Origin of the sequence: Gordonia asplenii, from assembly GCF_012933505.1 — a bacterium.
GTDB lineage: Bacteria > Actinomycetota > Actinomycetes > Mycobacteriales > Mycobacteriaceae > Gordonia > Gordonia asplenii.
The window spans coordinates 1-115,343 of record NZ_JABBNB010000013.1 but is presented as its reverse complement, the minus strand read 5'-3'; the positions used below and the strand labels follow the sequence as shown (position 1 = coordinate 115,343).

Annotated in this window: 104 protein-coding genes, 1 tRNA gene and 1 pseudogene (1 of these 106 running past the window's edge); 49 read left to right on the top strand and 57 right to left on the bottom strand. The window is 65.7% G+C overall.

The window, feature by feature from the left end; all coding sequences use genetic code 11:
- The 3 genes from HH308_RS14170 to mca form a co-directional block, all read right to left on the bottom strand.
- Positions 1-1,614, bottom strand: the 5' portion of a protein-coding gene (locus HH308_RS14170) for a thioredoxin domain-containing protein (protein WP_246284608.1). It extends 363 nt beyond the left edge of the window; the window shows 1,614 of its 1,977 coding nt (coding positions 1-1,614); it begins with the start codon at positions 1,612-1,614; its stop codon lies off the left edge, out of view.
- A 92-nt stretch (positions 1,615-1,706) separates the two neighbouring features.
- Positions 1,707-1,994: a hypothetical protein gene (locus HH308_RS14165; RefSeq protein ID WP_170194863.1), complete on the bottom strand. Its 288-nt coding sequence runs from the start codon at positions 1,992-1,994 to the stop codon at positions 1,707-1,709.
- Positions 1,994-2,848: a mycothiol conjugate amidase Mca gene (mca, locus tag HH308_RS14160; RefSeq protein ID WP_211188503.1), complete on the bottom strand. Its 855-nt coding sequence runs from the start codon at positions 2,846-2,848 to the stop codon at positions 1,994-1,996. Before mca ends, HH308_RS14165 begins: the two co-directional genes overlap by 1 nt.
- Before the next feature lie 33 nt (positions 2,849-2,881).
- Here mca and HH308_RS14155 point away from each other — a divergent pair, with 33 nt between their 5' ends.
- The 4 genes from HH308_RS14155 to HH308_RS14140 all read left to right on the top strand — a co-directional run bounded on the left by HH308_RS14155 (position 2,882) and on the right by HH308_RS14140 (position 5,255).
- Positions 2,882-3,358 carry a DUF4307 domain-containing protein gene (locus HH308_RS14155; protein WP_170194861.1) on the top strand — a complete coding sequence of 159 codons (477 nt, stop codon included), beginning with the start codon at positions 2,882-2,884 and terminating at the stop codon, positions 3,356-3,358.
- Entirely contained in the window at positions 3,355-4,140 is a 786-nt protein-coding gene (locus HH308_RS14150; RefSeq protein WP_170194860.1) for a queuosine precursor transporter, read from the top strand. Before HH308_RS14155 ends, HH308_RS14150 begins: the two co-directional genes overlap by 4 nt.
- Before the next feature lie 152 nt (positions 4,141-4,292).
- Positions 4,293-4,787, top strand: a complete 495-nt coding sequence (gene greA, locus HH308_RS14145) for a transcription elongation factor GreA (RefSeq protein WP_170194859.1) — start codon at positions 4,293-4,295, stop codon at positions 4,785-4,787.
- A 135-nt stretch (positions 4,788-4,922) separates the two neighbouring features.
- Complete coding sequence (locus HH308_RS14140) at positions 4,923-5,255, top strand: hypothetical protein (RefSeq protein ID WP_170194858.1); 333 nt, start codon at positions 4,923-4,925, stop codon at positions 5,253-5,255.
- 10 nt (positions 5,256-5,265) lie between these two features.
- On the opposite strand, the gene HH308_RS14135 is transcribed toward HH308_RS14140, so the two are convergent.
- A complete protein-coding gene (locus tag HH308_RS14135; protein ID WP_170194857.1) occupies positions 5,266-5,631 on the bottom strand; it encodes a helix-turn-helix domain-containing protein in 366 nt (121 codons plus the stop codon).
- Between the two features lie 69 nt (positions 5,632-5,700).
- On the opposite strand from HH308_RS14135, the gene HH308_RS14130 reads away from it, so the two are divergent.
- The gene (locus HH308_RS14130; protein WP_170194856.1) at positions 5,701-9,177 is read left to right on the top strand and encodes a helicase-related protein; all 3,477 of its coding nucleotides are present in this window, start codon (positions 5,701-5,703) and stop codon (positions 9,175-9,177) included.
- A 349-nt stretch (positions 9,178-9,526) separates the two neighbouring features.
- On the opposite strand, the gene HH308_RS14125 is transcribed toward HH308_RS14130, so the two are convergent.
- From HH308_RS14125 to HH308_RS14115, 3 genes are all read right to left on the bottom strand, one after another.
- On the bottom strand, positions 9,527-9,829 hold the full coding sequence (locus tag HH308_RS14125) for a helix-turn-helix domain-containing protein (RefSeq protein WP_170194855.1): 303 nt from the start codon (positions 9,827-9,829) through the stop codon (positions 9,527-9,529).
- Positions 9,816-10,181, bottom strand: a complete 366-nt coding sequence (locus HH308_RS14120; RefSeq protein WP_312870590.1) for a type II toxin-antitoxin system RelE/ParE family toxin — start codon at positions 10,179-10,181, stop codon at positions 9,816-9,818. Before HH308_RS14120 ends, HH308_RS14125 begins: the two co-directional genes overlap by 14 nt.
- Before the next feature lie 92 nt (positions 10,182-10,273).
- Complete coding sequence (locus HH308_RS14115) at positions 10,274-10,645, bottom strand: helix-turn-helix domain-containing protein (protein WP_170194854.1); 372 nt, start codon at positions 10,643-10,645, stop codon at positions 10,274-10,276.
- 119 nt (positions 10,646-10,764) lie between these two features.
- Here HH308_RS14115 and HH308_RS14110 point away from each other — a divergent pair, with 119 nt between their 5' ends.
- Complete coding sequence (locus tag HH308_RS14110; RefSeq protein WP_170194853.1) at positions 10,765-13,536, top strand: DUF1156 domain-containing protein; 2,772 nt, start codon at positions 10,765-10,767, stop codon at positions 13,534-13,536.
- Here the strand turns inward: HH308_RS14110 and HH308_RS14105 are convergent.
- Positions 13,529-13,942: a hypothetical protein gene (locus HH308_RS14105; protein ID WP_170194852.1), complete on the bottom strand. Its 414-nt coding sequence runs from the start codon at positions 13,940-13,942 to the stop codon at positions 13,529-13,531. The two genes, HH308_RS14110 and HH308_RS14105, sit on opposite strands and share 8 nt — an antisense overlap.
- 92 nt (positions 13,943-14,034) lie before the next feature.
- On the opposite strand from HH308_RS14105, the gene HH308_RS14100 reads away from it, so the two are divergent.
- Positions 14,035-14,241, top strand: a complete 207-nt coding sequence (locus tag HH308_RS14100; RefSeq protein ID WP_170194851.1) for a hypothetical protein — start codon at positions 14,035-14,037, stop codon at positions 14,239-14,241.
- Entirely contained in the window at positions 14,192-14,926 is a 735-nt protein-coding gene (locus HH308_RS14095) for a nucleotidyl transferase AbiEii/AbiGii toxin family protein (protein ID WP_312870589.1), read from the top strand. The genes HH308_RS14100 and HH308_RS14095 overlap by 50 nt, the downstream gene beginning before the upstream one ends.
- Before the next feature lie 30 nt (positions 14,927-14,956).
- On the opposite strand, the gene HH308_RS14090 is transcribed toward HH308_RS14095, so the two are convergent.
- On the bottom strand, positions 14,957-16,423 hold the full coding sequence (locus HH308_RS14090; protein WP_246284598.1) for an HNH endonuclease signature motif containing protein: 1,467 nt from the start codon (positions 16,421-16,423) through the stop codon (positions 14,957-14,959).
- A gap of 191 nt (positions 16,424-16,614) precedes the next feature.
- On the opposite strand from HH308_RS14090, the gene HH308_RS14085 reads away from it, so the two are divergent.
- Entirely contained in the window at positions 16,615-19,956 is a 3,342-nt protein-coding gene (locus HH308_RS14085; protein ID WP_170194849.1) for a DUF499 family protein, read from the top strand.
- Between the two features lie 3 nt (positions 19,957-19,959).
- Positions 19,960-21,840: an alpha/beta hydrolase family protein gene (locus HH308_RS14080; protein ID WP_170194848.1), complete on the top strand. Its 1,881-nt coding sequence runs from the start codon at positions 19,960-19,962 to the stop codon at positions 21,838-21,840.
- On the opposite strand, the gene HH308_RS14075 is transcribed toward HH308_RS14080, so the two are convergent.
- Positions 21,735-22,541 carry a rhomboid-like protein gene (locus tag HH308_RS14075; protein WP_170194847.1) on the bottom strand — a complete coding sequence of 269 codons (807 nt, stop codon included), beginning with the start codon at positions 22,539-22,541 and terminating at the stop codon, positions 21,735-21,737. The genes HH308_RS14080 and HH308_RS14075 overlap by 106 nt on opposite strands.
- Before the next feature lie 143 nt (positions 22,542-22,684).
- Between HH308_RS14075 and HH308_RS14070 the strand changes: the two genes are divergently transcribed.
- Positions 22,685-23,299, top strand: coding sequence for a ClpP family protease (locus tag HH308_RS14070; protein ID WP_170194846.1), 615 nt, complete (start codon positions 22,685-22,687; stop codon positions 23,297-23,299).
- A complete protein-coding gene (locus HH308_RS14065) occupies positions 23,296-23,883 on the top strand; it encodes a ClpP family protease (protein WP_170194845.1) in 588 nt (195 codons plus the stop codon). The genes HH308_RS14070 and HH308_RS14065 overlap by 4 nt, the downstream gene beginning before the upstream one ends.
- Positions 23,884-23,920: 37 nt before the next feature.
- Here HH308_RS14065 and HH308_RS14060 read toward each other — a convergent pair whose 3' ends face one another.
- From HH308_RS14060 to HH308_RS14030, 7 genes are all read right to left on the bottom strand, one after another.
- Entirely contained in the window at positions 23,921-24,325 is a 405-nt protein-coding gene (locus tag HH308_RS14060) for a helix-turn-helix domain-containing protein (RefSeq protein WP_446684917.1), read from the bottom strand.
- Between the two features lie 7 nt (positions 24,326-24,332).
- Positions 24,333-27,053: an aminotransferase class I/II-fold pyridoxal phosphate-dependent enzyme gene (locus tag HH308_RS14055; RefSeq protein WP_170194844.1), complete on the bottom strand. Its 2,721-nt coding sequence runs from the start codon at positions 27,051-27,053 to the stop codon at positions 24,333-24,335.
- Between the two features lie 161 nt (positions 27,054-27,214).
- Entirely contained in the window at positions 27,215-28,768 is a 1,554-nt protein-coding gene (gene hutH / locus HH308_RS14050; protein WP_170194843.1) for a histidine ammonia-lyase, read from the bottom strand.
- A 37-nt stretch (positions 28,769-28,805) separates the two neighbouring features.
- Positions 28,806-29,756: a formimidoylglutamase gene (gene hutG / locus HH308_RS14045; RefSeq protein WP_170194842.1), complete on the bottom strand. Its 951-nt coding sequence runs from the start codon at positions 29,754-29,756 to the stop codon at positions 28,806-28,808.
- Entirely contained in the window at positions 29,753-30,931 is a 1,179-nt protein-coding gene (hutI, locus tag HH308_RS14040; RefSeq protein WP_170194841.1) for an imidazolonepropionase, read from the bottom strand. The genes hutG and hutI overlap by 4 nt, the downstream gene beginning before the upstream one ends.
- A 5-nt stretch (positions 30,932-30,936) precedes the next feature.
- Positions 30,937-32,613: a urocanate hydratase gene (gene hutU, locus HH308_RS14035; protein WP_170194840.1), complete on the bottom strand. Its 1,677-nt coding sequence runs from the start codon at positions 32,611-32,613 to the stop codon at positions 30,937-30,939.
- A 136-nt stretch (positions 32,614-32,749) separates the two neighbouring features.
- Positions 32,750-33,544: an IclR family transcriptional regulator gene (locus HH308_RS14030; protein ID WP_170194839.1), complete on the bottom strand. Its 795-nt coding sequence runs from the start codon at positions 33,542-33,544 to the stop codon at positions 32,750-32,752.
- Positions 33,545-33,631: 87 nt separating this feature from the next.
- Between HH308_RS14030 and HH308_RS14025 the strand changes: the two genes are divergently transcribed.
- Both HH308_RS14025 and HH308_RS14020 read left to right on the top strand, forming a co-directional pair.
- Positions 33,632-34,624, top strand: a complete 993-nt coding sequence (locus HH308_RS14025) for an ATP-binding cassette domain-containing protein (RefSeq protein WP_170194838.1) — start codon at positions 33,632-33,634, stop codon at positions 34,622-34,624.
- Positions 34,625-34,626: 2 nt separating this feature from the next.
- Positions 34,627-35,475, top strand: coding sequence for an ABC transporter permease (locus HH308_RS14020; protein WP_170194837.1), 849 nt, complete (start codon positions 34,627-34,629; stop codon positions 35,473-35,475).
- A gap of 67 nt (positions 35,476-35,542) precedes the next feature.
- Here the strand turns inward: HH308_RS14020 and HH308_RS14015 are convergent, their stop codons facing one another.
- The gene (locus HH308_RS14015) at positions 35,543-38,737 is read right to left on the bottom strand and encodes an AfsR/SARP family transcriptional regulator (RefSeq protein WP_170194836.1); all 3,195 of its coding nucleotides are present in this window, start codon (positions 38,735-38,737) and stop codon (positions 35,543-35,545) included.
- A gap of 56 nt (positions 38,738-38,793) precedes the next feature.
- Here HH308_RS14015 and HH308_RS14010 point away from each other — a divergent pair, with 56 nt between their 5' ends.
- Positions 38,794-39,300, top strand: a complete 507-nt coding sequence (locus HH308_RS14010; RefSeq protein WP_170194835.1) for an SRPBCC family protein — start codon at positions 38,794-38,796, stop codon at positions 39,298-39,300.
- Here HH308_RS14010 and HH308_RS14005 read toward each other — a convergent pair.
- The gene (locus HH308_RS14005) at positions 39,287-40,129 is read right to left on the bottom strand and encodes an enoyl-CoA hydratase (RefSeq protein WP_170194834.1); all 843 of its coding nucleotides are present in this window, start codon (positions 40,127-40,129) and stop codon (positions 39,287-39,289) included. The genes HH308_RS14010 and HH308_RS14005 overlap by 14 nt on opposite strands.
- Entirely contained in the window at positions 40,126-41,298 is a 1,173-nt protein-coding gene (locus HH308_RS14000; RefSeq protein WP_170194833.1) for an acyl-CoA dehydrogenase family protein, read from the bottom strand. The genes HH308_RS14005 and HH308_RS14000 overlap by 4 nt, the downstream gene beginning before the upstream one ends.
- Before the next feature lie 160 nt (positions 41,299-41,458).
- On the opposite strand from HH308_RS14000, the gene HH308_RS13995 reads away from it, so the two are divergent.
- The 5 genes from HH308_RS13995 to HH308_RS13975 all read left to right on the top strand — a co-directional run bounded on the left by HH308_RS13995 (position 41,459) and on the right by HH308_RS13975 (position 46,410).
- Positions 41,459-42,199 (top strand): SDR family oxidoreductase, encoded by a 741-nt coding sequence (locus HH308_RS13995; RefSeq protein ID WP_170194832.1) that lies wholly within the window; start codon positions 41,459-41,461, stop codon positions 42,197-42,199.
- Positions 42,200-42,250: 51 nt separating this feature from the next.
- Entirely contained in the window at positions 42,251-42,778 is a 528-nt protein-coding gene (locus HH308_RS13990) for a cupin domain-containing protein (RefSeq protein ID WP_170194831.1), read from the top strand.
- A 23-nt stretch (positions 42,779-42,801) separates the two neighbouring features.
- The gene (locus HH308_RS13985; RefSeq protein WP_170194917.1) at positions 42,802-44,328 is read left to right on the top strand and encodes an acyl-CoA synthetase; all 1,527 of its coding nucleotides are present in this window, start codon (positions 42,802-42,804) and stop codon (positions 44,326-44,328) included.
- Between the two features lie 124 nt (positions 44,329-44,452).
- Positions 44,453-45,607 carry a TetR/AcrR family transcriptional regulator gene (locus HH308_RS13980; RefSeq protein WP_170194830.1) on the top strand — a complete coding sequence of 385 codons (1,155 nt, stop codon included), beginning with the start codon at positions 44,453-44,455 and terminating at the stop codon, positions 45,605-45,607.
- Positions 45,601-46,410, top strand: coding sequence for an SDR family NAD(P)-dependent oxidoreductase (locus HH308_RS13975; RefSeq protein ID WP_170194829.1), 810 nt, complete (start codon positions 45,601-45,603; stop codon positions 46,408-46,410). The genes HH308_RS13980 and HH308_RS13975 overlap by 7 nt, the downstream gene beginning before the upstream one ends.
- Positions 46,411-46,419: 9 nt before the next feature.
- Here HH308_RS13975 and HH308_RS13970 read toward each other — a convergent pair whose 3' ends face one another.
- Both HH308_RS13970 and HH308_RS13965 read right to left on the bottom strand, forming a co-directional pair.
- Positions 46,420-47,592, bottom strand: coding sequence for a cystathionine gamma-synthase (locus tag HH308_RS13970; protein WP_170194828.1), 1,173 nt, complete (start codon positions 47,590-47,592; stop codon positions 46,420-46,422).
- 25 nt (positions 47,593-47,617) lie between these two features.
- Positions 47,618-49,015 (bottom strand): cystathionine beta-synthase, encoded by a 1,398-nt coding sequence (locus HH308_RS13965; RefSeq protein WP_170194827.1) that lies wholly within the window; start codon positions 49,013-49,015, stop codon positions 47,618-47,620.
- A 68-nt stretch (positions 49,016-49,083) separates the two neighbouring features.
- Here HH308_RS13965 and HH308_RS13960 point away from each other — a divergent pair, with 68 nt between their 5' ends.
- Positions 49,084-50,037 (top strand): SGNH/GDSL hydrolase family protein, encoded by a 954-nt coding sequence (locus HH308_RS13960; protein WP_312870588.1) that lies wholly within the window; start codon positions 49,084-49,086, stop codon positions 50,035-50,037.
- Positions 50,038-50,070: 33 nt separating this feature from the next.
- Positions 50,071-51,294, top strand: a complete 1,224-nt coding sequence (locus HH308_RS13955; protein ID WP_170194826.1) for an acetyl-CoA C-acetyltransferase — start codon at positions 50,071-50,073, stop codon at positions 51,292-51,294.
- Positions 51,295-51,314: 20 nt separating this feature from the next.
- Here HH308_RS13955 and HH308_RS13950 read toward each other — a convergent pair whose 3' ends face one another.
- The 4 genes from HH308_RS13950 to HH308_RS13935 form a co-directional block, all read right to left on the bottom strand.
- Positions 51,315-52,802, bottom strand: coding sequence for an MDR family MFS transporter (locus HH308_RS13950; protein WP_170194825.1), 1,488 nt, complete (start codon positions 52,800-52,802; stop codon positions 51,315-51,317).
- A 165-nt stretch (positions 52,803-52,967) separates the two neighbouring features.
- Entirely contained in the window at positions 52,968-53,843 is an 876-nt protein-coding gene (locus HH308_RS13945) for a Bax inhibitor-1/YccA family protein (protein WP_170194824.1), read from the bottom strand.
- A 99-nt stretch (positions 53,844-53,942) separates the two neighbouring features.
- A complete protein-coding gene (locus HH308_RS13940; RefSeq protein ID WP_170194823.1) occupies positions 53,943-54,644 on the bottom strand; it encodes a TetR/AcrR family transcriptional regulator in 702 nt (233 codons plus the stop codon).
- Positions 54,586-56,856, bottom strand: coding sequence for an MMPL family transporter (locus tag HH308_RS13935; protein WP_170194822.1), 2,271 nt, complete (start codon positions 56,854-56,856; stop codon positions 54,586-54,588). The genes HH308_RS13940 and HH308_RS13935 overlap by 59 nt, the downstream gene beginning before the upstream one ends.
- A 199-nt stretch (positions 56,857-57,055) precedes the next feature.
- Between HH308_RS13935 and HH308_RS13930 the strand changes: the two genes are divergently transcribed.
- Complete coding sequence (locus HH308_RS13930; protein ID WP_170194821.1) at positions 57,056-58,186, top strand: phosphotransferase family protein; 1,131 nt, start codon at positions 57,056-57,058, stop codon at positions 58,184-58,186.
- Positions 58,183-59,298 carry an Rv3169 family protein gene (locus tag HH308_RS13925; RefSeq protein ID WP_170194820.1) on the top strand — a complete coding sequence of 372 codons (1,116 nt, stop codon included), beginning with the start codon at positions 58,183-58,185 and terminating at the stop codon, positions 59,296-59,298. The genes HH308_RS13930 and HH308_RS13925 overlap by 4 nt, the downstream gene beginning before the upstream one ends.
- Positions 59,299-59,313: 15 nt before the next feature.
- Here HH308_RS13925 and HH308_RS13920 read toward each other — a convergent pair whose 3' ends face one another.
- Genes HH308_RS13920 through HH308_RS13910 form a run of 3 tightly spaced genes read right to left on the bottom strand, consistent with a single transcriptional unit; the run spans position 59,314 to position 62,684 of the window.
- Positions 59,314-60,804 carry a multicopper oxidase family protein gene (locus HH308_RS13920; RefSeq protein ID WP_170194819.1) on the bottom strand — a complete coding sequence of 497 codons (1,491 nt, stop codon included), beginning with the start codon at positions 60,802-60,804 and terminating at the stop codon, positions 59,314-59,316.
- A gap of 57 nt (positions 60,805-60,861) precedes the next feature.
- A complete protein-coding gene (locus HH308_RS13915) occupies positions 60,862-61,515 on the bottom strand; it encodes a response regulator (protein ID WP_170194818.1) in 654 nt (217 codons plus the stop codon).
- Positions 61,512-62,684, bottom strand: coding sequence for a sensor histidine kinase (locus HH308_RS13910; protein WP_170194817.1), 1,173 nt, complete (start codon positions 62,682-62,684; stop codon positions 61,512-61,514). The genes HH308_RS13915 and HH308_RS13910 overlap by 4 nt, the downstream gene beginning before the upstream one ends.
- A 47-nt stretch (positions 62,685-62,731) precedes the next feature.
- Between HH308_RS13910 and HH308_RS13905 the strand changes: the two genes are divergently transcribed.
- The 3 genes from HH308_RS13905 to HH308_RS13895 all read left to right on the top strand — a co-directional run bounded on the left by HH308_RS13905 (position 62,732) and on the right by HH308_RS13895 (position 65,945).
- Positions 62,732-62,806: transfer RNA gene (locus HH308_RS13905), tRNA-Leu, on the top strand.
- 521 nt (positions 62,807-63,327) lie between these two features.
- Positions 63,328-64,710, top strand: a complete 1,383-nt coding sequence (locus HH308_RS13900) for a serine/threonine-protein kinase (RefSeq protein ID WP_170194816.1) — start codon at positions 63,328-63,330, stop codon at positions 64,708-64,710.
- 83 nt (positions 64,711-64,793) lie between these two features.
- Complete coding sequence (locus tag HH308_RS13895) at positions 64,794-65,945, top strand: MFS transporter (RefSeq protein WP_170194915.1); 1,152 nt, start codon at positions 64,794-64,796, stop codon at positions 65,943-65,945.
- Positions 65,946-65,961: 16 nt separating this feature from the next.
- Here the strand turns inward: HH308_RS13895 and HH308_RS13890 are convergent, their stop codons facing one another.
- Entirely contained in the window at positions 65,962-66,345 is a 384-nt protein-coding gene (locus tag HH308_RS13890) for a PPOX class F420-dependent oxidoreductase (protein WP_170194815.1), read from the bottom strand.
- Positions 66,346-66,356: 11 nt separating this feature from the next.
- Entirely contained in the window at positions 66,357-66,914 is a 558-nt protein-coding gene (locus tag HH308_RS13885; protein WP_170194814.1) for a dihydrofolate reductase family protein, read from the bottom strand.
- 87 nt (positions 66,915-67,001) lie between these two features.
- Here HH308_RS13885 and HH308_RS13880 point away from each other — a divergent pair, with 87 nt between their 5' ends.
- Positions 67,002-67,451, top strand: coding sequence for a winged helix-turn-helix transcriptional regulator (locus tag HH308_RS13880; RefSeq protein WP_170194813.1), 450 nt, complete (start codon positions 67,002-67,004; stop codon positions 67,449-67,451).
- A 14-nt stretch (positions 67,452-67,465) separates the two neighbouring features.
- On the opposite strand, the gene HH308_RS13875 is transcribed toward HH308_RS13880, so the two are convergent.
- The 3 genes from HH308_RS13875 to HH308_RS13865 form a co-directional block, all read right to left on the bottom strand.
- Positions 67,466-68,707, bottom strand: coding sequence for an acyltransferase (locus tag HH308_RS13875; RefSeq protein ID WP_170194812.1), 1,242 nt, complete (start codon positions 68,705-68,707; stop codon positions 67,466-67,468).
- A 110-nt stretch (positions 68,708-68,817) separates the two neighbouring features.
- Positions 68,818-69,900: a glycosyltransferase gene (locus tag HH308_RS13870; RefSeq protein WP_170194811.1), complete on the bottom strand. Its 1,083-nt coding sequence runs from the start codon at positions 69,898-69,900 to the stop codon at positions 68,818-68,820.
- A 1-nt stretch (position 69,901) separates the two neighbouring features.
- Positions 69,902-70,480: a TetR/AcrR family transcriptional regulator gene (locus HH308_RS13865; RefSeq protein WP_170194810.1), complete on the bottom strand. Its 579-nt coding sequence runs from the start codon at positions 70,478-70,480 to the stop codon at positions 69,902-69,904.
- An 82-nt stretch (positions 70,481-70,562) separates the two neighbouring features.
- Here HH308_RS13865 and HH308_RS30180 point away from each other — a divergent pair, with 82 nt between their 5' ends.
- Positions 70,563-71,858, top strand: a complete 1,296-nt coding sequence (locus HH308_RS30180) for a serine/threonine-protein kinase (protein ID WP_312870586.1) — start codon at positions 70,563-70,565, stop codon at positions 71,856-71,858.
- 8 nt (positions 71,859-71,866) lie between these two features.
- Here the strand turns inward: HH308_RS30180 and HH308_RS13855 are convergent, their stop codons facing one another.
- The 4 genes from HH308_RS13855 to HH308_RS13840 all read right to left on the bottom strand — a co-directional run bounded on the left by HH308_RS13855 (position 71,867) and on the right by HH308_RS13840 (position 75,317).
- Positions 71,867-72,583, bottom strand: a complete 717-nt coding sequence (locus HH308_RS13855) for a DsbA family oxidoreductase (protein WP_170194914.1) — start codon at positions 72,581-72,583, stop codon at positions 71,867-71,869.
- A gap of 65 nt (positions 72,584-72,648) precedes the next feature.
- On the bottom strand, positions 72,649-73,164 hold the full coding sequence (locus tag HH308_RS13850) for a mycothiol transferase (RefSeq protein WP_170194808.1): 516 nt from the start codon (positions 73,162-73,164) through the stop codon (positions 72,649-72,651).
- Positions 73,165-73,170: 6 nt separating this feature from the next.
- The gene (locus tag HH308_RS13845) at positions 73,171-74,691 is read right to left on the bottom strand and encodes an acyl-CoA synthetase (protein WP_170194807.1); all 1,521 of its coding nucleotides are present in this window, start codon (positions 74,689-74,691) and stop codon (positions 73,171-73,173) included.
- Positions 74,692-74,696: 5 nt separating this feature from the next.
- Positions 74,697-75,317 carry a TetR/AcrR family transcriptional regulator gene (locus tag HH308_RS13840; RefSeq protein ID WP_170194806.1) on the bottom strand — a complete coding sequence of 207 codons (621 nt, stop codon included), beginning with the start codon at positions 75,315-75,317 and terminating at the stop codon, positions 74,697-74,699.
- 106 nt (positions 75,318-75,423) lie between these two features.
- Between HH308_RS13840 and HH308_RS13835 the strand changes: the two genes are divergently transcribed.
- From HH308_RS13835 to HH308_RS13820, 4 genes are read left to right on the top strand one after another with little or no spacing between them, the layout of a single operon-like run.
- On the top strand, positions 75,424-77,169 hold the full coding sequence (locus HH308_RS13835; protein WP_170194805.1) for an acyl-CoA dehydrogenase: 1,746 nt from the start codon (positions 75,424-75,426) through the stop codon (positions 77,167-77,169).
- Positions 77,170-77,183: 14 nt separating this feature from the next.
- Entirely contained in the window at positions 77,184-77,945 is a 762-nt protein-coding gene (locus HH308_RS13830) for an SDR family NAD(P)-dependent oxidoreductase (protein ID WP_170194804.1), read from the top strand.
- Positions 77,946-77,997: 52 nt separating this feature from the next.
- Complete coding sequence (locus tag HH308_RS13825; protein WP_170194913.1) at positions 77,998-79,539, top strand: alkaline phosphatase family protein; 1,542 nt, start codon at positions 77,998-78,000, stop codon at positions 79,537-79,539.
- A 32-nt stretch (positions 79,540-79,571) separates the two neighbouring features.
- Positions 79,572-80,039, top strand: a complete 468-nt coding sequence (locus HH308_RS13820; RefSeq protein WP_170194803.1) for an SRPBCC family protein — start codon at positions 79,572-79,574, stop codon at positions 80,037-80,039.
- Between the two features lie 27 nt (positions 80,040-80,066).
- On the opposite strand, the gene HH308_RS13815 is transcribed toward HH308_RS13820, so the two are convergent.
- Positions 80,067-80,441, bottom strand: coding sequence for a hypothetical protein (locus tag HH308_RS13815; RefSeq protein WP_170194802.1), 375 nt, complete (start codon positions 80,439-80,441; stop codon positions 80,067-80,069).
- Between the two features lie 143 nt (positions 80,442-80,584).
- Between HH308_RS13815 and HH308_RS13810 the strand changes: the two genes are divergently transcribed.
- Positions 80,585-81,742 carry an acyl-CoA dehydrogenase family protein gene (locus HH308_RS13810; protein ID WP_170194801.1) on the top strand — a complete coding sequence of 386 codons (1,158 nt, stop codon included), beginning with the start codon at positions 80,585-80,587 and terminating at the stop codon, positions 81,740-81,742.
- Here the strand turns inward: HH308_RS13810 and HH308_RS13805 are convergent.
- Positions 81,736-83,358, bottom strand: a complete 1,623-nt coding sequence (locus HH308_RS13805) for an AMP-binding protein (protein WP_170194800.1) — start codon at positions 83,356-83,358, stop codon at positions 81,736-81,738. The two genes, HH308_RS13810 and HH308_RS13805, sit on opposite strands and share 7 nt — an antisense overlap.
- Before the next feature lie 191 nt (positions 83,359-83,549).
- Between HH308_RS13805 and HH308_RS13800 the strand changes: the two genes are divergently transcribed.
- The 5 genes from HH308_RS13800 (at position 83,550) to HH308_RS13780 (ending at position 88,901) form a co-directional block, all read left to right on the top strand.
- Entirely contained in the window at positions 83,550-84,656 is a 1,107-nt protein-coding gene (locus tag HH308_RS13800; RefSeq protein ID WP_170194799.1) for an NAD(P)-dependent alcohol dehydrogenase, read from the top strand.
- Between the two features lie 240 nt (positions 84,657-84,896).
- Entirely contained in the window at positions 84,897-86,024 is a 1,128-nt protein-coding gene (locus HH308_RS13795; RefSeq protein WP_170194798.1) for a helix-turn-helix transcriptional regulator, read from the top strand.
- Positions 86,021-87,082 (top strand): helix-turn-helix transcriptional regulator, encoded by a 1,062-nt coding sequence (locus HH308_RS30440; RefSeq protein ID WP_170194797.1) that lies wholly within the window; start codon positions 86,021-86,023, stop codon positions 87,080-87,082. Before HH308_RS13795 ends, HH308_RS30440 begins: the two co-directional genes overlap by 4 nt.
- Positions 87,083-87,191: 109 nt before the next feature.
- Positions 87,192-87,986: an enoyl-CoA hydratase-related protein gene (locus HH308_RS13785; RefSeq protein ID WP_170194796.1), complete on the top strand. Its 795-nt coding sequence runs from the start codon at positions 87,192-87,194 to the stop codon at positions 87,984-87,986.
- A 12-nt stretch (positions 87,987-87,998) separates the two neighbouring features.
- A complete protein-coding gene (locus HH308_RS13780) occupies positions 87,999-88,901 on the top strand; it encodes an SDR family oxidoreductase (RefSeq protein ID WP_170194795.1) in 903 nt (300 codons plus the stop codon).
- Between the two features lie 10 nt (positions 88,902-88,911).
- Here HH308_RS13780 and HH308_RS13775 read toward each other — a convergent pair whose 3' ends face one another.
- A complete protein-coding gene (locus tag HH308_RS13775) occupies positions 88,912-89,751 on the bottom strand; it encodes a PaaX family transcriptional regulator (RefSeq protein ID WP_170194794.1) in 840 nt (279 codons plus the stop codon).
- Positions 89,752-89,919: 168 nt separating this feature from the next.
- Between HH308_RS13775 and HH308_RS13770 the strand changes: the two genes are divergently transcribed.
- The 7 genes from HH308_RS13770 to HH308_RS13740 all read left to right on the top strand — a co-directional run bounded on the left by HH308_RS13770 (position 89,920) and on the right by HH308_RS13740 (position 96,544).
- The gene (locus tag HH308_RS13770) at positions 89,920-91,113 is read left to right on the top strand and encodes a 2-hydroxyacyl-CoA dehydratase subunit D (protein ID WP_170194793.1); all 1,194 of its coding nucleotides are present in this window, start codon (positions 89,920-89,922) and stop codon (positions 91,111-91,113) included.
- A 29-nt stretch (positions 91,114-91,142) separates the two neighbouring features.
- Complete coding sequence (locus HH308_RS13765; RefSeq protein ID WP_170194792.1) at positions 91,143-92,480, top strand: 2-hydroxyacyl-CoA dehydratase subunit D; 1,338 nt, start codon at positions 91,143-91,145, stop codon at positions 92,478-92,480.
- Positions 92,481-92,507: 27 nt separating this feature from the next.
- Positions 92,508-93,464, top strand: a complete 957-nt coding sequence (locus HH308_RS13760) for an acyl-CoA dehydratase activase (protein ID WP_170194791.1) — start codon at positions 92,508-92,510, stop codon at positions 93,462-93,464.
- On the top strand, positions 93,461-94,255 hold the full coding sequence (locus HH308_RS13755) for an SDR family NAD(P)-dependent oxidoreductase (RefSeq protein WP_170194790.1): 795 nt from the start codon (positions 93,461-93,463) through the stop codon (positions 94,253-94,255). Before HH308_RS13760 ends, HH308_RS13755 begins: the two co-directional genes overlap by 4 nt.
- A 50-nt stretch (positions 94,256-94,305) precedes the next feature.
- Positions 94,306-94,842: a winged helix-turn-helix transcriptional regulator gene (locus tag HH308_RS13750; RefSeq protein ID WP_170194789.1), complete on the top strand. Its 537-nt coding sequence runs from the start codon at positions 94,306-94,308 to the stop codon at positions 94,840-94,842.
- Positions 94,843-94,910: 68 nt separating this feature from the next.
- The gene (locus HH308_RS13745; RefSeq protein ID WP_170194788.1) at positions 94,911-95,435 is read left to right on the top strand and encodes an SRPBCC family protein; all 525 of its coding nucleotides are present in this window, start codon (positions 94,911-94,913) and stop codon (positions 95,433-95,435) included.
- Positions 95,435-96,544: an LLM class flavin-dependent oxidoreductase gene (locus HH308_RS13740; RefSeq protein WP_170194787.1), complete on the top strand. Its 1,110-nt coding sequence runs from the start codon at positions 95,435-95,437 to the stop codon at positions 96,542-96,544. Before HH308_RS13745 ends, HH308_RS13740 begins: the two co-directional genes overlap by 1 nt.
- Here HH308_RS13740 and HH308_RS29795 read toward each other — a convergent pair.
- The 5 genes and pseudogenes from HH308_RS29795 to HH308_RS13720 form a co-directional block, all read right to left on the bottom strand.
- Positions 96,504-97,517: an Rv3169 family protein gene (locus HH308_RS29795; protein WP_246284603.1), complete on the bottom strand. Its 1,014-nt coding sequence runs from the start codon at positions 97,515-97,517 to the stop codon at positions 96,504-96,506. The two genes, HH308_RS13740 and HH308_RS29795, sit on opposite strands and share 41 nt — an antisense overlap.
- Positions 97,503-98,531, bottom strand: a pseudogene (locus tag HH308_RS29790) (phosphotransferase family protein); the annotation flags it as partial. The pseudogene HH308_RS29790 and the gene HH308_RS29795, both read right to left, overlap by 15 nt.
- Before the next feature lie 2 nt (positions 98,532-98,533).
- Entirely contained in the window at positions 98,534-99,346 is an 813-nt protein-coding gene (locus HH308_RS13730) for an enoyl-CoA hydratase/isomerase family protein (RefSeq protein ID WP_170194785.1), read from the bottom strand.
- Between the two features lie 41 nt (positions 99,347-99,387).
- Positions 99,388-100,194, bottom strand: coding sequence for an enoyl-CoA hydratase/isomerase family protein (locus tag HH308_RS13725; RefSeq protein ID WP_170194784.1), 807 nt, complete (start codon positions 100,192-100,194; stop codon positions 99,388-99,390).
- 33 nt (positions 100,195-100,227) lie between these two features.
- Positions 100,228-101,010 carry an enoyl-CoA hydratase/isomerase family protein gene (locus HH308_RS13720; protein WP_170194783.1) on the bottom strand — a complete coding sequence of 261 codons (783 nt, stop codon included), beginning with the start codon at positions 101,008-101,010 and terminating at the stop codon, positions 100,228-100,230.
- 232 nt (positions 101,011-101,242) lie between these two features.
- Here HH308_RS13720 and HH308_RS13715 point away from each other — a divergent pair, with 232 nt between their 5' ends.
- Entirely contained in the window at positions 101,243-101,956 is a 714-nt protein-coding gene (locus tag HH308_RS13715) for a FadR/GntR family transcriptional regulator (protein WP_246284597.1), read from the top strand.
- 199 nt (positions 101,957-102,155) lie between these two features.
- On the opposite strand, the gene HH308_RS13710 is transcribed toward HH308_RS13715, so the two are convergent.
- From HH308_RS13710 to HH308_RS13660, 11 genes are all read right to left on the bottom strand, one after another.
- Entirely contained in the window at positions 102,156-103,262 is a 1,107-nt protein-coding gene (locus HH308_RS13710) for an LLM class flavin-dependent oxidoreductase (RefSeq protein ID WP_170194782.1), read from the bottom strand.
- A gap of 3 nt (positions 103,263-103,265) precedes the next feature.
- Complete coding sequence (locus HH308_RS13705; protein WP_170194781.1) at positions 103,266-104,024, bottom strand: SDR family NAD(P)-dependent oxidoreductase; 759 nt, start codon at positions 104,022-104,024, stop codon at positions 103,266-103,268.
- Positions 104,021-105,289 carry an acetyl-CoA hydrolase/transferase family protein gene (locus HH308_RS13700; RefSeq protein ID WP_170194780.1) on the bottom strand — a complete coding sequence of 423 codons (1,269 nt, stop codon included), beginning with the start codon at positions 105,287-105,289 and terminating at the stop codon, positions 104,021-104,023. The genes HH308_RS13705 and HH308_RS13700 overlap by 4 nt, the downstream gene beginning before the upstream one ends.
- Positions 105,286-106,488, bottom strand: a complete 1,203-nt coding sequence (locus tag HH308_RS13695; RefSeq protein ID WP_170194779.1) for a thiolase family protein — start codon at positions 106,486-106,488, stop codon at positions 105,286-105,288. The genes HH308_RS13700 and HH308_RS13695 overlap by 4 nt, the downstream gene beginning before the upstream one ends.
- Position 106,489: 1 nt before the next feature.
- The gene (locus tag HH308_RS13690) at positions 106,490-107,287 is read right to left on the bottom strand and encodes an SDR family NAD(P)-dependent oxidoreductase (protein WP_170194778.1); all 798 of its coding nucleotides are present in this window, start codon (positions 107,285-107,287) and stop codon (positions 106,490-106,492) included.
- Complete coding sequence (locus tag HH308_RS13685; RefSeq protein ID WP_170194777.1) at positions 107,287-108,453, bottom strand: acyl-CoA dehydrogenase family protein; 1,167 nt, start codon at positions 108,451-108,453, stop codon at positions 107,287-107,289. The genes HH308_RS13690 and HH308_RS13685 overlap by 1 nt, the downstream gene beginning before the upstream one ends.
- A 67-nt stretch (positions 108,454-108,520) precedes the next feature.
- Complete coding sequence (locus tag HH308_RS13680) at positions 108,521-109,573, bottom strand: acyl-CoA dehydrogenase family protein (protein ID WP_170194776.1); 1,053 nt, start codon at positions 109,571-109,573, stop codon at positions 108,521-108,523.
- Between the two features lie 21 nt (positions 109,574-109,594).
- Positions 109,595-111,547 carry an AMP-binding protein gene (locus tag HH308_RS13675; protein ID WP_170194775.1) on the bottom strand — a complete coding sequence of 651 codons (1,953 nt, stop codon included), beginning with the start codon at positions 111,545-111,547 and terminating at the stop codon, positions 109,595-109,597.
- The gene (locus tag HH308_RS13670) at positions 111,547-112,419 is read right to left on the bottom strand and encodes an HpcH/HpaI aldolase/citrate lyase family protein (protein ID WP_170194774.1); all 873 of its coding nucleotides are present in this window, start codon (positions 112,417-112,419) and stop codon (positions 111,547-111,549) included. The genes HH308_RS13675 and HH308_RS13670 overlap by 1 nt, the downstream gene beginning before the upstream one ends.
- Positions 112,416-112,871 (bottom strand): MaoC family dehydratase, encoded by a 456-nt coding sequence (locus HH308_RS13665; protein WP_170194773.1) that lies wholly within the window; start codon positions 112,869-112,871, stop codon positions 112,416-112,418. The genes HH308_RS13670 and HH308_RS13665 overlap by 4 nt, the downstream gene beginning before the upstream one ends.
- Positions 112,872-112,910: 39 nt before the next feature.
- A complete protein-coding gene (locus HH308_RS13660) occupies positions 112,911-114,104 on the bottom strand; it encodes an acyl-CoA dehydrogenase family protein (protein ID WP_170194772.1) in 1,194 nt (397 codons plus the stop codon).
- 65 nt (positions 114,105-114,169) lie between these two features.
- Between HH308_RS13660 and HH308_RS13655 the strand changes: the two genes are divergently transcribed.
- Both HH308_RS13655 and HH308_RS13650 read left to right on the top strand, forming a co-directional pair.
- Positions 114,170-114,634, top strand: coding sequence for an FAS1-like dehydratase domain-containing protein (locus HH308_RS13655; protein ID WP_170194771.1), 465 nt, complete (start codon positions 114,170-114,172; stop codon positions 114,632-114,634).
- Positions 114,631-115,038: a MaoC family dehydratase gene (locus tag HH308_RS13650; protein ID WP_170194770.1), complete on the top strand. Its 408-nt coding sequence runs from the start codon at positions 114,631-114,633 to the stop codon at positions 115,036-115,038. The genes HH308_RS13655 and HH308_RS13650 overlap by 4 nt, the downstream gene beginning before the upstream one ends.
- Positions 115,039-115,343 lie beyond the last annotated feature (305 nt).

The following is a 115,343-nucleotide window of genomic DNA, read 5'->3' as shown; positions in this document are numbered from 1 at the left end:
TCCGCCCGACGGTGTGGCACCGTCGGCCGGGTCACGTGGACGGGTGAGCAAGCCGACGACGCCGGGCGGGGCGTCGAACCACGAGCCGGGCGACTCGACGTCGACGAAGAGATCGATCGCCTTGTCCAACAAGGTGATCGCGGCGTCGAGCCAACGGCTGCGCCCGGTTGCCGCGGACAGCGTCAGCAGGGCGGTGACCAGTGCGGCGTGGTCGTCGAGCATGCCGGGCGTGGACCCGACCCCTCCGCCCAGCGACGTGCGACGCAGTTCGCCGTCGACGATGTGGCGGGTGAGCAGTTCGTCGGCGCACCACGCGGCGAGGTCGACCCAGTCGGTCCTGCTCGACGCCGTGCCCGCCTCGACGAGCGCGGTGATCGCCATGGCGTTCCAGGCGGTGACAACCTTGTCATCGCGGCCGGGCTGCGGGCGTTGTGCGCGAGCGGCCCGCAGCCGGTCGACGACCGAAGCGAAACCCTCGGCGTCGTCGGGATCGGTGGGCAGTTGCAGCGTCGACGCGCCGTGCTCGAAAGTTCCCGACTCGGTGACTGTGAAAAGTGTTGCAGCCCAATCGGCATCATCGCCGAGGAGCTGATCGAACTGTTCGCGTGTCCACACGTAAGTGAGGCCTTCGACGCCGTCGGTGTCGGCGTCGAGCGACGACGCGAAGCCACCGGTGACACGCAAGTCGGCGACCAAGAAGTCGATGATCTCGGCGGTTACGCGCACTGCCATCGCGGCGGTGGTGTCGGATCCGACCCGCGACAGATGTGCGTACACCCGTAGGAGCTGCGCGTTGTCGTAGAGCATCTTCTCGAAATGCGGTACCACCCAAGCGATGTCGACGGCGTAGCGGGCAAAACCGCCGGCCAGCTGGTCGTAGATGCCGCCGCGGGCCATCGCCTCCGCCGCCCGCTCGACGACGCCGAGTGCGCTGGCGTCGCCGCCGCGTTCGGCACAGCGCAGCAACGCTTCGAGCTGAGCCGACGGCGGAAACTTCGGTGCGCCACCGAATCCGCCGTGCGCGGGCTCCTCGTCGGCGACGAGCGCGCCGACGGCCCGAGCCAACAAGCCGGCGTCGAGACCGATTGTGGCCGCGGGCAATCCGCTGGACGCGGAGCTCAGATGCCCGGCGACCTGCGCGCCGACCTTCGTCACCTCGTCGCGCCGATTGAGCCACGCCTCGGTGATCGCGGTCATCAGTTCGGCGAACCCGGGCTGACCGTTGCGCGAACGCGGCGGAAAGTAGGTGCCGCAGAAGAACGGCTCACCGTCGGGGGTGAGAAAACAGGTCATCGGCCAACCGCCTTGACCGGTCATCGCAACAGTCGCGTTCATGTAGATCGCGTCGATATCGGGACGTTCCTCCCGATCGACTTTGATGCAGACGAACTCGTCGTTCATCTGCGCGGCGATCGCGTCATTCTCGAACGATTCGTGCGCCATCACGTGGCACCAGTGACAGGCGGCGTAACCGACGCTCAGCAGAATCGGAACGTCGCGACGCGCGGCCTCGGCGAATGCCCCGGGACTCCACTCCCGCCAATGGACTGGGTTGTCGGCGTGCTGCAGAAGATATGGGCTGGTCGCGACACCAAGTCTGTTCACGCCGTCCATCATCGCTCAGCGCTCACCGGAACACACCTCGTCGACGCGGCGCGCATTGTCTGTGCGACCATCCTTGGACTCGCCGATGCCGACCGCTGGAACTACCGAGTTCGTTCGTCATCGTCGGGTACGCGTTTCTTCAGCGGATCCGGCGTATCGGGGTCGGTCACCGAGTCGGTGCCCTCGTCGAAGGCCTGATCGGCCTCGGGGTGGTCAGTGTCGAACGATTCCGGCAGTTTGCGCAACTGCTTGTTCATCGACCAGATCAGGAATGCGGTTCCAGCCAACAGCAGCAGGATGATGAGCAGTCCGAGCGGTGACGCCTTGCCGAACTCAGGTCCCTTGGGATCCACGGCCAGCACCGTAACCGCGTCGAGAGCGCTGTTCATCAGTCCTCAATCCCGGCGAAGAGGTCTGTCTCGGGGATCGACGTCTTCACTCGTGTCTTCGCCAACTCGAACTCCTCGGTCGGCCACAGTCGTCGCTGCCATTCCAAGGGTACTGCGAAGAAAACGCCGTTCGGATCGATCTGGGTGGCGTGGGCGCGCAGGGCGTCGTCGCGCTGCCCGAAGTAGTCGCCGCATTCGACCTGGGTGGTGACCCGCGCCATCAGATCGTCGATGTTGCGCCGCTCGTCCCAGCGCGCGAGCCACTCCTTGAACGGATTGTCCATGCCGTGGTTGTCGAACTCGTCGGAGAACAACTGCATGCGCTTGCGGATGAAGCCGTGCGTGTAATAGATCTTCGACACCGTCCACGGTTCTCCGGTGCCCGGGTAGGCCTCGGGGTCGCCCGCCTTCTCGTAGGCCTCCATGGACACCTCGTGACAGCGGATGTGGTCGGGATGCGGGTAGCCGCCGTGTTCGTCATAGGTGATCATGACGTGCGGCTTGAAGTCGCGGACTACCTCGACCAACGCGCGATTGGGGCCCTCGATCGGGATGGCCGCGAACGACCCCTCCGGCAGAGGCGGCAGCGGGTCGCCTTCGGGTAGCCCGGAATCGACGAATCCCAGCCAATGCTGTTCGACGCCGAGCGCCTTCGCCGCAGCCGCCATCTCGTCGCGGCGGACCTGCTCGATGTTCTCTTTGATGCCGGGCCGGTCCATCGCGGGGTTGAGGATGTCGCCCCGCTCGCCACCGGTCAGCGTGACAATCAGCACTTCATGACCATCTGCGGCATAACGGGCCGTCGTCGCGGCACCCTTGCTGGATTCATCGTCAGGGTGGGCATGCACGGCCATCAGTCTCACGCTCTTCATGGTAGGTATTGACCCGTGACAACTTCAGACGGGGGCACCGACCAGCCCGCGACCCCCGACCCCCGACCCCGCAGCGGCCCTCGTGCCACCTACCCCGTCGAGCGCTCACAGTCGAGCCGCAGACGCTGGTTCTATCTGTTGTCTGTGGTGGTCGTGGCAGCCGGCCTCACCATCGCCTATGTCGGGTACCGCCAGTTCGGCGACCCGGAGGTCTCGGGTCAGGCCTCGGGCTACAAGATCACCAGCAGCTCGACGATCGACGTTCAATTCACGGTCACCCGACAAGACCCGGGCACCGCCGTCGCATGCGTGGTGCGAGCCCGAGCGAAGGACGGCGGCGAAGTGGGACGCCGCGAGGTGCTCATCCCCGCAGGCCAGTCGACACAGGTCGGCGCGGGCAGCAGAGTCGTCACGTCGCGTCCGCCGGTGATCGGTGAGGTCTTCGGCTGCACGACGACGGTGCCGCCGTACCTGAGCGAGCCGGTGTCATGAACCAGCCGACCAAAACCGGACCGACCGAGTCTGGATCGCGACGCCCACGCGTCGCCTTCGCCGACACCGCCAGCCCCTACTACCCGCTTCTCGTCGCCGTGTTCGTCGGGGTGATGCTGATCAGCAATATCACCGGCACCAAGGGTGTCACGCTGTTCACCGATTGGCTGCACCTCGACCTGGGCCCCTTCCACCTCAACGGCCTGGTCACCGATGGCGCCTTCTATCTTTTCCCGCTCGCCTATGTACTCGGCGATGTGATCAGCGAGGTCTATGGTTTCCGCGCGATGCGGCGAACCATCTTCGCCGGTTTCGCCGTGCTGCTCTTGGCGTCGCTTTGCTTCTGGATCACCATCGAGCTGCCCGCCGCCGACTTCTACCAGGGCCAGGAGGCGTTTCGCACCGTCGCCGGCGTGGTGCCACAGTTCTTGCTCGCGGGCCTGGCCGGGTATGTGGTGGGCGAGTTCCTCAACTCCTTCGTGATCGTGAAGATGAAGGAACGTGCGGGCGAGAAGCAGCTGTGGGCTCGCCTCATCTCGTCCACGGTCGTCGGAGAGTTCGCCGACACGCTGGTGTTCTGCTCCATCGCCGCCAGCGCCCTCGGCATCTCCACGGCGTCGGACTTCTGGAACTACACCATCGTCGGATTCGTGTGGAAGACGCTCGTCGAATTGCTGGTGATGCCGATCACCTACGCCGTCGTCGGATGGCTCAAACGAGCCGAACCCACGTACCAGGAAGCATTACGCGCAGGCAACGAGTCGGTAACGGATGTGCCTTAAAGCACACGCGCTGGTATCCTAGACGGAAACACGACCTCACATGAGGTCGTGTTGCTGCATTTAGGGCAATCCGATGTCGACGGGCGACATAAACCGGACTGCCGACGCATGCCGGCTCATCGCGCGGCATGCTCAACTACAAAGGAGTACCGATGACCGACACCCAGGTGACCTGGCTGACTCAGGAATCGCATGATCGGCTCAAGTCCGAGCTCGATTCGCTGATCGCCAACCGCCCGGTCATTGCCGCCGAGATCAACGAGCGCCGCGAAGAGGGCGACCTCAAAGAGAATGGCGGCTACCACGCTGCACGTGAAGAGCAGGGCCAGCAAGAGGCACGGATCCGTCAGCTGCAGGAACTGTTGAACAACGCCAAGGTCGGCGAAGCCCCCACTCAGTCGGGCGTCGCGCTGCCGGGTTCGGTCGTCAAGGTGTACTTCGACGGCGACGAGTCCGACGCCGAGACCTTCCTCATCGCCACGCGCGAGGCCGGTGCTCAGGATGGCGAGCTGTCGGTCTACTCCCCCAGTTCCCCGCTCGGCTCGGCACTGATCGACGCGAAGGTCGGCGAAACACGAAAGTACAAGGGCCCCAACGGAAAAGAGTTCTCCGTCACCCTGGTGAGCGCGGAGCCCTACCACAACTGAAGCAAGCCACCCAACCCGCACGCGGCGGCTTTCGCACTTGAAGTGCGAAGGCCGCCGCTGTCGTAGGTCAAGGCACTCACCAACTTCACAGACTTCAGCAAGTCGCACTGCAGATTCGCGACGCATTCTTGATTCATGAAACTTCGACTCAACCGCCACTCCGCCCACCCCGACCCCACCGCCGCACCCGTGCCCCTCGTGGTTCTCGGGTCCGACACAGGCGTCGCCGACTACGCTCGGCATCTCTTCGCCGTCGGCACCCCGTTCGGTGTCGTCAGCGACAGCTACTCCGACATCGTCCCGTTCATGCTCGGCAACAACGGCCGCACCGTGGCACTCGTCGCCGATATCGACGACTCCGCACAGCTCGCCGAGGCAATCGTGCTGATCGAGAAGCGCATCGGTCGTGTCAGCCAGGTGATCCGCTACGGGACCGACCTGCCGCACCCCGAGCACACCGCCGCGTGAGGCGGCTGGTCTACGAGGCGCCCAACTCGGCGATCCGGACCTTCAGTTCAGTTTCCACCCGCGAGACCTCGACATCGCTGTTTTGCTCCGGCGAACGCGCCTGCACCGTCTGATCGATGTCGGGCAGCAGATACGACGGCGGAACGTCGAGGGCTCGCGCCAACCGATAAACCGTAGACAGCAACGGATCTGAGATCCCCGGATCCCGATTGCTCACTCCCCGTTCGAGATTCGACACCTGGTTGCGGTGCATTCCCGACGCGAACGCCAATGCTTCCTGCGACAGCCCCCGTTCGCGGCGCACCGTCGCGAGTCGATGCCCGAACGAGAACGCATAGGTGTCCCATTCGAGGGATCCACGCACGCGGTCAGGCACTCACCCAATCTCGCGCAGGCACAACACATTGTCTGCCCACCGAATTGTGCGGTGCGCTACCCTACGTCGATGCCGCCGACATTCGCCCACCTCACGCCCGGTGTTCAGCTCGCTGGCCGGTGGGCGCGGTCTGTGACGTTGCTCGCAATCACCTTGCACGGCGAAAGCGCTGCGGCCCTTGTAATCCGCGACGCCGACGGCGTGCGAGAGGAGATGTTGTTCGCCTCGGAGTTGGCGTCGATCTCCGTCGTCGACGACCACGACGGAGCGTGGGCCTTCGACGCCGACGGGCGTCGTTTCAAACTCGCCACCGAAGCGCTGCGGATCCGGATGGCCGGTGCACACGATCCGATGCTGGCGGTCGCCACCAGCGACATTTCCCCACTGCCGCACCAGATTCGAGCGGTCTACGGCGAGCTGCTGCCGCGGACTCCGTTGCGGTTCTTACTCGCCGACGATCCGGGCGCGGGCAAGACGGTGATGGCGGGACTCTATGCGAAGGAGTTGATGCTGCGCGGCGACCTGGCGCGGATGCTGATCGTCGCGCCGGGCGGCCTCGTCGAACAATGGCAGGACGAGCTGGAATCGAAGTTCGCCATCGGTGCCACGCTGCTGAGCCGTGACCTGATCGCGGCGAGCGTCAACGGCGATCCCTTTGCGGCACACCCGATCATGATCGCGCGGATGGATCAGTTGGCCCGCAACGAGGAGTTGCTCGAGCAACTCGCCGACACCGATTGGGATCTCATCGTCGTCGATGAAGCACACCGGATGTCGGCGAACTGGTGGGGCGGCGAACTGCGCAAGACGAGACGTTACGAGTTGGGCGAGCTGCTCGGATCGATCAGCCGTCATCTGCTGCTGATGACGGCGACCCCGCATTCGGGCAGTGACAGCAACTTCGCCGCATTCCTGTCGCTACTGGACCCCGACCGCTTTGCCGGACAACAGCTTTCCGGATCGTCGACGCCGGATACCACCGGACTGATGCGACGCATGGTCAAGGAAGAGCTGCTGACTTTCGAGGGCAAACCGCTGTTCCCGGAGCGGATCGCCGAGACGGTGCCCTATGAATTGTCGCCGGGCGAGCGTCGATTGTATGAGGAGGTCACTCATTACGTCCGCGAGGAGATGAGTCGCGCTGACCGGCAAGCGGATTCGCCGCAGAGACGTACCGTCGGCTTTGCGCTCGCAGTGCTGCAGCGGCGCCTGGCGTCGAGCACACACGCTATCCTGCGCAGTCTGGAGCGGCGTCGAGGTCGGTTGTCCGCCAAGCGTGCCGACATCGCAGCAGGACGACATTCCGGGGTCGAGGAGCCATTGCGGTTACCCAAACCCGAGGATTTCGAGGATGCCGATGAGTACGACGCGTATGAGTACGAACAGATGACCGACGAGGTGGTCGATGCGGCGACGGCGGCGCGGACGATCGCCGAACTCGACGTCGAGATCGCCATGCTCGACGGGCTCGTGGCGACGGCAACGACGTTGCGCGACAGCGGAGTCGACCGCAAGTGGGCTGAGGTACGCAGCCTGCTCACCGATCGATCACTGTTGCGCGACGCCGACGGGTCACCGCGCAAGCTCATCATCTTCACCGAGCATCGCGACACCCTGGACTATCTGGCCCGACAGATCCGCAACGTCCTCGGCTCCGACGACGCCGTACTGACCATCCACGGCGGCACCAAACGCACTGACCGCGTGGTGATTCGGGAGCAGTTCACCCACGAGTCGACGCGGCGGGTGCTGGTCGCGACCGACGCCGCGGGCGAGGGACTGAACCTGCAGGCCGCGAATCTGATGATCAACTACGACCTACCGTGGAACCCGAACCGGCTGGAGCAGCGGTTCGGGCGCATTCACCGTATCGGGCAGCGCCAGATCTGCCGGCTGTGGAACGTCGTGGCCGACGAGACACGTGAGGGCCAGGTCTACGCGCGGCTGTTGGAGAAGATGGAGCAGCAGCGAATCGCCTACGACGGAAAGCTTTTCGACGTGTTGGGCAATTCATTCGGAGACACCCCGTTGCGCGAGCTGTTGATGGAGGCGATCCGCTACGGCGATGATCCCGTTCAGCTCGCGAGGATCGAGCAGGTGGTCGACCGGACCGTCGCCGACGGCTGCGCGGAGCTCGTCGAGTCGCGGGCGCTGGCGCGAGAGACGTTGGGGCCGTTGGAGTTGGACCGGCTGCGGCGCGAGATGGACGAAGCGCAGGCGCGCCGGCTGCAGCCGCATTACATCGAGAAGTTCTTTCGCGACGCATTCGCGGCGTCGGGCGGTCGGCTGACGAGACGGGAGCGCAATCTATACCAGATCTCCAACGTGCCGATGATGTTGCGGGACAGGCCCACTCGGCGCGAGCACGGCGGGCGGCCGGTGGTGCGGGCCTACGAGCGGGTGACCTTTGAGCCGAGTGCGATCGACGGGGTACGCGGACGGATCGACCTGCTGGCGCTGGGGCATCCGCTGCTCGACGCCGTGCTGGACAACACCATCGAACGCAGCGTCGATCAATTGCACAGGGGCACAGTACTGTTCGATCCGTCCGATCCGGGTGATCAGCCGCATGTCATCTTCGCGATGACGAGCGAGGTGGTCGACGGAACGCAACGGACGGTGAGCAAGAGGTTCAGTTTCGTGGATCTGCGGACCGATGGCGCCGTCGTCGACGCCGGGCCCGCACCGCATCTGGACTTGCTGCCCGTCGTCGAGCCGGCGCAGCAGGCGGCGGCCGAGCGTGCACTGGCGTCCCAGTGGATCACGGCGCGGCTCGCCGACGATGCGACGAGCTGGGCCGCCGGGGCGGCTCAACCGGAACACCTTGCGCAAGTGCGTGATCGGTTGCTGCCAGAGGTGGAAAGGACGCAGGCGGCGGTGCGGAGTCGGCTGTTGGGACAGATCAACTACTTGCACAGCGAGGCCGCGCGGCTTCGCGAGGAAGCTTCCGCTGGGCGAGGACGGAAGAATCGTCGGCACAGCCCAGACACGTTGGAGGCCAGGGGGAATGAGCTGGAAGTCCGGCTCGAACGTCGGCTCGCGACACTGGCACGACAAGCGTCGTTGACGGCGAAACTGCCCGAGCTGACCGCGGTGATGCTCGTGGTTCCAGCCGGAATGGTCGGCGGGGCGGTTGCGCAGTACGCGCGCGACACGACGATCAGTGAACGTCGGGCAGTGGACCTCGCGCTGAGAAGCGAAGTGGCACTGGGCCGCTCGCCGGAGGAGATGCCGCATAACAACAAGGGCTACGATATTCGGTCGGTCGGGCCCGAGCCGGCGGATCCGACGGTGTTCTTAGAGGTCAAGGGACGGGTTGTGGGCGCGGACACGTTTTTCGTGAGCTACAACGAGGTGCTGCACGCGCGGAATACCGGTGCGCAGCACCGCCTGGTGTTGGTGTCGGTGAGCCCCGACGGACCCGCGCACGATCAAATCCGTTATCTCACCGACTATTTCCACAATGTCGAGTTGGCCGACACCGACGTCGCGATGGTGCAGCTGGAGTGGGACAGGGTATGGGCGAAGGGTCGGGAGCCGCACTGAGGCAGAGGGAGCCACTCGGAGGCACGCGAGGAGAAGGCATAGTTGACGAGACGCGACCGCGTGGAATGGCACCGCTGCCCTCGCCTCGCCACGCTGCGCCGGACCCAAATCCGCAGGTCGGTCAGGATTGAAGTCAGTCGAGTACGCAGCGTCTGTACTCGACGATCGCGAGCTTCCCCTACGCACATCGGCGTGAAGTACCTTTCGACGTGGCGTTCGGAACGCTTCCACACAGTTCGAGATTCTCGTCAACCACCTACCCGAGATCGAGGGCGGACTGGCAGCCGGAGCGTATGTCGCTATCGGGCATCCCAGCAGACGCGCAGAAGTCACGTCGTGACCGATCCCGTCAAGCGATCTGCACCGTCGAGCCCCCGAGCTCGACCTCGACTTTCAATCGGCCACCGAGCGCTTCGACGTACCGGCGCAGCGTATCGACTTGAGATCGCTCGATGTCGCCCTTCTCGATACGAGAAATTCGGTTCTGACTGACCCTCAGCAGCGCCGCCAGTTCGACTTGAGTGACGTTGGCGGCCTCTCGAAGTTCTCGCAATTGACAGCCCCGAACCTCGGCCATCATCTTAGCCTTGAGCGCGGCAACGTTCTGTTCGTTGACCGGGTGTACGTCAAAGAACTCGTCAACTGTCATCATTGGAGGCCTCCAACTTGAGTAGGTGCGCGTCGTATAGCGCGTCTGCGACCACGATCGCCTGTTTGTACCAGCGATTCCATTGCCGACTCTTGTCGCCGCCGACTAGCAGGATTGCCTTCCTTTCCGGGTCGAACGCGAACAGAATCCTCACTTCGCTACGCCCAACCGAACCTGGGCGCAACTCCTTCATGTTGCGGTGCCTCGACTGACTGACTGTGTCCACCAGCGGCCTCCCGAGCCCTGGGCCGATCTCACTCAGCACTTCGAGAGCCGCCTTGATGTGTTCGAGGGAACCGTCATCAAGGGTGTGCATCCAGTCGGCAACGTACGAAACATCGATCTCCCAACTCACGCTACACCCCGTGAGTTGTATGACCTAGATGTTGTTCTCTTGGCGTCCACGCACCTTGGACGCAGAACGGCCGTCTGGCGGTTCCCCTGCGGTCAGAATTTCCCCGAATCCGTCGTCCCGTCGCCCGCCAGTACCGCAGCAACTTGCTGCTCCACGCGCGACCGATAGATCACCTCGGTACACACCGAGTCCAGGGTCTGGTCGACGTCGGGCAGCAGGTACATGGGCTGCACATCGAGCGCCTTGGCCAGTCGATAGATCGTTGACAGCCCCGGGTCGGAAATGTACGGCGGTCGATTGCTCGTAGCGCGCTCCGCGTTCGACACGGTGTTCAGCGACAGGCCTGCCTTCAAGCTCAAGTCGAGCTGCGTGAGGCCACGACCCTTGCGGAGTTGACGGAGGCGGACACCGAACGCGTCTGCGTACGTGTCCCACTGCAGGGAGCCGCGGACTCGTTCAGGCACGAGGCCACTCTGCCGAATACCCAACGTGTTGTCTGCCCACCATGTTGGGTGTGCCAATGTTGCACAACGTGCTGTGCGTTAGTCTGTGACGTTCGCCTGAAGTTCGACGAGGGGTTGTCATGTCCAGCGACGCACAACAAGTTGGTTCAGCGGTACCGCGCCGCAAGTTGATCGAGGTCAGCATCCCGCTGCAGAAGATCAACGAGGAGTCGGCGCGGGAGAAGTCGATCCGGCACGGGCATCCGTCGACGTTGCACCTGTGGTGGGCACGTCGTCCTCTCGCGGCGGCGCGGGCGGTGCTGTTCTCACAATTGGTCGATGACCCGTCGTCACGTCCCGACCTCTACCCCACTGAGGGAGACCAGAACCTCGAACGCAAACGCCTTTTCGAACTCATCGAGCGTCTCGTCGTCTGGGAGAACTCGAACGATGAGGAGCTGCTTCGCGAGGCCCATACGAAGATCCTTGAATCGACGGACGGCAATCCGCCGCCGATCCTCGACCCCTTCGCGGGCGGCGGGACGATCCCACTGGAGGCACAGCGCCTTGGACTAGAAGCACATGCGTCAGACCTGAATCCTGTTGCGGTGCTGATCAATAAGGCACTGATCGAGATTCCGCCGAAGTTCGCCGGCCAACCGCCGGTCTTTCCCGGCGTCGCCGAGGAAACCATTCAATCTTGGCCTCGCGCAACGGGTCTCGCCGAAGACGTTCGACGTTACGGCCAGTGGATGCGCGACGAAGCTGAGAAGAGGATCGGTCACCTTTATCCGAAGGCGACCTTGCCCGACGGTTCGAAAGCGACTGTCATCGCCTGGATTTGGGCGCGAACAGTGATGTGCCCAAACCCAGAGTGCCGGATCGAGATGCCGCTCGTCCGGTCGTGGTGGCTCGGCAAGAAGAAGGGCAAGGAGGCGTACGTCGTTCCGGTTATCGAGGGCCGGACGGTGCGATTTGAGATCGGGCACAGTGCAAAACTGCCCGACGGTCAGGCTGACGGAACTGTCAGTCGCACTGGAGCTATGTGCATCCGGTGTGGAGCTTCCGTAGAGCGCGATTACATAAAGAGCGAAGGACGTGCAGGCCGTCTTGACGCCCAGTTAATGGCGACAGTCGCAGAAGGTGATCGACGCCGCGTATATATGTCGCCGACAGATGAGCACGAACGGGCCGCAGAGATTGCACACCCGATTGATGTACCGCCACAGAAGCTCGCGTATCACCCAAAAGATCTGTGGACACCGCCGTACGGCCTCACTCACTTCGCGGACCTCTTCACCCCGCGACAGCTGACTGCCCTCACCACCTTCAGCGACCTCGTCGCCGAGGCGCGCGAGAACGTTCAGCGCGACGCGCTGGATGCGGGCATCGAGGTGGGTGACCGACTCGATAATGGCGGCAGCGGCGCGGCGGCGTACGCGGACGCGGTTGCGACGTATCTGGGAATGGGAGTGAGCCGACTCTCAGACATCGCCAATTCGCTTTGTCGGTGGGAAAATACAAAAGAGCAGATCCGAAATCTATTCGCGCGTCAGGCCATTCCCATGATCTGGGACTATCCGGATACGACTCCATTCGGAACAGCCGCAGGGTCGTTCACAGTCAGCCTTAACAGCATCTGCAAGTCGATCCGAGTTGCTGGCACACAGATCGGCGTTGCCAGTCAGATCAGCGCCGAATTGGCGGTTGACCTGCCTTCCCTCATCTCCACTGACCCGCCCTACTACGACAACATCGGCTACTCCGACCTCTCCGACTTCTTCTATGTCTGGCTACGCCGGTCACTGAAAGATGTTCATCCGTCGATCCTTTCGACCATGCTGGTCCCGAAGGCCGAAGAGCTCGTCGCCAATCCGTATCGCCACGACGGTAAAGAAGGCGCCCATAAGTTCTTCGAGGATGGATTTCGCGAGGTCTTCCGCCGCGCCCGCGAGTATGCTCTCCCTGATTTCCCCATCACCGTCTACTACGCCTTCAAACAGCAAGACACATCGAAGGATGGGCAGGCATCGACTGGTTGGGAAACGTTGTTGGAAGGCATGATTCGCTCCGGCTGGCAGATCACTGCCACATGGCCGATGCGCTCGGAACTCGGCAACCGCATGCTCTCGCAAGGCACCAACGCTCTCGCCTCCTCAATCGTCCTCGCTCTCCGCCCTCGCCCGGAAACCGCTCCCCGCATCGATCGGCGCGGCTTCATCGCCGTCCTCAAATCCGAACTCCCGCAAAAGCTTCGCGAGCTCCAGCAGGGCTCGATCGCGCCCGTCGATCTCCCCCAAGCTGCGATTGGGCCCGGCATGGCCGTCTTCTCCCGCTACAGCGCGGTCCTCGAAGACAACGGCTCTAAGATGACCGTTCGCACCGCTCTTCAGCGGATCAACGCGATTCTTGACGAAGTCCTCACCGAATTGGAGAACGACTTCGACTCCGAAACTCGTTTCGCGCTCGCGTGGTTCCGTCAGAATGCTTTCAGCACAGGTGTTTTCGGCGATGCCGAGTCGATCGCGAATGCACGCGGCGTCTCCCTCGACTTCCTCGAACGCGCCGGCATCCTCACCAAGGGCGGCGGCAAAGTAGCGCTCATCGCCCCCGACGACATGCCCGCCGACTACGACCCCGCCACCGACCAGTCGATAAGCCAATGGGAAGTCGTCATGCACCTCACCCGCGTCCTCGCGTCGGATGGCATCCCGGCGGCGTCGGCTCTCCTCGGCCAGGTCCCTTCATCGATCGACCGCGAACTCTGCAAAGAACTCGCGCACCTCATGTTCAAGCTCGCCGAAGACCAGAAGAAGACCGCGCTGGCGGTGAACTTCAACGCTCTCGGCGCAGCCTGGAACGACATCGCGCGCGGCGCCGAGACAGTGGGGCAGCAAATGACCCTCAGTTAAGGGCGCAACGCAGCAGCCCGATGAGCACAACCAGTTGACCGGCCACCAGCGCCGGACCGATGAGAACCAACTCCCAGCCGGTGGCGTTCGGGCGGTATTGGGATAGCACTGCAAGCAAGATCAGCACAGCGGTAATCACCTGCCCGGCAGCGGTCAATCCATCGCCCTTGCGAGTCAGTCCGCGGGTGATCAGCAACACTGGCACCAGCAGTATCGCGACTAACCACGCCACGAGTGCAAGCAACGCTGGGCCGATCACGAGCAGTTCGAACCCATTACCGCCGACTTCGACATAACCGCTCCGCGCGGCAGTGACTACTGCCCACAACCCGATCAAGCCAGCGCAAAACACCGACGTCAGTGAGGCGCTCCGAAAGGCCCATCCCAGCATCGCGCTTTCACCCATTTGCCGGATTCTGCCATATCCGAAGTCCACCGACGCTGATCTGAGCGTTCAGCTGAACGTCGCCTTCCGATGTCTCGCAGTAGTCTGACTCTATGACGCCGACCGAGGTGCGCATCAGCGACTACCCCCAGTTGCGGGCCATCGCCTGGCATCTTGCGGCCGATACGGTGATCACCGAACAGGACGCGCTGCGCCTGTACGAGCGCAATTGGCGCCATGTCGGCGAGCTGACCGACGACGAAGCACGGTTTGTACAACACCTCGCCGATACCTACAGCGGGGGCAGACTCCTTGTTTGAACGCACACACCATCGGGCCGTCGCTGAAGTTCTGGACTCACTCGATGCTGGGATTCTGGCGCAGGGGTGCTGTTACTTTGGCGGAGGCACCGCAATCGCGCTGCGCTACGGCGAAATACGAGTGTCCACCGACGTTGACTTCCTCGTGTCCGATCGCAACGGCTACCGAGTGATCCGCGAGCGAGTGACAGAGCACGGCCTCGAATCACTTTTCGGTACACCGGTACCGATCATTCGAGGTCCGCTGACCGACCAGTACGGTATTCGTAGCCTCATCGGCACGGGCACGCCGATCAAATTCGAGATTGTTCGCGAAGGTCGAATCGAATTCGATCACCCAGGCACGGGCGACGAGGTGTGCGGGATAGCCTCGCTGACGACGCACGACCTGGTCGCCAGCAAGATTCTGGCCAACGACGATCGCTGGGCGGACAGGAGTCTGTTCAGTCGGGACATCATCGACCTCGCAATCATGCAACCCGACGCCGGCACTTGGGAACGGGGAATGCTCAAAGCCCGCGCCGCTTACGGCGACACCACAGCGACCAAAGTGATCCGTGCGGTCGACAACGCCCTGGATCGGCAAGCCTGGCTCGATCAGTGCCGCAGCGCGCTACAGATCGACGGCATGACCGTCGATCAACTCCGAGATCGGCTCGGCTACATCCGCGACCTCGTCGCCTAAACCCGCTTGAGAGCGTTCAGTTGAACGCTCTCACGCGACGCTGGCCAGCCCCACGTCCGGCGTTGCTCGTCTGGCTTTCCACGCCCACGCCGCGTATAGCACCTCCGTCGCATAACCCAACTGCAATCGGCCTCCATTCTTCGGCACCACCCCATCAGCCGCGACTCGCTCGTCAGGCTCCCAGCCACCTGGCGCGTGGATCTGCGGCGCGTCGAGCAGCACCCGCCCCGAAGCGTCGTAGAACCTGAACTGCTGCAACCCCAATGCCTCAATGCTGAACGCCCCGTTGTGCAACGCCCGATGATGTTCACTGCAGAGCAGGAGCAAGTTATCCGGGTCGGTGGTACCGCCCTGCGACCAGAACTTCACGTGATGCATGTGCAGAAACCGCGTCCTCCCGCATCCCGGATGTCGGCACGACCGATCCCGCATCGTCACCACACGCACCAGCGCGGCGTTCGGCACTCGGCGCTTCTTGCCCCACCACAGCGTCGGCCCGCGCCGCGACCTATGGTGACCGATATTGCGAACCGTTGCACCACAACGCATCTCGTCACGCTGATTGTCATCCAATGCCGGGCCGTCATCGAGTCGGGCTTCTCGCGTCGCATCCTCAGAGGCAACCTCGCTGGCATCGTCATCGCGAAGGTCATCGGACTCCTCGGCGATCTCGTGCACCAGAATCTCGGCACCCGGAGCCATCTCCGGCATGTCCAACGCATCGATCGCCAAGTCAGCCATTCCGACCAAGGCCGGGGCGATGTTCGACGGAACATGCCGCCACAAATCACGTCGCACCGATGTCGGATCGTCGTCGGCTATGCCCACTCCACCCGCGACATCGCCTTCGCCATCACCGGACTCAACCGTCCCGGCTGCCTCATCAACCGGCCGCGGCAGATCCGGATCGCCTTCGACTCGAGTTCGCTCGTACTCGGCGCGCACCAGCCCGGCCAGCAGCCGCGCCCCATCGACCGGGTTGAGCCGACCGGCGATCACCAGCGTCCCATCAGCATCCCATTTCCAAGTGCATCGTGAGTCGATCGCCGCGTTGCGTCCCCGCGCTCCTCGATCAATGGTGCGCAGCGATTTGACCAGCTTCTCGATCTGCCCCGCGCTCGCGGACTCAGCGAAGCGTGCGAGCTCCTCCTCTCGAGCCTCGATGTCGTGCACGCGAGTGATCGCTCGCACCTTCGAATACGACAATCGGCCGGTTGCGAGGCGGTCATGCAGGATCGGCAGAGTCTGCAATACTCGCGCCACCCGCACGTAGTCCTGAGCCGTCCGCAACGCCAGACCGGTGAACCACGACAACCAGTGTGCTGTCGAATAGATCCCCGCCCCCACCCATATCTTGCGGACATCGAACTCGGCGATGTGGTCCAAGAATCTCGACGTCAACGCGGCGATCTGCGAGGCATAGCCGATCACCCGACTGGACAACTCATCATCGGACAGCACAGCCGGTTCCGTGTCATCGAACATACTGCTAGACATGTGTTTACCTCCATGATCGAACTGTTGTTCTTATGAACTTACGTTACCGCCGACCACTGACAAGGCCACCAAAAGCTTCGCTTTCCTCACGTTCAGCGGAACGCCGTCCGACCGCCACCCGGCTGCTCTCGCGTCAATCGGAGGACCTAGAGTGATGTGAACAACAAGTTGTGACATCGGGGAGGCTTCTCATGGCGACCAACAACCGGGATCGCATTCACACAGCTCTCGATCTGCTCGGACCCGCAGTCAACCGGTACCTCACCACAACTCTCGGCCCGGACATCGGCGACGTCGCGTGGATCGACATCCTTCGCACCGCCAAGGACGCCCATCCCGACAAGGAATTCAACCCCGACGACCCGTACGACGGTCTACGAATGTTCACCGACAACATTCCGTACCGGTTCAAGCGCGGCTGGGATCCGTTCAAGAAGAAGCTCTCGCGCAGCGAAATCGGTTATGCGACGGAGCTGCTCGAGATGCGCAACGACTTCGCTCATTCCAAGCCGTTCTCCAATGACAAGACCCAACGATCCCTCGACACCTGTGTTCGCTTCCTCAAAGCCATTGGTGCGCCCCACGACGCCGAACAGGTCGAGAAGCTCCGCAACGACGTCATGCGCGTCGCCTACGACCGCGAGGACACATCCACCGCGAAGGCCACACCCAGCATCGCCGTGGGATCGGACAACCTACCGGCGTGGCGCGAGATCATCGCCCCGCACCCCGACGTACAGAGCGGAAACTTCAACGCCGCGGAGTTCGCCGCCGACCTCTACACTGTGGCGTCGGGCCAGTCGGCGGGCGAATACGGTGATCCCGCAGCCTTTTTCGCGCGCACGTACCTGACAGCTGGGCTTCGCGATCTGATCGACCGCAACGTCCGGCGCCTCGCCGGCGACATGAACGCCTCCCCCGTCGTCAACCTGCAAACCAACTTCGGCGGCGGCAAGACGCACTCGATGCTGGCACTGTGGCACCTGGCGTCGAAGCATCCACTCACCGACTACCCCGACGACGTCGCGCAGGTCGCGGCTCCGCTGACCACGATCCGGCGACCCATTCAGCGCGCCGCACTCGTCGGAAACATGATGGAACCGGCGAAGCCGGACACGCGCGACGGTCGGCCGGGCATCCGCACGATGTGGGGTGAACTGGCCTGGCAACTCGGTGGCGCCGACGCTTACGAGATCGTCGCCGACGCGGACCGCGCGTCGACGAATCCTGGCGCCGCCCTTCGCGAACTCTTCGAACTCTATTCTCCCGCAGTCATTCTCATCGACGAGTGGGTCGCCTATGCCCGACTGCTGGTCAGCGCCGAGAATCGGCCCGCCGGCGACTTCGAAACCCAGTTCACCTTCGCCCAGACCCTGACCGAGGCGGCAAAAGCGGTCGCCGGCATTCAAGTCGTGATCTCCATCCCGGCGTCGTCGAACGCGAGCGACGATGAGATCAGCGACGAGGAAGTCGGCGGCGAATCGGGGCGAGAAGCGTTGCGGCGCTTGAAGCACGTCGTCGGGCGGACCGCCGATCAGTGGCTGCCGGCGTCAAGTCACGAGAGTTTCGAGATCGTACGACGCCGCATCTTCGAAACCCCTGACGCACAAGCGATGTCGCAGATCAGCAATGTGGCGCAGCGGGTCGTCGAGTTCTACCGGAAGAACTCGACCAGCTTTCCCCGTGATTCGCATACCTCGGAGTACATCGACCGCATCAAACGGTCGTACCCGATCCACCCCGAACTGTTCGACCGCCTCTACGAAGACTGGTCGACGCTGGATCGCTTCCAGCGCACGCGCGGCGTGCTGCGCATGATGAACCAGATCGTCGGCACGTTGTGGCGCAGCAACGATGCCTCGCCGCTGATCCTGCCCGGCACCATTCCGCTCGACGACGACAAGGTCTTCACCGAGGTCACCACCTACCTCGAAGACCAGTTCAAGCCGATCATCAACGCCGACGTCGCCGGGGAAGGTTCAGTACCCTTCTCGATCGACAAGCACAACACGCTGTTCGGCAAACGCCATGATGCGCAACGACTTGCCCGAGCGGTATTCATGGGCGCCACTCCGACCCTGCACACCGCGCACAAGGGCGTCGACAAGCCGCGCATCTTTCTGGGCACGGCCATGCCCGGAGATGTGCCCGGCAATTTCCACAGCGCGCTCGATCAGCTGGCCAACGAGTCGACGTGGCTGTACACCGAGGCACAGCGGTACTGGTATGACACACAGGCGAATACCACTCGCGCCGCACGAGATCACGCGGCCAATCTCAAGCCAGCCGACGTCTGGGCGGACGTCGAGGAACGCCTCAAGACGATGCGAAAGCAATCGCGCGACAACACTTTCGGCGGCGTGCACATCTTTCCCACGACGTCGGCCGACATCCCCGACGAGCAGCAGACTCGCCTGGTGGTCGTGCCGATGGAGTTCACTCACGGCGCCCGGGCAACGACGAGCACAGCACGAGACTGGGCCGCCGACGTCGTCGAACACCGCGGTGCGTCGAACCGGACGTTCAAGAACTCGCTGGTGTTCCTCGCCGCAGACGCCAAGCGGGCCGCCGATCTCGAGATCGCCGTCCGCGACTACATCGCCTGGCGCTACGTGTTCGAGAGCTCGGAGAACCTCGGACTCGGCGGCCAGCAGACCAAGCAGGCCAAGACCCGGATGGATCGGGCGGACGAGATCGTGACGGCCCGCCTCCTCGAGACCTACAGCTGGGGCATCTATCCGAAGCAGGAATCGGGCCAGCCGACATATGAACTGACAGTGTCGACCACCGCCGGGTCCACCGAGGACCTCATCGAACGCACCGGCAAGAAGCTCGACGACGCGATCGCTCACTCCCGCTCGTCGGCGCTGATCCGGATGGACCTCGACGGCCCCCTGGCATCGGCCTGGGAATCCGGGCACATCTCGGTCGGTCAGCTGTACGGCTACTACGCCACGTACCCCTATCTCACCCGGCTCAAGAATCGAGACAGTCTGACCAACGGTCTTCTCTCGGTCTACAACGACACCACTTGGAGCACAGACGGTTTCGCCTTCGCCGACTCCTACGACGAGTCGACCGGCCACTACGTCGGGCTGATTCTGCCCGGCCACTCGGAGAATCCGCATCTCGTCGACAGCGCGCTGATCCTCAAGCCCGACGTCGCGCTGGCCGAACAGCAATGGCTCGCCGACGAGTGGGCCAAGCGCAACCCCACGCCCCACCCGGACAACGGCAACGATGAGGGCGGCCAGCGCCGCGTAACTCCGCCGCCACCACCCGACCCCGACCCCGTGCGGCCCAACACCCGCTACTTCGGCTCGGTGACCCTCAACGCCGACCTCCCCGCCCGCGACTTCTCGACGATCCAGCAAGAAGTGCTGCAGCACTTGTCAGTACCCGGCGCTACCGTCGAGATCCGGTTGGAGATCAGCGCCACCGCGGCCGACGGCTTCGATGAGGCGAAGCAACGCATCGTCCGCGAGAACGGGAATGTGCTGGGCTTCGACAACAACGACTTCGAGAAGGATTGATCAATGGGTGCAACCGTCGTCTTCTTGCACGGTGTGGGCGACGGCAACGTCGGCAAAGACTGGCTCAGAGGTCTGAACAGATCACTGACCGATCTGAATCATCCGCCGATTGCCGAACGTGAGGTTTGCGCGCCTGTCTACGCCTCGCTGCTCAAGACGACCGGAGAATTCGCGGCCCGCGACGATGCACCGACGAAGACATACAGCCCACGCGACGAACGCGAGTCACGACGCAAGTTCCAGATTCGCCAAGCACGCGCCGCAAAGCTGATCGCGGAGCTCGCCGACCCGCGAGTCACCGTCGACACTCGTCTGATTGCGAGCGCGACCAACTACGCGAAGGCCGTCGGCGTAGCCACCGACGTCATCGCGGCGGTATCGAACTACCTCAAGAATCCGAAGTTGCAGAACGCCGTGCTCGGTCACATCATCAATCAACTCCCTACGTCCGGCGACATCATTCTGATCGGGCACAGCCTCGGGAGTGTGATCGCAATAGACCTGATCGATCAACTGCCGTTGTCGTTGCACGTCAAACGGTTCATCACCATCGGCAGTCCGGCGGGCGCACCTGCCCTCAGCAAGCACAAGACCAGGATCCTTCCCGACATCCCGTACACGCGGGTCGACGATTGGACCAACCTCATGTATCACTACGACATAGTGAGCATGGGACGCGGGCTCGGCGCCACCTTTCCCGGGGCTCAGGACTTCTGGGTGAGTTGGCCATTCGAGCCGTCGATCGAGAAGATGCACGGCGCCGAGACCTATCTCGCACATCCCGCAGCCGGCAAGCTGGTCGCGGATATCCTTTACCCCACAACAGATCTCGTGCCGTCATCGTCGGACTTGGCTGCGCGATTGGACGATGAAGAAGCAGCAGTGCTGCTCACGATGGCCTATGGCGCTCGCGTCGCCGAATACCTCCGCCAACACGACGGCAACGCCGACGAGGGCGACAGCCGCGCGGCACGGTACGCCGATGCGCTGCGCCAACTCGAAGTCTCCTTCACCGACCAGATGAAGGAACGCGAGGCAGCCGGACGACCCATACCCGCAGAATTCCACACGCTCATCTCCGGCGTACGCCCGGCGCCGCCGCGACGCTGGAACCTATCCGAAGCCATCACTCAGGCAACGCTGCTCGCGTTCACGAATGTCGTCGCGCCGTACGAGATCAACGTTCATGACGCGAGGTATAAGGTTCTCGCCGATCTCTTCGTCGACCTCGGATTCACCGGTAAGCAGGGTCAGCTGGTCGGGAAAGCGGTCAAGGATGTCAGCGAACTGGTCGACGGCGGCGGATGGTCACTGAGTCCGACAGCGAAGATCGCTGCCGGAGCCGCGGGCATCGCGCTGCTCGCCGCGGGACCGATCGGCCTGGCGATGGCAGGTGCAGCGGGCGTCGCCGGCGCAGCGGCCATCACCAGTAGCCTTGCCGCATTCGGCCCCGGTGGGATGGTGGGTGGTTTGGCGATGCTAGGAGGGCTCGCGACCACCGGCTCCATGCTGACAACCGCGGCGGCAACGGTGCGTGACGCGCCACAGTCGACTCTCGATCCCACTAGCGTTGCAGTCCTCATCGCAATCGCATACGCGCACAAACTCATCGGTGAACCGTACGATTCGGACGTTTGGTACGACTTGGCGAACGCCGAGACCAAGACTGCCGCAACCCTCAACATGGTGGAGGCGTACAGCGACTCGAAGTCGGCAGCGGTCAAGCGACAGAAGGAAATTCAAGCGCTGATCGCCAAGCTGATCGCCTTCATGGAGGATCAGAAGCTCGAACCGCAGGGTGTCGCGGAGATCCTTTCGGCCGACGAGACCCGCATCGTCGATCGCAAGTCGGGCGTCTTCGGCTGGTTCACCGGCGAGTCGTAGTTCGCGACACCGGCTTTCCGCCGTCCCCACACCCGGCGCACGCCGACGCCGATTCCGAATGCGGCCACGCCGAGCAGCATTGCCGACAGGTGCCCGACGTCGGTGAAGGTGTGATCCTCGACGACTTCGAAGCCGAGGTATCCGCCGAGCCCGACGAGCCAGGCGATTCGCCACGCCCCGGTGAAGCGGAACGCCAGCGCTCCGGCCAACGCCATCAGTCCGTAGCTGTATCCGACGTCGGCGGTGTGCGTGATCCGCGCCGACATCATGCCGTGGTCGACGGCGTAGGCGATGCCGACGACGGTGATCAGGGTGGCTCCGATGTGCCCGACCGCGAAGACCGCGATCGTCTTCCACCAGCCCAGCCAGCGCTCGGCGGCGACCATCACCGCGAGCAGTTCGATCACCATCATCAACGGTGTACCCGCCGGGTCGGCCCAGAATGCCGAAGCGACCAGCACCTGCAGCGGATCGGTCTGCATGTTGTGCAGGTTCGTCGACGCGCTCGCGATCAGCCCATGGGTGACTCGGTCGGTCGCGCCGCGCAGTGTCCACCAGGTGACCAGCAGCGTGAAGATGTAGATCAACGACACCGGTGCACCGCGGAAGTAGTCGACACACCGTCGTGCGGCCGATTTGGTCGACGCGACGATCGCCGTCGGCGCGAAGGGACCGGTTGCCGGGAGCGTGAGTGTGGTCATGCTTCAAGTCTGCCCCCGATGGCTGACTTGTCCCCGACCGTTTCCCGAGCAGTTCCTGTGAGCCGGTGCTCCGCCGCCCACAGCAGATCCACCCACAGCAGCAGAACCTATGCCGCACAACCACTCTCGTGCAGTCTCGACGCATGACCGAAAACACCGACACCACCCTCGACGACGACCTGCGCTCCAGTCTCTTTCACCAACGGGTGATCGTCCTCGGCGATCAGCTCGACGCCAACCTGGGCAATCGCCTGACCAGTCAACTGCTGCTCCTATCGGCGCAAGATCCGCGCAAAGACATCAGCTTGTGGATCAATTCCCCCGGCGGCTCGGTTCCGGCCATGCTGTCGATCGCCGACGTCATCTCGCTCATCCCGAACGACGTCGCCACCGTCGCGCTCGGAACCGCCGCCAGCGCGGGCCAGTTTCTCCTGTCGGCAGGCACGAACGGCAAGCGTTACGTGCTCCCGCACGCGCGCATCCTCATGCATCAGGGCTCGGCCGGCATCGGCGGCACCGCGGTCGACGTCGAAGTGCAGGCCGACGATCTGCGCCACACCCGCGACACCGTCCTCGCACTGATCGCCCGCTTCACCGGCCAGCCAGTGCAGCGCATCGTCGACGACTCGCAGCACGACCACTGGTACACCGCCGAGGAGGCCGTCGACTACGGATTCGCCGACCACATCGTCTCCGACGTCACCGCCATCTACCCAGCCGCGCATCGTCCCGCCGCCATGATCGGAACAGCGAAATGACAAGCTACACAATCCCCTACGTCACCGAGCGCACGATCCACGGTGAACGCTCGCTCGACGTCTACAGTCGCCTGCTGTCCGATCGCATCGTCTACCTCGGCACCGAGATCGACGACGGTGTCGCCAATTCGCTCATCGCCCAGATGCTGCACCTGGAGTCCGACAGCCCCGACCTGCCCATCAACCTCTACATCAACTCACCCGGCGGCTCGCCGTCGGCGATGCTCGCCGTCTACGACACCATGCAGTATCTGCGCCCCGACGTCACCACTACCTGTGTCGGCCAGGCGGGTGGACCGGCGGCCGTGCTGCTCGCCGGCGGCGCGCGGGGTGCTCGATCGATCCTCACGCACGGCCGCGTCGTTCTTCACCAGCCGTCGATTCAAGGCCAGGGCACCATCCCCGACCTCATCATTCACGCCGACGAGGTGGTTCGCATCCGAGGTCAGCTCGAAGACATCCTGGCCCAGCACACCGGAAAGGACCCGCAAACCCTCAGGTGCGACACCGACCGGGATCTCATCCTTCCCGCGCAAGCGGCCGTCGCGTACGGCATCGCGGACTTCGTCACTTCGACGCGGTAATCGCAGGCGCGCTCGGGTTTCCTAAGCCACCGGTGTCCTAAGCCACCAGCCGCAACTGCACTCGGCCCGACGACGCCGGCACCGACGAACGCACCGGACTGCCGGTCGACGTGATCACCGCAACCTCCCGACTCGACGCCAGCTGCGTCGCGATACCCGCGGTGACGTCGAACAACGTCAACCCGAGGGCACCGGTGACCGCCGCCAGAATCTCCGACGACGGTTCCTTGCGTCCGCGCTCGATTTCCGAGAGGTACTGCGGCGACACACCCGCCACCGCGGCGACCTCGGTCAGGATTCGACGCTGCTTCTTGCGTTCGCTGCGCAAGTACTCGCCGAGCACTTCACGCCACAGTGATTCGAGCTCCATCGGTTCGCGCGCGGGTTCCATACCTTCGGAGCCTAGCCCGGCGTCGCGGCCGCGGACCGGCGCTCTGCTCACAGCAGAATCATGCCTGCGCCGCGAACCGCTCCATCGCCTCCTGCGTGAACACCGACAACCCGAGTTCCGGGTTGTACCCGTGGATCTCCTTTACATCGAGTTGCGCCATGAAATACAGAATCTCCTTCGAAACCTCTTGTCCCGGAACGAGAACCGGAAATCCCGGCGGATACGGAACCACGAATGTGGTCGACACCAGGGTGGCTCCGTCGGCGATCCGACGCCCCGCCTGCCCGAGCGACACATACTCGCGGTCATTGCTCTCGTACCCCGCGTAGAACGCGGTCCGCATGTCACCGAACGTCGAGCCCGGCGCCGGCCGGAACACATCGGCGAACCGGCTGAAGTCGGGTAGCGCGGGGAGATCCTCGGTGATCTCGATGATCTTGCGGCGTTGCAGCGCACGATCGGCCGCGCTGGCACTGGCGGCCTCGGCGTCGAGCGTGGCGGCAATCCGCCGCAGTGCGTCGAGGAGGTAGTGCACACTCGACCACGTAGCCCCGATCGTGAAGATCAGCAACACACTGTTGATCGACGTCTTGTTGATCTGGATGCCGAATCGTTCCATCAGCACCTTCTCGCGGAAGTCGAAGCCGTTCATGCCGGTTCGGCCGATGAACAGAGTGACTCGCGTGGGATCCAGCACGAATTCGTCGGAGCGCCACGCCGCGTTCCACGCCTCCATCTCGCCGAGCCCGACCTGCCGATACGACTGCACTTTCGCCCCGCGGAACTCGCCGGGGATGAGTTCGGCTTGGTCGATGATGTTGAACCACTTGCGAATCGACTTGTCGCTGCGGACCCGATGCCGGAACGTCAACGCCATGTTGTAGGCCGTGCGCACCATCAGGAAGCCCTCGATGTCCACCTGGCGTCGGGCCAGATCGAGCGACGCCAGCAACTGCTGATTGGGCGACGTCGAGGTGTGCGTCAGGAACGCCTCGCCGAACGAATCCCGCGCCAACGCGTTGAAATCCTGGTCACGTATGTGGATCATCGATGCCTGCCGCAGCGCCGACAACGATTTGTGCGTCGAATGCGTCGCGTACACGCGTACCCTCGCCTTGTCCGGGTCGGGCAGCAGCCGGTGGGTCACCCACTGCGAGCGGTCGACGTCGACCATCGACTCCTTCCACGCCTCGTACTCGTGCCGGTACCGCTCGGACGCGACCATCTCCTCGAGCTGCTCGGCGGCAACCATCGCGGTACGCTGCCGCGCCCACGGCACCGCCGTCGCAAACGCGTACCACGCCTCGTCCCAGAGGAAGCAGATGTCGGGCTTGATGGCCAGCACCTCCTCCATCACCCGACGCGGGTTGTAGACCACACCGTCGAATGTGCAGTTGGTCAACAACAGCATCCGCACCCGGTGCAGCTGTCCGGCCGCTTCGAGGTCGAGCAACGCCTTCTTGATCGTCGAGAGCGATACCGCACCGTAAATGGCAAGCGGCTCAAGAGGATACGCGTCCAGATACAGCGGACACGCGCCGGCGAGGACCAGCCCGTAGTGATGCGACTTGTGACAGTTGCGGTCGATCAGCACGATGTCGCCGGGCCGGGTCAGCGACTGCACGACGATCTTGTTCGCCGTCGACGTCCCGTTGGTCGCGAAGTACGTCTGCTTGGCGTTCCAGGTCCGCGCGGCCTTGGTCATCGCCTCTTTGAGCGCGCCGTGCGGGTCCAGGAGCGAGTCGAGCCCGCCCGACGTCGACGACGTCTCCGCCATGAAGATGTTGCGTCCGTAGAACTCGCCCATGTCGGTCAGCGAACGCGAGTTGAAGATACTCGACCCGCGCGCCACCGGAAGCGCATGGAACTGTCCCACCGGCTCCGCCGCGTACGCACGCAGGGCGTCGAAGAACGGCGTGGCGAAACGGCTTCGGATGCCGTGCAGCACCGTGCTGTACAGGTCCGTCGCGTCGTTGAGGCGGTAGAACGTACGGTCGTAGAGATCACCGTCACGGTCGGCGACGGCGGCCACCGACTCGTCGGTGAGCAGGTACATGTCGATGTGCGGGCGAAGTTCGCGGATCCACTCACCGCACTCCACCCAGTCGTAGGTGCGGTCGGTGGCCACCGAATCGTCGAGCACGCCGAGCAGCGAGTTCATCATCGGCAGGCGCGCGCTCGACCGGAGGGTCAGGTCGTGCCGGATGATCGCGGTCTGGATCTCTCCGTTCAAGGCGACCGCGCAGATGGCGTCTTCGACGCTGGTCACCACCAGCAGTTCGATCTGCACGTCGTCGGCCGGGCTGCGCAGCGCCCGCAGCGCGTCAGCCAGACTCTCCGGACCGCGGGAGTCGTCGGCGAGGAGCACCGTGTAGAACTGCTGCTGGCGCGCGCGAGCGATGAGCTCCTGGTCGTCGAGAGCCGAGGCCTCGTCGAACAGTGCCGCCCGGTCGCCGTACTCGGCGAGCAGCCGGGCCGCCAGATTGACCTGGTCGGCCAATCGCTCGGTCTCCATGTCGTCGAGGTAGCGGCCGTACCGTTCCACCCGGTCGGGTCCGGGATAGAGCCAATAGCGCTCGTAAGTGCTCAGGCGGTAGAGCAGCCGACGCACGCGCATGACGTCGCTGCTCGTGTCGAGCCCGGCGCGATGCACGGCCACCAGTTTGCGACTCGCATCGTCGAGCAGGTTCCACGTGTCCAACCGTTGATATGACGGATTCGCGACACCGGCGAGCGCCGATACGCGAAGCCGCCGGGCACCTTTGACCGACTTCTCCATGAGTGTCAACGCTATTGGTCAGGCCGGGCGACTCGTGGAACATTGAGCCCCATTCTCGGAACCGAGACGATGAAAGGCGCTCGCCCGCCCGATCGCGCATACGAAAACCACACACGAAAACACCGCCCCACCGTCAGGTGGGGCGGTGTTTTGCGATCAGCTTATCCGAGTGACCCGGTCACGGCCTCGGCGCTGGTCACCAGCGTGCCGGCGGCAGCGAGCCCGACGACTGCCTCGATCTCCGGTGCCAGCCAGCGGTCGACGCCGGGGCCGGCGACCTTCTCGCGAATCGCCGCGACCACCGCCGACGTGGCAGGTGACGGCACCAGCGGTGCGCGCAGATCGAGCCCGCGCGCCGCGGTCAGCGCCTCGATCGCGAGTACGCGGGTCAGCCCGTCGATCACCTTGCGCAGCTTGCGCGCACCCGACCATCCCATCGAGACGTGATCCTCCTGCATCGCCGACGAGGGGATCGAGTCGACGCTCGCGGGAGCCGCGAGCCGCTTGAGCTCGGAGACGATCGCGGCCTGCGTGTACTGCGCGATCATGTGGCCGCTGTCGACGCCGGGGTCGTCGGCCAGGAACGGCGGAAGGCCGTGGCTGCGTGCCTTGTCGAGGAAACGGTCGGTGCGACGTTCGCTCATGCTGGCGACGTCGGCGGCGACGATCGCGAGGAAGTCCAGCACGTACGCGACGGGCGCCCCGTGGAAGTTGCCGTTCGATTCGACTCGACCGTCGAGCGTGACCACCGGGTTGTCGACCGCGGAGGCCAACTCGTTCGACGCGATCAGATACGCGTGCGCGAGGGTGTCACGGGCACCGCCGTGGACCGACGGGGCACACCGCAACGAGTACGCGTCCTGCACGATCGAACACCCGTCGTCGTGGCGGTGACTTGCCACGATCGGCGAATCGGCGAGCATCCGACTGATATTCGAGGCCGACACGGCTTGCCCCGGCTGCGGCCGCAGCGCCTGTAGATCGGCGGCGAACACCTGGTCGGTGCCCATCAGACCTTCGACGCTCATCGCCGCGGTGACGTCGGCGAGCTTGAGCAGACGGTGCAGATCGTGGCATGCCATCACCAGCGTGCCGAGCATGCCGTCGGTGCCGTTGATGAGGGCCAGGCCCTCCTTCTCGGCGAGCACCACCGGCTCGATCCCAGCGGCCGCCAAAGCATCTGCGGCGGAACGCTTTACACCGTCCGCATCGCGGACCTCGCCTTCGCCGATCACTGCCAGCGCGACGTGGGCCAACGGGGCGAGGTCACCCGAGCAGCCGAGACTGCCGTACTCGTGCACGATCGGGGTGATCCCCGCCGACAGCAGCGCGGCGTAGGTCTGCGCGACCACCGAGCGGATGCCGGTGCGTCCGGTGGTCAGCGTCGACAGACGCAACAGCATGAGCGCGCGGATGACCTCACGTTCCACCTCCGGACCGTTGCCTGCCGCATGGGACCGGATCAGGCTGCGCTGCAACTGCGTACGCATCTCCATCGGAATGTGCTTGGTCGCCAGCGCACCGAACCCGGTCGACACGCCGTAGACCGGTGTGGGCGACTGCGCAAGCGACTCGATGTGGCGACGGGTCTCGTCCATCGCCGCGACGGACTCGTCCGACAGCCGGACCGGGGCGCCGTGGCGGGCCACCCGGACGACATCCTCATGGCTTACCGGACCGATGCCGACGATCACTGGGTTCTCTGCGGTGCTCATTGTTCTGTTGCTCCCTTCGATGGGGTGGTTGGTCAGTTCAGATGACGCGCCGGGTCACGGCGCGGTGGATGAGCCGCGCGGCGGTGCGCGCGGTTCGGCTGTCGATGTCGAGCTCGGGGTTGAGCTCGGCGACGTCGAGCAACATCAGTTTTCTGCTCGCCGCGACGGCGTCGCAGACATGCGAAATCACTTCGAGGGCAACGCCACACGCCGCCGGTGCACTCACTCCGGGGGCGACCCCCGCGGGCAGGACGTCGAGATCGATGGTCAGGTACAGCACGTCGACGTCGGCCAGGAAATCCGACACGAACGCGTCCACGCCTGCGACGTTCGAGGTAGTGCAGTCCTCGTCGAGCAGGTAGCGCACGCCGAGCCGGTCCGCGGTCGCGAACAGTGCCGCGGTGTTGCTCGGCTGCGAGATCCCGACGACCGCGTAGCGGAAGTCTCGTCCGGCGGCCGACTCGAGCTCGGCCATCTGCCGGAACGGCGTGCCCGAACTCGGCCGCGCATCCGATCGGAGATCGAAATGAGCGTCCAGGTTCAGCACACCGAATCGCTTGCCGCCCTGCACCGCCCGGGATTGCGCGGCGCCGCGGTAGCTGGCGAAGGCCACCTCGTGACCTCCGCCAAGCACGGTGACGAACGCCCCGGCGTCGAGCTGTTCGGCGACGGTCGCACCGAGTCGTTCCTGCCCCGCCTCCAGGTCGGCGTCGGAGCCGACGACGACGTCGCCGGCGTCGAAGAGTCGGATCGGCTCGGCTAACGCCATGCCGCCCAGCGCTTTTCGAAGCGACGCCGGACCTGCGGCCGCCCCGACGCGGCCCTTGTTACGGGCCACGCCCGCGTCACTGCTGAATCCGATGACGACATTGGCACCGGATTCGGCAGGACCCGACAGGGGTTCGATCGTGTTGTGCCACCGCAGATGTTCGACGCCCGGGCCGTCGTCGCGACCGGTCCAGGGCGCCGCGGGTCGGTCGGCTGTCACAGCAGTACTCCGTCCTTGTAGACGGCGCCGACCAACTGCACCCCCGGCCGGTAGGCCAGGTGCAGATAGGACGGCGCGTTCAGCATGGTCAGGTCGGCTCGCATACCCACCCGCAGCGCACCGATGTCGGTGCGCCGCAACGACGCCGCGCCGCCCGCGGTGGCCGCCCAGACGGCCTCGTCCGGACTCATCCGCATGTCGCGTACGGCCAGTGCGATACAGAACGGGATGCTGGTGGTGTAGCACGTTCCGGGATTGCAGTCCGCGGCCAGGGCCACCGTCACGCCGGCGTCGATCATGCCGCGCGCATTCGGATACTGGTTGCGCGTGCAGAAGTCGGCGCCGGGAAGCACCGTGGCGACGGTGTCGCCGGCGGCGAGCGCCTCGATGTCGGCGTCGGTGGTGTAGGTGACATGGTCGACCGAAGCCGCACCGAGTTCGACGGCCAGTTGCACGCCTGCGCCGTAGGTGAGCTGGTTGCCGTGCACCCGCGGGGTGAGGCCGGCGGCCATGCCGGCCTGCAGAACCGCTCGGGACTGATCGACGTCGAACGCACCCTTCTCACAGAACACGTCGATCCAGCGGGCACCGTCGGCGCAGGCGGGGATCATCTCGTCGACGACCATCGCGACGTAATCATCAACGCGCCCAGCGTATTCCGGCGGTGTCACATGCGCGGCGAGCAACGTGGTCTCGGCGGTGTGTCCCGCCGCGACGTCGAGGCTGCGCCGCTCGTCGACGACGGTCTGGCCGTAGCCCGACTTGCATTCGACCGTCGTGGTGCCCGACGCCGCCGCCTCGGCGACGAGTCGGCCCATGTTGGCGCTCAGCTCGGCGTCGGATGCGGCGCGCGTTGCCGCGATGGTGGTGCGGATGCCGCCCGCCTTGTACTCGGAGCCGGTCATCCGGGCCGCGAACTCCTCGGCGCGATCGCCGCCGAACACCATGTGCGAGTGACTGTCGACGAATCCGGGCAGCACTGCCCGGCCACCCGCGTCGTGCCGGTCGCCGGCCGCGCCCTCGGGGATCGCCGAGCACGGTCCGACCCACTGCACGACGCCGTCGCCGATGACGACGGCCGCGTCGCGCAGTACGCCGAGGGTGCCGTCACCGACAGTCGGATCGTTGGTGACCAACGTCGCGATGTTGTCGATGACGGTCCACGAGCTGTTCAACTCTCTCAGCCTTCCTGCTCGGCCATGGGGATGCGGACACCACGCTCGGCGGCGACGTCGGCGGCGTGGTCGTAACCGGCGTCGACGTGACGGATCACGCCCATGCCGGGGTCGTTGGTGAGGACGCGCTCGAGCTTCTGCGCGGCCAGCGGGGTGCCGTCGGCGATGCACACCTGACCGGCGTGGATGGAGCGGCCGATGCCGACGCCGCCACCGTGGTGGATGGAGACCCACGATGCGCCCGACGCGGTGTTGACCAGCGCGTTGAGCAGCGGCCAGTCCGCGATCGCGTCGGAGCCGTCGGCCATCGCCTCGGTCTCGCGGTACGGCGAGGCCACCGACCCGGAGTCGAGGTGGTCGCGGCCGATCGCCAGCGGCGCCGACAGTTCGCCGGAGGCGACCATCTCGTTGAACTTGAGGCCGGCGCGATGACGCTCGCCGTAGCCGAGCCAGCAGATACGTGCGGGCAGGCCCTCGAAGTGGACCTTCTCGCCTGCCATCTTGATCCAGCGGGCGAGGTGCTCGTTCTCCGGGAACAGCTCGAGGATCGCCTTGTCGGTGGCCTCGATGTCCTTGGGGTCACCCGACAGCGCGGCCCAGCGGAACGGTCCGAGGCCCTCCTCGAACAGCGGACGGATGTAGGCCGGGACGAAGCCGGGGAACTCGAAGGCGCGGTCGTAGCCGCCTTTGCGGGCTTCGTCGCGGATCGAGTTGCCGTAGTCGAAGACCTCGGCGCCGGCGTCCTTGAACTCCACCATCGCCTTGACGTGTGCCGCCATCGACTTCTGCGCCTCTTCGGTGAAGTAGACGGCGTCCTTCTCGGCCATCTGGTGCCAGTCCTCGACGTCGATGCCGATCGGCAGGTACGACAGCGGGTCGTGCGCCGACGTCTGGTCGGTGACGATGTCGATCGGTGCCTTCATCTCCAGCAGCGCGGGGAAGATCTCCGCCGCGTTGCCGACCAGACCGATCGACAGCGGCTCGCGGGCGTCGCGCTTCTCGATCGCCAATGCCAGTGCGGCTTCGAGGTTTTCGGCCTTGGTGTCCATGTAGCCGTGGTCGATGCGGCGATCGATGCGCGTCTCGTCGACGTCGACGCAGATGGCCACGCCGTCGTTCATGGTGACGGCCAGCGGCTGTGCACCACCCATGCCGCCCATGCCCGCGGTCAGTGTGATGGTGCCGGCGAGGGTGCCGCCGAACCGCTTGCGGGCGACCGCACCGAAGGTCTCGTAGGTGCCCTGCAGGATGCCCTGGCTGCCGATGTAGATCCACGAGCCGGCGGTCATCTGGCCGTACATGGTCAGTCCGTCGGCTTCGAGCTTGCGGAACTGCTCCCAGTCGGCCCAGTCGCCGACCAGGTTGGAGTTGGCCAGCAGCACCCGCGGCGCCCATTCGTTGGTGCGGAACACTCCAACCGGCTTGCCGGACTGCACCAGCAGGGTCTCGTCGTCCTTCATCGTCTTGAGAGTGTTGACGATGGCGTCGAACGCCCTCCAGCTGCGCGCGGCCCGACCGGTGCCACCGTAGACGACCAGGTCCTCGGGTCGCTCGGCGACCTCGGGGTCGAGGTTGTTCATCAACATCCGCATCGCGCCCTCTTGCTGCCAGCCGAGGCAGTGCAATTCGGTGCCCCGGGGTGCTCGAACGGGTCGTGTGCCGGTGGTGAAGTCAGCGGACATTGTGTGATGCTCCTGTCGTTTGCTCGGTTGCCTTGCAGCAGTGGTTGTGTTGTCTATGACACTCGTGCGGCGCGCAGTTCGACAGGCACTGCCGCCGGTCTTCTCGGATACGAGACCCGGGTCGAAAACCACGCGACTAGCGCGGTGCGTGCCCCGAGATGCGCTTGGTGAGTAGTGCCGCTGCGGCGCGCAGCGCCTCGCCGACGGTCTCGGCGTCGGGCAGAGCGAGGTGGCGATGCCAGGTCGTGCTCAACGCCGCGACCGGTCGCCCGTTATGGTCGAACGCCGCAGCCCCGACCGACCGCAGACCCACGGTCACGAGCTCGGTCTCCTCGGCCCATCCGCGCTCGCGCGTCTGAACCAGCACCCGGCGCAGTTCCGCCATCGTCCGGGGGCCGCGACCGGTCCGGATCACGAAGTCGGCCCGCTTGGCGAACAGCGCCTTCACCTGCGCGTCGGGCAGCCCGGCCAGAATGGCACGACCGTTGGCCGTCAGCTGCGACGGCAACCGGACTCCGATGTCGGTGATCAACGAGACCTCGGCCGCCGGGCCGGTGTGCGGTCGTTCCTTGAGCAGATAGAGCGTCTCGTTGCCCTGCAGAATGCCCAGATGCACCACCTGACCGAGCTGGGTCGCCAGCCGGTGCAAGATCGGTTGCGCCAGCCGTTCCAGCGGCTCGTGACGCAGATACGCCGAACCGATCTCGAACGTGGTGACACCGAGACCGTAGGCTTGAATCGACGGCACGTACACCACAAAACCACGATCTACCAGCACCGACAGAATGTGGTAGACCGACGATTTCGGCAGTGCGAGATCGCGGGCGAGCGCCGCGGCCTGCACCGGACCCGGCCGCTGCGCCAGGTGCACGAGGATGTCCAGGGCCCGTCCCACCGCGGGAGATGTACTCGAACCCGTCGCATTCGCCATGCAGAGATTGTGCCAGTCGCAAGGTGGTGTCATCTCGCGTAAGCCGACGACAGTGCCACGACAGCGGGGCCCGGCAGAGTGTGGTCCATGACAGTCACCGACAGCGCTCGCAGCGCCTACCGCCAACCCAAACCCATCCACTCCACCGACCTGGCCATCGAGGCCCACGGTCTCGTCAAGCACTTCGGCACCACCCGGGCCGTCAACGGCGTCGACCTCTCCGTTCCCACCGGATCCGTCTACGGCGTCCTGGGCCCCAACGGCGCGGGCAAGACCACGACGGTCAGCATGCTCGCCACGCTGCTGCGGCCCGACGCCGGTGAGGCCAAGGTGTTCGGCTACGACGTCGTCGACGACGCCGTGGCCGTTCGCTCGCTGGTCGGAGTCACCGGGCAGTACGCCTCGGTCGACGAGGACCTCACCGCCAGCCAGAATCTGATGTTGTTCGGCCGTCTGCTCGGCAAGTCCCGGGCGCAATGCCGTTCTCGCACTGAGGAATTGCTGCACGACTTCGGACTGGAAGAAGCCGCCAACCGGCCGCTGAACCAGTTCTCCGGCGGTATGCGACGCCGCCTCGACCTGGCGGCGAGCCTCATCGACACGCCGCCGCTGCTGTTCCTCGACGAGCCGACGACGGGCCTCGATCCGCGCACCCGTGCGCAGATGTGGGACACCATCCGCAAGCTCGTCGCGGGCGGATCGACCGTCCTGCTCACCACCCAGTACCTCGACGAAGCCGACCAACTCGCCGACCGCATCGCCGTCATCGACCGCGGGCTGGTCATCGCCGACGGCACGGCCGACGAACTCAAGCAATCGGTCGGAACGTCGACGCTGCAACTCACCCCGGCCGATCGCGCCGACGCCCCGGCGGTGGCCCGCATCGCCGAATCCGTCCTCGGCGAAACGGCCGCGCTCAGCCCGGAGGCGTCGCGCGTGACCGTCAACCTGCACCGTCCCGACCTCGTCCCCGACGTCCTGATCGCGTTGCGCCGCAACGACATCGCCATCGAAGAGATCTCCGTGCAGAAGCCCAGCCTCGACGAGGTCTTCCTCACCATCACCGGCAAGGAGAACTGACCATGACCACCACCCTCACGACCGTCGAACCACCCCGCAAACCCACCGCCATCTCGACCACCGCGATCCGCGCCGACGCGAAGACCTCCGTCAGTCTCATCGAGACCGTGCGCCAGTCGTTTTCGATGGGATACCGCGGTCTGTTGAAGATCCGGCACAATCCCGAGCAGCTGTTCGACGTTGTGCTGCAACCGATCATCTTCACGCTGATGTTCACCTACATCTTCGGCGGCGCGATCAGCGGCAACGTGCACGCCTACCTCCCGGTGATCATCCCGGGCATCCTGGTGCAGACGGTGATCGTCACCTCGATCGTCACCGGCACGCAGCTTCGCGAAGACATGGACAAGGGTGTCTTCGACCGGTTCCGGTCACTTCCGATCGCCCGCATCTCACCGCTGGCCGGTGCGCTGCTCGCCGATGTCGTGCGCTACCTCATCGCCACGCTGATCACGTTCACCGTCGGCATCTCGATGGGCTGGCGGCCCGACCCGATCGGTGTCATCGCGTCCACTCTGCTGGTCATCGTCTGCAGTTTCGCGGTCTCCTGGATCTTCGCCCTGATGGGCTGCCTGATGAAGAAGGCCTCTGCCGTACAAGGCATTTCGATGCTGATCATGTTCCCGTTGACGTTCATGTCCAACGCCTTCGTCCCGGTGAGCACCATGCCGGGCTGGTTGCAGGGATTCGTCAACGTCAACCCCGTCAGCCACTTGGTATCGGCGGTCCGCGAACTGTGCGCGACCGGTCACGCGGGAACGCACGTGCTGTGGAGTCTGCTCGGCGCCGCGGTGATCACCGCCGTCTTCGCGCCACTGGCGGTGCGGGCCTACATCCGTAACGCGAAGTAGCCCTCAGCGCCGATCGCCTCGTCTCGCTGCCGACTGTCGTCGGCAGTGCGACGGGGCGATCGGTTTCTCATCGCACGTTGTCCGCCAGCACATTGCGCAATTCCACGATCGCCTGCCGCCGCGACATCCGTCCGACGCCGAGCTGGATCCGTTCCCAGGTCGCGTCGTCGACGACGGCGAACTCGCGGCGCCGGGCGAGCGCCTCCACGAGAACCGGAAAGTCTTGCCGCGCTTTGAGTTTATCGGCGATGGCGAACAGGGTCGCCCCCGCGATCGCGGTCTTCGGGTCACCCGCCAGCAACAGACCGATCGCCAGCGCGGTGACTCCGGCCTGCGGCAGGTCGTGCCAGCCGAGGGCGGAGAACGAGTGCGCGACCCCCTCGGCAAGCACCCCGGCGAACGGCTCGGCCGTCGCGCTCGCACCGGTCAGCGCCAGTCCGATCACAATGGCGCCCAACACCATTCCCACGCCGGGATCGCTGGTGATGACCGGGTGCTCGCGCACCAGCAGCTCACCGGCCCGGACGAAGACGCCCGCACTCGGCTCGCCCCGCAACCTCGCCGACTCGGCGAAGCACACCATCATGCCGGCGACGGCCTCCGGATTGCCTTGCGGGTCAGGGTCGTCGAGCGTCCAGCCGTCGGCGAGCACGTCGAGTTCACGCTGCGCTTCGTCGAATTCACCGAGGGCCAGCAACGTGATCACCAGATACGACCGCGCCTGCGCCTCGTCTTCGACGGCCCCGATCACGGCGAGATTCGCCACCCCCGACCGGTACAGCGACACCGCGGTCGCCCAGTCCTTGCGCTGCCCGAAGATGCTCGCGGTGCTGACATCGGACATCGATTGCAACCACGGGTCGCTGTGTTTGGCCATCTTCGACACTTCGAGGTGGTCGGCGAGCGCACCGTCGAGGTTCGCGTTGTTCTCCCGCAGGTTCATGCGAATCGACAGAGCTGCCCGCCGTACGTCCGGGTTGGTCGACGCCGTGCCGTCGACGAGTACTCGCAGCGCGCCGAAAGGACTGCGGGACAGCAGAAGTGCACTCAGAAACTCGGCGGGCAACTCCGTGCACAGCTCGGCACGCGCCAGCCGACGCAGGTAGTAGCGCGCGGTGGCGAGCGGCCGCAGCTGCGGCATCACCAACAGGTGAACACATGCCAGCAGCACGGTCAGCTGCCAGCGCTCACGCGCGTCGTCGTCGGGATCTGTTGGCGGAGTGGGCAATACGTCGAGGATTCGAACACCCCACGACCGCACTTCAGCGTGCAGGCCCTGCATCGCCCAGATGGTCGCGACGGCGGGAAAGACCGACACGATGGTCTCGGTGTCCGGTGCTCCGCTGGTGCAGCGTCGTAACACCCACACCAGATTCTCCACTTCGGCGGCCAGCGACAGCAACATCTCGCGATCGGCGGACTGCTCGTAGCGCTGGCGCGTCGAGCGGGTGAAATCCGTTGCCCAGCTTGCCATCGCCGCGTCGATCCGAGCGCCGTCGCCCGATTCGGCAAGCTTCTCCTCGCCGAACTCGCGGACCATCTCCAGCATTCGGTAGCGGGCGTGCCCGGCGACCTCGGATACTTCCAGCAGTGACTGGTTGACGAGCGAGTCGAGCACGTCGTCGAGTTCCGGTCCGCTGCGACGCAGGACGGCTCCCGCGGCCGAGGTTCGAAACCCCGCCGGGAACCGGCACAGCGAGCGCAGCGCGGTCCGCGCGTCGTCGTCGAGCAGATCCCAGCTCCACTCGATCACGGCGTGCAGCGTGCGATGCCGATCCGGCCTGGTGCGGTCCGCCGAGCGGAGCAGATCGAATCGGGCGGTCAGCCGGGCGAGGATCTCGTCGACGGTCATCACCCGAATGCGTGCTGCCGCAAGCTCGATCGCCAGCGGGAGCCCGTCGAGGTGCGCACAGAGGTCGGCGACTTTGTCCATCGGGAGATCTGCCGTCGGCCGTACCGCCCGCGCCCGCATGCCGAACAGCTCGACGGCCGACGAGTCGGCCCCGTCGACACCCAGCACCGGCAACGGATACACCTGTTCGGCGGCTATCAGCAACGGCGAGCGGCTGGTGGTCACCACGACCAGTCGCGGCTCGGCGGCGATCAGTCCGTCGATCACCCCGGCGCAGGCGTCGATGACCTGTTCACAGTTGTCGAGAATCAGGACCGCCTGCTGCCCGCGTACGGCGTCGGCGAGCCGGTCGGCGAGTTCCCCGACCGCGATGCGCGGTCGCGCCCCGACGCTGAGGTCGGTCTCGCCCACGCCGAGTGCCCCGGCGAGAACCGCGACGACGTCGGCGTTGTCGCGCACCGAGGCCAGCGGCACGAAGAACACCGTCCTCCCCTGCGCCGCAAGCTCATTCCCCACGGCATTGGCCATCCTCGTCTTTCCGACACCGCCGGGGCCGAGGATCGTCACCACGCGGTGGGCATCGAGCAGGTCGACGATGCCGGCCAGGTCGTCGTCCCGCCCGATCAGCGGCGTCGACTCGGCACGCAGTCCGACAGCCCGCCCGGCCCGGCCCGCGCGGGGTGCCTGCTCGTCCACCGATCGCTCGTCGGCCAACAGTTCGACGTTCAGCGCGGCGGCCTGCGGCCCCGGATCGACGCCCAATTCCGTTGCCAGGGAACGTCGTAGCCGGGCGAACACGGCCAGCGCGTCGGCCCGGCGCCCGTCGGCGGCCAGCGCCCGCATCAGCAGAACATGCGCTTGCTCGTCCAACGGATCTGCGGCACAACGCTGTTCGGCGACGTGCCGTGCGGTTGCGAAGTCTCCGACGGCCAACGCCTGCGCGCCCCGCAGCTCTTCGACGCGAGCCCACGCGCGATCAGCGCGGCGTCGAAGGGTGCGGGCGAGATCGTCGTCGGCGCCGAGATCCTCGCCGGGCTGACCGCGCCACTGCTCGACCGCACGATCGACCGCGTCGGAATCCCCACCGGCGAGCGAAGACTCGACGAGCTCGACGTCGGTGACGACACCGTTGAGTCGGTAGCCACTGCCGACGCCGAGGATCGTGGCCTCACCGAGAACCTGACGCAGCCGGGAGATCTGGGTATGCAAGGCGGCGTGCGGCGACTTGGGTGGGCTGTCGCCCCAGACGTCGTCGATCAGTCGGTCGGCGGTACGTGCGCGACCGCCGGCGAGTGCCAACGACGTCAACAGCCGCTTGGCGCGGACGCCCGCCACCTCGACTCCATCGACCGACACGGGTCCGAGCAGACCGATCACGGTCTGCTGGGCTACGGCGGGGTCGGCTGGCACTCGACCAGCCTAATGCGGCGCGCCCGGAGACGGGCGCCACGCCCTACAGTGAGCGAATGAGTAGCCGCTACCCACTCGAACCCATCACCGACGAGTCATTCTTCACCACCGCACCGATGAACTACCGCATCGACGTGAATCTGCCGGTCAGCCCGGAACACGCGTGGGGCGAGTTCACCCGGCAGAACACTCTCGACTGGTGCCGGGCACTGAAGTCGGTCATCTACACCTCCGCGAAGCCCTACGGCGTGGGGACCACCCGATCGATCGCGCTCGCTCCGGGCTTCGCGACGATGGAGGAGGAGTTCTTCATCTGGGACGAGGACCCCGAGACCCACACCTACCGGCACGCCTTCCACGGTGTCCGCGGTTCGATGCCCGGACTGAAACGCTTCGGTGAACTCACCGAGGTATCCCCGGCCGAGTACGGCTGCCGGCTGGTGTGGCTGTTCGGCATCGAACTGAGCGGACGCGCCCTTCCGCCGTGGTTGTCCTCGCCGATCTCCAGCGGAGCCTTCGGGACCGTCGAGGCGGATACCCTCAAACACTTCACGAAGAGGTAGGTCTGCTCTGCCGGACCTGTTGGACGCCCGACGGATCGACGATCGTCCCGAATCGGGCCAGATTGTTGGCATGCCCGAGATTGTGCAGCGCGAATGCGGCGTCGATCGCCTGTTGCAGACCCTGCGCATCCTGCGACCGGTTGACGCTCATCTTCGACAAGCGCAGTCCGAAGGCCGGTCGTTGGGCGATCTTGATCGCCAATCGCAGTGTCGCGGCGGCCAATTCGTCAGGCTCGACGACTTCGGTCACCATGCCGATGGCGGCCGCCTCCCGCGCGCTCATCGCGTCGCCGGTGAATAACAGTTCCTTCGCTCGGCGCGCGCTCATCTCGAAGGTGTGCACGAAGTACTCGATGCCGTTGACGCCGAACGCCGAGACCGGGTCGGCGAACGACGCGTCGCTGGCCGCGACGATGAGGTCCATCGGCCACACCAGCATGAGTCCGCCGGCGATGACCCGCCCTTGCACCTGGGCGATGGTCGGTTTGGGCAGGTCGCGCCACCGTCGGCACAAGCCGAGAAAGGCTTCGCATTCGAATGCGAAATGCCCCTCGACACCCGGGGCGTCGAATCCGCCCTGCATCGTCGCCGTCGGTGGACCGGGCAGTTCGAACGGCGCCGACAGGTCATGTCCGGACGAGAAGTCGGGACCGTCGGCAGCCAGAATGATCACCCGCACGCCGTCGTCGACGGACGCGGCGAGCAGTGCGGCATCGAGTTCGTAAAGCATGCGCGGGTCCTGCGCATTGCGTTTGTCCGCGCGCGCCAACACGATTCGAGCAACACCGGTCGCCGGACGTTCGACCCGGATCCGATCTTCGGTCGTCATGCCGTCGCGCCTCGTGCCGGGTCGACCAGGGTTCGGCCGATCACTTCCTTCATGATCTCGCTGCTTCCACCGTAGATGCGCTGGGCGCGTGCGGCCGCGTACAGCCGGGCGATGGGAAATTCATCCATGTAGCCGTAACCGCCGAACAATTGCAGGCAGCGATCGACCACCTGGCCCTCGAGTTCGGCGAACCACCATTTGGCCATCGACACCGTCGTCTCGTCGAGCTCTCCGGCGAGCAACTTCGCGATGCACGAGTCGAGGAACACTCGCGCGACTCGGGCATGGGTCGCGCATTCGGCGAGCTCGAATTTCACGTGCTGCTGCGCGATCAGCGGCTTGCCGAACGCATGACGCTCATTCGCGTAGCGAGTGGCGAGCTCGACTGCACGTTCGATCGCCGCGGTCGCCGTGACGGCCACCAGCAGCCGTTCCGCCGGCAGTTGCCCCATCAGCATCGCGAATCCCGCCCCCTCCTCCCCCAGCCGGTTCGCCGCCGCGACGCGCACTTCGTCGAACGACAGCTCCGCGGTGTCCGACTCATGCTGCCCCAGCTTCTTGAGGACCCTGTCGACGGAAAACCCTTGGCACTGTGCGGTTTCCACGACGAAGAGGCCGATTCCCCTGCCCCGTAACGCGGGGTCGGTGGTCGCGGCGACGATGATCACGTCGGCGACGCTGCCGTTCGTGATGAAGGTCTTCGCACCGGAGATCACATACGAGTCGCCGTCGCGCCGAGCCCGCGTTCGGATTGCCTGAACATCCGACCCGGTATCCGGCTCAGTCATCGCGAGTGCTCCGATCGCGTCGCCGGCAGCCATCCTGGGCAACCAGCGGCGCTTCTGTTCGTCGGTTCCGTAGGAGGTGATGTAGTGCGGCACGACCACGTTGTGCACCTGCATCGACGCCGGACTGATACCTGCGCGAACCAATGCGTCGAGTACCACGTAGTCGTGCACGACCGTCCCACCACCGCCGCCCCATTGCGCGGGTACGCCGCAACAGAGTAGCCCGAGCTCACCCAGCCGCAGCCAGAACTCTCGGTCCATGTGGTGCTGCTCGCGCCACCGATCGACGTGCGGCGATGCCTCAACCGCCAGCACCGCGGCTGCCGTCGTCGCAAGTGCCGCGTAGTCGTCGGTCATCCACGCTCGACCCTGATCTGTCATCACGCCTCTTTCCCATCGCTGCAGAAGTACATGCTGAGTATCGTCCTGCGGAACCATTGCTACAGATAATCACCTTCTATTGCCATCTATGTCAATGGCTGATAACTTCTCCACAACACCAAGTGGTGTGCATCACAAGGCTTGATCTGGAGGTTTGTCCATGTCTGCATCCCCGTTGGCCATCGTCACCGGCGCCGCCGCCGGTCTGGGCGCCGCGTGCGCGAGAGCACTCGCCGGCGACGGCTTCGCCCTCTGTCTGCTCGACCGGAACGAGAGTGGACTCGACGCGGTGGCCGCCGAACTGCGCGAGTCGGGAAGCGAGGTCGACGTGCGGGTGCTCGATCTGCTCGACGCCGACGCGGTGACTTCCGCCATCGCCGACCATCCCGGGCGCGACCGCCTCAAAGCACTCGTCAATGTCGCCGGCCTGGTGCAACTCGGCAAGGTCGATACGGTTTCCCTTGCCGACTGGGACCGACTCGTGGGTGTAAAGCTGCGCGGCGACTTCGTCACATGCAAGGCGGCGATACCCGTGATGGCCGCGAACGGCGGCGGATCGATCGTGAACATCTCCTCGATGTCCGGCCGTACGAAGTCCGTCGCGACCGCCGTCAACTACGTGGCCTCCAACGCGGGCGTGATCGGCCTGACCATGACATTGGGCGCCCAGAACGCCCCTGACGGCGTTCGCGTGAACTGCATCGCCCCGGGAATGATGCAGACCCCGATGCTCGGCGCGTTCTCCCCGGAGCAATTGGCCGGAATCGAAAAGGCCATTCCGATGGGACGATTCGCCGATCCGGCCGAGGTCGCCTCCGTCGCATCCTTTCTCGTCTCCGACAAGGCCAGTTACATCACCGGCGAGACGATCAACGTCAACGGCGGCATGTTCACCATCTGACGAAACCCCAGTCCCCAAAACCCAAACCACCGACCGACAGGAGAATTCACCATGAGCAGCCTGGACAACTACCAAGCCCGTGTCGTCACGACCGTCGACGGACCGAGTGGCCGTTCGACCGTCGCCTTCGACGGCCCGACGATCCACCGCGCGGCAACCCCCACCTTCACCGTCGCCGACGTGTGGCAGATCGACAGTGTGCCACCGGCGGTCACCGCCGAGAACACGTTGACCGCCGAACTGGCGCTGGACCCACCCGACGGCGGCGTGCTGGTGCGGATGGTCTCCTTTCCTCCCGACGCCGAATGGCAGGGCAGCGACGCGTACGCCGACGCTATGAATGCGATCGGCGGCGGCGACTCACATCATGCCGACGAGGAGATCGCCGGGTTGCACGCGACTGACACCGTCGATGTCTGCACGGTCGTCGAAGGCGAACTGTACGCCGTCCTGCAGGACTCCGAAGTGCTACTGCGCGTGGGAGATTCGCTCGTTCAACGCGGCACGAAGCACGCATGGAGCAACCGCACCGACAGGCCGGCCACGATCGTCGCGACCATGATCAGCGCTACCCGTTGACCTCCGCCACAGAAGGGTCGTCGATGTATCTCACGCAGCCGCTGCACCGGGCGCTCCAGCAGCACCCCGATCGAGTCGCCGTCATCGACGGCGACGTGCAGTTCACCTACGCCCGCCACATCGACCGGATCGCGCGCCTCGCCGGCGCGCTGCGTGCAGCAGGCGTGAACTCCGGCGATCGCGTCGCGATGCACGGATTGAATTCCTATCGCTACCTCGAGTACCTCATGGCGGTGCCGTGGGCGGATGCCGTTCTCGTGCCGGTGAATACGCGTTGGAGTACCGCGGAGGTCGCCGACAGCCTCCTCGACGCCGGCGTCGAAGTACTCATCGTCGACGAGAACTTCCGATCCGAAGTCACTGAGATTCAGGCGCTGTGCCCACAGCTGCGCCAGGTGATCTACACCGGGAACGACGGGCAACCCGGCTGGCTCGACTACGAACGGTGCGTTGCCGACGCGACCGCGATCGAGGACGCCCGACGTGGCGGCGACGCACTGGCCGCGTTGTTCTACACCGGTGGGACGACCGGCAGATCCAAAGGTGTGATGCTCAGCCACGCCAACCTGATCACGTCCGCATTGGGCTGCGCGGCAACCGGTTTCCTCACGACACCCGCGGGCCGCTTCCTGCACTCCGCCCCGATGTTCCATCTCGCCGACCTCTGTATGTGGGCGGCGCAATCGCTGGTCGGCAACACCCACGCCATCGTGCCGAGTTTCGAACCCACTCGCGTGTTGACGGCGATCCAGCAACATGAGATCACCGACCTCTTCCTGGTGCCCACCATGATCCAGATGCTCATCGATCATCCTCAGTTCGACTCGTTCGACTTGTCCAGCCTGCGCAGATTCGTATACGGGGCATCGCCGATCTCACCGAAGGTGCTCGATCGCCTGCTGACCCTCCTGCCCGACGTCGAATTGGCACAGGCATACGGCCAGACCGAGTTGTCGCCGGTCGCGACGCTGCTCGGGCCGGCCGACCACCGTGCCGTCGGACCGCACCGCTACTCCGCGGGCCGGGCGGCCCCGCACAGCGAAATTCGCGTCGTCCGACCCGACGGTGCCGACGCCGCCACCGGGGAAGTCGGCGAGATCGTCAGCCGCGGTGGCCACGTGATGACGGGGTACTGGAATATGCCCGAAGCCACCGCCGCGGCGATTCGCGAGGGCTGGATGCATACCGGCGACGCGGGATACCTGGACGATGAGGGCTTTCTGTTCATCGCCGATCGAATCAAAGACATGATCGTCTCGGGCGGCGAGAACGTCTATTCGGCCGAGGTGGAGAAGGCGCTGTCCACCCATCCGGCAGTCGAGTCGTGTGCGGTCATCGGGCTGCCCGACGACCGGTTCGGCGAGCGGGTCCACGCGGTGGTCGTACTGCACCCCGGCCACGGCGGACTGACCCCGGACGAACTGCGCGACCACTGCAAGACGCTCATCGCCGGCTACAAGGCACCGCGCAGCGTCGAGTTCGTCGACGCCCTCCCGCTGTCGGGCGCTGGTAAAGTCCTCAAACGCACTTTGCGCGATGCACACGCTTAGCGCAGTCCAGTCAGATCAGCGAGGCCAGGCGACAATCGACGAGCAGACGACCAGCGATACAACCGGGGGCGACACTCCGGCCGCACAGTCGGGCACCAGCCGGCGCCCACGGGACCGCCGAGACGTGATCGCGCGGCACGCGGCCGCGCTGTTCGCCGAGCGCGGCTTCGATGCAGTGCGGATGGATGACATCGCGGCGGCCTGCGGGATCACGGCGCGAGCGGTGTATCGCCACTACCAGAACAAACAGGCACTGCTCTCACACATAGTCACAACGAGCCAGGACAGGTTTCTGCGATCGGTGACCGACGAGGCATCTGGCCCCGACGATCTGGCCGCGCTGCTGACACAACTGGTGACAGCGTCGCTCGACAGTCCGCATTTCGCGGTGCTCTGGCAGCGTGAAGCGCGTTACCTGGCACCGGACGAGATCACGTTGCTGCGCGGGCGGCTGGATCGGATCGTCGAGCGCATCACTCGCGCGATCCAGGCCGCGACGCCGGCCCTGTCGGCACGGCATGCAGAGATCCGCGGATGGGCGGTGCTGTCCGCCATCACCAGCCCCGGCCACCACGATCTCGCACTGCCTCGACCGCAGTACGACGACCTGCTGGTACGTGCGTGCCATTCGGCGATTCGCGCGGCACCCGACGCTCCCCGCGAGCGTTTCGCCGACACCGTCCGCACGCGCACCGACGCAGCCGGCGCGACGCTGTCGTCGCGGCGGGAACAGATACTGGCCGCCGCCGCGCGCGCATTTCGCCGAACCGGGTACGGCTCGGTGGGCAACAGCGAGATCGGTGCGGCCGTCGGGATCGCCGGGCCGGCGATCTACCGTCACTTCGACGCGAAGTCCGAGATCCTCGTCGAACTCATCCGCCGATACCTCGAGTGGCTCACACATTCACTGATCACGCACATGGCGCGGGCCGACGGCGAAGAACCCGAGAGCGTCCTGCGGATGGTTGTCCGCGGATATGTGCAGGCCGGGCTGGACTCGCCTGACTTACTCGCCGTCCGGATCACCGAGTGGTCCAGTCTCCCGCCGGCCGACGCCGACCGGCTGGGCCGCTGGGACGCCGACCTGCGTAGCGAGTGGGACCTATGGGTGAATCGGGCCCGGCCGGCGCTCTCTCGCGCTGCGGCACATGCTCTTTCGCTCGTAACCACCACGATGATCGACGACACCCTGCGCGTCGGGCGGCTCCACGCGCTGACCGAGCTTCCAGCGGAACTGGAAGCCATGGCGTACGGGGTGCTTACGGAGACGACATGGTGAACGAGGACATGGTGAGCGGCGACCGGGTGGCCGTTGTGACCGGCGCGGGCGGAGGTATCGGCGCATCGATCGCAGTCGCTCTGGCGGCGGCCGGGTACCGCGTCGTCGTCAACGATCGCAACGGCGACAACGCGATTCACGTCTGCGGGCGGCTCAACGAGAACCGCACTCGTCCGATCGCGCTGCCGCATGCTGGGGACATTACCGACCCCGCGGCGATCGCCGACCTCTCCCGACTTGTCGAGGCTCGCTGGGGTCGGGTCGACGTACTGGTCAACAATGCGGGCATCGGCGAGGCGCCCCGCCCGTTCGAGGATATGACGGCCGACCGGGTGCGCAAGTTGCTCGACGTCCTTCTTCTCGGAACGATGATGTGTACCCACCAGATCGGGACCGACTTCATGATCGGCGCCCGATACGGTCGGATCATCAACGTCACGTCGGTGGTCGGGATGGTCGGCGACCCACGCCTGCACGCGTACGCCGCGGCAAAGGCCGCCCAGGCGATGTTCACCAAGACCCTCGCCGCGGACTGGGCGCGACACGGAATCACCGTCAATGCGGTCGCTCCCGGCTACACCCGTACCGACACCGTCGCGCAACTGGTCCGCGAGGGCCGACTGGACGACGTCGCCTTGCGGCGACGCACCCCGACCGCTGCGCTGAGCTCGGGCGACGACATCGCGCGGGTCGTCACCTTTCTCGCCGAGCCGGACAACGGTCAACTCACCGGAGTCGAGATCCCCGTGGACGGCGGGTGGACCGCCTACGGTGCGGCAGGTCCGGCCGCACACGTCGGCTGACCTTCGCGCCTACCCCAGTGCGTTCTCCAGATCGCCCAGGATGTCGGCGATGTCTTCGATGCCGACCGACAGTCGGACGAGGTCGTCGGGAACCTCCAGCAGCGAGCCCGCCGTCGACGCGTGGGTCATGGCACCGGGGTGCTCGATCAGCGATTCGATGCCGCCCAGCGACTCGGCCAGCGTGAAAACCTCAGTGCGCGAGCAGAATTCCTGTGCGGCTGCCAGTCCACCCTTGACCCGCACCGACACCATGCCGCCGAAGCGTTTCATCTGCCGAGCCGCCACGGCATGGCCGGGGTGCGACGGCAGACCCGGGTACAGCACGGAATCGATCTTCGGATGCCCGGCGAGGAAGTCGACGACCTTCTCGGCATTGTCGCAGTGCCGATCCATGCGCACCGCAAGGGTTTTGATGCCGCGCATCGTCAGATAGGCATCGAACGGCCCGGGTACGCCACCCGCACCGTTCTGTAGGAAGGCGATGTCGGCGTCGAGCTGTTCGTCGTCGACGACGAGCATTCCGCCGACCACATCGGAATGTCCGCCGAGGTATTTCGTCGTCGAATGCAGTACGACATCGGCGCCGAGGGCCAGCGGCTGCTGTAGATACGACGACGCGAAGGTGTTGTCCACCACCAGTTTTGCCCCGGCGTCGTGCGCCACACCGGCGAGTGCCTCGATGTCGCCGACGTTGAGCAGCGGATTGGTGGGCGTCTCGATCCAGACCAGTTTGGTGGCCGGGGTGACCGCCGCGCGCACGGCGTCGACGTCGGTGATCGGTGCCGCGGTGTAGGTGATGCCCCACTGGCTGAAGACCTTGTCGATCAGCCGGAAGGTGCCGCCGTAGGCGTCGTTCGGGATGACCAGGTGATCGCCGGGACGCAGGGTCGCGCGCAGCAGCGCATCGGTCGCGGCCATGCCCGAGGAGAAGCCCCGGCCGTACGTCCCGCCTTCCAGCGCAGCCATATTCGCTTCGAGCGCTTGCCGGGTGGGGTTGCCCGTACGGGCGTACTCGAAGCCGCCGCGCAGTCCGCCGACGCCGTCCTGGGCGAAGGTGGAGCTCGCGTAGATCGGCACGTTGACCGCGCCGGTCAACGGATCCGGGTCGTATCCGGCGTGGATCGCCTTGGTCGAAAAGCCTTGCCAGCGGCTCGAATCGGCAGCGCTGCGCTGTTCACTCATCTGAAAGTCCTTGAAATTCCTGGGTTTAGTTGACGTTGGGGCGGGTGGAGACGAAGGCCAGCAGGTCGTGGCGGGTGATCACGCCGATCGGCTTGCCGTCCTCGACGACCATCAGCGCGTCGGACTCGCTCAGCGCCTTGGTCGCCGCCGACACCGGCTCGCCGGAACCGATCAGCGGGAACGGGGCACCCATGTGCGCGGCCACCGGATCGGCCAGGCTGGCACGACCCTCGAAGACCGCCGAGAGCAGATCGCGCTCGGTCACGGCTCCGGCGACCTCGCCCGCCATGATCGGCGGCTCGGCCCCGACGACGGGCATCTGCGACACGCTGTACTCGCGCAGGATCTCGATGGCGTCGCGCAGCGTCTCCTGCGGGTGGGTGTGCACCAGGTCGGGCATCGCGCCCGACTTGCCGCGGAGCACGTCGCCGACGAGCGGCTCACCCTTCTCCTTGCCGTCGAGGGTGGTCCGCAAGAAGCCGTAGCTGCTCATCCACTGATCGTTGAAGATCTTCGCCATGTAGCCGCGCCCGCCGTCGGGCAGGAGCACGACGACCAGGGCGTCGGGGCCCTCTCGCTCGGCGACCCGCAGCGCAGCGACGACGGCCATGCCGCACGAGCCGCCGACGAGCAGGCCCTCTTCGCGGGCGAGGCGTCGGGTCATCTCGAAGGAATCGGCATCGGAGACGGCGATGATCTCGTCGGGAATCGACGGGTCGTAGGCGTCGGGCCAGAAGTCTTCACCGACGCCCTCGACCAGATACGGGCGGCCGGTGCCGCCGGAATACACCGACCCCTCCGGATCGGCTCCGACGACCTTGACTCGTCCACCGGACACCTCTTTGAGGTAGCGCCCGGTGCCGGTGATGGTGCCGCCGGTGCCGACACCGGCGACGAAATGGGTGATCTTGCCGTCGGTGTCCGCCCAGATCTCCGGACCGGTGGTCTCGTAGTGGCTCTGCGGACCGGCCGGGTTGGCGTACTGATTGGGCTTCCACGCGCCGTCGATCTCGCGGACCAGCCGGTCGGAGACGTTGTAGTAGCTGTCGGGATGCTCGGGCGCGACAGCGGTCGGGCAGACGACCACCTCGGCGCCGTAGGCGCGCAGCACGTTGCGCTTGTCCTCGCCGACCTTGTCCGGACACACGAACACGCACTTGTAACCGCGCTGCTGCGCGACGAGCGCGAGGCCGATCCCGGTGTTGCCCGACGTCGGCTCGACGATGGTGCCGCCGGGCTTGAGTTCGCCCGACGCCTCGGCGGCATCGACCATCCGCACCGCGATGCGGTCCTTCGAACTGCCGCCGGGGTTGAGGTACTCCACCTTGGCCGCGACGAGCCCGGATCCCGGCGTGGTCACCGAGTTCAGTTTGACCAGTGGGGTGTTGCCGACCAAGTCGATCACGTGATTGGCGATGCGCATGCGTCTATCGTCCCACCTTCGCTGTGGCGTGCGAGCATCGGTACCCACACCCCACTAGTCTGAATCTCGTGTCGCATTCCGACGAACCTGAGCGCAACGATGGACAGACCCGGCTGCTGCGCGACGTCGGCGCAACCGTGGCTGCCGCTGCCGCCAGTGCGGGCGCCTCATGGGCCGCCTACAACTATCTGAACAGCCAGGCCACCGCGGCCCGCGCCGTCATTCCGCACCGTACCGACAACGCGCCCGACGCCGACGGCGTCTACCTGCCCGACGACGATCCGCGCGGACCCGGACCGATCAAGTACACCCGCGGCACCCAGGTCGACTTCCACTTGATGTTCTTCGGCGATTCGACGGCGGCCGGGCTCGGCGTCGATGAGCCCGCGCAGACGCCGGGTGCGCAACTCGTGCGGCGCGTCGTCGACGAAACCGGAAAGGTCGTGCGGTACAGCAATAAAGCCATCGTCGGGGCGACGTCGAAAGGTCTCGCCGCACAGATCGACGCGGCCATCGTCGCGCGCGAACGGCCCGACGTCGCGGTGATCCTCATCGGCGCCAACGACGTGACCGCGCGCAATTGGATCGGACCGTCGGCCCGGCGCCTCGGCGACGCCGTGCATCAGCTCGTCGACGTCGGTGCGAAGGTCATCGTCGGCACCTGCCCCGACCTCGGCGTCGTCACCGCGATTCCCCAACCGTTGCGGACCGTGTTGCGTCAGTACGGGTTACGGCTCGCCGCCGCCCAGCGCAGCGAGGTCCGCAGCAACGGCGGGCGGCCGGTGCCGATGGCCGACGTGCTGGCGAAAGAGTTTCTGTCCCGGCCGGATTCGATGTTCTCACCCGATCGCTATCACCCGTCGGCGGCCGGTTATGCGCTCGCCGCGGAGAATCTGCTGCCCGAGGTGCTGGCCGCCATCGGCGAATGGGGACCGGGGCCGCTGCCCAAGCCGCCGGTCGTGTCGGAGACCGTCGAAGAGAACAAACTGATCCGGCGATTCACTCGCCGGGTGCTGCGATAGATCGGGCGATCTGCAGAAGGTAACGTCACCGTTATGCCTGAAGCAGTGATCGTCGCCCATGCCCGTTCCCCCATCGGTCGCGCCGGAAAGGGGTCCCTCAAGGACGTCCGGCCCGACGACCTGTCGCGCCAGATGGTCGCCGCGGCTCTCGCCAAGGTTCCCGAACTGGATCCCAAAGACATCGAAGACATTCACTGGGGCATCGGCCAGCCCGGCGGGCAGGGCGGATACAACATCGCTCGCGTCCTCGCCGTCGAACTCGGCTACGACCACATCCCCGGTGTGACCGTCAACCGCTATTGCTCGTCGTCGCTGCAGACCACCCGGATGGCGCTGCACGCGATCCGTTCGGGTGAAGCCGACGTCATCATCTCCGGCGGCGTCGAGAGCGTGTCGAGCTTCGGTATCTCCGGTGCCGCCGACGGCAACCCGAACTCTAAGAACCCCATCTTCGACGACGCGCAGGCGCGCAGCGAGAAGGCCGCCCAGGGTGGAGCGGGCACCTGGACGGACCCGCGTGAGCAGAGCCTGATTCCCGACGTCTACATCGCGATGGGCCAGACGGCGGAAAACGTCGCGTCCTTCACCGGAATCTCCCGGGAGGACCAGGACCGCTGGGGTGTGCTGAGCCAGAACCGCGCCGAGAAGGCCATCAACGAGGGCTTCTTCGCCCGCGAGATCGACCCCGTCACCTTGGCCGACGGCACCGTCGTGAGCACCGACGACGGCCCGCGCGCCGGTACCACCTACGAGAAGATCAGTCAGCTCAAGCCGGTCTTCCGGCCCGATGGAACCATCACCGCGGGCAACGCGTGCCCCCTCAACGACGGCGCCGCCGCGTTGGTCATCATGAGCGACACCAAGGCCAAGGAACTGGGGCTTACCCCGCTCGCGCGCGTCGTCGCGACCGCGGCGACCGGCCTGTCGCCGGAGATCATGGGCCTCGGCCCGATCGAGGCGATTCGCAAGGTGCTGCGCATCTCGGGCATGTCGCTGTCGGACATCGACCTCGTCGAGATCAACGAGGCCTTCGCCGTGCAGGTGCTCGGCTCAGCCGACGAACTCGGCATCGACCACGACAAGCTGAACGTCTCCGGCGGCGCCATCGCCATCGGCCACCCGTTCGGCATGACCGGTGCCCGCATCACCACCACCCTGCTCAACAACCTGCAGACCCACGACAAGACCTTCGGCATCGAGTCGATGTGCGTCGGCGGCGGCCAGGGGATGGCGATGGTGCTGGAGCGCCTGAACTAGGGCGTGTCTCGACGATCCCGTCACCCCACCGCGAGCTTGTCGTCGTCGGGGTCGTCGAGGCGATCCGGCGACTGCGGGTCGACGGTCGTCGCCGGGCGTCGCACCAGCAAACCCAGGATGATCAGTACGACGCCGAGCCCACCGGCCACCATGAACACCGTGCGGACACCGTCGGTGATGGCCTGGGGCACGGCCACGCCCGACGTCGCGCGATCGGTCGCGACGACGGTCATGACGGTGATGAATAAGGCGGTGCCGACCGCGCCGGCGACCTGCTGCAGCGTGCCGACCACCGCCGAACCGTACGAATATAGCTGCGGCGGAACCGAACTGAGGCCCAGTGTCATCAGCGGCGTGAACGTGGCGGCCAGTCCCAGACACAGGACCAGGTTGGCCGCCAGCAGCAGCCAGATCGATGAGTCGACGCTGACCGTGGTCAGGATCCACGCGCCGGATGCGATCAGAACCGTGCCGGGGATCACGAGCGGCCGCGGTCCGCGGACGTCGTAGATCCGCCCGATGAGCGGCGACGCGACACCCATCACGATGCCGCCGGGCAGCGTGATGAGGCCCGTCCGGAAGGCGTCGAGTTCGAGGACCTTCTGCGCGAAGTACGGAACGACGATGAAGGTGCCCATCATCGTGGCCATACCGGCCAGCATCACGATCACCGACAGAGTGAACGCCCTGGACTTGAACACACGCAGATCGAGCAGGGCACGGTCGGTGCGCTGCAACACGATCTGCCGCCCGACGAACGCCGCAAGCGCGATGGCGCCGACCACCAGCGGAATCCAGGGCGGCACCGCGGAGTCACCTTCGACTGCCTCACCGATACCGGCGAGCCCGTACACCAGTCCGCCGAAACCGAAGATCGCCAGCGGAATCGACACGACGTCCATCGGCGCCGTCGAGCGCTCGCCGACGTCGCGTATCGCCGACGCTCCGATCACCAATGTCGCGGCGGCGATCGGTGCGACGACGTAAAAGATTGCGCGCCAACTGAAGTGGTCGAGGATGAATCCCGACAGCGTCGGCCCCAGCGCGGGCGCCACCGAGATGACGACGGAGATATTGCCCATCATCACGCCCCGCCGTTCCTCCGGGACGAGGGTCATCACCGTCGTCATCAGCAGCGGCAGCATGATCGCCGTCCCGAGTGCCTGAATCACGCGCGCGGCGAGCAGGACACCGAATCCCGGTGCCACAGCGGCGATCACGGTGCCGAGGGTGAACAGCGTCATCGCCGCGACGAACATCGCACGGGTACCGAATCGTTGAATCAGGTAGCCGGTCAACGGAATCACGACGGCCATCGTCAGCATGAAAGCGGTGGTGAGCCACTGCCCGACGCTGGGCAGGACACCCAGGCTGTCTTGCAGGACGGGAATCGCGACGCTCATCACGGTCTCGTTGAGAATCACCACGAAGCTCGCGACGAGCAGTGTGCCGATCACCGTCAGGTCGGATCGCGACAATCGGTGCGGTTCGGTGTGTTCGACAGTCATGTTCGCCCTCTCGTTGCAGCTCTACACCGAGACAGACCGGGGTCGTCGGCGAAAATCATCGCTGAGCCTAGCCGCAGTCCCATGATGCGGGCGAACGGATTTTGTGCGCGGACACCACGACGCCCCCGGTCGCGAATGCGAACGGGGGCGTCGGGCTGGTCAACGCTAGTCGCTGTTGAAGTAGCTGAGCAGGCGCAGGATCTCGATGTAGAGCCACACCAGGGTGACGGTCAGGCCGAGGGCCACGCCCCAAGCCGCCTTCGACGGTGCGCCCGCGCGGATGAGGCGGTCGGCGGCGTCGAAGTCGAGCAGGAAGCTGAACGCCGCGAGTCCGATGCAGACCAGGGAGAAGATGATGGCCAGCGGGCCGCCGGTGCGCAGACCGAAGCCTTCCCCACTGTTGAACAGGCCGATGACGAAGTTGCCCACCATCAGGACCAGTACGCCGACCATGCCCGCGAGGAGCATGCGGGTGAATCGGGGTGTCACCCGGATGGCGCCGACCTTGTAGACGAACAGCATGCCGAAGAAGACACCGAAGGTGCCCAGGATCGCCTGGCTGAGCATCGCTCCGGCGGATGTTCCGTTGGAGACGGTCCAGTTGGCGAAGACGAACGAGATGGCGCCGACGAACAGGCCCTCGAAGAGGGCGTAGGCAAGCACGATCGCCGGGTTGTCTTGTCTGCGGCCGAACGACGCGACCAGCACCAGCACCAACCCGACCAGTCCACCGACCAGCGATAACGGGGCCGCGAGGGCGGCGTTGGCGTCGACCGCGAGGTAGGAGGCGATCGCCGACAGCGTAAGGACGACCAACGTGATGCCGGTCTTGGTGACGACGTCGTCGATGGTCAGCTGACGACCGGTGACCGGCGCCTGCGGGTACTGGTATTGCTGCTGGCCGTACTGGTTGGCCATCGCTCCGGCGCCGGCGACGCCGGAACCGAATCCGGCGAAGCCACCCGGATTCCCCTGCTGGGGGGAAGCACTCTGATTATCGCGGACTACGCCGCGCATAATCGGGTTGCTACTTTCGCGCACCTTGACTCCTTAGGTATAGATGCTCAGGTCTCGTGGGGGTCAACGCTGAGGGTTAACACTTACACATTCAACGGTGGATTGCGCTGTCGAGTTCCGACTTTACCTTCTCTTGACTATTTCCCGCAGCGAGCGGACCGCGGTGCGCGCGTCGTCGAAGTCCGCTCGATCCCCGACGACCGACATCGCCGCTCGCCCGAAACACACCGCACGCAGCACGTTCTCCGCGTGTGACAGGTCCTCGCCCCAGGGCAGATGCGGCTTGGTGATCATCAGTGACGCGACGCCGTGCGCGGCGGCGAACAGTTCGAGCACACTGCCGACCACGTCTCCGGGTGGGTAGAAGCCTTCGTCGATGAGCGCTTGCACGGTCTGGGACAGTCGGTGAAATGCCGCGCTGGCGAGTACCTCGTCGACCATCGACCCGCTCGGCGACGACGAACCCGCGCGCGGAGCGAACGCCAGCTCGTAGAGCACCGGGTTGCCGATGGCGAACCGTACGTAACCGAGCCCTTCGGCCAACGCGCGCTCCAGCGGATCGTCGAGGCCGTCGCCCGCCTGCGCGAGAACCTCGTCGAGTTTTTCGAACGACGCCGCGGTCACGGCGTCGAGGAGTTGGTCCTTATCGGCGAAATGCAGGTAGATCGACGGCGGTGTGACGCCGACCCGACTGGCGACCGCGCGCACCGAGACAGCATCGCGCGAACCGTGGTTCACCAGCAATTCGGTTGCGGCAGTAATGATTTCACCGCGCAGTTGTTCTCCCGACCCGCGCGGTGAGCGCATTCGGCGACGTACTGTCACGGGTGGTGGCCTCCTCGGACAATCCGATCCTGTCGTGCAGGCGCCGCAGCGGACCCGGCGCCCACCAGTTGGCGCGTCCGGCGAGCTTCATGAACGCGGGTACCAGCAACATCCGAATGAGTGTCGCGTCCATCAGCACGGCCACGGTCAGTCCGACTCCGAACATGCGCATGAACGATACCTGCGACGCGATCATCCCGGCGAACACGATGCTCATCAGGAAGGCCGCCGCGGTGATCACCCGGCCCGTGCTGGCGAGCCCGAACGCGACGGCGTGATCGCTGTCCTCGCGGGTCCGGCCCGATTCCAGCCAGCTCTCCCGGATCCGCCCGAGCAGAAAGACTTCGTAGTCCATCGACAGGCCGAACGCCACACAGAACATGAGCACCGGCATGGTCGCGACGAGGTAGCCGGTGGCCTCGGTCCCCAGCCCGCCCCAGTGCCCCTCCTGGAAGAAGAAGACCATCGCCCCGAACGTCGCCGTCAACGACAGCACATTGAGGACCAGCGCTTTCAACGGAAGCACGACACTCCCGGTGAACAGGAAAAGCAGGATGAACGTGGCGACACCGATCCACAGCAGAACCCACGGCAGCGTCCGGTAGATCGCGCCGACGGAGTCGACGTTGGTCTGGGCCAGTCCGGTGAACATCGCTTCACCGGGCGAGTGCACGTCGTGCAGGTGCTTCAGCTGAGTGGTGCCGGCCTCGCTGGTGGGCCCGTATTTCGTCGACACGGTGACGATGCTGTATTCGCCGCGGGCATCATCGGGCTCCCCCGGGGCGATGCGTCGCCCGTTCATGAACCGGCCGTCCGGGATGGACACCGATGCCACGCCGTCGACCTTCGACAGATCTGCTGCGTAGGTCGACAGATCCGCCGCCGAGGCACCTCGAACCACGATCGTGACCGGTGACGACATGGACTCGGCGAAGTCGCGCCGAATGTCGTCCTGGATCGAGCGCGCACTCGCCGTCGGCGGCAGGACCCGATCGTCTGGGAAGCCGAACCTCATCGACACGAATGGCGCGCCCAACACCAACAGGACGGCCACCACGACGACCGCGATCGGAGCGGCGTGTCGCAGAACGAACTGCACCGACCGGTACCAGCGGGTGCGTTCCACCGGGATGATCGCCGGAGCGCCCATGCCGAGCGCTCGCCGAATCGGACGGCGCAGGTCGAGCGCGTCGACGCGGTCGCCGAGCACCATCAGCATGGCCGGAGTCAAGACCAGCGCGGCGACCAGCGCCACCACGACGACGCCGATTCCCGCGTAGGCGAATGATTTCAGGAAGTACATCGGGAACAGGACCAGCGCCGCGAGCGCGAGTCCGACCGTGATCGCGGAGAACAGCACGGTCCGCCCGGCGTTGGCCATCGCCGTGACGATCGCATCGGGACGATCGCGCCCGGCCGCGACCTCCTCTCGGTAGCGCGAGATGATCAGCAGCGTGTAGTCGATCGCCAGCGCCAAGCCCAGCGCGGTGGTCAGGTTCAGGGCGAACACCGACACGTCGGTGAACTCCGACAGCGCCCGGAGCAATGCGAACGTGCACACGATCGACACGACGCCGACCGCGATCGGCAGCCCCGCAGCGACGAGCCCACCGAACACCGCGATGAGCAGCAGAAAACTGATCGGTACCGCGATTCCCTCGGCGACGAGCAGGTCGTGCGAGGTCTGTTGGTTGACCTGGCTGTACACGGCTGCCTGCCCGCCGACCGACACCGCGATGCCGTCGCGTTTCCCGGTGAACTGCTTGGCGATGTCGTCGGCGTAGGCGGGCGCCTTGGACTCTCCGCCCGACAGCGTCACGAAGATCAACGCGGAATTGCGGTCGCGGCTCTGCAACGACGCGGCTGCGCCCGGCTCATGCCAGAGCGAGACGATCGGCTTCTGGACATACGGCAACGTCTGCAGCTCGTCGATGATCTGATTCCCGACGCGCCGGGCAGTGGGATCGGTGGCCATGTCGACGCCCGCGGCGGCGTCGAGCTTGAGTACCACCTGCAAACCGCCCCGCCCGAATTGCTGGTCGAGCAGGGTGTTGGCGTGTTCGGACGGTGAATTCGGGTCGCTGTATCCGCCCGCGAGGAGTCCCTTCGCCGCACCCGCACCATATCCGCCCGCAACGATCACGAAGATCAGCCCACCGAGCAAAGCGATGCGGGGCGCGCTGATCACCAGACGCGTGAGACGGACGATCATGGTGTCTGCCTTCCGACTCGAACTGGCCCCGGCGCCGACCGATCGACCCCCCGGGTTAACGCCGGAAAGTTAACACCGTCCACCCCATCGGTCAAGGATGCGCGGGCGTCCGTCGGGTCGATCGTCTTGGACGAATGTCCGCAGGTAGATCCGTTATTTCCCCTTCCAATCAACACTGGAACGTGTTCTACTTCTGGTCATGTCAGAAGAAACATCAGTCGCCGGAATCAGCCCCACCGCCGACGAAGTAGCCCGGCCCAGCTCGTCGAAGCGAGTCCCCGAATCACTTCGCGAATCTCTTGCCGGATGGCTTGTGACCAGGCTCGACGGCCCCGCGACGGTCACCCGCGTCGACGTGCCGGCAGCGAATGGGATGTCGAGCGAAACCATCCTCCTCGACGCCGAGTGGGCGGGCCAGACCCATCACCTCGTCGCCCGCATCGCACCGCAACCCGACAGCGATCCGGTGTTCCCCGCCTACGATCTCGATCGGCAGTTTCGGATCATCGCACATGTCGCGCGTTCGACCGACGTCCCACTGCCGACGCTGTACTGGTCCGAGACCGATCCGTCGTTCCTCGGCGCGCCGTTCTTCGTGATGGGCCGCGTCGACGGCGACGTCCCGCCGGACGTGATGCCCTACACCTTCGGGTCATGGGTCAGTGAGGCGTCCGACGACGACCGCACGCTCTTGCAGAACGAGACGATCCGGGTCATCAGCGAGATCCACCGGTGCCCGGTTCCCCCGCTACTCGACCTTCCCGTCGGCGACGAGACGCCTCTGCAAGCACATATTCGACGCCTCCATGAGTTCTACGAGTGGGCCGCGACCGGGCGCACCGGTTCGCCCCTGATCGAACGGGCGCTGACCTGGCTCACCGACAATCTGCCCGAAGAGTCCGACGCCGTGCTCAGTTGGGGCGACTCGCGGATCGGGAACATCATCTATTCCGACTTCCGCCCGCGAGCGGTGCTCGACTGGGAGATGGCGTCCTACGGTCCCCGTGAGCTCGATCTCGCCTGGCTCATCTTCTTGCACAGGTTCTTTCAGGACCTCGCCGGCCTGGCCGGGCTGGCTGGGATCCCGTCGTTCCTGCGCCGCGACGACGTGGTGGCGCAGTACGCACGTCTCACCGGCTACCAGCCCCGCGACCTCGACTTCTACACCGCCTACTCGGCGATCATCCATGCGGTCATCATGTTCCGCATCCAGTGTCGCGCAATCGATTTCGGGCAGGCGCAGGCGCCGTCCGATCCCGACGACATGATCCTGCACCGAGCCACCGTCGAAGCCATGCTGGCCGGCACCTACTGGGAGAACATCAAATGATCACCGCCATGGACGAGTTCCCGATCCACCAAGTGGCCCAACCCATTGCCTGGCCGGCGTCGTCGGATCGCAATTTCTACGACCGCTCATATCTCAACGCGCACGACCGCACCGGCGACGTCTTCGTCATCGCCGGCCTCGGCTACTACCCCAACCTCGGCGTCAAAGACGGGTTCTTCGCGATCCGGCGCGGCGACGAACAGACCGCGGTGCACCTATCCGACGCCATCGACGCCGACCGAGTGAACCCACACGTCGGCGGATTGCGCATCGACGTCCCCGATCCCCTGCGATCGTTGCACCTCGTCCTCGACGACACCGACGGCATCTGCGCCGATCTGACCTGGACCGGCCTCTTCGACGTCGTACAGGAGCAACGCCATCTGATGCGGCAGGGTTCCAAGGTGACCCTCGACGCCCAGCGCTTCGCGCAGCTCGGATCGTGGTCGGGGACCATCGTCGTCGACGGCGAACAGATCGTCGTCGACCCGTCGACGTGGATCGGCAGCCGGGACCGTTCGTGGGGTATCCGGCCGGTCGGCGAGCCCGAACCCGCTGGGCGCCCGGCAGATCCGCCGTTCGAGGGTATGTGGTGGCTGTACCTGCCGATCGCGTTCGACGATTTCGCACTGGTGATGATCATCCAGGAGTCGCCCGACGGTTTCCGCACCCTCAACGACTGCACCCGGGTCTGGTCCGACGGCCGTGTCGAACAACTCGGCTGGCCGCGCGTGAAGATCCATTACGTCTCGGGCACTCGAATGCCCACCGGCGCCACGATCGACGCCACGACGGCGGGCGGATCGCCGATCCGGTTCGAGGTGGAGTCGAAACTCGCGATGCCGCTGCACGTCGGATGCGGATACGGCGGCGATCCGGATTGGTCGCACGGACTGTGGAAAGGCGCCGGATTCAGCGAGCGCGTGAGCTACTCGATGAGTGATCCCGCCGTCGTCGGACGTGCGACGTTCGGCATGATCGACCACGTGGGGCGCGTCGTGTGTCACACCGAAGACGGTGCGCAACAAGAGGGCTGGGGGATGTTCGAGCACGGCGCGCTGGGGCGCCATGATCCGTCCGGCTTCACCGACTGGTTGACGGTGGCGCCGTAGTCGGGTGCGGCCGGCTCAGTGCGCCATCGGCATGTTCATCGGCATGTTCATCGGCATCGCCTGCTGTCCGGGCCGCAGAAGCAGGAACTGACCCATCATGCCCTGGTCCTCGTGCATCAGCAGATGGCAGTGAAACATATACGGGTACATCGGATCGGCGTGCGTGGACCAGCGCAGCGCGAGCCGCACCCGACTCCCCGGCGGCACGTAGACGGTGTCCTTGCGGCCCGCCAGCTGTGCGGGTGGACGCCGACCGTCGATGTCCACGATGTGGAACTGGGCGTCGTGGACGTGGAAGTTGTGCGGCCAGTTGTCCTTGTTGGTGACGGTCCACACTTCGGTGCCGCCGACCCGCGCTTCGAAGTCGATGCGGTTCATGTCCATCCGTTTGCGGTTGATCATGAACCACTGCAGATCGAAGGAGCGGCGGACGGCACCGGCGGTGGGGATCGCGGCCGACGGCACCAGCGTCGACGGTGTCGCGACGCTCGGCGTCAACCGCGGCTGCGCACGCAACCGCAGAATGTCGAACCGGTCGGTCATGCCGAACCGATCGGCGTCGGATCGCTTCACTCCACCGTCGTCGTCGATGGGAGATGAAGTGAGCGTGAGGTTTTCACCGGCGCGCAGCACTACGACGATTTCGGCGCGCTCGCCGGGACTCAACTGGATTCGGCGCATGGCCGCCGGAGCGGCGAGCAGTCCGCCGTCGGACGCGACGACGTCGAATCTGCGGTTGTCGGCGAATACGAGGTTATAGAGCCGCCCCGACGACCCGTTGAGAATCCTCAGCCGCACGGCGCCGGTGCTCACCGTCAGGTAGGCGTCGGCGATCCCGTTGGTGATGATGGTGTCACCGAGGCTGCCGATCTTGGAGTTGTCGGACTCGTCGATCGCACCCGCCGCGGTGAACCGCCGGTCCTGAATGATCAGCGGAATATCGTCGGTTCCATAGGTTTTCGGCAGACCGAGCGAGTCGGACGCATCGTCGTCGACGAGGAACAGTCCGGCGAGACCGCGCAGCACGTGCCGCTGCGTGGAACCGTGCGGGTGTGGGTGATACCAGAGCGTCGCGGCCTGCTGTTCGACGGTCCACGTCGGCATCGTCGATCCGCCGGGCTCGATCATCTGGTGGGGTCCGCCGTCGAACTCGGCGGGGATGGACATGCCGTGCCAATGGACCGTGGTGGCTTCACCGAGCCCGTTGGTGATCGCGACCGCGACCTTCTCGCCACGTCGGGCACGCAGCGTGGGGCCGAGGATGGCGCCATTGAATCCCCACGTGGCCGTGCGCTTTCCGGCGATCATCTCCGACGTCCCGGCGGCGGCGTCCAGGCTGAACCGCCGCACGCCGTCAGCGCCGACGATCGACGGCGCGAGCGGTGGAATCGGAAGTGGGCGGGGTCCGGCCGGCCGCGCGGCCGGCGACGGACGCACGGAGCACGCCACCGCGGCACCGAGCGGTGCCGCGGCGATTGTCTTGAGTACTGTTCGGCGGGAGAGCATGCACCAAGTCTTCGCGCGACCCGGCGTCGAGAAATCCTCCGTCGGGTCCGAGATTTCTCATCCCAACGGAGGATGCGACCCCCGCCGCAAGTGGTACACCGCCAGCCGCACCCGATTGTCCGCCCCGGTCTTCGACAACAGGTTGGCGACATGCGTCTTGACGGTCGTGATCGAAAGGTGCAGCCGCTGCGCGATTTCCGCGTTGCTCATGCCTTCGGCGACGAGCGCGAGCACGTCGCGCTCCCGGGCGGTGAGCGAAACATCGTCGGCCGCACCCGCTTGCGCCTGACCCGAGGTCACCGCCCGATCGACCACCCGAGCCAGCAGCTCCGGGGAGAAGACCATCTCGCCCTCGGCCACGCGCCGGACAGCCCGCACCAACTCGGCGGGTTCGGTGTCTTTGACCACGAATCCCGACGCCCCAGCCGCCAACGCGGGGTACAAGTGTTCGTCGTCGTCGAATGTCGTGAGAACCAGGATTCGCGCGCGGCGTCCCGACCCGACGATCTGTCGGGTCGCGCCGATGCCGTCGAGCCCGGGCATGCGCAGGTCCATCAGGATCACGTCGGGGTCGAGCTCGGCCGACAATGCCACTGCTTCAACGCCATTCGACGCTTCCGCGGCGACGTCGAGGCCGTCGGTGGATTCGAACAGCATCCGCAGACCGGCCCGGATGAGCTTCTGGTCGTCCACGATGAGAACTGTCGTCACGAATCTATCTCCTTGTCCGCCAAGGGTATCCGCGCCTGCACCAGCCAGTGCTGAGCACCTTTCGGTCCTACGGCCAAGGTTCCGCCGACGAGGTCCACTCGCTCGGCCATGCCCACGATGCCATGGCCCGCTCCGGTCGCCGCTCCACCGCGACGATTGCCGATGACGATCTCGACCGCGCCGTCGGCTCGCGAAACCGTCACCGCCACAGCATCTTCGGCGTCGCCGTACTTCATGGCATTGGTCAGCGCCTCTTGTACGACGCGTAGCAGCGTCAGTCGCCCGATGGCGTCGAGTCCCGCGATGTCTGCCGGATCGGCCACCTTCGCCTCGACGGTGAATCCGGCAGCGCGCACCCGTTCGACGCCGGCGTCGATCTCGGTGGCCAGTTGCTCGGCGTCGACCAACGGAACGTCGCCGAGTACCGGATCACGCAGTGCGACGAGGAGTCGGCGAATATCGGTGAGCGCGTGTGACGCGGTGTCTTTGACGTCGTCGAGGACGTCGCGGACCGGCTGGTCGTGTGGCTTGAGAACATGTTGTGCCACGCCGATCCTGAGCACGATCGACGCCATGTGGTGCGCGACGACGTCGTGCAATTCGCGCGCCAGCGCGACACGTTCGTCGGTGCGGGTCTGCTGCTGTTCCTGCCGACGGCGCGCGTCGGCGTCGAGCGCCCGTTGCCGGTACGACGCCGCGAGTGCGCGCTGACCGCGCAGGTAGAGCCCGAGTAGGACGGGGATGGCGACGGAGGCAACGACTTTGACGATGCTCATCGCCGACCACACGTCGGTGTGATCGTCCATTACGACGTCGGCGACCACCGCGCCGGTCCACGCGACGGCGGCGATGGCGCAGGGCCACCCGCCGCGCCGCATCACGGCGTCGGCCAGCGCGATCGCGCCGAGGTAGGGCACGAGTTCGGAGGGTCCCCACGCCTCGGTGCCGAACATGGGCACCGCGAGCGCCGCGAGTACCACCGACGCCGTCGCCGGCCACCACTTGCCCGCGACGAAGACACCCACCGCGGTCATCGACAGCAGCCAGTAGTGCGACGGCACACTGAACCGTCCGGGGAACGTACTCGCTACGAGCAGAGCGGGCACCACGACGATCGGCGCGTAACGCAGCACGGCGAGCCAGCGCTGCGTCGTCGGGGTTCGTGCCACCTGCCGAGCCTAGCGGTAGCGGCGAGGCGCTATCGTTGCCTGGCACCGCCCCCATAGCCCAATTGGCAGAGGCAATCGGCTTAAAACCGATCCAGGTGTCGGTTCGAGTCCGACTGGGGGCACGGCGACGCCGAGCCGAAAGGCGGCCGTCGACAATTTTGCGACCGTTATAAAACAAAACAATATGACTCAATACCGCGCATATGATTCCGCGAGTCGCATTTCCAACCCGCTTGGTGATCCCGGCCGACGCGATAACGTCAAAACCGCTGGTTGAGCCGCACCGAAGCGATAACGTCAAAACCGCTGGTTGAGCCGGACCGGAGCGTTAGCGAAGGACCGTGTCGAAACCGCGTAAGCCGACGATATCAACGTAACCACGCTGTATTGCACGCCGTGATTCCCCGCAATTCGAGTAGTCCACTACGCGTGATGTCATTTCTCCAACCGACGACGATAGACAAGTCACCGGAGTACACCGGGGCGAGTTCGGCGAAGGACGCTCATGAAAGCGCGCACTTGGAACTGCAACACCGTCGGGGCAGCGGATCGCTGTCTCCGGTGTGGAACACTCGATCGTTACACTGGTCTCCCAGCACTGTCATCTACCAGCGCCCCACCCCCACCTGGAGTTGCCCGTCCGATGGTTACGTCACACGATCTCACCGGCTCGCGGCTGGGCGATTATGAGATCGGCGAACGACTCGGCAAGGGCGGGATGGGTGAGGTCTACCAGGCCGTCGACACCCGGCGCGGCCGGCGGGTCGCGCTCAAACTTCTCAGCTCGGCCATCGCCGACGACACGTCCGCCCGCGACCGCTTCATGCGAGAATCCCGCACTGCCGCAACTCTCACCGACCCTCATATTCTCCCCATTCACGACTGGGGCGAGATCGACGGTCAACTCTTCATCGACATGCGGCTGGTCGGCGGACGCGATCTGCGTCGGGTCATCAGCGAAGACGGCCCGATGTCACCGAAGACCGCCGTCAAGATCATCGCGCAGATCGGCAGCGCGATCGACGCAGCGCACCGGGTGGGCCTGATCCATCGCGATGTCAAGCCGGACAACATCGTCATCGACGACCACGGATTCGCCTATCTCGTCGACTTCGGTCTCGCGATGCATGTCACCGACACCAGGCTCACGAACGCCGGTTACGCGATCGGATCGTTCCGTTACATGGCCCCGGAACGTTTCGGCGTCGACGACGTCGGTCCGCAGGTAGACATCTACGCGCTGACCTGTGTGCTCTACGAGTGCCTAGTCGGCGTGCCACCGTTCTCGTACGCCACGACCGCCGAGCAGATGATCGCCGCCCACCTCAATGCCGACCCGCAGAAATTCGGCTCGCCGTTCGACGATGTCATCGCCACCGGCATGGCCAAGCGTCCCGATGCTCGTTACCCCGACGCGGCGTCGCTGGTCGAGGCCGCGCAGAAGGCTCTGATACAGACACCGGACTCCTCGCCGCTGCGGGTGATCGGGCCGAAGTCCACTGCGCCGCTGAACGTCAGCGCCGACGTCGAGCAGAGCGTCGATCGCCCGCAATCCGCCGACGTCGCGCAACAATATGCGACGACGACGCTGCGCGCCCTTCCGCCGGTCAACCGCTCGCGCCCCCGCATCCTCGCCCTGACCGTCGCGGCGGTGGTCATCGTCGGGCTCGGCGGTTGGTATGTGATGAACAATGCGGGTTCGACGACGACTCGAACGGCATCGGCGCCGACGCACACCGCGACGTCGGCCGACACCGCCGAAATCGTGTGGCGTACCAACGTCGGCGCGGCAGAAGTGTCACTCTGGCTGTCATCGTCGGGCTACAACTGGGTGACGGTCGCCGCGACGAGCGCACTCACCGCTGACGCACGCATCTGGTCACCGCAGTCGGGATGGCGCACGTCACAGGTTTATGCTTCTGCGCCAACGGAATTCACGACGCCGCGGGTGTATGCGCCAGGCAGCACCTGCATCCGGCTCATCGTCAACTACGGCGCCGACACGCTGAACGACAAGATCTGCTGACTCGACGGCGGAAAAAGCTTGCGGCGCGAACCCGCTCACCGCCTACACTTGACCCCATGCGCAAGCGACGATGACTCTCCCGCCTGACCCTGCCCCTCTACGCGTACTCGTTCGCAGAGGATTTCGTTCTCCTCTATCCGGTGTACGCGCTGCTGTTCGCCGCCCACGGTCTGTCGGTGACGCAGATCAGTTCGCTCTTCGTCGTCTGGTCGGCGGTCGGCTTTCTCGCCGAGGTTCCGTCGGGCGCACTCGCCGACATCGCACCACGCCGCTACCTGCTCGCCGCGGCCCCAGTGATGACCGGTACCGCCTTCGCGTTGTGGTTGCTGCTGCCCGGCTACCCGGCGTTCGCGGCGGGATTCGTATTGTGGGGACTCGCCGGATCGTTGACGTCGGGCACCGTCGAAGCTCTCGTGCACACCGAACTCAGCCGCCGCGACGCGCAGGATCGCTATGCCTCGGTGATGGGCCGAGCCCGCGCGCTCGGCGTCGGCGCGACCGGTGCGGCGACACTCGCCGCGGTGCCGGTGATGTCGTGGGGCGGGTATCCCGCGGTAGCTACTGCCAGTGTGGCAGCCTGCGCGCTGTGTTGCGCCGCGGCGCTGATGCTTCCCGAAAACCGCACGGCCACAACGCAAGAACCCACCGATGACGATGAGTCGTACGTGGCCGTTCTCCGTATTGGACTCGCCGAAGTCCGCACCGACCGGGAGATACTGCGAACCGTCGCGCTGGTTATCGTCGTCGCGAGTTTCTGGGGCGTTCTCGATGAGTACGTACCGCTTCTCCTCGCCGACGCCTCCGTCGCGCCGGCGACGATTCCGGTAGTCCTCGCCCTCGTCTGGGCGGGCGTCAGTGTGGGGGGTCTCGTGGCGGGTGCGGCCGCCGCGCTACCCGCGGTGGGCTTCGGCTCCCTTGTGGCGCTCGCCGGTATCGCGATCGGTTGCGGCGCACTCGTCCACGGACCGCTCGGCTGGACCTGCCTCGGCGTCGGTTTCGGAATCTGTCAAGCCGCGACGGTGATCGCCGACGCACGACTGCAGGCTCGTATCTCCAGCGCCAGCCGAGCGACGGTGACATCGATAGCGGGCCTCGGCACCGACGTGGCCACCACCGCGACCTATCCGATCTATGCGCTGGTCTGCGCGGTGAGCTCCCACTCGACGGCGTTCGTCGCGTTCGCTGTGCCGTATGTGCTCATCGGTGGCGTCGTCGTGCTCACCAGATTCGAATAGCCCGATCGAAGAAGCGTCAAGCCATGCCGAACTGCTGATGTTCGACGTCTACCACCAGCGCAACCCGGTCTTGATCGCGCCCGTAGGGCGACCCGATGTATTTCTGAGCGAGTTCGTCGACGATCGCCCAGCCGGCGTCGCCGTCGATCCACTCGACGACGCGGCCACGAATCAGGACCGGCGTGAACGGCGCGTCGGGCGGGGTCAGTGAGATGGCCACGCGCGGGTCGTCGCGCAAGTTTCGCGCCTTGCTCGACGCCGGACCGGTGATGAACACGACCCGCTCGCCGAGTGTGCCGATCCACACGGGGACACTGTGCGGTGAGCCGTCGGGGCGGACGGTGGCCAGGTGCGCGATCGGCGTTCCATCGAGTACTTCGCGAATCTCATTCTGCAACATGCGATTTAGCCTCACTTCTCGATACCGTAGCGAAGATGTGTCACGCCCGAACCCGATACCGTCTCCAGCAACGTCAGCGGCACCTGCCGTGTCAACGATCCAAAGAAGGGCCGGCCGGCACCGAGAAGTATCGGCACCTGATGCAGGATCACCTCGTCTACCAGACCGGCCTCGATCGCCGCGGTCAGCGTCACACCGCCCTGAATGCCTACGTCTTTGCCGTCGGCCAACTCGAGCGCACGGTCGATCGCGCGGTCGATCGACGTCGCAAAGTGTTGTCGGTCGGAACCTGCGAACTCGGCGGGCCCCGGTCGATGGCTCAGCACCACCATTGCAGCGGTGGGATGCGGACTGCCGCCGTTGAATCCCGCACAGTCGTCGTAGGTCTTTCGGCCGGTGACGATGGCACCGACCCGATCGACAAGTCCTCGGTACATGTCGGAATTCTGCGGATCGCCGTACCAGTCGAACAGCATTCCGCCGTCACCCAGTCCATGCCCCGGTCGCGAATCGCGCCCGGTGATGAATCCGTCGACCGACACGCTCAGCCCGGTGAACACTCTGCTCATGACATTCCTTTCAACGTTCCCTGAAGAGACTCTACGAAAGTAGCACCTACAGTTCCTTCAGGGAACCCCAAATGTTAGAGTCGAGCTATGCAACGCACTCAGTTCAGCGAGATGGCCTGCTCAATCGCCCGGACCCTCGATGTCATCGGCGAGCCGTGGTCGCCGCTGATCCTGCGCGATGTCTGGGTGGGGATGAACCGGTTCGACCAGATCCAGGCCGACTTGGGCATCTCCCGCAAGGTTCTCACCGAGCGGCTCAACCACCTCCTCGACCAGGGAGTCTTGGATCGCCACCCCTACGACTCCCGTCCCCGCTACGAGTACCACTTGACCGAGAAGGGCACCGACCTGGTCGAAATGCTCATGGTGATGGTCCGCTGGGGCGACCGCTGGCTGGCCGGCGAAGCAGGCTCACCGGTCCTGTACCGGCATCACGCGTGCGGACAGATCGGCCACGTCGAACCCTGCTGCAGCGAATGCGGAAAGCCGATGCATCCGGGCGACGTCGACCTGCTGCCGGGACCGGGAGCTCGGTGAGATACGACGCCGCACTACGCCGACGCCGGGACGCCTGTTCCGCTGCCACGCATCAGGGGAATCCGATCACGACCCACCAGAATGCGACTCAGCGGAGTCCGCAGCGCGACGTCGACCAGCAGTAGCGAGCAGCCCAACACCGCAACCACCAGCAGCGCCGCACGAGTGACGCCCGATTGCGGGAACCAGGTGAAGATGCCGGTGAAGTATCCGGCGCGCGCCAGCAGATCGATGACCAGCGGATGTACCGCGAAGACTCCGAACGCTCGCGGCGTCGCGTAGGTGACCACGCGTCCGACGACGCCGCGGCCATCACCCCGATGGTGGTTCCACCACATGGCGACCATCCAGAGCAGAGCGAATCCGCCGACCAGCCACGGGAGCAGGGTCGGGTTCCACGGCGTCGTCGCCGCGGCGGGCACCGACGTCGGCGTCGTGGTCAGCCAGTACGCGATCACCGTGACCGTGCCACCCGCCAAGCCCGCGACGAGCACGGTCACGGCGTGGTCGCGTAGCCAATCGTGAACCGCATCCCGGTGATAGGCACCCAGTGCACCGATCGCGACGAACAGCGCGTACATCGGGAGCGACTTCCAGGCGACGTCGTAGAACGTCGCCCAACCGCTGCCCGACGGCCGGGGCGCGTACTGATAAACGGCGAACATGCTGATCTGTATCGCCGCGGCGCCGCCGACCAGTCGCCATGGGTGGTGGCCCACGCGTCGCAAGAGCCACGAGATCGCGGGAAACGCCAGGTAGATCTGCATCGAGATGAGCAGGAAGTAGAGCTGATATTTGCCGTCCCCGGTCAGCAGGTTCCGGCCCAGTTCCGCGAGCTCGGTGCTCGCCGAGCCGAACGGGTGCCCGCTGATCACGACGTGGTCGGTGATCGCATAGATGAGGGTCCACAGCAGGTAGGGCCAGACCACCAGGCCGAAACGTCGGCGCCAGAAGGCAATCGGCGACATCTCACGCTCGCGGGTCGACACCACGAGAACGAACAGGGTGACCGCCACGAAGCCGTATCTGGTCAGGTGGCACAGCGTGCCCACCAGCCCGCCGACGTGCAGCGTCGACGCCGTGTTGATGCTGTTGACGCAGTGACCGATGACGACCAGGGTGAACAATGCCACGCGGACGAAGTCGGCGGTGTATGCGCGCGGTGCGACGCGTGCACGAGATCGAGTTGCCGCGTCGACACCGATAGACGTCGACTCAGCGGCTGAGTCCTTCTCCAGCACGGCGACGTTGCGCACTCGATCACCTTCTCCACACTCGCAAGACTGATAACTCTGGGAACCCTACGAGTGGTTTCTGTACTCATCCTGGGCACCAGCACATGGTTTGCAGTCCGCGTCGTGCGAGGTTAGGTCAGCACCTTCTCAATCTCGGTGGTCGCCGCTCGCGCGCCGTCCCCGTCGCGAATCGTCTGCCCGAGTCGGGCGGCGTTCTCGCGCGCGATCGGGTCGGCGAGCAACTGTTCGACCGCCGCACGGATCGCCCCAGACGTGCTGCGACGGCTCATCGTTCGCCCCGCACCGGCCGCCTGTATCGCGGCGCCGACCATGGGCTGATCGACCTTCGATTGCATCGGGATGATCAGCAACGGAATGTCGTGCGCCAATGCGATCATCGTCGTCGAATGACCGCCGTGTCCCACGACGAGACTCGTCTGCGACAGCAGTTCGGCATGCGGGACGTAGCCACACAGTTCGACGTTGGCGGCCGGACGCAGGGCCGCGGCATCGACGAGTCCGCCGGTCGTCACGATCGCATGCACCGGCAACGTCGCGACTGCGTCGATGATGCGCTGGTACACCTTCGCCATTCCCGCGTAGCCGAATGTCGACAGGCTGACCAGGATTGTCGGCTCGGACCGCGGCGTCGACGATATGCCCGTACAGGTCGGCCCGGTGAACACGACGTTCGCACGTGCCCGGCCACTGCCGGGGTCGAGATCGGGCAGCGTCGCGACGATGCAGCGCTGCGCACCATCGCTGAGTTGCGTGTAGCGAAAGCCTTTGAGCCGCAGCCCGATTCCATAGGGTCCGCGCATCAGCGCATCCCGCAGGAACCCATCGAACATGTGCTCGAGCATCACGAACCGCACTCCGTCGGCGACCAACCGATCGAGTACCGCGGGCAGCAGGCAATCAACGACCACCAGATCGGCGCCGAATCGGCGGACAGCGTCGGCGACGTCAGCGCCCATGGCTCGGTCGCAGAGGCTGTTCAGAAGAGTCAGCGGCGAATTGACAACGGAGCCGACGAAATGGCGTGCGGTCGCATAGCACTCGAACGACAGTCCGGCGCGCCGCGCCGCCCTCCGATTGCCCGCGTGCCCGATGACCAGCAGGTCGTGTCCGCGCCGCCGCAGTTCCTCGGCAATCGCGATCGTTGGTGGGACATTGCCGCCGCCGTCCCAGGTCGCCATGATTATTCGCGCCATCTCACGTCCCTTCATTTCCGGCGAGGACCCGATCGACCATCGCCTGCATCCGGATCTGTGTCTGCCTGCGCGTGAGTCCCCGATCCAGGCGCAGCAGTTTCCACGCGTAGACATCGGTGGCCACCACGAGGAGGTCGATGGTCACGTCAGTCGTCGACGCATCGGCAAGGTGCGCCGAGACCCAATTCCGATGCTCGATGCGCCCGCCCTCGACCACTCGCGCTATGGCCGGGTCCGCCGTCTCCTGAGCGAGCATCATCATCACCATTCGTCCGCGGAGTTCGTAGTGATCCATCAGCACCGACAGCGGTGAGCGCGCTTTCGTCGGATCGGCGGCCCGTTCGGCACGGATCCGCTCGACACCGTAGGCGATTGTCGCGTCGAAAAGTGCTGCACGACTACCGAATTGACGCAGGATCGTCTGGACGGTCACCCCTGCCGCGGCGGCGACGTCCTTGAGCGGGATCTCGGTGAACAACCGATCCTGGGCGAGGGAGAACAACGCTTCGACGACTCTGCGGCGAGTGTTCGCAACCGCCGCCGCGCGAGCCGTCTGCCGGTACTCTCGTTGCATTTTCATTTGAATGTCAGTTAACGCCGAACTAGATTTCGTGTCAATCATCACTCAAACGAATTCTTGCGCGCTGACAAGAGCATGCGCAGTGTCCGGCCCAACCAACACCGAATACACTCACCCCGACCCGCACGTGGTGCCCATCCACGACTTCGGGGAGATCGACGGCCGACTCTTCCTCGACATGCGCTTGGTCGATGGGCAGGATCTGCGCACCGCGCTCAAGTCGAATGGACCGCTCGAACCGGCGCGGGCCGTCGCGATAGTCGAGCAGATCGCTTCCGCGCTCGACGCCGCACATCGCAGCGGACTCGTCCACCGCGACGTCAAACCGGACAATATTCTGTTGGCGCACAACGACTTCGCCTATCTGGTCGACTTCGGTCTGGCGCAGGCCGCGGGCGATTCTCGACTCACCTCCACCGGGTCGGCGGTGGGCTCGTTCGCCTACATGGCACCCGAACGGTTCGGCGTGACGGCGGCCGGTCCCCCGGCCGACGTCTACGCGCTCACCTGCGTGCTCTACGAATGCCTTTGCGGCACACAGCCGTTCTCCGCGACGAGCATCGAGCAGCTGATCGGCGCTCACCTCCATCAGCCACCGCCGTTGCTGCACAACATGTTCGACGCCGTGATCGCGAAGGGGATGGCCAAGGACCCGGCGTACCGCTACCCGAGCGCGGGTGCCCTGGCGTACGCGGCGCGGGCCGCTCTCGACGGACGAGCACTGGCCGCCGCGACCGGCATCCACGCAGGCGTCGCATCGCCGATCCATGCGCCCGCACCCCGCGAACGTTCGCCGCTGCCGCTGGCGATCGGCGCACTCGTCGCCGTGCTCGCCGTGGTCGTCGGCGGCACGGCCTGGGCGTTGACGAGTCGATCGGACGATACCGCTCGTACGTCCGACGCCGCACTCACCACCGCGTCGATCATGGCCACTACAACCACGGTCACCGCCACCACGATGCCGTCCGCCACCAAGCCCCAGCCGACCGATGACACGGCGACCGCATCGACGACGTCGACCCCCACGACCACCTCGCCCGTACGAGCTGCGCGCGGCGTCGGCGACCTGGGCCTGCCCACCCCGATCACCCGTCCGACATGCGACGGCACGTATGCGGCGTTCGTCTACAACGCGACCGCGCCCGGTGCGTATGCGTCCGAGATCGCCGCCGCGCTGGCCCAGCACCCGGGGGCGTCGTACCTGCGCACCGACCAGTCGTGCTCGTCGCTGCGACAAGCGCTCAACGGCAATCCGATCTACGCGGTGTACTTCCCCGGCGACCTGGCAACGGTCTGTGCGATCAAGGCGCGGATCGGCGGCCACACCTATGCGCGACGCCTCGACAACGCCACCGCGGTGGGTGTCGAGGTCTGCTGAGACAAGGCCTACGCCTCGGCCCCCGGAACCGCACACCCGTCGGGGCCGCAGACGTCGTCGGACCCGACCATCTGGACCACCGGCTCGTGATCCGACCACGCCTTTTCCAGCACCGACGCGAACGTCTCCGCCGGCTGTGCGCCCGATACTCCGTATTTGCGGTCGAAGACGAAGAACGGCACGCCGGTCGCGCCGAACGCCGCGGCCTGTGCTTCGTCGGCTCGCACGGCGGCGGCGTATGCGGCCGGATCATCGAGCACGGCGCGGACCGCCGCCTCGTCGAATCCTGCCGAAACGGCGACGTCGACGAGGCGCTCGGAGTCGCCGAACAGCGGCGCCTCGTCGGCGAAATTGGCTTCGTACAGGGCGTCGAGCAGCGCTTCCTGGCGTCCCTGCTCCAGCGCGAAGTGCAGTAGCCGATGCATGTCGAACGAGCTGCCGTAGTCGCGGCCCGACGTCACGTAGCCGAGCCCCATTTCGGCGGCCTGCGCGCCGATGCCGAGTTCGTTCTTCGCGGCCTGTGCTTCACTGACGCCGTACTTCTGAGCGATCTTGGTGACGACGAGTCCGGTGTCGTCGGGCGAGAGACCCGGGTCGAGCTCGAACGAACGGTGGATCACCTCGACGTCGCCGCGGTGGGCGAACTGTTCGAGGGCTTGGGAGAATCGGGCTTTACCGAGATAGCAGAACGGGCAGTTGATATCGGTCCATATTTCGACCTGCATAGATGACATGCTCGAGTCAACAGTAAGCAGTGCGTACTTTGTTCCCGACGGCAATCCTCCTACGCCTACGCCTGCAGCAGTCCCCTCACGTAAGCCGCCTGCCCGATATGTTGCGCGTCGTCGTCGATCACACTGACCAGTCGTACGCCCATCGTGACCGGCGGGTCCCAGCGGGTGTCGACGACGACGTCGAGGTCGTCGTCGGTGATCGACTCCAGGAACCGCAGCGTCGCCGCGTGCGTCGCGTCGTAGTAGTCGATGAGGCCCTGCGCGGGCACCCGCACCGCGGCCACCTCGTCGAGCGTCTGCCCGTAACCGGTTGCGGCGGCGTCGAACGGCAACGCGAATCGCCGCACGAAATCGCCTGTGCGCCACACTTGTTCACGCTTGGTTCCGTTCAACGGCAGGTCGCTCACGTGATCGTCTTGCACCCGGGTCAGATGCCACACCAGCCACGCGATTGAATTCGCTTGCGGCCCAGGCTGATATGCGAGCTGCTCGACGCCGAGACCGGTCACCACGGCGTGGACGTTCTCCTGAATGCGACTGAAGCCGTCGGCGAGGACATCGGTGGTGCGCATGATTTTTCAGGCCTCCCGCAATTCCCGCTTGAGCAGTTTGCCGCTCTGATTACGCGGCAGCTCATCGACGAACAATACCCGCTTGGGCACCTTGAACGGCGCGATGCGTTCTTTGACGAAATCGATCAGCTCCGCTTCGTCGGTCTGCCGTCCGTCCTTGCACACGACGACGGCGGTGATCGCCTCGATCCACTTCTCGTCCGGGGTGCCGATCACCGCGACCTCGGCGACCGCCGGATGCAGATAGACCGCGTCCTCCACCTCGCGCGATGCCACCAGCACGCCTCCGGTGTTGATCACGTCCTTGATCCGGTCGACGACGGTGATGTAGCCCTGTTCGTCCTGCGTCACCAGGTCACCGGAATGGAACCAGCCGCCCGCGAACGCCTCTTCTGTCGCCTCCGGCTTATCCCAGTAGCCGCTGCACAATTGCGGTGAGCGATAACAGATTTCGCCTGACTCGCCGTGTGGCGCCTCGTTGCCGTCGGCGTCGACGACGCGCGTCTCGACGAACAGCACCGGACGTCCGCACGACGCCGGTCGCTCGTCGTGCTCCTCGGGCCGCAGGATGGTCGCCAACGGCCCGATCTCGCTCTGCCCGAAGCAGTTGTAAAACCCGATGTCGGGATAGCGCTCGCGCAGGCGGTTGAGCACGGTCACCGGCATGATCGACGCCCCGTATTGCGCCTTGCGCAACGACGACAGATCTTTGACCTCCAGGTCGGGGTGATTGGCCAATGGCACCCATACCGTCGGGGCGAGGAACAACGATCCGATGCGTTCGCGTTCGACGAGGTCGAGGATCGCGGGGATGTCCGGTTTCTCCAGCAGGCGGATCGTGGCGCCGATCGCGAGGTACGGCAGCATGAACACGTGCATCCCGGCCGAATGGTAGAGCGGCATCGCGATGAGCGGCCGATCCTCGGCGGTGAAGTCGAGGCCGACGAGGGTGGAGATGTACTCGTGAATGAGCGCGCCGTGAGTCATCATGGCGCCCTTGGGTTTCGACGTCGTGCCCGAGGTGTAGAGCAGCTGCGCCAGGGCGTCGGACGACACCGCGACATCGACGACGGGCAGCTCCGACGACGTATTCGACGCGATCTCGACGACGCTTCCGGGTTCGTCGCGCAACGCGATCACCCGGCTGATCCCCACGGCCTCGACCACCTCGTCGAGCGTCGGCCGCAGCGCCGGGTCGACCAGGACGATCGACGCCCCCGACTGTTCGAGGAGATAGCTCAGCTCGCCGGCGCGCAGCGCGTAATTGATGGGCACGTGCACCAGGCCGGCGCGAATCGTCGCCAGAAATCCGATCACATAGGCGTCGGAGTTGACACCGAAAGCGGCGACGCGGGCTCCCGCGTCGAGTTCGAGCGAGCGCAGTGCCGCGGCGACCCTGGTCACCGCATCGTCGAGCCCCTGATACGTCCACGAACGCGAATCGAACTGCACGGCAACGATATCGGGAGTACGAGCAGCAGACCGGCGGACAAGGGCGTCGATGGTGTTCGAGCGGGCGTCAAGCACGCCTCTTACGGTAGCCGCGCCTGCACCAGACTCGCAGCCAGATTCGCATAGACCTCGCCGACCGCGTCGGGTTCGCGGTACCCGCGGGCCGGGAACCACCGACAGACGTCGACGCACAGCGACATGATCGCCAACACCGCGTCGTCGGCCGTCGCGACGCCGAACTCGCCTGCGTCGATCCCGCCGGAGACGAGATCGGCGACCACGGCGGTGGTCTCCTCGCGGATGGCCGCCAGCTCGTGGAAGTGTTCCCGCGACAGCGACCGCATCTCGTACTGCACCACCCTGGCGAGTCGGCTCTCCCGCGCCTGCCAGCTCGCGAACCCCGCGACGACGGCCCGCAGTCGCGAGGTCCAGGTGGCGCCCGGCTCCGCGGCCGCGGCGGCGCCGGCCGCACGCATATGGTCGAGGACCTGCCGATGCCCCTCGGAGGCGATCGCGAACAGCAGCTCCTCTTTCGACCGGTAGTGCGGATACATGGCGGTCGCCGACATCCCGAGCTGCCCGGTGATCGCCCGGGTGGACGTGCCGGCGTAACCCGACTCGGCGAATGCCTCGATGGCCGCGCGGCGAATGCGGGCGGCCGCGGCGGTCTCGGGAGATCTGTCGCTTGACGTGTTGACCATCACCAGGCATTGTAAGCAAGTGCTCATAAAATTAGCGAGCGCTTAGGCAACTTCAACCGACTTCGACACAACTTCGACACAACTTCGACGCAAAGGATCTCCCCCGATGGCCGCTCCCCTGTCCCGCCGCGACATCGACTTCCTGCTCTACGAATGGCTCGACGTCCCCGCGCTCACCGAGCGCGAGCGCTTCGCCGATCACTCGCGCGAGACGTTCGACGGCATCATGGACGTCGCGCAGGACATGGCGGTCAAACTCTTTGCGCCACACAACAAGAAGGGTGACCAGAATCAGCCCTACGTCGGCGACGACGGCAAGGTGGTGTTGATCGACGAGGTCAAACCCGCACTCGACGAGTTCGCCAAGGCCGGGCTGATCTCCTGCGGATTCGACGAGTCACTCGGCGGCATCGCATTGCCGATGGTCGTCACCCGCGCCGCGATGGCGTGGTTCCAGGCCGCCAACCCGGGCTCGTCGTCGTATCCGTTTCTCACCGTCGGCAACGCGAATCTCATTGCCGCACACGGCACGCAGGAGCAGATCGACACGTGGGTCAAGCCGATGCTGGAGGGCCGCTACTTCGGCACGATGTGTCTGTCGGAGCCCGACGTCGGATCGTCACTGGCCGACATCACGACCAAGGCGATCCCCGCGGGCGATGGCACCTACTCGGTGTCGGGCACCAAGATGTGGATCTCCGGCGGCGATCACGAGCTGACCGAGAACATCGTCCACCTGGTCCTAGCCAAGGCACCTGGCGGCGGCCCCGGCGTCAAGGGCATCTCCCTGTTCATCGTGCCCAAGATGCTCGACGGTGAACGCAACGGCGTTTCGCTGGTGGGACTCAACCACAAGATGGGCAACCGCGGCACCACCAACACCCTTCTCGAATTCGACGGTGCCACCGGCTATCTCGTCGGCGAGGAACATCTCGGGCTGTCGTACATGTTCCACATGATGAACGAGGCACGCATCGGCGTCGGGTTCCTCGCGACGTCGATCGGCTACGCCGGTTACCTCGCCTCGCTCGAATACGCCAAGGTACGCACCCAAGGGCGCAACCCGGCGTCGAAGGATCCCGCGAGCGCACCGATCCCGATCATCGAGCATGCCGATGTCAAGCGAATGTTGTTGGCACAGAAGGCATATGTGGAGGGCGCACTGGCGCTCGGACTCTACAGTTCCAAACTGGTCGACGAAGAGCAGACCGCAGGCGCCGACGCCGCGAAGCGAGCGCACATCCTCCTCGAGGTGCTCACGCCCATCGCCAAGGCGTGGCCGTCGCAATGGTGCCTGGAAGCCAACAGCCTCGCCATCCAGGTGCACGGCGGCTACGGCTACACCACCGAGTTCGACGTCGAGCAGTACTACCGCGACAACCGCCTCAACCCGATTCACGAGGGCACCAACGGAATTCAGGGCCTCGACCTGCTCGGCCGCAAGGTCGTCATGAACGGCGGCGAGGGCCTTGCGGTACTGGCCGAGACCATCGGCGCGACCATCGAGTCCGCACGCGCGGCCGGCGGTGCGGCCGCCGACTACGCCGAGCAGTTGGCCGGCGCCCTCGGGCGTCTGCAGGCGACCACCGCCACGTTGTGGAAGGGACTCGATCCTGCTGTCGCACTTGCCAATTCCGCCGCCTACCTCGAAGCCGCGGGGCACGTCGTGATCGCGTGGATCTGGTTGGAGCAGTTGCTCGCGGTCGGCGACAACGTCGGCGACTTCTACGACGGCAAGCGTGCCGCGGCTCGCTACTTCTATCGTTTCGAACTGCCCAAGACCGGACCGCAATTCGATCTTTTGGACAGCCTCGACCGGACTACGCTCGACACCGATCCCGCGTGGCTTTAACTAAGGAGATAACCATGTCAGTACTGGACCTGTTCTCAGTCGAGGACAAAGTCGTCGTCGTCACCGGCGCGTCGTCGGGCCTCGGCGTCGCGTTCGCCACCGGGTTCGCCGAAGCGGGAGCCGACGTCGTGCTCGCCGCGCGCCGTGTCGAGCGCCTCGCCGAGACCGCCGCCGCCGTCGAAGCGGCCGGCCGGACCCCGCTGCCGGTGGCCACCGACGTCACCGACCCGGCACAGTGTCAGGCCGCGATCGACGCCGCGATGGAGAAGTTCGGTCGAGTGGACATATTGATCAACAACGCGGGTATCGGCACCGCCGTGCCGGCGACCCGGGAGACACCCGATGAGTTCCGCGGCGTCATCGACCTGAACCTGAACGGGTCGTACTGGATGGCTCAGTGCTGCGCGCGGGTCATGCAACCGGGCAGCGCGATCATCAACATCGCGTCGATCCTGGGCATCACGACCGCGGGTCTGCCGCAGGCCGCGTACGCCGCGAGCAAAGCGGGCGTCATCGGTATGACCCGCGACCTGGCTCAGCAGTGGACCACCCGTAAAGGCATCCGCGTCAACGCGATCGCTCCGGGCTTCTTCAAGTCAGAGATGACCGACAGCTATCAGCCGGGCTACATCGAGAGCCAGTCGGCGCGGCTGGTCGCCGGCCGGATGGGCGATCCGGCCGAACTGGCCGCGACCGCCATCTGGCTCGCTTCGCCCGCGGGTGGCTACGTCACCGGCCAGACGATCGTCGTCGACGGCGGCGTGACCATCACGTAGCGGGTACCCGCAAGGGTCGGCAAAGTGGTCTGCGACGTGGTATCAACTCATGGTGTCGTCAAGCCCCTTCGCCGGCCTTTCGCGCCGGGACTTCTTCGCCAAGGTCGCCGCAGCCGGCGGCACCGCGTTCCTCGCCTCCTGGGCCGACCCGATCATCTCCCGCGCCTACGCCGCCGATCCGGCCGGCACCGGCTCGCTCAACGACATCGAGCACTTCGTCTTCCTCATGCAGGAGAACCGCTCGTTCGACCACTACTTCGGCACCCTGTCCGGTGTGCGCGGATTCGACGACCCGTCGGCGGCCTGGAAGCAGAAGGGCTGGGCGCCCGGCGTCGGACCGACCAGTACCGGGCATACGGTTCCGTTCCGACTGGACACCACCCGTGGCCCGTCTCTCGACGGCGAGTGCATCAACGACCCCGACCATTCGTGGGGCGGCATGCATCACGCGTGGGCCGGCGGCAAGAACAACGGCTGGCTGCCGATGTCGATCAAGTCGGTCGGGCCGGCCAACGGCCCCGCGTTGATGGGCTATTACACGCGCAAAGACATTCCGGTGCACTACGACATCGCCGACGCGTTCACCATCTTGGACAACTACCACTGCTCGGTACTCGGCCCCACCGACCCCAACCGCCTCTATTGGATGAGCGCCCACCTCGACCCGGAGGGCACCCACGGCGGTCCGCTGCTTGAAACTCCAACGCTCATACCGAGATTCACCTACTCGTGGCGCACCATGCCGGAGAATCTGCGCGACGCCGGGATCAGCTGGAAGATCTACAACAACCGCGACGTCGGGCCGCTGTCCTCGGTGTTGCTCGACGGCATGATGGGTTGTTTCAAGCAGGCTGCGGACCCGAATTCCCAACTGCACCGGCGTGGCATCGACCCCACCTATCCCACCGACTTCCGCGACGACGTGCGCAACAACAAGCTGCCGAAGGTGTCCTGGGTGATTCCCGCACTCATCGAATGCGAGCACCCGGCGCTGCCCGCGGCGCTGGGTGCCGTCGGACTTGTGCAGATCCTCGACATCCTCACCTCCAACCCGGCGGTGTGGGAGAAGACCGCCCTGATCATCAGCTACGACGAGAACGGCGGCTTCTTCGATCACGTGACCCCGCCGACGGCCCCGCCGGGCACACCGGGCGAATATGTGACCGTCCGCGACATCAACCGGGTGTCGTCGTCGGATGGCATCCGCGGACCGATCGGACTCGGCTATCGCGTTCCGGGACTGGTGATTTCGCCGTACAGCCGCGGCGGTCTGGTGGATTCGACCATCTTCGACCACACCTCCCAGCTGCAATTGCTGGAGACCCGGTTCGGCGTCGAAGTGCCGAATCTGACGAAGTGGCGACGGTCGGTGACCGGCGACATGACCAGTACCTTCGACTTCGCGCGCAAGCCCAATTCTCGACGCCCGCATATTCACGACACCAAGTCCAAGGTCGACGCCGCGCTCGCACAGTGCGGACCCAACGTCGCAGCGGGGTACATGAACAGAGGAGCGCCGTTCCCGGTGCCGCCGAACGCGATGCCCAGCCAAGAGCCGGGCAGTCGACGCCGTCCGAGCGGCGTCGTGGCCTAGTGTCTCGTGCGCGGGGCACTAGGCTGTCGGTCATGCCTCGCTCTGTCGTGCTCGCCCGGTCAACCATCGTGACTCGCCCACCCGCGGAGGTGTTCACGCCGACGCTGGTGTTGCCCCTGCCCGCCCTGTTCTCGACCTGGTTCGGTCCGATCCCGCCGATCCGGGAAGTCGTCGACCAAACCGGCGACTGGCAGTCCGCGGGCCAGACCCGCACCATCAAACTGTCCGGCGGCGGCCAGATGACCGAACAATTGACCGAGGTCAGCGAGCCGACTCGGTTCCGCTACCAGCTGAGCTCGATTCACGGGCCGATGGCGCCGCTGGTGTCGACGGTCGACGGCGAGTGGCGTTTCGAACCGTCACCGGCAGGCACCACCGTGACCTGGCAGTGGCAGATCCACGCGCGGACGTCGGCGTCGGGGCTGATGCTTCCGGTGTTCGGGAAACTGTGGAACGGGTACGCGGACCGGGCGCTCGCCCGGCTGGGCCGACTGCTCTAGCCGCGCGCTGACCTCGCCCGTTCGTGGCTACCGAGCGAACCGTGCCGCGATCGCCTGCCCCGCCGACTCGATCATGCCGATCGGTGACAGTGCTACCTCGGCGAGCGCCACGAGCTTCTCCGCACGAGCGACGATGCTCTCCATCTGCGCGAGCATGGTGTCGATCCGTTCGGCCATGCCGTCGACGCGGTCCATCGTCGTCGACAGCCGCGTCAGCGAATTGCCGAAATCCGCGAGTGAGGTGTCGAGATTGGTGATCGTCGAATCCATGCCGCCCATGACCTCACCCATGTCGACGAGGATGTTCTGAATCTGCTCGACGGTCATGTCGGCGTTCATCGCGGCTTGGGCGAGCTTGCGAAGGCGTTGGCGATCCGGCGGGCGTGGGCCTCGGTCTGACATGGGTCGATTATCGCTCACCCGCACGCACCGCACGAACCCGTGCCGTCAGGCAGGGGTCTCTTCCTCTCAATTCGCGTTGACCATTACCTTTGGTCTTACCATATTATGGTTAGGTATCTTTCGCGTCCGACCAAGGGAGCCCCGTGATCTCATTCGACTTCTCCGCCGAGCAACAGCAGTTCGCCGACGTCCTCGCCGACTTCAGCACCCAGGAGCTGCTTCCCCACTACACGCGGCGGGCGGCGAGCACCGACTTCCCGTACGACGCGTTCAAGAAGCTGGCCGAACTCGGCGTGCTCGGGATCGGCTTGCCGGAGCGCTTCGGCGGCACCGGCGCCGAAGATCCCGTATTGCTCGGATTGGCAACCGAGGTGCTCGCCCGCGGTGATGTCAACCTGGCGTCGGCGCCGATCCAGGTGGGACTCGTCGGCTCGCAGATCGCCGCGGGCAGCGAGGAAGTGCAGGAACGCTACCTTCCGCCGTTGATCGCCGGCGAGGAGACGCTGGCCATCGCGTTGACCGAGCCCGGCTCCGGATCCGACGCGGGCGCGCTGCGCACCACCGCCACGGCGGTCGACGACGGCTGGATCGTCTCCGGCGAGAAGACCGCGATCAGCTGGGCCATGAACGCCTCGGCCACGCTGGTCTATGCGCGCACTCCCGGCACGACCCGCTCGACCGGCGTCAGCTGCTTCGTCGTCCCGATGGACGCCGACGGCGTGAGCCGACACCATATGCTCGGCATGGGGTGCCTGCCGATCGGTTGGGGCTCAATCCATTTCGACGATGTCTTCATTCCACGCACGCATCTTATCGGCGCGGAGGGACGCGGTTTCGCATCGGTGCTGAACCACTTCGACTTCAGCCGGGCCGCCATCGGCCTGATGTGTCTGGGCGCCGCTCGCCAGAGCCTCGACGAGGCCGTCGGCTATTCGCTACAACGCGAGACCTTCGGTAGGCCGATCTCGGACTACCAGGGCGTGTCGTTCGGGATCGCCGAGCAGGCCACCTATGTCGAGGCGGCTCGGCTGCTCTGCTACAAGGCATTGTGGGCGCGCGAGGTCGAGCGGCCGCACACCGCACTGGCGTCGATGAGCAAGTGGTGGCCGCCGCAGGTCGCACGACAGGCGATCGAGGTTGCCATGCGGGTGCACGGCAACCTCGGGTACTCCGCGGACTTTCCGCATCAGGCTCGGTATCGCGACGTGATGGCGTACCTGGTCGCCGCCGACGGCAGCGCCGAGATTCAGAAGAAGATCATCTCCGGCGACATCTACCGTCGGGGCGACGTCGGCTACTGAGTCACGCCGCCGGTGACCGCCTCGGGCACCAGGTCACCGGCGACGATGGTGTCGCGGACTTTGAATTTCTGAATCTTGCCCGACGGCGTCATCGGAAAGTCGTCGGTGAAGAACCATGAGGTCGGCACCTTGTGCGCCGAAATGCGTTCGCGGCACCACTCTTTCAGCTCGAACGGGTCGGGATTCGCACCGGCCGGCCGGATCACGGCCGCGATCTCCTCGCCCCAGTACTCGTGCGGCACACCGACGACGATGACGTCTCCGATCGCCGGATGGGTGAACAACAACTCCTCGATCTCGCGCGGATAGATGTTCATTCCACCGCGGATGATCATCTCCTTCAGGCGTCCGGTGATCTTCAGGAAACCACGTTCGTCCATGGTCGCGAGATCACCCATGTGCAGCCATCCGTCGGCGTCGATGGTGTGCGCGGTCTCCTCCGGCATGTTGTAGTAGCCGAGCATGTTCTGATAACCGCGGCAACAGATCTCCCCCTGCTCACCGAGTCCGACGACCGCTGCCGTCACGGGATCGACAAGGCGCACTTCGAGTTCCGGCAGCGGCCTGCCCACCGTCGACGCCTGATCCTCGGGACGGTCGGCGATCCTGGTCTGGCTGATCACGCCGTGCATCTCCGTCTGCCCGAACAGAATCGAGAAGTCGCAGTCCCACTCGTGGGTGACGCGGCGGACCAGCTCCTCCGGGACGGCGGCCGCACCCGACAGCACCGTCTGCATGCTCGACAGGTCGCGGGTCGCGGCGTCGGGATGATCGAGCAGTGCGAGCAACATCGTCGGAACCAGCAGACCGTGTGTGCCGCGGTAGGTTTCGTAGGCTTCGAGTACCGACGCCGGATCGAATCCGGGGAGCACGACGTAGGTGCCACGAGCGGCGAAGGTACCGAGTTCGGTCACCGCGCCGCCGCCGATGTGATACATCGGCATGGCATTGATGCAGACTCCGCCGTCGGGCATGCCCGCTCGTTCGAAGACGAAGGTCGCCTCGTTCACGATCCCCTTGTGGTGCAGCAGCGCGCCCTTGGGGAATCCCGTTGTGCCGGAGGTGTATTGAATCTGCACCGGATCGGTTGGTGCGACGTCGGGCAGAGCCGTCCGCGCGGCGCCGTCGGCGAACGCCGACCACCGGTCGTCGGGCACCGCCGACCGCACACTCGGCACCGCCGCCGTCGCCGTGGCGACGATGGCGGCCAAGTCTGCGCCCCGGTACTCGCGGCAGTAGAAGATCCCCGACGCTTCCGACTGGCGCAGCACGTATTCCAACTCGTCGGTCCGGTAGGCCGGATTGGCCGCGACGACCACCATGCCGGCCATGGCGATCGCTTGCTGCAGGATGATCCAGTCAGCGCTGTTGGGTGCGAAGATTCCGATCCGATCGCCCGGGCTGAAGTCGGCCAGCAGCGCGTGTGCATATCGCTCGATGTCGGCGACGAGTTCCCGGTAGGTCCACTGTCTCCTGCTTCCCGGGTCGGTGACCGCGTCGACCAACGCGATCCGATCCGGCTGTGCCGCAGCCGCTTCGCGCATCAACTGCGGCAGCGTGATGTCTCGAACTCCGGTGCTCGCCACGGCGGGCCACGACGATTCGGTGAGTGTCATGTGATCGGCTCCTTCTGCTGTGCTTAGGACATCACTCTAGTTCGGTACCTCGTTTAGGTCTAACCATAAATTTGGTTGCATAATTTGCACAGCTGCCTGATGCTGATACCCGCGGCCCGGTTCACCGGCCGCCACTCGGCTCGGACGACGCCCGCTCCGGTCGAACCGTCGGATGAATCCCAGGAGACACGATGAAGTCAACCGCAGCTCTGCTCACCGCCACCGGAAGTGAGTTCACCCTCGCCGAGATCGACATCGACGGCCCGGCGGCTGGCGAGGTCCTCGTCCAGATCGCCGCGGCCGGCCTCTGTCACACCGACCTCGCCGCGCGCGACGGCGTCCTACCGATCGCGTTTCCCGGCGTCGTGGGCCACGAGGGAGCAGGCACCGTCATCGCCGTCGGCGACGGTGTCACCAAGGTCGCGCCAGGCGATCGAGTCAGCCTCACCTTCAACAGTTGTGGCACCTGCGCCACCTGCACGTCGGGCCGGCAGTCGTACTGCGAGAACTTCCTCGCCCTCAATTACGGCGGCGTTCGCGCCGACGGCAGTCGGCCGCTCTCCGGCGCCGACGGCCCGGTCAGCGGAATGTTCTTCGGCCAGTCCTCTTTCGCGACAGTCGCTTTGGCCAATGAACGCAACACCGTGAAGGTCGACTCCGACATCCCCTTCGAACTCCTCGCGCCGCTGGGGTGCGGGATACAGACCGGCGTCGGCGCGGTCACCCGCTCACTCGCGGCCGAGAAGGGGTCGACGATCGCGATCGTCGGCGGCGGATCGGTCGGGCTCTCCGCGGTCATGGGTGCCGTGCTGCAGGAGTGCGCGGAGATCATCGTCGTCGAGTTGACGCAGGCGCGGCGCGAACTCGCCCTCGAACTCGGCGCCACCCATGCCCTCGATCCGCGCGACGGCGATGTCGCAGAACGCATTCGACAGATCGTGCCCGGCGGTGTGAACTACGTCGTCGACACCACCGGCATCCCGTCGGTGATCGAAGGACTGATTCCCGCCGTCGCGGTGCGCGCGGTGATCGGCCTGATCGGCGTACCCTCCGATCCGACCGCAGCCGTCGGCTACAACATCATCGCCGGTTTGACACGGGGCCTGACCATCACCGGCATCATCGAAGGTGACAGCGTGCCGGACGACTTCATCCCCGAGCTCGTCGAGCACTACCGCGCGGGCCGGTTGCCCCTGGACAAGTTGGTCAAGACCTATCCGTTCACCGCGATCAACACCGCTGTCGCCGACCAGCATGACGGGTTGACCGTCAAGCCGGTACTGACCTTCGAGGGCTGATACGACCGCAATACCCCACTCTTGGTTGAGCCTGGACTCACCGACGGTTGGGCCCCTCCGCTGGTTGAGCCGTGAGGAGCGTTAGCGACGAGCGAGTCGAAACCATGGCGACACATCCGATTGGGTGAGTTCGGTGGTTTCGACTCGGCTGCGCCTCGCTCAACCAATGGGAAGGGCCTGGCGAAACTATCAGCCTAGCTGTATGGTCTGATCATTGATCCAAGACTTGGGAGCGGGTTCATGCCACAGTCGATCACGACCGCCCAGATCGCGCACAGCTCTTCACGCACCCGACGCGAACTCGACGAGGTGGCCGATCTCCTCGGTATCCCGCAAGTACCGGCGGAAAGTGTCGATGCCGCGCTCGCCGCGGCCCGCCGGCGTGCCGAACAAGAAGTGTCACGCCCGACGCTGTCCGACGACCGCCGCCTTGCCGCGTGCCGCGCCCTCTACCGGGTACACCAGCTCCAGACGCAACGGCTGCGCGACGACGCCACCAGCGCCATCCGGTCAGTGGGCGAAGTCCGGCACACCGTCGATGACCTGCTGCAATCGACCACCTCCGATCTCATCACCGAGATCCCCGCGCGAGTCTGCCGGGGCCTGTCGTTCGGACGGGCGATGCTGTCCTCGGTTCACGCCGCCGTGTGGCTGCCCAAACATCTGCACTTCGAATCCGACGACGGCCCGGATAACACCGCATTCCGTTCCTACGTCACCGGTGCCCAGATCTCGCTCGCCGACGCGCCCCTGGAATCTTCCGTCGTCCGCACCCGCACACCGTCGATGACTTCGCAGCCCGACAGTGATCGACGGACGTTCAAGGAGATCGTCGCGGTCGCTCACACGGTGGGCTACGTCGTCGCCCCGATCGTGTCGCAGGGACGCGTGATCGCCATCCTGCACGTCGACCGTCCGACGGACCGGCAGATCTCAGCAACCGACCTTAGTCTGGTCGCCGCGCTCAGCGAGTGCCTGTCGAGCGTATTCGAGCGAGCGATCCTCGCCGACCGACTGGCACGCAGTTCGACCCGAGTCGATGAGATGTTCGGGGACATCACCGCCGAACTCACCGCGCTCGACGACGTCGCCGGCCCGCGCGCGACGTCGCCGATCGTCGCGCCGGTATCCGCTGCGCGCCCGGACATCTCCGCCGACGTGCTGACGTCGCGCGAGCGAGAGGTATTGGGGCACATAGCAATCGGCGCGACCAATGCGCAGATCGCGCGCTCCCTGGTGATCTCCGAGGAAACCGTGAAGTCGCACGTCAAACAGATCACGAGAAAACTCGGGACGTCCACTCGGTCTGCCGCTGTCGCCCGGTTCGTGCAGATCGGCGGTCGGCTCAGCGCGAAGGCGCCCGCGTGAGACTCGCCGGCGCGGCTCGCCTCACGGTGACTCTCGCCGAGCTCGACGGCGAGTTGCGACGCGCGCTGGGCATCTCGGGCGCCCACGCCGAGACGTCGACCGACGACGTCGTATCCGATGCCGAGGAATCCGTTCGCATCGCACTGGAACGTGGCGCTGCCGGGAATGCGTTGAGCGCCGAAGACGTGGCACTGGTGTCACGGTCACTGCACATCCAGTTGAGCCTGCGACAGTTCATCGCCGACCGGGGCCGTCAACGCATCGACTCACTGGCGGCGTCGATTCGACGATTGACCACCCACCCGCATCGACACAGCCTTCCCGCGCAATTGTGCTCCGAACTCGTCGACGCGGCCGGTTTCGCCGCGGTCGCGCACTCGGTCGTCGACGGCACACAGTGGATTGTGACCGCGTGCGCCGGCTCGGCCGGCCCGCTCCCGGCAGCCTCGACGGCACCTGTGACGTATCCGCCGGGCGACGTCGAAAAGTGCTGCACCGGAAGCGATCCGGATGTCCGACTCGTCGACGGAACATCGGCGACGCCGATGATCGGTCGGCTGCTGGGCACGACCGCGTACGTCGCCGCACCGGTACGCACCGATCGTCGAATCGCCGGGATGATCTACGCGGCACCGGCGCCGCAGTTGCCGGTAACCGCCGACGACGCCGAACTACTGGCGCTGTATGCGAGTGCGGTCGCGGCCGTGGCCGAACGCGGATCGTCGGCCGACCGGATCCATCGCCACCACGAGATCCTCGCCGACCGGGTCGCCGCGCTGGTGGCCGACGCCGGGCGGATCGCCACGGCCGAACTCACCATCGACGCGGTCCCCGATGCCGACGATCGCCCGACGCCGGCGAATCAGGCGATCGAGCGCTTGCTGACCGGGCGGGAGATCGACGTGATGCGCCTGATCGCACTCGGCGCGTCGAACGCGGAGATCGCCGACCGACTGGCGATCAGCGTGGAGACCGTCAAATCGCACGTGAAGAAGATCCTGCGCAAGGTCGGCGCGGTCAATCGATCCGAAGCGATCTCGCTGTTCCTCGACAGCTGAGGCCCTTGCCCATCCCCGGCAATAAAGGTACGGTATTGCAAATGGTCAGTCCTAATGACCACAACGAGACTTTTCCCCGCACCACCCGATGAGAGGACACCGACGTCTGATGAGCGAATTCACCGACATCACCTACGAGGTCGACAACGGACTGGCTTGGATCACCATCAACCGGCCGGAACGCTACAACGCCTTCCGCGCACAGACCGTGGACGAACTCGTGTCGGCCTTCAAGCGTGCGTGGGCCAGCAGCGACGTCGGCGTCATCGCGCTGACCGGCGCGGGCGACAAGGCCTTCTGCGCCGGCGGCGATCAGAAGCAGCGCGCGGAGACCGGCGACTATGGCCCGTCGAACAGCGGACTCTTCGAGGTCGAGGCTCTGCACCGCGTCATCCGCGACGCCCCGAAGCCCGTCATCGCCGCCGTCAACGGTCTGGCCATCGGCGGCGGACATGTTCTGCACGTCTTGTGCGACTTGACGATTGCCGCCGACACCGCGCAGTTCGGCCAGAACGGACCACGGGTCGGATCCTTCGACGCCGGCCTGGGCTCGGGCTATCTGGCTCGTGTCGTCGGCGAGAAGCGCGCCCGCGAGATCTGGTTCATGCTGCGTCGACTGTCCGCCGAAGAAGCCCTCGACTGGGGCCTGGTGAACCGCGTGGTGCCCGCCGCTGACCTGAAAGCCGAAGTCCGCGCCTGGGCCGACCAGATGCTCGACTTCTCCCCCACCGCGCTGAAAGTCCTCAAACAGTCGATGAACACCGACACCGAGCACTTCGTCAGCATCGGCACCATGGCCTATTCCACTCTGGCGATGTTCGGTGAGACCCCGGAGGCACAGGAGGGAATCAACGCCTTCAACGAGAAGCGCAAGCCCGACTTCACGCCCTACCGGGGCAAATAGGTGACGCGGGCGATGCCGGAGGCAACCAGTCCGTTCACTCCATCGGTGCTCGACGGTAAGCGCATCCTGATCACCGGCGGCGGTACCGGCCTCGGCCGCGGCGTCGCCCGCCACCTGGCCGACCACGGTGCCGAGGTACATCTGTGGGGCCGACGCGAGCCGGTGCTGGCCGAAGCTGCCGCAGAGGCGTCGGCCAACCGCCCCGGCTCGGTGTTCTTCCACACCGTCGACGTCCGCGACTACGACAGCGTCGACGACACCATGGGACGCATCTGGTCCGATCACGGTCCGCTGACCGGAGTGGTGAACAACGCCGCGGCGAACTTCATCGCTCAGACGAAAGATCTGAGCCCACGCGCCTTTTCGGCGATCACGAGCACCGTGATGAACGGCTCGTTTCACACCACGCACGCCGCGGGCAGACGCTGGATCGCCGACGGCCTGCCCGGCAGCGTGCTCTCCACGCTGACCACGTGGGTGTGGACCGGGTCGGCTTTCGTGGTGCCCTCGGCGATGGCCAAGGCCGCGGTGCATTCGATGACCATGTCCTTGGCGGTCGAGTGGGCCAAGTACCGAATCCGCCTCAATGCCCTTGCGCCCGGACCGATTCCGACCGACTACGCCTGGGAGATGCTCAACCCCACCGACAAGAGTTCGGTCGGCGCCACGCAGGCCGATCAGATTCCGGCCGGCCGCACCGGCACCATCGCCGAACTCGCCAACCTGACGATGTTCCTGCTCTCCGACGCCTGCGACTACCTGACCGGGCAGACCATCGCGATGGACGGCGCCCAAATGCTCGCCGGCCCGGGAACTTTCGCTGGCCTGACGTCGCTCGGCGACGCCGACTGGCAGCAGATCAAGGACTCGGCGAAAGCTGCGACGGCGTCGAGCAAGGCGCAGCGCACGACGTGAGACGGGCCGCTCAGCCCGCGGCGATCTCCCGCCACCGCTGGTGCGCCGCCGGTGTCCACTCGGCGCGCAGCGCGGTCAGGCGCTTCGCGTAGCGCAGGCCGGGCCAGTCCGGCAGCAATACCTCGGGTAGTCGCGGATCGATATATGCCATGTGCCGCAAGGCGTCTGCCAACTGCAGGTGCGCGACGAGCTGATCGTCGACACCCTCGAAACGACGACCGTCGTAACGCTTGCAGAGTTCGTCATAGGCCTGTTCGGCCGCGGCGAGATCCCAGGAGCGGGCGACGAGGTCAGCTTCGGAGATGCCCGGGACCGAAAGTCCACCGACAAAGGCAACCGCGTACCGCTCCAGCCCGAGTGACTCGATCGTCTTGTGCACCTCCGCTGCCCGATTGACGTGCGGGGTGACCCACAGCCCGGGCGCGGGGTTCCCGAGTCCCGCCCACTGCAGCGCCGCATACAGTCGCTTGCGTGTCGAGCGAAGCGACTCGGGAATGGGCACGTTGACCACCAACCATCGCCCATCCCAGCGCGTGATGTCGACATCGGTGGAGAAGACCCGACTGTCGCCTTCGGTGAACAACCGGTGCGCCTTGTCGGTGAGCCGCCACCGCGTCTCCCGTCCGTCGCGCTCGGCGTCGATCAAGCCGGCGGCACCGGTACGGGCGATCGCCTGCCGAGCGGCGTGCTCGGAGAACCCCAGCGCCTTCAACACGTAGACCAGCGCCGCGGTGCGCACCGGTTGATCTCCGCACGGCTCCACCAGGTCACCGAGTGCGGTGATCAGGGCCGATCGTGCCGAACCCGACGACAGCGGGTCTTTGGCAGCGCCGTTCGGGTTGTCAGCCATGGCTCTCATCCTCACCTATCCGCACCGCACGGCGCCAACCGACCTGCCGTGCACCATTCATTTGACACTTCTAGCAATATTCTCTCCCATATCGTATTATCAACACCGAGCCACCGCGTCGCGACGACGTCCCGCGGGAGCCGCCGACCACAGTCGAGGAGCTTTCACATGAGCGAGCTGAACCCCACCATCCTGTCGACCCTGCGCGCTGCGGCCGACGACCCCGCCGGCTACGCGGCGACCTGGAAGGCGACGCATTCCGCTGCCGTAATCGGTTGTTTCCCAATGAATTTCCCCGGCGAGCTCGCACACGCCGCGGGCGCGCTACCGGTGGTCATTCAGGAGAGCCAGACTCCGATCACCGAAGGCCGCAGCTTGCTCGCGGAGTTCTACTGCGGGTACACCCGCAGCGTGGCCGACCAAGCCGCCGTCGGCGAACTGGACGTCTTCGACGCGTTCGTGACCGCCGATCATTGCGTTCAACTACTCGGCGCGGTCGACGTCATACGTTGGGCCCACCCGTCGGCGCCGGTGCACTTCGCCCAGTTCACCAGTTCGATGGACGATCCATGGACCAAGCCGCGCGTGCACGGCCGCATCGACGAACTCGCCGCCGAGATCGAGAAGACCACCGCGACGCCGATCACCTCAAGCGCGCTGACCGCGAGCATCGCGGCCTTCAACGCCGATCGCCGACTATTGCGCGAGCTCTACGATCTGCGCCGCTCCGGACGCGTACGCATCACACCCACCCAGATGCAGACCCTGGTGAAGTCGTCGATGGTGATGGACGTCGCCGAGCACACAAGACTTCTGAAAGAGCTTCTGGCCGAGCTGAATCCGCCCGTTGAAGCGTCCGACGATCTGATCCGGCTGCACCTGTCCGGGCATTTCTGCCACGCGCCGAAGCCGGCAGTGCTCGACACCATCGAAGAGGCCGGCGCCCTCGTCGTCGACGACGACCTCTACACCGGGTACCGCTACATCTCGACCGACGTCGCCGAGAGCGGTGATCCCTTCGATGCCCTCGCACAGTGGTACCTCGATCGCAACCTCACCGAACCCTGCCCGACCAGAATCACCGTCGAGGTCGACTGGGACACGCATTTGATCGACTCGTTGCGCGCCAGCGGATCACAGGGCGTCGTGGTGCTGATGGCCAAATTCTGCGAACCGCACATGCTCTACTATCCCGAACTCCGCAAAGCGCTTGACGCCCAAGGCATTCCGCTCCTGCTCATCGAGACCGAACACGAAGGCAATCCCGCCGAGGCCCTGCGAACGCGGATCGAGACCTTCGTCGAACGCATTCGCCGCAAGCCGACGTCGAACGCTCCCGCACTCGCGGCCGCCGAAGCCTGAAAACCTCTTCAGCCCCAAAGGAGTTCGCCATGACAACCGCGCAGCCCACGAACAAGCCCAACCGATTGTCCTCGACCAGGGTCGGCGGCACGATGGTCGCCGACTATTGGGAGAACATCATCACCGCCAAGGAACGCGGCAAGCATGTCGTCTGGTACAACGGCGCCGCGATGAATCCACTGTTCCAGGCCGCGGGCCTGGAATGGTGCCACGGCGAGGCGTTCGCCGCGCGGCTCGCCGCACAGCATCTCGAAGAACCCGCCCAGGCGGCCGGTGCCGAGTACGGCTACATCGGCGAACTCTGCTCGTACGCGCGGACTCACTTGGGATGCGCGGTCCTCACTCATCAGTCGGCGACCGCGAAGGAGACCGGTATCGTCGGCATGCACGACCAGCAAGAATTAGCCGCCAAACTGCCCAGCCCCGACTTCTTCGTCAACGGGTACGCCGGGTGCAGCACCGGTCAGCAGTGGGACGCGATGACCTACCGTGTCTTCGACCGGAAGCTGCCACTGTTCAACGTGTCGATGCCGATGCTGTGGGGCAACAAGCCCGACGCCGGGTACATGCGTGGCGAGGAGTGGACCGAGGTGAGCAGATACGTCGAAGGTCAACTGCGCGAACTCATCTCCTTCCTCGAATACCAGACCGGGCAACCGTTCGACTGGGACAAACTCAGCGAAAGCATGTCCTACATCAAGAAGGCCGCCGAGCTTCGACTCGAGGGCATGCAGCTGTGCCGCCAGGCTCCCACGCCTGCCACCTACTGGGACTGGGTCGCCAGCATCGCACCCATCAACTTCCTGCCCGGCAACCAGGCGCTCGTCGACTACTTCGCCGGAGTGAAAGACGAAATCTCCCAACGCATCACCGACGGATGCAGCGCCCTGGCGAACGAACGCTACCGCGTCTACTTCGACGGCATCATGAACTGGAACAAGCTCGGATTCCTCACCCGCAAGTTCGCCGAGTACGACGTCGCGGTGGTCGCCGGCCGCTACACCCACGAGTCCTTCTGGCAGGAGCCACAACTCATCGACGTCGACAATCCATTGCTCGGGATGGCGCAGCATTATCTGTTGTGCCCGCTCAACCACGGGTTGAAGAATCTCCAAGAACTGCTGCTGCGTCGGCTCGACGAATACTCGATCGACGGCATCGCCTTTCACTCCACCCGCACGTGCCGAGCGATGACCAATCCGCAGACGATGCTGGCCCGGACCGCCGAGCGGGAGCGCGGCGTCAAATCGTTCGTCTTCGAAGGCGACGTCGCCGATGCGTCGTTCTACAACGACGAACTCTTCGACAGCCGACTGGCGGCGATGCTCGAGGCCATCGACGTCCAACGCATGAAAACTCTTGTATAGCAAGATATTCCGCAGCGGAACGAGGACATGACGATGAACGAGTGGTTCGTGTTGGGCGTCGACCTGGGCTCGACCACGGCCAAGGCCGCCGTCGTCGATTCCGGCGGCGCGCTCGCCGGATCGTCGGTGGTGCAGATGGGTGCGGTCAGCCGGGAAGCGGTCGGCCGCGCCATCGACGCCGCACTCGCCACCGCCGGAGTGGCGCGCTCGGCGATCCGGCGCACGATCAGCACCGGCTATGGTCGCAAACTGGTACCCGGCGTAGACCGCAGCTTCACCGAGATCACCTGCCATGCCCGCGGCGCCGCGGCCATGCGACCCGGCGTGCGCCTGGTGATCGACATCGGCGGGCAGGACAGCAAGGCGATCCTCGTCGACGACGACGGTCTGGTCGACCGGTTCGCCATGAACGACCGCTGCGCCAGCGGGACCGGGCGATTCTTCGACGTCCTCGCCCGTGCCCTCGAAGTCGACGTCGCCGACGTCGGCGCCCTGGCCCTACGCGGGACCGACACGCTCGAAGTCAGCAGCATGTGCGCGACGTTCGCCGAGACCGAGGTGATTTCGATGCTCGCCCAGGGCCAGGACAAGGCTGATATCGCGGCGTCGGTACACAAGGCCGTCGCGGCACGAACACTCGGCCTCGTCGCACAGGTGGGCAAAGCCACCCCGACCGTCATGACCGGTGGTGTCGCAAAGAATCCCGCTGCGCTGGAACATATTTCGCGCCTACTGCGCCAGCCCGTCGAACAGCTCGACGAGCCGCAGATCGCCGGTGCCTACGGCGCCGGCCTGCTGGCACGCGATGACGTCGCCGGTAGCGCGGGTCTGCCGCATGTCGCCGACGCGGCGACGGCCGATGATTTCGCCCGGCACAAGTCCGCGGGCGTGCCACACTGCGCCGCCTGCGACGGAAACCTCGACCACGCCCATGGAGCTTCCGGTGAACCGGTGCCCCTCGACCTGCAAAGGAACATTCGATGACCGACACCTCGGCGATTCACCTCCCCACGCTGACCGACGCGACCGTGTGTATCACCGGCGGCACCAGCGGCGTCGGGCTGCAGGTGGCACGACAGCTCGTCGCGGCCGGGACGCAGCGCATCGCGTTGATCGGGCGCAACACCGAACGCGGCGAGCGGGCCGCGGAGGAGATCCGGTCACTCGCACCGGGGATCTGGGCGCTGTTCGTCTCTGCCGACGCCAACGATCCGGACGACGCCGCACGCGTGATCACCGAGGTGACGTCGTCGCTCGGCGCCGTCGACATTCTGATCAACTCCACCGCGGCCGCATACACCCCGAGGCTCCTGCACGATACGAACCCCGCCGACCTCCCGGGCATGCTGATGCAACAGGCTCTCGGACCGATGAACATGAGTCGTGCCGCTCTTCCCGGCATGCGGGAGCGACGCGGCGGCGTGATCATCAACGTCGCCTCCGATGCGGCGAAGCACCCGACACCCGGCGAGACGGTGATCGGTGCCGCGATGGCCGCGATCGTGATGTTCTCCCGAACGCTCGCCATGGAAGCAAAGCGTGACGGTGTCCGCGTCAACGCGGTCACGCCGTCGCTGATCGCGAATACCGGATCATTCGAACGAGTGATGGGAGATCCGTTCAGCGCCAAGCTCTTCGCCAAGGCGACCAAGCAGGCGGCGCTCGGCGTGGCCGAGCCGGAAGACCTGGCCGAACTGATCCTGTTCCTGGCGAGTCCGGCAGCTCGCCGGATCACCGGCCAGGTGGTGAGCCCGAACGGGGGCATTTCGGCCTAGGCGGGCCGCTTTACCTGCTGAGTCCAGAGATGAGACGATAATCTGGATCTATGCGTCGAACCTCTTTCGATAATTGGCCCTGTTCGGTGGCGCGCACCATGGACGTGCTCGGCGACTCGTGGACGGTCCTCGTACTCCGCGAAGTCTTCTACGGTTTCACGCGGTTCGACGACATTCGCCGCGAACTGGGCATCGCCCGCAACACACTCTCGGATCGATTGGCACGTCTGGTCGAGGCGGACGTTCTCCGCCGACGTGAATACCAGAGCGAACCCCGCCGATTCGAGTACGTGCTCACCCCGAAGGGTGCGGACCTGTGGTCGGTGCTGTTGGTGATCACCCGGTGGGGTGATGAGTGGCTGGCCGACGAGTCCGGGCCGCCGGTGACGCTGCGGCACACCGCCTGCGGGCACGACACGCGCGTCGCGGTGGTCTGCGAGCACTGCGGCGAACCGGTACCGATCGAAGAATCCCACGTGCGGATGGGCCCCGGCTACCCCGAACACCTGCGTCGGCGACCCGACATCGTTGCGCGGTTCGCCGTCGGCGACTCGCGTGGCGCACCGAGCGACGATACCGAGAACTGACCGTTGACCAGCTTAGTCTAGTTATGCAACCATCTCATGGACAGCAACGTGAGAAGGATGGTGCCGGCATGGAATGGACTGGCGTGCGATACGCGGACGGTCCTCGGGTCGAGGTGACGACCGAGGTTGCGGCCTCACCCGAGGTGGTGTGGCCGATCATCACCGACGTCACGCTGATGCCGCAGATGAGTGAGGAACTGCTGACCGTCGAGTGGTCGGATCCGACGCGCCGGCCGACAGTCGGATCGTCCTTCGTGGGCACCAGCAGACATCCCGCACTCGGCAAATGGTCGACCACATCGTATGTGGTGGAATACGATTCGCCGCGACGGTTCACGTGGGCGGTGTCCGATCCGCAGGATCCGTCGTCGTCGTGGGGTTTTGTACTGGCCGACGACGATTCGCTCGTCGAGGGCGGCACCCGCCTGATGCAGTGGATGACCATGGGTCCGGCGCCGTCGGGGCTCTCGCTGGCCATCGACGCGATGCCGGACAAAGAGCAGAAGATCGTGTTCGTACGGATGCGGGAGTTCGAGGCCGGTATGACACGGACGCTTGCCGACATCAAGCAGCGAGCGGAGGGTGCGGCGTGATGCGTAGCGCGACAACCGTGGAGGTCTCCGGTTCACGCTCGGAGACGATCGATTTCGTGCTCGAAGCCGAACGCCTGGGACTGGACGTGTGCTGGGTCGCCGAGGCGTGGGGTTCGGATGCACCGTCGGTGCTGGGGTATCTCGCGGCACGCACCGACCGAATGTCGTTGGGATCGGGCATCATCCAGATCGGTACTCGGACCCCGGTGGCCATCGCACAGGCAGCGCTCACCCTTGCCGACCTCAGCGACGGACGTTTCCTGTTGGGGCTGGGCGCTTCTGGGCCACAGGTCATCTCCGGTCTGCACGGCCTGCCGTTCGACCGTCCGCTGCGACGGATGCAGGAGAACATCGATGTGATCCGGCAGGTGTTCGCGGGCGAGAAGGTGAACTACCACGGCGACATCATCACCATCCCCGCCGACGATTCCACCCGGCCGATGCGACTGTCGATGGCGCCCAACGACGGGATTCCCATCTACCTCGCGGCACTGTCACCGAAGATGCTCCAACTCACCGGCGCCGTCGCCGACGGTTGGCTGGGCACGAGTTTCGTCCCCGAGGGATCGAGCGCCTACTTCGAGCATCTCGACGCCGGTCTCGCATCGGCCGGACGCACGCGTGCCGACCTCGACGTCTGCCAAGGCGCGGAGATCGCGATCTTCGACGACGAGGACGCGATGACCCGCCACATCGCCGGCCGCAAGGCCGAACTCGCGTTCAGTCTCGGCGGCATGGGTTCCGCGTCGACCAATTTCTACAACGCCGCCTACTCGCGCCAGGGATGGGCGGAGGTCGCCGGCCAGGTACGGACACGGTGGCAGGCCGGCGATCGTCGCGGCGCCGCGGAACTCATCACCGACGACATGGTGCTCGCCACCACGCTCATCGGTACGCGCGAGATCGTCGCGCGCCGCCTGCGAGTGTGGCGCGACGCCGGCGTCGACACGGTCCGCATGTATCCCGCGGGCGAGACCACGACGCAGAAACTGGACAACCTCGCCCACGGTCTGGAACTACTCGGGGAAATCAACGCCGAGGCGACCGCGGGACTCGGTGATCCCATCGTCAGATCGTCGGGCGATACGTGTACGACGCGCTACGAGTGAACGCGAACTCGAAGATGCCCGATCCCGCCAGGCCGTCGAGATCGAAGGTGCACAACCGATCGGTCAACGCCGAGTCGAGGGTCCGCGGGTTCACCGAACCGTCGAGCGGGTAGCGGTCCGCCTCGACGTGGTCGGCGCCGCGGGAAATGCCATGGTGCCCACCGTAACCCGCGCCGGCCATGAATCCGCCGCCCGCGGTCGCATCGGCATGTACGAGGTACTCCCGACCGACGGCGGTGACGACCAGCACGTCGCCGTCGATCAGGTCGAGGTTGGCGTCGGCATGCAATGCGTGACGCACGTCGACGACGGCGTCGACCTCACCGCTCTCGTGCATCACCGCTCCCTCCAACAGGATTCGCTCCCCGGTGCGGGTCTCGACGAGCAGCAGACCTATCGAAAAGGCGGGGAACTGCGCCTGGAACCAGATGTGCAGGCCCTGGCCGCCGGACATGGTGCGCACACCACGCGAACGGTCCCGTTGCCCCCACCATCCGTCGACGCTGCGGGTAACCCCATCGACGGTCAGCGTTCCCGCGTAGCGTCCGGATTGAAAGAGATGATCGAACGACGTCTCCTGCCCGGTCGCATTACCGACGGCCACCCGCCCCCACCACGGTGGAGTGCGGGCATGCCAGGTCACATCGAGCTCGACGCCGATGGCGTTGTCCGACAAGCGAAGTTCCCAGATGGTATTCGGCTCGGTCACAGCGAAACGGAACGGTCCGCCGCCGTCGACGGTCTCGCCGAGCGTGGTCGCGAACCTCAGATTTCGCTGTTCGGTTCCGTCGGACAGCACGACGAATCCGTCGGCGGTGTCCTTCGGCGGGTAGATCCCGAAGCCGAGCAGCACCGACGGTGTCACGGCATCGGTCGGGTGCAGGTTGAAGACGAATCGATCGAAGAAGCCGGCCGGCAGATCCGGTGTGGTGGGCTCGACCAGGCGGTCATGGAATGTCTTGTCGCAGTCCAGTCCTGCCGCGCGCCGCGCCTGCGCCAGGAAGGACTCGACCAGCGCCGGATCCGCGTAATACGGATCACCGATGCCGTCGACCAGGCGCCGCCGCGAGTACTCGTAGAGCACCGCGAGCTTCCACAGCGCAAATGTGGTGTACCAGTTCAGGTTTGACAGGTCACGTCCGGTCTTGCGTCGATAGCGGTCAGCCAGCTCGGCGCGGGTCGGATATCCCTCTTCGAGCATCGCCGCACTCAGCTCCGCCGTAGGATTGAGCGACCGGCCAGGCTCGGGAACGGTGGCCAGGAAGTACCCGACGTCGAGCAGTGGATCACCGATCGTCGCCAACTCCCAGTCCAGCACCGCGGCCACTCGACCCGGAACGTCGGGCGCCAGCACGACGTTTCCGATCCGGAAGTCGCAATGAATCAGTGCCGCACCGGATTCGGCCGGCGTGTTCGCGCCGAGCCACGCGTCGACGTCGGCGAAGTGCTCGGGGACGACGCCGTCGGCGTCGGCGATCAATCGCCGCATTCGGGACAGGTGACGCGCGTTGAACCCCTCGGGGCGGCCGAGGTCCCCCAGACCGATGGCTCGCCAGTCCACCCGATGAAGCGCGGCGAGGGTGTCGATGAGGTTGTCCCCCAAAATTCTTCGCTGTTGGACGGTGTCCAGTGGCGACGGCGTCGTCGTAGTCACGACGGGCCCGTGGGCAAAGCTCATGACGTAGAAGGGGACGTCGAGCACCTGTCCCGCAGCCGCCGTCGCGAGGACCGTGGGCACCGGAACGTCGGTGTCGCGCAACGCCGTAAGCAGCCGCGCCTCGCGCAACATGTCGTTCGCGCCGGGCGGGATGGGCGGCGGCGGAGGTCGACGCACCACGACGTGCGAGGTGCCGTCGCTGATCAAGAAGGTCAGGTTCGAGTGCCCGTCGCCGATCGGTTTCGACGTGAGCGGTCCCGACACGATGCCGCGGTCGGTGAGAAAGCGTTGCAGCGCAGCCAATGTGTCCGGCGTCCAGTCCCAACTCATATTCACGCCCCGGTGAAGATCGGAGCACGCTTCTCGGTGTACGCCGCCAGCGCTTCGGGCATGTCGTCGGTGCGGGTCAGCAGCGCCTGGCCGCGGTTCTCCAACTCCAACGCCGCTTCATACGAACCGATTTCACCGTTGCGCTGGATCGCGCGCTTGGACATGCGCACGCCACCGGGCGAATTCTGCGCGATCTGTCGCGCCATCGCCAGTGCCTCGTCGAGCAGGGAGTCGGAGTCGACGATCCGGTTGACGAGGCCGATGCGCAGGGCCTCGTCTGCATGAACAATGCGTGCGGTGAAACCGATTTCGGCCGCGCGGGCCGGACCGACCAGTCGCGCCAAGTTGTACGAGGTGCCGAGCTCACCGATGGACAGGCCGACCTTGACGAAGGCCGCGCTCATCTTCATCGTCGGCGCGGCGAGCCGGATGTCGGCGGCGAGGGCGAGCGCGAAGCCACCGCCGGTCGCCGGTCCGTGCACAGCCGCGATGACTGGGAACGGTAGATGGCGAATCGACTGGATACCGCCGGTCGCCGTCTCCTGGAACTTGAGGAAGTCGCGCACGCCCATCTCGGTGATGACGTGGATCTCGTCGAGGTCGAAGCCCGCGCAGAAGGCGCGATCTCCACTTCCGGTCACGATGAGCGCCCGTAATCCGCTGTCGCGCAAGGCGCGTCCGGCCGCCAGATACTCACCGAACATCTCCACGGTCTGGGAGTTCATCCGCTCCGGACGGTTCATCGCCAGGACGCCGACCCCCGGTTCGGCTTCGGTGAACGTCAGGGTCTCCAGCTCGGGGAAATCGATGGTCATGTGTGGTCTCTGTTTCGTCTGGGGTCGGGTCGTCGCTGTTCTCAGTTGCCCCGGAATACCGGCGGGCGCTTCTCCTTGAAGGCGGCCAATGCCTCGGCCATGTCCCGGCTTCGGGTCAACAGCGCCTGTCCGCGATTCTCCAATTCTATTGCGGCGGCATAGGATCCGACTTCGAGATTGGCCTGCAGCGCACGCTTCGACAGTTGCACGCCGCCCGGGGAATTGGCGACGATCTGCTCGGCGAGTGCTACGGCATCACCGACCGGGTCCTCGGCCATCGAGTTCGCGAGTCCGAGTTCGACGGCTTCGGTCGCATCGACCGCGCGGCCGGTGAAGCAGATCTCGCTGGTCTTGGCGGGGCCGATCAGTCGCGTCAACAGCCACGACGTTCCGAGGTCGCCTGCCGACAGTCCGATCTTGACGAACGCCGCGTTGAACTTCGCCGCCGGGCCGGCGATGCGGATGTCAGCCGCCAGCGCGAGTGCCATGCCCCCGCCTGCCGCCGGTCCGTTGACGGCGCCGATCACCGGCACTCGCATGCTCCGAACCGCGGACAACGCCCGCGCGGCCCGCTCCTGCTGGTCGAGCATGCCCAACGCACCCAGGTTGGGCAGGTCCTCGGCGTCGGCGAGGTCATAGCCCGAACAGAACGCCTTGCCCGCCCCGGTGACGATCACCACTCGCACGTCGTCCTCGGAGTCGAGGTCCCACGCGAGTCTCTCCAGCTCCAGGAACATGGTGTTGGTCATGGCGTTGTATCGCTCGGGCCGATTCAGCGTCACCACGATGATGCCGGGCTTGCACTCGTCGACGACGAGGGTCTCGAAAGTCTTCTCCAGAGTCTTCACGGGGGCAGTCCTCTTGGTTCGGTCGGTGAGCGATCAGGCGAATCGAGGCGGGCGCTTCTCGACGAATGCCGTGATGCCCTCGGCCGCCTCGCCGTCTTCGAACAATGATTGTTCTTGCGCCACTTCGTATTCGGCGCCGTCGACGAACGGCTGGTCGAAGGCCGCGTCGACGGTGCGGACGACGGCGAGTTGCGCGGGCAACGACGCGCCGGCCATCTGCCCGGCGAAGTCGAGGGCGGCCGGGAGAACATCGCCGTCGGTAAGCCGATCGACGAGTCCGATCCGAAATGCCTCGTCGGCCGGAACCTGACGGGCGGTCAGCATGATATCGAGGGCTCGACCCCGGCCCACCAGTCGTGGAAGGCGTTGGGTGCCGCCGGCACCGGGAATCAGGCCGATCTTGACCTCTGGCAGACCGAACCTGCCGTTCCTACCGGACACGCGCAGCGTCGCAGCCATCGCGAGTTCCAGACCGCCACCGAGAGCGAGTCCGTCGACAGCGGCGATCGAAATCCACGGCGCAGCTGCGAGCCGGTCGTTGACCGAGCGCATCTTGTCGCCGTACTCGGTGAAGCTCGCCGCGTCGATGGTGTCCAGATGCTTGATGTCGGCACCCGCGGCGAAGAACCCGGGAAGCGCCGACGTCACGATCATCACCTTGACGTCGCCTGCCTTCTCCGCGGCGTCCATGGCCGAGTGCAGACCGTCGAGCAGTGCGACACCGAGTGCGTTGGCCGGCGGTCGAGCCATGGTCACCACCACGACGCCGGGTGCGGCATTCTCCCAGGTGACAACTTCATCGGGCTTCTCGGCCATCTGTCCTCTTTCGTCGACCATCCTCAACTTGGAAGCTATCCGAACGCTGTCAATGAGTCAATGATTATTTTGGTCAGTCCAATAGTAGTTTCTGTCTCCCGTGCGCCATACACGCAGGACAGCCCGGAGTCCTGATACCTTAGGTATGACCATATGTATCTGAAAGCAGGGAACAATGCCGCAGGCGCAATCTTCGACCACGGTGTCGCGTCATCCGGTTCGACTCGAACCGATGCAGGTGCCCAAGGCCTCCGACGTGCTCGCCAACGATCTGCGCGAGCGCATCCTGCGCGGAGACTTCCCATCCGGCACGGCGCTTCCACCGGAACGCGAACTCGTCACACAGACCCGAATGAGCCGGACCACCGTGCGCGAGGCGCTGCGCATCCTGGAGGTGCAGGGGCTCGTCGTCATCAAGACCGGACGGTCGGGCGGCGCATTCGTGCAGCAGCCCGACGGCGGGTCGGTGGCGTCGTCGGTGAGTCTGCTCATCCGCGGACAGCAACTGCGGCTGACCGCCCTGCTGGAGACCCGCGAAGCGATCGAACCGGCGTGCGCCTCCTTGGCTGCCAAGTACCGCACCGACGACGACCTCGCCGCCATGGATGCCGCCAACGCGATCGTCGGCGACCTGAGCATCTCGCTGGACGCGTTCCTCAAGGCGAATGTGGACTGGCACCTCGCGGTGGCCACGGCGAGCCACAACGAGCTGCTGACCGGTTTCATGACCGCGTTGTCGAACGCGATCTACTCCTCGACCGAGAACACCGCCTTCGTCGACGAGGACGTGCGAAAGACGACGTTCCGGGCGCACAAGACGATTACCGACGCGATTCGCGCCGGCGACCCCGCTGCCGCGACCCGGCGGATGACCAAGCACGTACACGGCTACGCCGAGGCCGTCGTGCAGGTGGAAGAACGCACCGAAATCGATATCGCCGAGTAGTCCGAGCGGTGCCCTCGCTCGTCGAGCGTCTTACTTACGCAAGGGGTTTCGGCGTGGCCGGGTAGCTCGGCTCACGGACCCCTCGTTACACCGAAGCTCGCAAGCTCGCCTCGGCACTCGGGGAGCGAGGGGTCGCCTCGGCACTCGGCCTGGATTCACCGACGGCAGGCCCTATCCGCTGGTTGAGCCGTGAGGAGCGTTAGCGACGAACGTGTCGAAACCACGGTGAGGGTGCCATCGGCAGCTCCGTCTCAACCAGCGAAGGGGCCGCCGTCGCGAAGTGCGTCCGCAGGCCGTCGAGGATGTGCAGGTTCGTCGCCCTGGTCTGCTCCGGCGTCAGTCCCCATGGCGGCGCGATGAGGTCCAGATGATCGAAGCCGTCCGGTATCCGGGCCACGGCATCGGCGAAATCGCCTGGGCGGCAGGCTATTGCGATGGTATCGATCATGTCGTCGGTGACTGCGGCGATCACTGCGGCGTCGTCTCGGTCGCGCGCCGCGGCCCGTATCCGGTCCTGCTCGGCACTCCACCCGTGCAATGCGAACAACCGGTCGTAGACCCTCGACGCCGCATACTGTCCGATGGCGTAGGCAGCCTGCCGCCGGGCCGTTTCCTCGTCGTCGTCGATCGCGCACATCCTGATACCCATGATCGTGACGTCGCCCGGATCCCGTTGCGCGAGTGCGGCGCCCGCGGCGATCTCGTCGGCCACCGGCCCGCGCACATAGTCCGCGGTGTACATGGGGTGCCCGACGAGCCCATCGGCGTGCTGACCCGCGGTGCGCAGCATCAGCCTGTTGACGCCCGCAATCCAGATAGGGATCTCCGGGCGAACCGGCTCGGTCACATCCGACGTCGGCGTCAAATGCACGTGGTAGAACCGGCCGTCGTGATGCACCGGTCCCTCGTGCAGATGCCACAGCGCACGCAGCACGGTGACCAGTTCGGCCATTCGTGCCGCGGGTGCCTCGCCGCTCACTCCGTGCCACGCCTCCATCATCTTCGGAGTTCCGTTGCCGAGCCCGAGAATGATTCGCCCACCGGACAATTCGTCGAGATCGCGGGCTTCGGCCGCCCAGATCAGCGGACTCCGCCCAACCCCATAGGCGATATTCGACCCGATGGCGATGCGTGAGGTACCCGCCGCGATCGCTGCCATCGGGATGGTCGCCGACCGACTGTAGAGCTCGCTGGTCCACACCGCGGCACAACCGATTTCCTCGGCCTGTGCCGCCAAGCGCGCCATCGACTCGAAGCGCGCCGCGCCGGTACCGACCCCGAAGGCATTGACTCCGAACGTCGTCATGTCCTAGGCCATCGTCAGTCCGCCGCTGACGGACAGGGTCTGGCCGGTGATGTACCCGGCCTCGTCGGAGGCGAAGAACGCGACCGCTGCGGCGATATCCGCCGGCTGCGCGAGGCGTTTCATCGGCACCGCACGGGTCATGCCGCTGAGCACCTTGTCGGCGTCCTGACCGGAGTTGTCGGCGAACTTGCGCAGCGCGGGCGTGTCCGTCGGGCCAGGGCACACGGTATTGGCGGTGACGCCCTTGGTCGCGACCTCACGGGCCAGCGTCTTGGTGAAGGCGATGGTGCCGCCCTTCGCACCGGAGTACACGGCCTCCAACGACGACCCCACCCGCCCGGCGTCGGACCCGATGTTGATGACCCGGCCGAAGCCGCGCTCGATCATTCCGGGCACGACAGCGTGATTCACGCGTAACGACCCCTTGAAATTGATGTCGAGGATCTTGTTCCAGAAATCCTCGTCGGTCTCCAGGAACGTCATGAAGTCGTCCCAGCCCGCATTGTTGACGGCGATCTCGACCGGGCCGAGTTCGGCGGCGACCTGTTCGACGGCGGCTCGCACCGATACGGTGTCGGTGACGTCGATCGCAACGGCGATCGCCTCGCCGCCCGCGGCCCCGATCTCCTTCGCGACCTGTTGTGCCGCTTCGAGATTCAAGTCGGCGACGGCGACCCGGAAGCCCTTCTCGCCCAAGGTCCGCGAGATTCCCTCGCCGATTCCCGCGGCTCCGCCGGTGACGAGTGCTACTCGATTGCTCATGTGTGGGTTCCTTTCAATGATGGGAAGGACAACGATGGGAAGGCCGCTTTGACCGATCGTTGCAGGTCGTCGCGGAATTGCGGCGCGGCCACCGCGATCAGCCGTCGACGACGTTCGGCGAGGGGTTGACCCCGCAGATGCGCGATGCCGTATTCGGTGACGACGCAGTCGACGTCGGCGCGCGCGGTGGTCACGACTCCTTCGTCGAGGCCGAACTTGATCGACGACCGCCCGCGCATCGTCGAGCGCAGGGCGATGATAGACCGCTTGCCGGTGAGTGCCGCGGCCCGAGCGAAGTCGACCTGTCCCCCGACCGCACCGAGGTAGGTGCCCTGACTGACTTCGGCCCCGACCTGCCCGGTGAGGTCGACTTCGATGGCGAAGTTGACCGCGACCAATGTGGTCAGTTGCGAAAGTACTTGCGGCGCATGCGTATAGCTCGTCGGCCGGAACAGCAACGGCAAATCCGCGACGCGCCGGTACAGCTCGGCCGACCCCAGCGCGGTGCCGGCGACCGACACCCCGGCGTCGATCTGCTTGCGGGCTCCGGTGACCACGCCCTTGTCGATGAGCGTCATGACGCCCTCCGGAATCATTCCGGTGTGGATGCCGAGGTCGCTGTGGCCCGACAATGCGTCGAGCACCGCCGCGCCGGTGGATCCGATGCCGACCTGAACGGTGTCGCCGTCGTCGACGAGAGTCGCGATGTTGGCGGCTATCGCACGGTCGACCTCCCCCGCCGGCCGGCTCGACTCCTCTTGCAGCGGCCGATCGGTGGTGGTTGTCGCGGTGAAGCGGCTCAACGCGATACGCGGCGATCCGGGCACCGCCGGCATCTGCTCGTTGATCTCGGCGAAGAGCAGCCGGGTGTGATCGACGGCGTCGGCCACGTAGTCGACGCCGATGCCCAGCGAACACATGCCGTGCTCGTCGGGCGGTGACACCTGAACGAGCCCCGCGTCGGCCGGCAAGCGATGTTCGGCGAACATCCGCGGCAGTGCCGAATAGTGGCACGGCACGACGTCGAGTTGGTCGGTCGCCCCGAGGTGTCGTAGCGAGCCGAGGCCGCCGTAGGAGACCATCGTGTCCGACGGCGAGATGGCCGCTGCCAGTTGATCGTTCCAGGACAGACCGGTGAACAGGCGCAGCGGACCGAGCTGGGGCGCCTGCTCTAGCAATGCGTCGACGAGCGGCCGCGGTTCGGCCGCCGCCTGACTCCACCACACTCCCGCACCCGGTGACAGGTGCTCGCCGAAGTCGATCATTCCTCGACTCGCTCGATGAGCGTTGCGGTGCCGAGCCCGCCGCCGCAGCACATGGTGACCAGTCCGAGGTGGCCCTCGCGCCGCTCCATCTCCGCCAGAACGGTCGCGATGAGGCGCGCGCCGGTGGCGCCGACGGCATGTCCGAGCGCGATGGCACCGCCGTTGACGTTGACTCGGTCTTCGTCGGGTTTGAGCTCACGCTGCCACGCGAGGACTACCGAGGAGAAGGCCTCGTTCACCTCGAACAGGTCGATGTCGGTGACGTCGAGTCCGTTGCGCTGCAAGATCTTGCGGGTGGCGGGGATCGGCCCGGTCAGCATGATGATCGGGTCGACGCCGACGGTGGTCTGATCGGCGATGCGTGCCCGGATTCGTAATCCGTTGCGCTGCGCGGCTTCTCGCGTACACAGCAGGACTGCTGCAGCACTGTCGCAGATCGGGCTCGACGTCCCCGCGGTGATGCGTCCATGCTCCGCACGGAAGACCGGCTCGAGTGCACCGAGTGTCTCGACGGTGGTGCCCGGCCGGATCGTCTGGTCGGCGGTCCGCAGCTGCCCGTCGAGTTCCATCGGCACCATCTCGGCGACGAAGCGACCGTCGCGAGCCGCGGCGTCGGCGAGTGTATGTGAACGGACGGCGAACTCGTCCATCTCCGTCCGCGAGATATCCCAGCGTTCGGCGATGAGTTCGGCGCTCTCGCCCTGCGTGACGAAGTCGTATCGAGCGCGCAGTTCGTCCGGCCACGGTTGTCCGTAGAGCTCGCTGATCTTGGCGGGCGAATTCATCGGCACATGCCCCATGTGTTCGACGCCGCCGGCGATCACGATGTCGTGGACTCCCGAAGAGACAAGCGCCGCAGCGAAATTCACCGCTGTCTGCGCCGATCCGCAGCGCCGGTCGAGGGTGGTGGCCGGAGTTTCGGGCGGATAACCCGCTTGGAGCCAGGCATTGCGCCCGATATTGCGGGACTGCTCGCCGAACGGCGCGGTGCAACCGATGACGAGGTCCTCGACGAGGGCGGGCGGCAGGCCCGTGCGGCCGATCAGATCGGTGTAGCAGGCCGCCAGCATCGCGTTGGGGTGCGTGTCGCGGAACCAGCCCTTCGCGGGGTGCGACTTGCCGATCGGTGTGCGCACCGCCTCGGCGACGACCACCTCGCGACCGGCGTCGACGAACGGCCCCGATACTCTGCGAACCATCTCAGATCACCGTTCCGCCGTCGACCGGCAAGATCTGGCCGGTGATGTAGCCGGCGGCGTCGGAGGCGAGAAAGACGAAACTCGATGCGATCTCGGCCGGGTATGCCCAGCGCCCCAATGGAATTCGCTCCAGCGTCTTCGCCGCGAGTTTCTCGTTGGCGCGGATGCTGGCGGTCATGGCGGTGGCGGCCAACGGCGCCACGGCGTTGACGGTGACCGCCTGTCGGGCCAGCTCGCGGGCGAGTGATTTGGTGAGCCCGATGATGGCGGCCTTGGCCGCACCGTAGTTGGCCTGGCCGATGGTGCCGACCAGTCCGGCGGCCGACGTCACGTTGATGATGCGTCCGGTGCCGTCGGCCGGAAGATGTTGCAGCGCAGCATGACTGCAGTGATAACTGCCCATCAAGTGGGTGTCGAGCACCTTACGGAAGCGGTCCTCGTCCATCTTGGGGAACATGGCGGGCGCGATCACGCCCGCGTTGTTCACCAGGATGTGCAGGGTGCCGCCACCGAGTTCGGCGGCCGCGGCCACCGCGTCGCGCGCATCAGCGCCGACGCAGACGTCGAGTGCGTACGGTTGTGCGATTCCGCCCGCCGCGACGATGCGATCGCTGACCTGCGCGGCCGCGTCCTTGTCGATGTCGGTGACCAGTACCTTGGCGCCCACCGCGGCGAAGGCTTCGGCGACGGCGGCACCGACGCCGCCGCCCGCGCCGGTGATCATCGCGGTGCGACCGGCCAGCGAGAAGACGTTCAGTCCGGCCGGTGGTGCGGCGGGGACGAGAGAGTCAGCGGTCATCAGTAGCTCCTGGGGAGGCCGAGGACGTGCGAGCCGAGATAGTTGAGGATCATCTCCTGACTGATCGGCGCAATCCGGGTCAAGCGTGCCTCGCGGAAGTAGCGCGCGACGTTGTATTCCTCGGAGTAGCCCATCCCGCCATGTGTCTGCAATGCGCGGTCGGCGGCTTCGAAACCGGCGTCGGCGCACAGATACTTCGCGGTGTTCGCCTCACGGCCGCACGGCTTTCCGTTGTCGTAGAGCCAGGTGGCCTTGCGCAGCATGAGTTCCGCGGCGTCGAGCCGAGCAAGCGAATCCGCCAGCGGGAACTGGATCCCCTGGTTCTTGCCGATCTGTCGTCCGAATACCTCTCGCTCGTTGCCGTAGCGGACGCCGGCGCGCAGCGCGGCGCGTCCGATGCCGAGCGCTTCGGCGGCGACCAGGCAACGCTCCGGGTTGAGGCCGTCGAGGATGTAGGTGAACCCCTTGCCCTCTTCGCCGACCCGATCCTCGACGGGGATCTCCAGACCGTCGATGAACAGTTCGTTCGACGTCACCGCGTTGCGGCCCATCTTCTTGATCGGGCGGATGTCGACCTTGTCGCGGTCGAGATCGGTCAGGAACAAGGTCAGACCGTCGGTCTTACGCGGCGAGTCGTCGAACTTGGTGGTCCGCGTCAGCAGCAGAATCTTCTCTGACTCAACGGCTTTGGAGATCCACACCTTGCGTCCGTTGACGATGTACTTGTCGCCGTCGCGCTTGGCGAAGGTGGTGATCCGCGTCGTGTCGAGGCCCGCGCCCGGCTCGGTGACCCCGAAGCAGACGTGCAGGTCGCCGTTGACGATTCGCGGCAGGGTACGGCGCTTGAGTTCTTCGCTGCCATGGACGATCACCGGATGCATTCCGAAGATCGACAGATGCATCGAGCTGGCGCCGTTCATCCCGGCACCGGATGCGGCGACCTGTTCGAGGATGATCGACGCCTCGGTGATTCCGAATCCGTGGCCACCGTATTCCTCCGGTGTGGTGATCCCCAGCCAGCCGCCTTCGGCGAAAGCGTCGTAGAACTCCCGTGGGAATTCATGCTTTTCGTCCTTCTCCTGCCAGTACTGATCGTCGAACTTGGCAGCGAGCTCGGTGACCGCGTCACGAATCGTGAGTTGGTCGTCGGTCAATTCAAAATCCACGTCGTCTCTCCGTCCCTACTGTCTGAACTATATCAATGGACTGACCAAATGTCGATACGGTTCTTCGCTATCCCGTCTGATCGAGCAGCACGTGCGCGATGCGCTCGTTCCACGCCGCAGGCGTCCCGAACAGGACACGGTCGAGCTTGGCCCGCTTGTAGAACAGATGCAGGTCGTGTTCCCAGGTGTAGCCGATGGCCCCGTGCACGGTCAGCGCCGAATCTGCCAGGTCCGCAACCGTCTTGGTCACTTGCGCCTTGGCGACGGCGGCGATCGTCGGCGCGTCGGGGAGGTCGGCGTCGATGGCCGCGGCGGCGTACAACACCGACGAATAGGCTGCCTCGACGGTCACCAGCATCTGCGCCGCAGCATGTTTGACGGCTTGGAAGGAACCGATCAGCTGCCCGAACTGCTTGCGCTGCTTGCTGTAGTCGACCGCGAGGTCGAGCATGCGTTCGGCAGCACCCAGCGCATCCGCGGCGACCAGAACGCCCGCCAGTGCCGAGACCCGCTCGAGGGCCGCCGCTGGTAGGTCGGTCGTGGCTCCGGGCGGTGCATCGGCCAAAGTAACCGTCGCCGTCGCGCGCGATCGGTCGAGCAGGTCGTCGTCGTCGATCTGCACTTTCGCGGCGTCGACCCGCGCGAGCACCGGGCCGTCGGGACCCATTGTCGGCACGAGGAATACGCCTGCGTCGCGGGCTGCGAGGACATGCGGTATCCGCCCGGTCAGCGGCGTCCTCGTCGTGGCCGTCGAGTCGGGCACACGGTCGACGCGCACCGCCAGGACATGGGCGACCTCTCCGCTCACCTGCGCGCCGCGCTCGGCGTCGGTGAGCAACGGCGCCACGATCGCGCCCGCGAGCCAGCGAGCGTCGGGTACCGCGGCTCGGCCGAATTCTCTTGCCGCCAAGGCAAGTTCGAGTACTCCTCCCCCTTGGCCGCCGATCGCTTCGGGATAGCCGACGCCCCACCAGCCTTCCGATATCAGCGCGCCGCCAAAGCCGTCGGAGGATCGGTGTGCGGTCAACTCCCGGACCTTGTCGGTCGGAAACTTCGCGTCGATCCATTCGCGCAGCGAGGCGGCGAAAAGCTCCTGCTCCTCGGACAATTGCCAATGCATGTTCGTCTCCTTGATCCGCGGCTAGTTCTCGACGTCGGCGCCGTGCACGACGTCACGGATCGCGTCGACGGCTTCGGGGTTCTCGGCGCCGGACAGGTCGCCGGGGTCGGTGCCCATCACCGCGGCCCGCACCGCGCGCCGCAGGATTTTCGCCGACCGAGTCTTCGGCAATGCCTGGACCGCCCACACTTTCGACGGCGCGAACGGCTTGCCGACGCCGGTCGCGACGAGCTCGCGCAATTGCTGTGACACGCCGTCGATGTCCGCACCGGGCCGCGGTACCCAGAAGGCCCACACCGATTCACCCTTCGACGCATCGGGGATGCCGACCGCGGCGGCCTCCGCGACGGACGGATGAGTGGTCAGCACCGATTCCACCTCCGCAGGCGCCAAGCGCTTACCGGCGACGTTCATCACGTCATCGGAGCGGCCCAGGATGTACCACTGCCCGTCGTCGACCAATGCGAAGTCGCCGTGGCACCACATTCCGACGAACGCGGTCCAGTAAGCCGCCAGGTAACGCTCGCGGTCGTGCCACACGCCACGGGTCATCGCCGGCCACGGCTGCCGGCACACGAGCTCACCGATGCTGCCGCGCAACGGATTTCCATCGTCGTCGACGACGTCGACATCCATTCCCAGCGACGGTCCGCCGAGTGAACAACTCGGGATCGACTCGACCGGGTAGGGCGCAAGGAATGACCCGCCCACTTCGGTGCCGCCGGAGAAGTTGATGACCGGCACACGCTCACCGAACACGTCGCGGGCGAGCCAGTCGTAGGAATCGGGATCCCACGGTTCGCCGGTAGACCCGAGGACGTGAACCGAACTCAGATCGCGCTGCGCGATCGCGCCGAGATCGGTGGCGTTGAGCGCGCGGATCAACGTCGGCGAGACGCCGAGCATCGTGATGCGGTGGCGCTCGACGAGGTCCCAGAGCCGGGTGGTGTCGGGTACGTCCGGTGACCCCTCGTAGAGGAGCAGCGCCGCGCCGTTGGCGTGGGTGCCGAAAGCTGCGAGCGGCCCCATGATCCAGCCCATGTCGGTGATCCAGCAGAAGACGTCTCCGGACTTGACGTCGAACGAATACGCCACCTCGCTCGCCACCTTCACGGTGAACCCGGCATGGGAGTGTACCGCGCCCTTGGGTTTGCCCGTGGTGCCCGAGGTGTAGCCGAGCAGGAGGGTCTGCATCGCGGGGAACGCGGTGAACTCGATCGGTTCGCGAGTAACGTCGATCAACGTCGACCACGGCGTCGGCGTGATGCCCGTCGTCGCGAAATCAGTTGGCGCGCCGATGTTGTCGACGGTGACGACGGCGCGCACCGTCGGGCATTGACGCAGCGCGACGACGAGTTCGGCGGCCATCGGCACCGTACGGCCGCGTCGAACGGTGCCGTCGGCGACGATCACGGCTTTACATTCGGCGTCGTTGAGCCGCGACGCGATCGCAGGTGCGGCGAAACCGGAGAACAGCGGCACCAGAATCGCGCCGATGCCCGCCACCGCATAGCAGGACACCACCGCCTCCGGGATCATCGGCAGATACAATGCGACCGCGTCGCCTTCGCCGATGCCGAGGTCGCGCAATCCGGCCGCCGCAGCCGCGACCCGACTGGCCAGTTCGCCGTAGGTCAGTGTCCTGATCGACTGGTCTTCCGCCTCGTGGATGACCGCGGGTCGATCCGCTCCCTCGTCGAGCCAGCGTTCGACGCACGCCGACACGACGTTGAAGGTGCCGTCGACGAACCACTCCGGAAATTCGATGCCCGCGGTGGTGTCGAGGACCGACGTATACGGTGCGGCGAACGGAATGCCCAGGTCAGTCACCGCGGCGTCCCAGTACCAAGCGACGTCGGCGGTCGAACGTGCGCGGAGCTCGTCGATCCCCGCCGCACCGTGCGCCCGCGCCAACCGCGTGACATTGGCGCCCTCGATGTACTCCGGCGTCGGATTCCAGACATAGCCGGTCATCAGAACCCCTCAGTCAGTGTCAATACCTGCCGCGCTTGTTTGAGGTGAGGCGCGTCGAGCATCTTGCCGTCGAGCGCGACTGCACCGTCGACAGTCGACTCGAATGCGGCGACCACACGCCGCGCGAACTCGACCTCGGCGTCGGTCGGAGTGAACGCGGCGTTGATGGTCTCGACCTGTGCGGGGTGGATGGCGATGCGCCCGCTGAACCCCTCCGAACGCGCCCAGCGGCAGTCCTCGGAGAGACCGTCACGATCGGCGATGTCGACGTAGAGGGTCTCTACCGCTTGTACGCCCGCGGCTTTCGCACCGAGCAGGGTCAGCGACCGCACTGTCTGGTAGGTGTGCGTCCACCGGGCGTCCCGGCCGAGATTTGTGGTCGCCCCGACGTCGGCGCTGAGATCCTCTGCGCCCCAGGTCAATCCATACAGTCGCGTCAGCCCCGCGGTACTGTACTCGCCGAGCGCGAACGGCGAGCGAGCGGTTTCGGTGGCCACCGGCAGCAGCTGCGCGCCACCGTCGACGCCGGCCGAGACCTCCAGTGCGTCGAGATAGTGACTGACTGCGAGGACGTCCGCGGGGCCGTCGACCTTCGGAATCATGATGCCCGCCAAGCGATCTGTGATGACGGTTGCCAGGTCACGCAGCGCGAGGCCCGACGTCAGCGGGTTGATCCTCACCCATAGTTGCGCTCCCGTGGCCTGCTCGGCCGTCAGGTAGGCGGCGACGAGGCCACGAGCAAACTCCTTGCGCCCCTGCGCAACCGAGTCCTCCAGGTCGAGGATCAAGGCGTCGGCCGGCGACTGCGCGGCCTTGGCAAGCTTCTTCTCGCTGTCCCCCGGGACGAAGAGGAAGGATCGCAGCGGCCTCATTCGACCGGCCTCTTGCGCTGCAGGCCCGAACGCTTGCACGACGCCACCAGCTCGTCGTGCTGGTTGTAGGCCTGATGGAGGAAGGTCACGATGCCTTGTCCGGGACGCGATTTCGACTCGCGGAGTTCCAGGACCTCGCTGGCCACGTGCACGGTGTCGCCGTGGAACAGCGGTTTGGGAAAGCGCACCTCGTCCCAGCCCAGGTTGGCGACGGCGGTGCCGAGAGTGGTATCGCCGACCGAGATCCCAACCATCAGCCCTAACGTGAAGGCGCTGTTGACGATTCGCCGGCCGAAGTCGGTGCCGCGCATGTACTCCTCGTCGAGATGGAGCAATGCGGGGTTGTGGGTCATCGCGGTGAACAAGACGTTGTCGGTCTCGGTGACCGTTCGTCGGATCGGATGTTCGAACCGCTGCCCGACGGTCAGTTCGTCGAACCATACTCCAGGCATCTAAGGTTCCTCGTTTCGTTGTGTCAGGCGTTCGTTGTGTCAGGTGCGGGGCATGCCCAGTACGCGTTCAGCGGCGATATTGCGCTGAATGAAGGTGGAGCCGCCGGCGATCGCCGTGCCCCGGGCCTGGTAGGCCAGCCGCAGCCAGCGCTGCTGGTCGGAGTCGGCCGTCTTGGGGTCGGCGGAGTCGGCCAGCCCGAACTGGCCCCCGACGTCGGACAGCTCCAGCCCGAAGTCGGCGATGTCCTCGACGAGCGGGCAGAAGTAGAGTTTGCCGATCGACGTCACCGGGCCCGGCGGTCGGCCCGATGCCGCGCCGGTGATCACCCGTTGGCCGATCAGGTAGTGGGTCAGCGACCGCCCGTAGAGGTCGGCGACGCGCTGGCGGATCTGCGGGTCGCGGCTCAGTGGAACGCCGTCGTCGTCGACGGCGTCGGCGATCTGGGTGATGAGATCACGCACCGCGCGCGTGGTGTTCACCCGCCCCGTTGCGATGCCGACACGTTCGAAAGCCAAGGTGCCCATGGCAACTCGCCACCCGCCGTCGACGTCGCCGACGACCGCGGCGTCGGGGACGAAGACGTCGTCGAGGAACACCTCGTTGAACTCGGCTTCGCCGAGCATGTGGGCGAGCGGCCGCACCGTCACACCGGCGGAGTTCATCGGCAGGAGGAAGTAGGTGATGCCCTTGTGGCGTTCGCCGCCGCCGGTGCGAGCGAGCAGAATGGCGTTGTCGGCGATCTGGGCTCGCGAGGTCCAGATCTTCTGGCCCGAAATGTGCCAGCCGCCGTCGACCTTGGTGGCCTTCGTGCGCAACGACGCGAGGTCGGAGCCGGACTCGGGTTCACTGAACAGCTGGCACCAGATCTCGTCGCCCCGCAGAATCGGCTCCAGGTAACGCTTCTTCTGCACGTCGTCACCGAAGGCGACGATCGTCGGGCCCGCGAAATCCTCGCCGATGATGTTCAGCCGGTCGGGCGCACCCGCCCGGTCCATCTCCTCGTTGAAGATCGCCTTGATCTTGGCGTCGGCACCCGCGCCGCCGAACTCCTCCGGCCACGACAATCCGGCGAACCCGGCGTCGAACAATTTTCGCTGCCAGACCGCCCAGAACCCGCGCTTGTCTTCCAACCTGGCCGGCTCCGGCCAGGGCAGGCTCGGCAGGGTCTCGGTCAGCCAATCGCGTACTCGCTGTCGGAACCGGGCCTCGTCGACCGAATCAGTCAGATCCATGAAACCTCCCAAACGATTATGGGCTAACGTTACAATAGGTCAGACCAAAAGACCAGGAGGTAAGGATGACTGCCCCACCCACCCGACATGTACCTATTGGAGGCGTCCTCGACGAGGTCGCATTCACCGTCGAGGAGGGCAAGATCGGTGAATTCGCCCGTGCCACACGCGCCACCGACGCCGTGCATACGTGCCGTCGAACGGCGCTCGACGCCGGATTGACCGGCATCGCGGCCACCCCGACGCACGTCGTCGTCGCTGGGCATCACCGCAATCAGGCGGAGTTCGTCGCCGCATTGGGGTTGGCGATCGAGCGGATCGTCGTCGGGTCGGTCGACTGGGAGTACTCCCGGCCGCTGGTCGTCGGCGATCGACTGACCGGTACGCGACGAGTCGTCGACGACACCGTCCGCGACGGACACCGTGGTGGGCGCATGCGGCTGGTCACCCTGGAGACTCGGTGGGTCGATGCCGACGGCGACGTCGTGGTGACGCAGCGCGAGGTGCTGATCGAGCGTGGTGCGAAATGAGCCGTCTACCAGTGAGTTTGAGTGTGGGTGACACCCTGGAACCGCGCGACGTCGGCCCGATCACCCAGACCGACATCGTCCGATTCGCCGGTGCCGGTGGGGATTTCAACCCGCTGCACCATGATCCCGGTTATGCGCAGGGAGCTGGGTTGTCCGGTGTGATTGCGATGGGACAGATGCAGGCCGGGATGCTCGCGTCGTGGGTGTCGGATCGTTGTCATGTCGAGCACCTGAAGTCGTATTCGGTGCGTTTCTCAGCGCCGCTGTTCATCGGCGACACGATCACTTTCGCCGGTCTGGTGGAATCCGTCTCCGATGGAATCGCAGAACTGTCGTTGTCGGCGACGGTACGCGATCGCACCGTGATCACCGGTCGCGCGCGAGTGCGCTGTGCGGTGGGATGAGGTTCGGTACCAACGGTTCGTTGTCACAGGTGGGGCTGGAGATACAAATGAGCCAGCGAATCCGCGGATTGAACGAGCGAAGCGAGTCGAAATCCCGAAGGGGGACGAATGCGTTGCAGCCCATTGCCTTTCGATGCGGGATGCGGGGAGAAACCACTATCGAGGTGACGTTACCCGCTGCTCCCCGAGTGCCGTGGTTGTCGCTCGCGACGTACTCTTCTGCTCCCCGAGAGCCGTGGTTGTCGCTCACTCCGAAACCCTCTGCTCCCCGAGTGCCGTCGACGTTGTCGGTCGTGCCGCAACCT

Bases quoted from the DNA above. Each gene is read 5' to 3' on its own strand.
- HH308_RS14165 (WP_170194863.1), bottom strand. From the start codon at position 1,994: ATGAACAGCGCTCTCGACGCGGTTACGGTGCTGGCCGTGGATCCCAAG.
- mca (WP_211188503.1), bottom strand. From the start codon at position 2,848: ATGGCCGTGCATGCCCACCCTGACGATGAATCCAGCAAGGGTGCCGCG.
- HH308_RS14150 (WP_170194860.1), top strand. From the start codon at position 3,355: ATGAACCAGCCGACCAAAACCGGACCGACCGAGTCTGGATCGCGACGC.
- greA (WP_170194859.1), top strand. From the start codon at position 4,293: ATGACCGACACCCAGGTGACCTGGCTGACTCAGGAATCGCATGATCGG.
- HH308_RS14140 (WP_170194858.1), top strand. From the start codon at position 4,923: ATGAAACTTCGACTCAACCGCCACTCCGCCCACCCCGACCCCACCGCC.
- HH308_RS14130 (WP_170194856.1), top strand. From the start codon at position 5,701: ATGCCGCCGACATTCGCCCACCTCACGCCCGGTGTTCAGCTCGCTGGC.
- HH308_RS14125 (WP_170194855.1), bottom strand. From the start codon at position 9,829: ATGATGACAGTTGACGAGTTCTTTGACGTACACCCGGTCAACGAACAG.
- HH308_RS14110 (WP_170194853.1), top strand. From the start codon at position 10,765: ATGTCCAGCGACGCACAACAAGTTGGTTCAGCGGTACCGCGCCGCAAG.
- HH308_RS14105 (WP_170194852.1), bottom strand. From the start codon at position 13,942: ATGGGTGAAAGCGCGATGCTGGGATGGGCCTTTCGGAGCGCCTCACTG.
- HH308_RS14100 (WP_170194851.1), top strand. From the start codon at position 14,035: ATGACGCCGACCGAGGTGCGCATCAGCGACTACCCCCAGTTGCGGGCC.
- HH308_RS14090 (WP_246284598.1), bottom strand. From the start codon at position 16,423: ATGTCTAGCAGTATGTTCGATGACACGGAACCGGCTGTGCTGTCCGAT.
- HH308_RS14085 (WP_170194849.1), top strand. From the start codon at position 16,615: ATGGCGACCAACAACCGGGATCGCATTCACACAGCTCTCGATCTGCTC.
- HH308_RS14080 (WP_170194848.1), top strand. From the start codon at position 19,960: ATGGGTGCAACCGTCGTCTTCTTGCACGGTGTGGGCGACGGCAACGTC.
- HH308_RS14075 (WP_170194847.1), bottom strand. From the start codon at position 22,541: ATGACCACACTCACGCTCCCGGCAACCGGTCCCTTCGCGCCGACGGCG.
- HH308_RS14070 (WP_170194846.1), top strand. From the start codon at position 22,685: ATGACCGAAAACACCGACACCACCCTCGACGACGACCTGCGCTCCAGT.
- HH308_RS14065 (WP_170194845.1), top strand. From the start codon at position 23,296: ATGACAAGCTACACAATCCCCTACGTCACCGAGCGCACGATCCACGGT.
- HH308_RS14055 (WP_170194844.1), bottom strand. From the start codon at position 27,053: ATGGAGAAGTCGGTCAAAGGTGCCCGGCGGCTTCGCGTATCGGCGCTC.
- hutH (WP_170194843.1), bottom strand. From the start codon at position 28,768: ATGAGCACCGCAGAGAACCCAGTGATCGTCGGCATCGGTCCGGTAAGC.
- hutU (WP_170194840.1), bottom strand. From the start codon at position 32,613: ATGTCCGCTGACTTCACCACCGGCACACGACCCGTTCGAGCACCCCGG.
- HH308_RS14030 (WP_170194839.1), bottom strand. From the start codon at position 33,544: ATGGCGAATGCGACGGGTTCGAGTACATCTCCCGCGGTGGGACGGGCC.
- HH308_RS14025 (WP_170194838.1), top strand. From the start codon at position 33,632: ATGACAGTCACCGACAGCGCTCGCAGCGCCTACCGCCAACCCAAACCC.
- HH308_RS14020 (WP_170194837.1), top strand. From the start codon at position 34,627: ATGACCACCACCCTCACGACCGTCGAACCACCCCGCAAACCCACCGCC.
- HH308_RS14010 (WP_170194835.1), top strand. From the start codon at position 38,794: ATGAGTAGCCGCTACCCACTCGAACCCATCACCGACGAGTCATTCTTC.
- HH308_RS14005 (WP_170194834.1), bottom strand. From the start codon at position 40,129: ATGACGACCGAAGATCGGATCCGGGTCGAACGTCCGGCGACCGGTGTT.
- HH308_RS14000 (WP_170194833.1), bottom strand. From the start codon at position 41,298: ATGACAGATCAGGGTCGAGCGTGGATGACCGACGACTACGCGGCACTT.
- HH308_RS13995 (WP_170194832.1), top strand. From the start codon at position 41,459: ATGTCTGCATCCCCGTTGGCCATCGTCACCGGCGCCGCCGCCGGTCTG.
- HH308_RS13990 (WP_170194831.1), top strand. From the start codon at position 42,251: ATGAGCAGCCTGGACAACTACCAAGCCCGTGTCGTCACGACCGTCGAC.
- HH308_RS13985 (WP_170194917.1), top strand. From the start codon at position 42,802: ATGTATCTCACGCAGCCGCTGCACCGGGCGCTCCAGCAGCACCCCGAT.
- HH308_RS13975 (WP_170194829.1), top strand. From the start codon at position 45,601: ATGGTGAACGAGGACATGGTGAGCGGCGACCGGGTGGCCGTTGTGACC.
- HH308_RS13970 (WP_170194828.1), bottom strand. From the start codon at position 47,592: ATGAGTGAACAGCGCAGCGCTGCCGATTCGAGCCGCTGGCAAGGCTTT.
- HH308_RS13965 (WP_170194827.1), bottom strand. From the start codon at position 49,015: ATGCGCATCGCCAATCACGTGATCGACTTGGTCGGCAACACCCCACTG.
- HH308_RS13955 (WP_170194826.1), top strand. From the start codon at position 50,071: ATGCCTGAAGCAGTGATCGTCGCCCATGCCCGTTCCCCCATCGGTCGC.
- HH308_RS13950 (WP_170194825.1), bottom strand. From the start codon at position 52,802: ATGACTGTCGAACACACCGAACCGCACCGATTGTCGCGATCCGACCTG.
- HH308_RS13935 (WP_170194822.1), bottom strand. From the start codon at position 56,856: ATGATCGTCCGTCTCACGCGTCTGGTGATCAGCGCGCCCCGCATCGCT.
- HH308_RS13930 (WP_170194821.1), top strand. From the start codon at position 57,056: ATGTCAGAAGAAACATCAGTCGCCGGAATCAGCCCCACCGCCGACGAA.
- HH308_RS13925 (WP_170194820.1), top strand. From the start codon at position 58,183: ATGATCACCGCCATGGACGAGTTCCCGATCCACCAAGTGGCCCAACCC.
- HH308_RS13920 (WP_170194819.1), bottom strand. From the start codon at position 60,804: ATGCTCTCCCGCCGAACAGTACTCAAGACAATCGCCGCGGCACCGCTC.
- HH308_RS13900 (WP_170194816.1), top strand. From the start codon at position 63,328: ATGGTTACGTCACACGATCTCACCGGCTCGCGGCTGGGCGATTATGAG.
- HH308_RS13890 (WP_170194815.1), bottom strand. From the start codon at position 66,345: ATGTTGCAGAATGAGATTCGCGAAGTACTCGATGGAACGCCGATCGCG.
- HH308_RS13885 (WP_170194814.1), bottom strand. From the start codon at position 66,914: ATGAGCAGAGTGTTCACCGGGCTGAGCGTGTCGGTCGACGGATTCATC.
- HH308_RS13880 (WP_170194813.1), top strand. From the start codon at position 67,002: ATGCAACGCACTCAGTTCAGCGAGATGGCCTGCTCAATCGCCCGGACC.
- HH308_RS13870 (WP_170194811.1), bottom strand. From the start codon at position 69,900: ATGGCGCGAATAATCATGGCGACCTGGGACGGCGGCGGCAATGTCCCA.
- HH308_RS13865 (WP_170194810.1), bottom strand. From the start codon at position 70,480: ATGAAAATGCAACGAGAGTACCGGCAGACGGCTCGCGCGGCGGCGGTT.
- HH308_RS13855 (WP_170194914.1), bottom strand. From the start codon at position 72,583: ATGCAGGTCGAAATATGGACCGATATCAACTGCCCGTTCTGCTATCTC.
- HH308_RS13850 (WP_170194808.1), bottom strand. From the start codon at position 73,164: ATGCGCACCACCGATGTCCTCGCCGACGGCTTCAGTCGCATTCAGGAG.
- HH308_RS13840 (WP_170194806.1), bottom strand. From the start codon at position 75,317: ATGGTCAACACGTCAAGCGACAGATCTCCCGAGACCGCCGCGGCCGCC.
- HH308_RS13835 (WP_170194805.1), top strand. From the start codon at position 75,424: ATGGCCGCTCCCCTGTCCCGCCGCGACATCGACTTCCTGCTCTACGAA.
- HH308_RS13830 (WP_170194804.1), top strand. From the start codon at position 77,184: ATGTCAGTACTGGACCTGTTCTCAGTCGAGGACAAAGTCGTCGTCGTC.
- HH308_RS13820 (WP_170194803.1), top strand. From the start codon at position 79,572: ATGCCTCGCTCTGTCGTGCTCGCCCGGTCAACCATCGTGACTCGCCCA.
- HH308_RS13815 (WP_170194802.1), bottom strand. From the start codon at position 80,441: ATGTCAGACCGAGGCCCACGCCCGCCGGATCGCCAACGCCTTCGCAAG.
- HH308_RS13805 (WP_170194800.1), bottom strand. From the start codon at position 83,358: ATGACACTCACCGAATCGTCGTGGCCCGCCGTGGCGAGCACCGGAGTT.
- HH308_RS13800 (WP_170194799.1), top strand. From the start codon at position 83,550: ATGAAGTCAACCGCAGCTCTGCTCACCGCCACCGGAAGTGAGTTCACC.
- HH308_RS13795 (WP_170194798.1), top strand. From the start codon at position 84,897: ATGCCACAGTCGATCACGACCGCCCAGATCGCGCACAGCTCTTCACGC.
- HH308_RS13785 (WP_170194796.1), top strand. From the start codon at position 87,192: ATGAGCGAATTCACCGACATCACCTACGAGGTCGACAACGGACTGGCT.
- HH308_RS13780 (WP_170194795.1), top strand. From the start codon at position 87,999: ATGCCGGAGGCAACCAGTCCGTTCACTCCATCGGTGCTCGACGGTAAG.
- HH308_RS13775 (WP_170194794.1), bottom strand. From the start codon at position 89,751: ATGGCTGACAACCCGAACGGCGCTGCCAAAGACCCGCTGTCGTCGGGT.
- HH308_RS13770 (WP_170194793.1), top strand. From the start codon at position 89,920: ATGAGCGAGCTGAACCCCACCATCCTGTCGACCCTGCGCGCTGCGGCC.
- HH308_RS13765 (WP_170194792.1), top strand. From the start codon at position 91,143: ATGACAACCGCGCAGCCCACGAACAAGCCCAACCGATTGTCCTCGACC.
- HH308_RS13760 (WP_170194791.1), top strand. From the start codon at position 92,508: ATGACGATGAACGAGTGGTTCGTGTTGGGCGTCGACCTGGGCTCGACC.
- HH308_RS13755 (WP_170194790.1), top strand. From the start codon at position 93,461: ATGACCGACACCTCGGCGATTCACCTCCCCACGCTGACCGACGCGACC.
- HH308_RS13750 (WP_170194789.1), top strand. From the start codon at position 94,306: ATGCGTCGAACCTCTTTCGATAATTGGCCCTGTTCGGTGGCGCGCACC.
- HH308_RS13745 (WP_170194788.1), top strand. From the start codon at position 94,911: ATGGAATGGACTGGCGTGCGATACGCGGACGGTCCTCGGGTCGAGGTG.
- HH308_RS13740 (WP_170194787.1), top strand. From the start codon at position 95,435: ATGCGTAGCGCGACAACCGTGGAGGTCTCCGGTTCACGCTCGGAGACG.
- HH308_RS13730 (WP_170194785.1), bottom strand. From the start codon at position 99,346: ATGACCATCGATTTCCCCGAGCTGGAGACCCTGACGTTCACCGAAGCC.
- HH308_RS13720 (WP_170194783.1), bottom strand. From the start codon at position 101,010: ATGGCCGAGAAGCCCGATGAAGTTGTCACCTGGGAGAATGCCGCACCC.
- HH308_RS13715 (WP_246284597.1), top strand. From the start codon at position 101,243: ATGCAGGTGCCCAAGGCCTCCGACGTGCTCGCCAACGATCTGCGCGAG.
- HH308_RS13710 (WP_170194782.1), bottom strand. From the start codon at position 103,262: ATGACGACGTTCGGAGTCAATGCCTTCGGGGTCGGTACCGGCGCGGCG.
- HH308_RS13705 (WP_170194781.1), bottom strand. From the start codon at position 104,024: ATGAGCAATCGAGTAGCACTCGTCACCGGCGGAGCCGCGGGAATCGGC.
- HH308_RS13700 (WP_170194780.1), bottom strand. From the start codon at position 105,289: ATGATCGACTTCGGCGAGCACCTGTCACCGGGTGCGGGAGTGTGGTGG.
- HH308_RS13695 (WP_170194779.1), bottom strand. From the start codon at position 106,488: ATGGTTCGCAGAGTATCGGGGCCGTTCGTCGACGCCGGTCGCGAGGTG.
- HH308_RS13690 (WP_170194778.1), bottom strand. From the start codon at position 107,287: ATGACCGCTGACTCTCTCGTCCCCGCCGCACCACCGGCCGGACTGAAC.
- HH308_RS13680 (WP_170194776.1), bottom strand. From the start codon at position 109,573: ATGCATTGGCAATTGTCCGAGGAGCAGGAGCTTTTCGCCGCCTCGCTG.
- HH308_RS13675 (WP_170194775.1), bottom strand. From the start codon at position 111,547: ATGACCGGCTATGTCTGGAATCCGACGCCGGAGTACATCGAGGGCGCC.
- HH308_RS13670 (WP_170194774.1), bottom strand. From the start codon at position 112,419: ATGAGGCCGCTGCGATCCTTCCTCTTCGTCCCGGGGGACAGCGAGAAG.
- HH308_RS13665 (WP_170194773.1), bottom strand. From the start codon at position 112,871: ATGCCTGGAGTATGGTTCGACGAACTGACCGTCGGGCAGCGGTTCGAA.
- HH308_RS13660 (WP_170194772.1), bottom strand. From the start codon at position 114,104: ATGGATCTGACTGATTCGGTCGACGAGGCCCGGTTCCGACAGCGAGTA.
- HH308_RS13655 (WP_170194771.1), top strand. From the start codon at position 114,170: ATGACTGCCCCACCCACCCGACATGTACCTATTGGAGGCGTCCTCGAC.
- HH308_RS13650 (WP_170194770.1), top strand. From the start codon at position 114,631: ATGAGCCGTCTACCAGTGAGTTTGAGTGTGGGTGACACCCTGGAACCG.